The sequence below is a fragment of the uncultured Ramlibacter sp. genome (assembly GCF_936925435.1).
Lineage (GTDB): Bacteria > Pseudomonadota > Gammaproteobacteria > Burkholderiales > Burkholderiaceae_C > Ramlibacter.
The window spans coordinates 327,195-426,349 of record NZ_CAKZHQ010000002.1 but is presented as its reverse complement, the minus strand read 5'-3'; the positions used below and the strand labels follow the sequence as shown (position 1 = coordinate 426,349).

The following is a 99,155-nucleotide window of genomic DNA, read 5'->3' as shown; positions in this document are numbered from 1 at the left end:
ATCAACGAAAACGACACCGTCGTCAACGACGAGATCAAGTTCGGCGACAACGACACCCTGGGCGCCCTGGTGGCCAATCTGGTGGAAGCCGATGCCCTGGTCATCCTGACCGACCAGAAGGGCCTGTACAGCGCGGACCCGCGCAAGGACCCCGGCGCCACCTTCGTGCACGAGGCCCGCGCCGGCGACCCGGCGCTCGAAGCCATGGCCGGTGGCGCCGGTTCCAGCCTGGGCCGCGGCGGCATGATCACCAAGATCCTGGCGGCCAAGCGCGCGGCAGGTTCAGGCGCGTCGACGGTGATCGCCTGGGGACGCGAGCCTGATGCACTGCTGCGCCTGACACGCGGCGAGGCCATCGGCACGCTGCTGGTGGCGGCTACGCACAAGAACCAGGCGCGCAAGCAGTGGATCGCCGACCATCTGCAGCTGCGCGGCGCGGTCTCGGTCGACGAGGGCGCCGTGGCCAAGGTCCAGGGCGAGGGCAAGAGCCTGCTGCCGATCGGCATGACGGCGGTGGAGGGTGAGTTTTCGCGTGGCGACGTGATCGCCATCCGCGATGCGGCCGGCAGCGAGATCGCGCGTGGCCTGGCCAACTACTCCAGTTCCGAAGCGCGCCTGCTGTGCCGCAAGCCCTCGGTCGAGATCGAGCGGCTGCTGGGCTACGTTGCCGAGCCCGAGATGGTCCACCGCGCGAATCTCGTGGTGACGCGCTAGGGCGCGTCGAAGCGCCGGTCTATCGGCGACTTCAGGTCGCGCACGATCTGCTTGGCCGTACCGTTGGGCCCCTGGCCGACGCAGGCGCCGGTGCGCGCGATCATCAGGCTGTGGCGGGCGATGGATTCGTGCAGCGGTCTCCACTGCGAAGACTCCTGCTTGACCCATCCGCTGTCCGGGTTGTAGCGGGCATAGGTGCGCACCTGGGCCTCGCTGCAGCGGATGCCTTCGTACATGGCATTGACGGCGCCGGTGGCGCTGCGAGCGACCACCACATAGCGCACCACCCGGTCATTGCCCAGCGTGACCGAGGCCGGGTCCACGCCAAAGCGCAGGCTGGAGCCGGGCAGGTTGTCCAGCTCGATCAATCCCTTGGTGGTCACGGCCGGCGGCGGTGGCGCCTCCGCCTCGCGCCAGTCCGGGTCGGGCGTGCTCAAGCTGAACTGGGCCAGGGCCGCACCCGCCCACAAGGCGAGCGCGGCGGCAGCGAAACTAGGACGCATGCTTGCTTTCCTGGAAGTCGGCGTTGAGGCCGACCTGCGGGTCGGGCTCGAAGGTCGCGCCCGGCGGCAACTCGAAGCCGGCGCCGTGCATGGGGTCGATGAAGCCCTCGCCTTCGTGGTCGCGCGCGCGCATGCCGCTGCGCAGGTAGCGGTTGCGATGGTCGTGGCGTGGCAGGAAGCGCGCCAGCTCGGTCAGCGCCATCTCATAGACACCGCGCTTGAACTCCACCACCGCGTCCAGCGGCACCCAATAGTCGTTCCAGCGCCAAGCGTCGAACTCCGGATGGTTGGTGGCGCGCAGGTTCAGATCCCAGTCCTGTCCGGTCAGTTGCAACAGGTACCAGATCTGCTTCTGGCCTTTGTAGTGACCACGCGCATCGCGGCGTATATACCGGTCAGGCACCTCGTAGCGCAACCAGTCTCGGGTGCGGGCAATGATGCGCACATGCTCGGGCTGCAGGCCCACTTCCTCATGCAGTTCCCGGAACATGGCTTGTTCCGGTGTCTCGCCGCGGTCGATGCCGCCCTGAGGAAACTGCCAGCTGTGCGTGCGGATGCGCTTGCCCCAGAACACCTGGTTTTTCTGGTTGAGCAGGATGATGCCGACGTTGGGCCGAAAGCCGTCCCGGTCGAGCATAATCAAACCTCAATTCTTTAACTGAGTTCATTATGCACGCCGGTGCGCGCGCAGCAAGGCTCTCGGTTCCACCCCAGACAGTCCCCGCCGATGAAAGCATCCCAGTTCTTCATTTCCACCCTGAAGGAAGCGCCCGCCGACGCTGAAGTCGTGAGCCACCAGCTCATGATGCGCGCGGGCATGGTCAAGAAGCTGGGCGCCGGCATCTACAGCTACATGCCCATGGGCCTGCGCGTGGTGCGCAAGGTCGAGGCCATCGTGCGCCAGGAGATGAACCGCGCCGGCGCGGTGGAGTTGCTGATGCCGGTGGTGCAGCCGGCCGAGTTCTGGCAGGAGACAGGCCGCTGGGACAAGATGGGCCCGGAGCTGATGCGCGTGAAAGACCGGCACGACCGCGACTTCATCATCCAGCCCACCAGCGAGGAGGTGGTGACCGACATCGCCCGCCAGGAGCTGCGCAGCTACAAGCAGCTGCCGAAAAACTTCTACCATGTCCAGACCAAGTTCCGTGATGAACGGCGGCCGCGTTTCGGCGTGATGCGCAGCCGCGAATTCATCATGAAGGACGCCTACAGCTTCGACCGCGACGTCGCTGCGGCCAAGGCCAGCTACCAGGTCATGGCGGGCGCCTACCGCGCCATCTTCGACCGCTTCGGCCTGCGCTACCGCGCCGTTGCCGCCGACAGCGGCGCCATCGGCGGCGACCTGTCCGAGGAATTCCAGGTGATCGCCGCCACTGGCGAGGACGCCATCGTCTACTGCCCGGACAGCGACTACGCCGCCAACATGGAAAAGGCCGAGGCCCTGGCGCCGCTTGGGCCCCGTCCCGCTGCCGCCCAGGCCATGGACAAGACCCCGACCCCGGGCAAGAGCACCTGCGCTGACGTCGCCGAGCTGCTCAAGCTGCCGCTGCAGCAGACGGTCAAGTCCCTGGTGCTGGCCACCGATGAACTCAACGAGCGTGGTGAAGTGGCCAAGACCCAGGTCTGGCTGCTGCTGCTGCGCGGCGACCACGACATGAACGAGATCAAGGCCGCCAAGGTGCCGGGCCTGGACGTGGGCTTTCGCTTCGCCACCGTGGGCGAGATCGTCGAGCACTTCGGCACCAAGCCCGGCTACCTGGGCCCGATTGGCCTGAAGCAGCCGGTCAAGATCGTCGCCGACCGCGAGGTCGCGCTGATGGCCGACTGGGTCTGTGGCGCCAACGAGGAAGACTTCCACATCACCGGCGTCAACTGGGGGCGCGACCTGCCCGAGCCCGATGCGGTGGCCGATCTGCGCAACATCGTCGAGGGCGACAAGTCGCCCGACGGCAAGGGTGTGCTGGCGATCGAGCGCGGCATCGAGGTCGGCCATGTGTTCTACCTGGGTACCAAGTACAGCAAGTCCATGAACGCGACCTTCCTGGACGAAACCGGCAAGCCGCAGTTCCTGGAAATGGGCTGCTACGGCATCGGCATCACCCGCCTGCCTGCTGCCGCCATCGAGCAGAACCACGACGAGCGCGGCATCATCTGGCCCGACGCCATCGCCCCCTTCACCGTGGTGGTCTGCCCGATCGGCATGGACCGCAGCGCCGAGGTCAAGGCGGCGGCCGAGAAGTTGCACGCCGAACTCCTGGCTGCTGGCGTCGACGTGCTGCTGGACGACCGCGGCGAGCGCCCCGGTGCCATGTTCGCCGACTGGGAACTGATCGGCGTGCCGCACCGTGTGGTGATCTCCGACCGCGGCCTCAAGGAAGGCCAACTGGAGTACCAGCACCGCCGCGACACGGCTGCCACCAAGGTGCCGGCTGCGGAGGTCTTCGCTTTCGTCCAGGGCCGCCTGGCGCCGTGATTTCCAGAAGAAAGTGCCTCCAGGCCGCGCCAATCGGCCTTGGGATGCTCTCTTTTCTGGAGCAAGCTAAGGCCGGCGCACAGGTCGAGGAGCCGCTGGCCGACGCCGTGCGCAATGCGCTCAGCCGCGCCGTCGGCAGTTCCGCACCGCCTGTGCCCGAGTTCTCGGACACTGAGTCGAGGTTGGCCTACCTGCGCTGGCTGGGCGTGATGAGCGGGCGCCTGAACAAGCGCAAGACCGAGTGGCTGGAGCGCAAGGAATTCCTGCAGACCGTCTGGTACGAGAGCCGGCGCGCCGGCCTGGACACCGGCCTGGTGCTGGGCCTGATCCAGGTGGAGAGCAACTTCCGCAAGTTCGCTGTCAGCCCGGTGGGCGCGCGCGGCTACATGCAGGTGATGCCGTTCTGGACACGGGTGATCGGCGACGGCGACGCCAGCAAGCTGTTCCATATGCAGACCAACCTGCGCTTTGGCTGCGTCATCCTGCGCCACTACGTCGAGCGCGAGCGCGGTGACCTGTTCATGGCGCTGGGCCGCTACAACGGCAGCCGCGGCAGGCCGCAATACCCGGACGCGGTGTTTGCTGCCGGCAAAAACTGGGATTTCCGCGACCCGCCGCCGGCACCAGCACGGGTCGACCCCAGCAGGTCCGCCGACAAGGCGCCCTCCGGTCCGAACTGAGCGGGCGCGCGCAGAGCGCACCAAGCGGGTTAGCACGGTGTCGCGGCCACCGATTCGGAGGCTATGCTGCGGCGGTGCATCTGCATGGCGGGCGCGCATATTGCTAGGTATCAAGGTCACCCAACTGTTTTCTGGAGTCACTGGTATGCAAGGAAATCTGATCGACACCCGTCTGCGCCGCTGCGCCTGTGCCCTGGCCGCCATGGCGGCCGTCGCCGGCCCGGCCGGCAATGCCATGGCGCGCGACCTGGTGGTGGCGCTCAAGACCGAACCCTCGTCGATGGACCCGCAGTACCACGCGCTCACGCCCAACATCCAGCTGTCGCAGACCCTGTTCGACCCGCTGGTGTGCGCCGACGCCGAGATGCTGCCCAAGCCCTGCCTGGCCGAATCCTGGACTGCCAGCGGCAACACCTGGACCTTCAAGCTGCGGCCCAACGTCAAGTTCTCCGACGGCTCGCCTTTCACCGCGGCCGATGTGCTGTTCACTTTCGATCGCGTGGCCAAGGTGCCCAACAGCCCGTCCTCGTTCAAGATCTACATGCAGGAGATCACCAAGGTGGAAGCGGTCAATCCGCTGACGGTGCGCATCACCACGGAAAAGCCTTATCCGCTGCTGCCCACCAATCTCGCCCAGCTGCCCATCATGTCGGCCAAGGCAGCCGCCGGCCCCGCGCCGGAAGGCAAGACCACGACCGAACTGAACGCCGGCACCGGCCTGGTCGGCGCCGGTCCCTACAAGTTCGTGTCCTGGAAGCGCGGCTCCGAGATCATCTTCGAGCGCAACCCGCATTACTGGGGCCCGGCCCCGGCCTGGGACAAGGTGACCTACCGCCCCATCAGCAACCCCGCGGCGCGCGTGGCCGCGCTGCTGGCCGGCGACGTGGACCTGGCCGAGGATCCGCCGACCGACGACCTGGAGCGCCTGAAGAAGGAGCCCAAGCTCAACGTGGTGACCAAGGCCTCCAACCGAATCATCTACGTGGCGCTGGACCAGAACGGCGAGCAGACGCCCGGTATCCAGGGCACGAACGGCAAGAACCCCTTCCTGGACAAGCGGGTGCGCGAGGCCATGTCGCTGGCGGTGGACCGTCCCGCCCTGGTCGACCGCATCATGGGCGGCGTCGCCACGCCGGCCGCACAGCTGCTGCCCTTCCCCATGCTGGGCGCCAGCAAGAACCTGGTGACGCCGGTCAAGGCCGATCCCGAGAAGGCCAAGGCCCTGCTCAAGGCCGCCGGCTATCCCGACGGCTTCACCCTGGTGCTGGGCTCGCCCAATGGCCGCTACATCAACGACAGCAAGGTCGCCCAGACCCTGGCCGCGATGTGGACGCGCATCGGCGTCAAGACCACGGTCGACGCCGCGGCGCCGCCGGTGTTCTTCAAGAACCGCGACAGCTATGCCTACAGCGCTTACCTGGCCGGCTGGGGCACCTCCACTGGCGAGATGTCCAACACGCTCAACTCCCTGCTGGTCACGCCCAACAAGGACAAGGGTGTGGGCACGACCAACCGCAGCCGCTATTCCAACCCCGCCATGGACAAGCTGGTGGACGAATCGGCCGACGTGATGGACGCGGCCAAGCGCGGCGAAGTCCTGGCCAAGGCCAGCGAGATCGCCATGGCCGACTTCGCCATGCTGCCCATCCACTTCGAGCATTCGGTCTGGGCCATGAAGAAGGGCCTGGACTTCACCGGCCGCGCCGACCAGCAGACCATGGTGCAGTACGTGACGGCGCCCAAGTAAGCCAGTGACCGGCCGCGCCTGATCCCCGTCGCGGGGACGCGGCAGCCAAGCCACCGCCATGCTCGCTTACATCATCCGCCGCCTGCTGCAGGCCATCCTGGTCATGGCCGTCATGTCCGGCCTGGTCTTCATCGGCCTGTACGTCGTGGGCGACCCGGTCTCCATGATGGCCAGCCCCGAAGCCAGCGAGATCGACCGGGACGCCATCCGCAAGAACTTCGGGCTGGACCAGCCCCTGTGGCGGCAGTACGCCATCTTCATGGCGCACGCCGTGCAACTGGACTTCGGCAAGAGCTTTCTCACCGGCCAGTCGGCCATGGGCCTGATCCTGGAGCGCATGCCGGCCACGCTGGAGCTGGCCTGCGTTGCCATGCTGTTGGCCGTGCTGCTGGGCGTCCCGCTGGGCATGTGGGCAGGCCTCAAGCCCCAGGCCCTGAGCACCCGCAGCATCATGACGGGCTCGGTGCTGGGCTTCTCGTTGCCCGGCTTCTGGGTCGGCCTGATGCTGATCATGGTGTTTGCCGTCTACCTGGGCTGGTTCCCGGCCAGCGGCCGCGGCAAGTCCGTGCTGGTCGGCCCGCTGGACCTGAGCGTGCTGACGCTGGACGGCTGGAAGCGCCTGATCCTGCCGGCCGTGACCATCGCCATCGCCAAGGCCGCGCTCATCATCCGCGTCACGCGGGCAGCGACGCGCGAGGCCCTGCCCATGGACTACATCAAGTTCGCGCGGGCCAAGGGCCTGTCCTGGAGCCGCATCCTGCGCGTGCACCTGCTCAAGAACATCATGATCCCCATCGTCACCGTCTTTGGCCTGGAGTTCGGCCAGGTCGTGGCCTTCGCCGTGGTCACCGAAACCATCTTCGCCTGGCCGGGCATGGGCAAGCTGCTGCTCGACTCCATCATCACACTGGACCGGCCGGTGGTCGTGGCCTACCTGATCCTCATCGTGTTCTTCCTGGTGATGCTCAACCTCGTGACCGACATCCTGTATTCCGTGCTTGACCCGCGCGTGCGGCTGCAAGCAGCCAAAGCCTGAACCCCATGAGCGCCGTCACCACTCCCGCCGTGCTCGAAGAAGTCATCGCCCTGCCGCCGCCGGAGACGCCCTGGCAGCGCCTGCGCCGCGAGTTCTTTGCCAACAAGCTGGCGGTCGCCGGCCTGGTGCTCCTGTTGCTGGCCGTTGCGGTGGCGGTGCTCGCGCCCTGGATCTCGCCGCAGAACCCCTACGACATCGGCAAGCTCGACATCTTCGACTCCAAGCTGCCGCCGGGCAGCAAGAGCGCGGCCGGCAGCATGACCTACTGGCTGGGCACGGACGGCCAGGCGCGCGACCTGCTCTCGGCCATCTTCTACGGCCTGCGCACCAGCCTGATGGTGGGCGGCTTCTCGGTGGCGGCGGCCCTGGCCATCGGGACCACCGTGGGCCTCGCGGCCGCGTATTTCGGCGGCTGGGTCGATGCCTTGCTGATGCGCATCGCCGACATCCAGCTGTCGTTTCCCGCCATCCTGGTGGCGCTGATCCTGCTGGCCGTCCTGGGCAAGGGCGTGGACAAGGTCATCATCGCCCTGATCATCGTGCAATGGGCCTACTTCGCGCGGGCAGCGCGCGGTGCGGCCCTGGTCGAGCGGGCCAAGGAGTACGTGGAGGCCGCGCAGTGCATGGCCCTGGGCTCGCCCCGCATCCTGTTGCGCCACATGCTGCCCAATTGCATGCCGCCGCTGATCGTCATCGCCACCATCGACCTGGCCCATGCCATCGCGCTGGAGTCCACTCTGTCCTTCCTGGGCGTGGGTGTGCCGGTGACCGAGCCCTCGCTGGGCATGCTGATCGCCAACGGCTTTGAGTTCATGCTCAGCGGCCATTACTGGATTTCGTTTTTCCCCGGCATCGCGCTGGCGCTGGCCATCGTCGGCATCAACCTGGTGGGCGACCACCTGCGCGACATCCTCAATCCCCACAATGCCCACTGACAGCATGAGCGCGCCCGTTCTCGAGGTCCAGGGCCTGCAGACCCACTTCTTCACCCACGGTGGTGTGGTCAAGGCGGTGGACGGGGTGGACCTGCGGGTGGAAGCGGGGCAGATTCTGGGCCTGGTGGGCGAGTCCGGCTCGGGCAAGAGCATCACCGGTTTTTCTGTCATCGGTCTGATCGACGCGCCCGGCCGCGTGGTCGGCGGCAGCATCCGCTACCTGGGCGAGGAACTGGTTGGTGCCGGCGAGCAGCGGCTGCGCCAACTGCGCGGCAAAGAGATCGCCATGGTCTTCCAGGACCCGATGATGACGCTCAACCCCGTGCTGCGTGTCGATACCCAGATGGTGGAAGCGATTCACGCGCACGAGAAGGTCAGCGCGGCCGCGGCCCGGGCCCGTGCGCGCGATGCCCTGGCCATGGTCGGCATCCCTTCGCCGGAGGAACGCCTGCTGGCCTACCCGCACCAGCTGTCCGGCGGCATGCGCCAGCGCGTGGCGATTGCCATCGCCTTGTTGAACAAGCCCAAGCTCATCATCGCGGACGAGCCGACGACGGCGCTGGATGTGACCATCCAGGCGCAGATCCTGTACGAGGTGCAAAAGCTTTGCCGCGAGACCGGCACGGCCATGGTCTGGATCACCCACGACCTGGCCGTGGTCTCGGGCCTGGCCGATCGCATCGCCGTGATGTACGCCGGCCGCATCGTCGAGAGCGGCGCGGCCGCGGACGTGGTGCACCGGCCTTCCCATCCCTATACCCAGGGGCTGATCAATTCCATTCCCACGCGCTCCACGCACGGCTCGCTGTTGCGCCAGATCCCTGGCATGACGCCGTCCTTGCTGCAGCTGCCGCAGGGCTGCGCCTTCCGCCCGCGCTGCGGCTACGCGACGCCGACCTGCTTGACAGTTCCGCAGGCGGTCGAGATGCCGCCGCAAAAAAGCGTGCGCTGCTGGCACGCCCTGGCCTGACCCATGGACGCCTCCACAACTTCCCCTGTCACCACGCCGCTGCTGCAGCTGCGCGGCATTGACAAGCGCTTCGTGCAGCCGGTGGACCTGGCCGGCAAGATCGCCAACCTGCTGGGCGCGAAGAACGCGCCGGCGGTTGTCCATGCGGTGGCCGGCGTCGACCTGGAGATCCGCGCCGGCGAGGTGATCGGCGTGGTCGGCGAGTCGGGCTGCGGCAAGTCCACCCTGGGCCGGGTGATTGCCGGCATCAACCCGCCGACGGCCGGCGAGGTGCGCTACAAGGGCAAGCTGGCGCAGGAGATGACAGCCGCCGAGCGCAAGGCCTATGGCCTGGCCGTGCAGATGATCTTCCAGAACCCGATGGCCTCGCTCAATCCGCGCATGCGGGTGCTGGACATCATCGGTGAGGCGCCTGTGGTTCATGGCATCGTGCCGGCCTCGCAGAAAGAAGACTACGTCGCCGGCCTGATGCGCCAGGTTGGCCTGGACCCGGACTACGGCCAGCGCTATCCGCACCAGTTCTCCGGCGGCCAGCGCCAGCGCATCGGCATCGCGCGTGCCCTGGCGCTCAAGCCGCAGCTGATCGTCTGCGACGAGGCGGTGGCGGCGCTGGACGTGTCCATCCAGGCCCAGGTGCTCAACCTCTTCCTGGAACTGCGCCGCACATTCGAGCTGACCTATCTGTTCATCAGCCACAACCTGGGCGTGGTCGGCCACGTTTCGGACCGCGTGGTCATCATGTACCTGGGCCGCGTGGTCGAGATCGCGCCCACCGAAACCATCTTCAACCGGCCCAATCACCCCTACACCCAGGCCTTGCTGGCGGAGCTGCCTTCGCTGGACACGCAGCGGCGTGACTACAAGCCTATCCAGGGTGAACTGCCGTCGCCGCTGCGCCCGCCCACGGGCTGCGCCTTCCATCCGCGCTGCCCGCACGCCATGCCGCGCTGCAGCGTCGAGATGCCCTTGCTGCGCACCCTGGACACGGGCCACGTCAGCGCCTGCCACCTGAACGACATCGCATGACCACTCCTGTTCTTTCCAGCGTCCCCACGCCCTTTGCCCCGTTCACGCTGCGGCTGCCCGAGGGCCAGGCCGTCCCGCTGGTTTGCGATTCGCCGCACAGCGGCACCTTCTACCCCGATGACTTCCGCTACGCCTTGCCCTTCGAGCAACTGCGCGCCGGCGAAGACACGGACGTCCATGTGCTGTGGGAGTCCCTGCCGTTGGTGGGTGCCACGTTGCTGGCCGCGCAATTTCCCCGCGCCTACATCGATCCCAACCGCGACGTCGAGGACATAGACCCGGCGATGCTGGACGCGCCCTGGCCCTCGCCGCTGAACCCCAGTGAGAAGACGCGCCTTGGCATCGGCCTGATCTGGCGCGACGCCGGTGCGGATGGCCGCACACCGATCTACAAGCGCAAGCTGAGCGTCGCCGAAGTGCTCAAGCGCATCGCCCGCTACCACGCGCCCTACCAGGCGGCCATGCGCGAGCAGATCGAAGCGGCCCACGCGCGCTTTGGTGCGGTTTGGCACCTGAATCTGCATTCCATGCCGGCGAACTCCTATGACGGCCTGCAGATCCGCGGCGAACATCCGCCGCTGGCGGACTTCGTGCTGGGCGACCGCGACGGCACGACGGCCGCGCCCGAATTCACCGCCATGGTGGCCGAGGCATTGCGCAAGCGCGGCTTCAGCGTGGCCATCAACGAGCCTTTCAAAGGCGTGGCGCTGATCGCGCGCCTGGGCCGGCCGGCCGAGCGCCGCCACAGCCTGCAGGTCGAACTGCACCGCGGCCTGTACATGAACGAACAAACCCGGGCGCGCAGCCCGGACTTTCCCGCGCTGCAAAGCGCGCTGGCGGGTGTTTCGGCTGAAATCGCTGCTTACGTGAAGGACCAAGTGCAATGAGCGTCATCGACGAAATCGAACAAAGCCACGTGGCCATGACGGCGATCCGCCGCGACATCCACGCCCACCCGGAGCTCGCCTTCCAGGAGACGCGCACCTCCAACCTGGTGGCCGAGAAGCTGGAGCAATGGGGCCTGGAGGTGCACCGCGGCCTGGGCAAGACCGGTGTGGTCGGTGTGCTGCGTGGAGCCAAGGGGCCGGGCAAGCGCTCGGTCGGCCTGCGCGCCGACATGGACGCCCTGCCCATGCCCGAGAACAACCGCTTCCTGCATGCTTCGACCAACCCGGGCCGCATGCACGGCTGCGGCCACGACGGCCACACGGCCATGCTGCTGGGCGCGGCGCAGTACCTGTCCAGGCACCGTGATTTCGAAGGCACGGTCAACTTCATCTTCCAGCCGGCGGAAGAGGGCGGCAACGCCGGCGCCAAGGCCATGATGGACGACGGCCTGTTTGCCAAATTCCCCTGTGACGAGATCTACGGCATGCACAACATGCCGGGCTTCGCGGTCGGCCAGTTCGCCTTCCGCAAGGGCCCGACCATGGCCTCGAGCAACCGCTTCGACATCACCGTGCGCGGCACCGGCGGCCATGCGGCCCAGCCGCACAAGTCGGTCGACACCATCGTCATCGCTGCCGAGATGGTGGGCGTGTTGCAGACCCTGATCTCGCGCCACAAGAACCCGATCGACATCGCCGTCATCAGCGTCACCCAGATCCACGCCGGCGACGCCTACAACGTGCTGCCCGGCGAGGCCGTCATCCGTGGCACGGTGCGCACCTTCAGCACCGAGGTGCTCGACGAGATCGAAGCGAACATGCGCCGGGTGGCGGAAATGCTGCCCCAGGTGCACGGCGGTACGGGGGAGCTCAAGTTCCACCGTGCCTACCCGCCCCTGGTCAACTGGGACGCGCAGACGGATTTCGCGATGCAGGTGGCGCTCGACACCTTCGGCGCCGACAAGGTGGACGCCAACACGCCCCAGCACGGCGGCGCCGAGGACTTCTCGTTCTACCTGCAGAAGGTGCCGGGGACCTACATGTTCATCGGCAACGGCGGCGGCGAGCACCGCGAGGCCAGTTACCACGGCATGGGGCCGTGCGAGCTGCACAACCCGAACTACGACTTCAACGACGACCTGCTGCCGCTGGGCTCGACCTACTGGGTCAAGCTGGTGAGCGCGTTTTTTGCGCGCTAGGGGCTGAGGCTGGCTGGGGTTGGGCCGGCGTCTGGCGCCGGATCTGCCCCGGGTAAAATACGGGGGTCATGGCGCTGAGGCCGAGGTTTCCCACCTCCATCCGCCGCCACCCGCGCACGCTTGCGCTTTCAGCACGCCGCATCGGCGCGCCGACCCTCTCAACCAGCACTGAAAGCGCCTTGCAGCGCGAAGGATTCGCGTCTTTGCAACTCACCGATGGCCATTCCCGGCTCGCCCGCCTGATAGGCGGCCATCCGCTGCCCGGCGATGAAGAGGCCGGCGGCATGGACTTCGCCGAGCGCATGAGCCTGTGGCTGGGCACCGTCGACGCCATTGCATTGCAGACAGCGCAGCGTGATGCGCAGGCGGTCGGCGCCGCGATGGTCCCACGCGCGCCTGAGGCGGCGGTGTCGCTGGACGGGGAATTCCAGCAGGTCCGCCAGGTTCTGCTGCGGGCCATCGCCCGCGACCCCGCCCAGGATGCCTTCCCCCTGGAGGCGCCGTACGCCTGCTTCCAGCGCCGCCACCTGGAGTTGCAGCGCCAGATGGGGCAGATGGTGGGCGCCCTGCGCCAGCGCGCGCGCGAGCAGATGGGCGCCCACTCGGCGCGGCTGCGCCAGCTTGCGATCCTGGACGCCAGCATGGAGCAGTTGCTGGCCCGGCGCGAACAGGGCCTGCTGGTCGCGGCTGCCACGGCCCTGGAGCGGCAATTCAAGCCGCTGCACAAGGAGGCTGCGCCGGGATGGCTGGCAAGCTTCACCACGCACTGGCAGCAGGCCTTGCAGGCCGAGCTGGACCTGCGCCTCGCGCCTGCGGCCGGCCTGGTCGGGGCCCTGCGCAACGAACACAACACTTCCCCCCCATGAGCAGAACCTCTTTTGTGGCAGCCTTTGCCGCCGGCCTGGCCGCCCTTTTCTGGATCAGCTTTGGTTTCGTCGGCGCCAGCTGGCTGCCCTTGCTGATCACTGCCGCCATCGCCGGCACGTACCTGCTGGGGGCCTGGGAGCTGCAGCAATTGCGTCGCGCCACGCAGGGCCTGCACGTTGCGCTGGCGGGCCTGACCGAAGCGCCCGCCGATCTCGCCAGCTGGCTGGCGCGTGTGCCGGCCAGCCTGCGTGACAGCGTGCGTGCCCGTGTCGAAGGCGGGCGGGGCGCGCTGCCCGGGCCGGCGCTCACGCCCTACCTGGTGGGCTTGCTGGTGATGCTGGGCATGCTGGGCACCTTCCTGGGACTGGTGATCACTTTCCGCGGGGCGGTGTTCGTGCTGGAGGGCTCGTCCGACCTGCAGGCCATCCGCTCGGCGCTGTCCGAACCGATCCGCGGCCTGGGCCTGTCCTTCGGCACCTCGGTGGCCGGCGTGGCCGCATCGGCGATGCTGGGCCTGATGTCCGCGATTGCGCGGCGTGAACGCCTTGCCGTGCTGCGCGAACTGGACCGAAAGACAGGTACCGAACTCAGGCCTTTCTCTCTGGCGCAGCAACGCCAGGCCAGCTTCGATGCGCTGCATGCGCAGTCGCAGGCCCTGCCCACGGTCGTCCAGACGATGGGCGAGATGATGGCCCGCATCGAAGAGCGCAGCCGCCAGCTGGACGAGCGGCTGCTGCAGGGCCAGGCCGAACTGCAACGCGAAGTCACAGCCGCCTACGGCGCGCTGGCCAGCAAGGTGGGCACGGCGCTGCAGTCCAGCCTCGAATCCGGCGCCAAGGCCGCAGGCGAAGCGATCCGCCCGGTGGTCGAGGCCACGATGGCGCAACTGGCGCAGGACGCAGACGCGTTGCGCAAGGAACTGGCGAGCAGCGCGCAGGCGCAGGCCGCTGCGCTGTCGCAGCAGCTGGCCACCACGCTGACGGCGCTGGAAGACAGCCTGGCGCGCCGCCAGGAGAGCATGGCGGCATCCGACGACAAGCGGTTGGCCGCCTGGACCGGCGAGCTCCAGTCCCTGGGCGCGTGCCTGCAGGCGCAGTCCGAGCAGGGCACGGCCGCAGTGCTCGCGCTGGCGCAGCGCGCCGCAAGCGATGCAGCCACGCAGTCCGAACGTGTGTCCACACAGGTTGCTGCACTCACCGGGCGCATGGCCAGCGAAGCAGCTGCGCTGGTGGAGCGTTCGGCGGCCCTGGTGGCCGCGCAGGCCGAAGGCGATGCGCAGCGCGCCCAGCAGCAGGGCGCGCGCATGGACCAGCTGGCGTCGGCCTGGCGCAGCGAACTGCAGGCTCTGCGCGATGACGAAGCACGCCGGGGCGAGGCGGCAGTTGCCAGCCTGGGCGCATTGCAGGAAGCGGTCACGCGTCACCTCGCCCAGCTGGGCGCCGCGCTGGAAGAACCGATGACGCGCCTGATCCACACGGCCAGCGAGGTGCCCCAGGCCGCCGCTGGCGTGATCACCGAGCTGCGCCAGGAAATGGGCCGCCAGACCGAGCGCGAGAACCTGGCGCTGCAGGAGCGCACGCAGCTGGTCGAAGAGCTGCGCAGTCTCATGCAATCGGTGGAACAGGCGGCAGGCGAGCAGCGCGCGGCCAGTGAGGCTTTGTCTGTATCGGCGGCTGCATCGATGGCGGCGGCCGGCGAGAAATTCACCGAGCTGCTGGGCGCCCACGCCGCCGGTGCCGGCGATGCATCGCAGCGCCTGGCGCAGGGCGCGCTCGAGGTGGGCCAGCTTGCCCAGGCCTTCGGGCAGTCAGTGCAGTCCTTCGAGGCCAGCAATGACAAGCTGCTCGGGGGCCTGGACCGCATCGAGGCGTCGCTGGTGCGCGCTACCGAGCGAAGCGACGAGCAGCTGGCGTACTACGTGGCGCAGGCCCGCGAGGTGATCGACCTGAGCATCGCCTCGCAGCAGGGGCTGGTGGAGCAACTGCACCAGTCGCGCGAGCGCGCGCCAAAGGCTGCGGCGTGACGGACGCGGGCGACGACGCTGAGGAAGACGGCGCCGGTGCGCAGGTGCCGGTCTGGGCCGTCTTCGGCGACCTGATGACCGGCGTGCTGGGCGCGTTCGTGCTCATCCTGCTGGCGGTGATGGTGGCGCAGATGGACCTGGCTGCGAACCTGCAGTCCGAGATCGAGCGCCGCCGCATCGAGGAGCAGCGGCGCATGGCGCTGGAGAAGGCGCTGGCGGTGCCGCTGGCATCGGGCCGCGTGACGGTGGCCAACGGCCGCATCGGCATCAGCGGCAGCGTGCTGTTCGCGCCCGGCTCGGACGAACTGCGGCCGGAGGGCCGCCAGATCCTGCGCAGCCTGGTGCATCCGCTGCGCGTCTACCTGGCCGAGCGCAAGGAGGTGCTGATGGTCAGCGGCTTCACCGACGACCGCGGCATGCAGCAGCGCAACCAGCGCTTCGCCGACAACCTGGAGCTGTCCGCGCAACGTGCATTGACGGTCACCCGCGCGCTGATCACCGAAGGCATGCCTTCGGGCCAGGTGTTTTCCGCGGCCTTCGGCGCGGAGCAGCCGGTCGCGAGCAATGCCACGGAAGAAGGGCGGGCGCTGAACCGGCGGGTGGAGATGGCGCCCGTGCCCAGAGCCGCAGCGGCTACCAAGACTGCAGGCCAGCCGTGAGCCTGGCGCGCCCATCCCCGCTGGCACAGCTCAACGCCTACATCCAGCAGGCGCGTGCTGCCAGGGTGGAGCCGCTGCAGCCGGGCGAGGCGGTGGACGCGGAAGAACTGGCCAGCGTGCTGCGCTTCCGCCGCGCCTGGGGCAGCCGCCGCGCGCTGGACCAGGTGGCGCAGGCCGTCGCCCGGCAGCCGGCCAACCCGGGGCCCTTGAACTCGCATGTGCTGGTTCTGCGCACGCTGGCGCAGATGCGTGAGCTATCGCCCGACTACCTGCTGCACTTCCTGGTGCATGTGAAGGGCCTGCAGGCGCTGGAGCGTGCGCTGGAGAAGACGCCGCGCGTGGCGGCCAAAACGGCCAGAGCGCGACGCAAGGCCTGATGCATGCGGTGTGGTGCGCTGCGGCACTGCCGTTTCGCGCCTCATCCTGTTGCAGAGCGCATGCCTGCTGGGTCTGGGCGATGCATCCAGACACTCTGCACAGGCTTGTCCACAGAAACTGGGGACAACTGTGCCCCCGCCGCGGCGCCTCAGGTCGGCTGGCCGCCCAGGACTTCCTGCAGTTCGCCGTTCTGGTACATCTCCATCATGATGTCGGAGCCGCCGACGAACTCGCCCTTGACGTAGAGCTGGGGGATGGTGGGCCAGTTGCTGTATTCCTTGATGCCCTGGCGGATCTCGTCGTCCTCGAGCACGTTGACCGTGGTCACGGCCTTGGGGTCGACACCGCAGGCCTTGAGGATCTGGATGGCGCGGCCGGAAAAGCCGCACTGGGGAAAGCTGGCGTTGCCCTTCATGAAGAGCACGACCTCGCTGTTCTTCACCAGTTGGTCGATGCGTTGCTGGGTGTCACTCATTCAAATCTCCTTGCGGGCCGCAGCCCCCGTACACATTGGGACCGATTATCCCAGTTCAAGCCGGACCCCGCCCGAGCAGCGCTCGATGCCTGCCAGGTCGCGGCGGCTTTGCACCTGGGTGAAACCGGCGGTTTCGAGCAGGGCGCGCACGGCGCTCGCCTGGTCCCAGCCGTGCTCGAGCAACAGCCAGCCGCCGGTCTTGAGCCGCGCCGGGGCCTGCGCGACGATGGCGCGGATGTCATCCAGGCCGTCGGCTCCCGCGGCAAGTGCCGACAGCGGCTCGTGCACCAGGGCGGCCAGGTGCGGGTCGTCCTGGCGCACATAGGGCGGGTTGCTGGCGATGAGGTCGTAGCGGCCGGCCGCGCCCTCCAGCCAGCAGGCCTGACGCAATGCGACGTCCAGGCCCAGGGCCTTCGCGTTCAGGGCCGCCACGGCCAGTGCGTCCGCACTCTGATCGATGGCTTCGACGACGGCATCGGGCCGTGCGTGCAGGAGCGCCAGGGCGATGGCGCCGCTGCCCGTGCCCAGGTCGATGGCGCGCGGCGCCGCACGGCCTTGCAGGACGTCCAGCGCCCATTCCACCAGGGTCTCGGTGTCGGGCCGCGGCACCAGCACGCGCTCGTCCACCTGGAGCTGGAGGCCGAAGAACTCCTTGTGGCCGGCGATGTAAGCCAGGGGCTCGCCACCGGCGCGGCGCAGGCACAGCTGTTCGAAGGCTTGCTGCGCCGCCGGCTCCAAAAGGTCGGTGTCGTGCGCCAGCAGCCAGGCGCGGTCCTGCGGCGAGCGGCCCAGGGCCTGCAGCAGCAACAGCTGTGCGTCCAGCCGCTCCAGCCCGTGGTCGGCGGCCAGCGCCAGCGCCTGCGTCAGGTTCACCTGGGCACCGCCCCGGCTTCCAGCTCTTCCAGCTGCTCGGCCTTGCGCGCCAGCAGCAGGGCCTCGATCACCTCGTCCAGGTCGCCTTCCATCACGAACAGCAGCTTGTACAGCGTGAGGTTGATGCGGTGGTCGGTCAGGCGGCCCTGCGGGAAGTTGTAGGTGCGGATGCGGTCGCTGCGGTCGCCGCTGCCGATCAGGCCCTTGCGGGTGGCGGCCTCCTTGGCGGCACGCTCGCTGCGTTCCTTTTCCTGGATGCGTGCCTGCAGCACCTGCAAGGCCTTGGCCTTGTTGGCGTGCTGGCTGCGGCCGTCCTGGCACTCGGCCACGATGCCGGTGGGCAGGTGCACCACGCGCACCGCCGAATCGGTCTTGTTGATGTGCTGGCCGCCGGCGCCCGAGGCGCGGAAGGTGTCGATGCGCAGGTCGGCCGGATTGAGCGTGACGGCCTGGGCCTCGTCCGGCTCGGGCATGGCGGCCACGGTGCAGGCGCTGGTGTGGATGCGGCCCTGGGCTTCGGTCGCGGGAACGCGCTGCACGCGGTGCCCGCCCGACTCGAACTTGAGCTTGCCGTGGCAGCCATCGCCCACCACCCGCAGCACCACTTCCTTGTAGCCGCCGACCTCGCCCTGGCTTTCGCTGACGATCTCGCAGCGCCAGCCCTGGCGCTCGGCGTAGCGGGTGTACATGCGCAGCAGGTCGCCGGCAAACAGGGCCGACTCGTCGCCGCCGGCGCCGGCGCGGATTTCCAGGAAGGTGTTGCGTACATCGTCCGGGTCCTTGGGCAGCAGCAGCTTCTGCAGGCCGTCTTCCAGGCCGGGCAGTTCGCTCTCAATGGCGGCGATTTCCTCGCGCGCCATCTGCGCCATGTCGGGGTCGTCCAGCATCTCCTGGGCCTGGGCCAGTCCGGCCTCGGCCTGCAGGAAGCGGCTGAAGAGGGCGGCGACCTCGCTGACTTCGGCGTGCTCGCGCGTCAGGGCGCGAAAGCGATCCATGTCGCTGACCACGTCGCTCTGCTGCAGGAAGAAGTCCAGTTCCTGCAGGCGGATGGGGTAGCGCTCGAGTTGCTGGCGGAGGAAGGTTTTCATGGAGGCGAAGGAGTTGTCGTTGCGGGCTTGACCCGCAATCCATGCGGGCGTGGCGGGCTGCCATGGATGCCGGGTCAAGCCCGGCAAGACAGCTGTTGGCCAGCGCCGCTAACGCTCTTTGCGCAGGAAGAAATGCTGGATGGCCGTGCTGGCGCGCTCGCGGGCGGCGGCGTCGCCGGCATGGAGTTCGGCCATGGCGCCGTGCAGCATCTTTTGCGTCAGGCCGCGCGACAGGGCTTCCATGACCGCGTCCACGTCCTCGCCCTTGGCCAGCAGCTTGCGGGCGCGGGCCAATTCCAGCGCCCGCCATTCGTCGGCCTGGGCGTTGAGCTGCTGGATCAGGGGCACGGCGCCGCGCTGGTCCATCCAGTGCAGAAAACTTTGCACGCCGGCGTCGATGATGACCTCGGCCTGGGCGACGGCCGCCTGGCGGTTCGCGTGGCCGGTCTGCACCACATGGGCCAGGTCGTCCACGGTGTAGAGGTAAACGTCTTCCAGGCCCTTGACCTCGGGCTCGATGTCGCGCGGCACGGCCAGATCGACCATGAACATGGGGCGGTGCTTGCGCGCCTTCAGGGCCCGCTCCACCGCGCCCAGGCCGATGATGGGCAGGGTGCTGGCGGTGGAGCTGATGACGGCGTCGAACTCGTGCAGGCGCGACGGCAGGTCGGCCAGGCGCATCACCTCGCCGCCAAAGCGCGCCGCCAGCTTCTCGCCGCGTTCCAGCGTGCGGTTGGCGATCGCGATGCCCTTGGGGTTGCGGGCCGCGAAGTGGGTGGCGGCCAGTTCGATCATCTCGCCGGCACCGACGAACAGCACCTTGATCTTGCCCAGGTCCTCGAACAGCTGGCCGGCCAGGCGCACGGCGGCGGCGGCCATGCTGATGGAATGGGCGCCGATCTCGGTGGACGAGCGCACTTCCTTGGCGACGGCGAAGGAACGCTGGAACAGCTGGTTGAGCGTGGTGCCCAGGGCGCCGGCCTGGTCGGCGACGCGCACCGCGTCCTTCATCTGGCCCAGGATCTGGGCCTCGCCCAGCACCATGGAGTCCAGGCCGGCGGCGACGCGGAAGGCGTGGCGGGCGGCCTGGCCATCCTGCAAGGTGTAGGCATGGGAGCGCAGCAGGGCCGGGGCGACGCCGCCGGAGTGGGCCAGCCAGGCTATGGTGGTGTCGATGTCGCTGTGCTCGCCGGCGCAGTAGATCTCGGTGCGGTTGCAGGTGGACAGGATGGCGGCCTCTGGGCGGCGCGCCAGCGAGGACCGCAGGGCATGCAAGGTGGGCTCGACCTGGTCGATGGCGAAGGCAAACCGGCCGCGCAAGTCCAGCGGCGCGGTCGTGTGATTGATGCCCAGAGCCCAGACTGCCATCTCGGGATTATAAAATCCCTAGGTGATCAAGCACTTTCAGCGTTTTTAAGCCCTCGCCATGGGACCGCTGGACCTCCTCCTGCATCTTGCGAACTTCGCGGCGCCGGCCCTGTTTCTGGCCGTGCTGCTCCCCATCCTGGCCCGGGTTGTGATGCCAAAGCGGGCTGCAGCACCCGTCAAATGGACCTGGATTGCTATGAATTTGGTAGCTGGCCTGGCCGTTCTGGGCGCCGACCTGTGGTGGTTCGGGCACGACGGCAAGATGGCGACCTATGCCGCCCTGGTGCTGGTCATGGGCAGCGGCCAGTGGCTGGCCAGCGCGGCCTGGAAGTAAGGCGACCTGTCCCGTTGGGGATAATTGGCCATGCTGTTTTTGCTGTCGCCCGCCAAATCCCTCGATTACGACACCCCCCACGACGACCTGCCGCACACCCTGCCGCAATTTCCCAGGCAATCCGCGCAGCTGATCGAGACCTTGCGCAGCAAGACCCCGGTTGAGGTTGCCCAGTTGATGGACATCAGCGATGCCCTGGCCGCCCTCAACGTGGCCCGTTACCAGGCCTGGTCGCCGCGCTTCACCGCCAAAAACGCCAAACAGGCCGTGCTGGCCTTCAACGGCGACGTCTACGACGGCCTGCAAGCCAGGACCCTCAAGCCCGCCGACCTGGACTGGGCCCAGCAGCACCTGGCCATCCTCAGCGGCTTGTACGGCGTGCTGCGGCCGCTGGACCGGATGCAGCCCTACCGGCTGGAGATGGGCACCTCGCTGGCCGTGGGCGAGACGCGCAACCTCTACCAGTTCTGGGGCCCGCAGATCGCCGAGCACCTCAATGGCCGGCTGGCCGCCGACAAGACGCCGGTGGTGGTCAACCTGGCTTCGCAGGAGTACTTCCGTTCGGTCGACCGCAAGACGCTCAAGGCCAGGGTGGTCGAATGCGTGTTCGAGGACTGGAAGGGCGGCCAATACAAGGTCATCAGTTTCTTCGCCAAGAAGGCGCGCGGGCTGATGGCGCGCTACGCCATCACCCAGCGTGTGGCCACGCCGAAAAAGCTGGAGGGATTCGATCTGGACGGTTACGCTTTCGCGCAAGCCGCCTCCCAGCCGGACCGGCTGGTTTTCCGACGCAGGACCGAACCATGAGCGACATCCCAGGCAATACCGCGCAAGAGCAGCAGATCACGCCCGAGCTGCGGCAATGGATCATCGAGCAGGCCCAGGCCGGCTACCAGGCCGACGCCGTGCTCAAGTCCATGCTGGCCTCCGGCTGGACCGAGGACGTGGCCATCGCGGCGATGGAGAACACGCTGCGTGACCATGTGGAGCAGCAGGCTGTGCAAAGCGGCCTGGCGCCGGCCAGCAAGGTGCCCGAGCCCGCCCTGGACGAATCGCCGCTGTACATCGACGTCGGTGACCGCCGCGTGGCCGTGTTGCAGGTGATGGCGAGTCCGCGCGTGGTGGTGTTCGGCAACCTGCTGTCCGACCAGGAGTGCGAGGAGCTGATTGCCCTGGCCGCGCCGCGCCTGGCCCGCTCGCTGACGGTGGCGACCAAGACAGGCGGCGAGGAGGTCAATGCCGACCGCACCAGCAGCGGCATGTTCTTCCAGCGCGGCGAGAACGACGTGGTGCGCAAGCTGGAGGCGCGCATCGCCGCTCTGGTCAACTGGCCCGAAGAAAACGGCGAAGGCCTGCAGATCCTGCACTACCAGCCCGGTGCGGAGTACAAGCCGCACTACGACTACTTCGACCCCAACGAGCCGGGCACGCCCACCATCCTCAAGCGCGGCGGCCAGCGCGTTGCCACCCTGGTGATGTACCTGGGCGAGCCGGAAAAAGGCGGCGGCACCACCTTCCCCGACATCCACCTGGAGGTCGCGCCCAAGCGTGGTCACGCCGTGTTCTTCAGCTATGAGCGGCCCCATCCCTCGACCAAGACCTTGCATGGCGGCGCCCCGGTGCTGGCCGGCGAGAAATGGATTGCCACCAAATGGCTGCGCGAGCACCGCTTTGAATGAACCTGCATGACCACGCCTGAACAATCGCTGCTGGGCAAGCCCGCTCCTTACCGCGACGAATACGACGCCGGCCTGCTGTTCCCGCTGTCGCGCGCGCCCAAGCGCGAGGAGCTGGGCCTGCATGGCGCCCTGCCTTTTTTCGGCGCCGACCTGTGGACGGCCTTCGAGCTGTCCTGGCTGACGCCGCGCGGCAAGCCGCAGGTGGCGATCGCCCACGTCACCGTGCCCTGCGAGACGCCCAACATCGTCGAGAGCAAGTCCTTCAAGCTCTACCTGAACAGCTTCAGCAACACCCAGTTCGATTCCGCCGATGCCGTGCGTGAGCGCATCCGCGCCGACATCAGCGAAGCGGCCTGGCGCGGCGCGCCGGCGCCCTCGTCGGTGGGCGTCAAGCTGGTGCTGCCCGAGGTTTTCGACCGCGAGCCGGTGCATGAGCTCGACGGCCTGAGCCTGGACCGGCTGGACATCGAATGCACGCAGTACACGCCGGCGCCGGAGCTGCTGACCGCGGCCTTCGGCGAGGTGCCGGTGCAAGAGACCCTGACCAGCAATCTGCTCAAAAGCAATTGCCTGGTCACGGGCCAACCCGACTGGGGCAGCGTGCAGATCCGCTATGCGGGTCCGCAGATCGACCAGGGCGGCTTGCTGCGCTACCTAGTGAGCTTTCGCAACCACAATGAGTTCCACGAGCAATGCGTGGAGCGCATCTTCATGGACGTCTGGCAGCGCTGCAAGCCGGTCAAGCTGGCCGTCTATGCGCGCTACACGCGGCGCGGTGGCCTGGACATCAACCCACTGCGCACCAGCCACCCGATCGCGCTGCCGGCCAACACGCGCACGGCGCGCCAGTGAGCAGGGCGCTCAGAACTCCTTGAACGAGCCCAGGCCGGCCAGGTCGGGGAAGCTGCTGGCGCGCTTGTCCTTCATGGCGGTGACGGCTTCGCGCACATGGGCATTGCTCCAGATCGCGCCCTGCACCCAGCCCATTTGCTTGAGCGCGTCGTCGACCGAGTGGTCGCGGGCGTAGTGGATCACCTGCTTGCTGCCCCAGATGGCCACCGGCGGCTTGGATGCGATCTCGCGGGCGCATTGCAGGGCCGCGGCCAGCATGGCGTCCTGCGTGTCGAAGACCTCGTTGACCAGGCCATAGCCCAGGGCCTTGTGCGCCGGCAGACGCCGGCCGGTGTAGGCCAGCTCCTTGAGCACGCCCAGCGGCATCAGCTTGGGCAGGCGCTGCAGGGTGCCGACGTCGGCCACCATGCCGATGTTGATCTCCTGGATGCAGAAGAAGGCGTCCTGCGTGGCATAGCGGATGCAGCAGGCCGTCACCATGTCCACAGCGCCGCCGATGCAGCCGCCCTGGATAGCGGCGATGACCGGGATGCGCAGGGTCTCGAGCTTGCTGAAGGTGGCCTGCATGTCGGTCAGCAGGTCGTAGATGGCGGCCCGGCCCTCGGGCGTGCTGTCGTCCATGGCGATGGCGCCTCCGAAGGTCTCCAGCGCCATGCCGGCGCTGAAATGCTTGCCGGTCGAGGAGATCACCAGGGCGCGGGCCTGGCCTTCGCGGTGCAGCGAGGTGAGCGTCTCATCCAGCTCGCGCCAGAACTGCGGGTGCATGGTGTTCATCGCCTCGGGGCGATTGAGCACGAGATGGGCGACGTGGTCCTGGAGCGAAAGGGAAAAGCAGTTCATGGCGGCCTCTTTGTGAGGCCAGCATCCTAGCGCTCAGGTGCGCAGCCAGTCGCAACGCAGGCGACACGCCTGGTGGGCCTTCATGCGCAAGCCCACATAGAGGCTGGGCGCCAGGCTGGCCAGCAGGCACAGGGGCGTGCTCCACAGCTGCTCGAAGGCGAATGCCGGCAGCCAGCCCACCCATCCCATCAGCCACAGCGTGAGCATCGCGTCCCACAGGTGGTACTCCAGCGGGTGGTCCTGCTTGTGGCTGATGTGCCATTGCTTGATGCGCTGCAGTTCGTCGAGCTTCATGGCACGTCCTTGTAGGATTTGTCAGATTGGCGTCAGATCACTGTAAGACCCGAGTCAGCAATGGTCAACCTCATCCGGGTTAACCCTGAGTTTCTGAAGCGAGAAGCGTGCCGGAAGCGGCTACCAGAGCTTGGCGCAGTTGCCTGTGAAGAGCGCAGGGCCCGGCGTGGCGGGCTTGTCGGTGGCTTCCAGGGTCACGGCCAGCTTGCTCACCCTGGACAGCAGCTGCTCCGAGCTGGCCGGCAGCTGCGAGACCGCCGTGCCCGCCGTCGGCGCCGTGCCCAGGACAAAGGGCGGGCCTTCGGCGGGCAGGGCCCACAGCACCAGCCGCTGGCCGGGGGGCGGCGCGGCGATGGGGCCGATCACCTTCACCGTCATGGTGCGGCCGTGGCGCAGGGAACTGACCAGCAGCTTGCCGTTGCCCTGGGCGTCGCTGAGCAGGCCCACATAGCTTTGCGGCAGGCGCTCGCCGCTGCGCATGGCGGCCTGGTCGGCGCTCAGGAACAGCGTGGGCACGGCCATGAACAGGGCGCTGGCGGCCAGCACGCCGGCCGCCAGGGCGCCCAGACCGAAGCCGGCCGGGCGCAGCCAACCGGCTGGCGCGGCATGCGCAGTGGCGGCGGCGGGCGTGGTGCACGCCGCGATCGCAGCCCAGACCCGCGGCGAGGGCCGTACCGGCGGCACATGCACAGACAGCGACCCGAGCCGGGACTCCCAGCGGGTGACGGCCAGCTGCACGTCGGCGCGGTCGCGCTGCAGGCGTTCGAAGCGGCGCCGCGCCGCGCCCGACAGCGTGCCCAGCACGTAAGCCGAGGCCAGCCTGTCCACCAGGTGCGGGTCGCTGTAGTTCATGGCCGACCCTGTGCCTGGTCCAGGCAGGCCTTGAGCTTGTCCAGGCCGCGCCGGATCCAGGCCTTGACCGAGCCCAGGGGCGCGCCCATCCGCGTCGCCACCTCGCTGTGCGACAGGCCCTGGTAGTAGGCCAGGGCCAGGCTCTGCCGGTGGCTGCCGTCCAGTGCGCCCAGGCAGGCCTGGATCTGCATGGCCTGGCTGGCCTGGTCCAGCAGTTCCAGCGCGCTCGGCGCGGCGGCGCCGGCCAGCAGGCTGTCGTCCTCGGGCAGCTCGCTTTCCTTGCGGCGCGTGCGCGAACGCAAGGCGTCCAGCGCCTTGTTGCGCACGATGGCGATCAGCCAGGTCATGGGTTGGATCTCCAGCCCATCGATCTGCGGGCGATAACCCGCAGCGTGTTTCCAGACGCTGACGAAGGCTTCCTGCAAGACGTCTTCTGCGGCCTGTTCACGCCTCAACATACGCAGGGCGACGCCAAACAGATGCGCATGGGTGCGCTCATAGACCTGCGCAAACGCAGCGTGGTCGCCGCGCGCGGTCTGCGCGAGCAGCTCCTGCAGGCTGGGGGCGGGGCTGGCCATGGGGCGCAGTATAGGAGCGCCGGCTGCTATCGAAAAGAGAGCGCCCCGCGACCGCAGTTTGCGGGTCGCGGGGCGCTTTGGCCCTCAATCGGCTCAGCTGCGCTGGTGCAGCGTGATCTTGGACTCGGCGGTCTGGCCGTTCTGGTTGGCCGTCAGCGTCACCTCATGGCGGGTGCCGGGAATCGGCAGCGCGCGCTGCGCCAGGTTGACGGTGAAGTTGCCGTTGGCGTCGGCCTGCACGGTCTGTGTGCCACCGGGCTGGGCCACGCTCAGGCGGTTGCCGACAACGGGCGCGATGGTGTCGACCTTGACGTTCACCGTGGCGTTGGGTGCGGTGCGGCCCTGCAGCACCAGCTGGCCGCCGTCGATGCTGGCGTTGTTGCCGGGGCTGGTCACGGCAATCGTCATCGGCGCCGCGCCCATGGACTGGGTCGATGCAGCCAGTGGCTCGGTCAGGTTCGCCGTCACCACCTGGTTGGCGGCGCGCAGCGTGGCGGCGGCCGAGTTCAGGCTGGCGACGTTGTCCTGACTGCGGATGGTGTAGCTGCCGCGGTAGACGCCGGACCGCCTTTCGCTCTCCTCCAGTGCCACGTTGCGAGCCACGCCGGGGATGTTCACGCTGGCCTCGCCGCCGGGCGCGCCGCGCAGCACGAAGCGCACTTCGGTGCCGGCCTGCAGCGGGCCGCGGGCGTTGGCCTCGAAGCGGTTGATGCGCGGCGCCTCGGCCTGTTGCACCGGGTTGCTGGCGTTGTTCTGCCAGGCAATGAAGGAGGCCGGGTAGGTGTATTTGGTAGTGGTCGTGTACTGGCCTGCCGTGATGCGGGCCTGCATCAGGCCATTGGCATCGATGCGGTCGGCGCGGCGCACGGTGTGCGTGCCGCGGTAGACGCCCGCAGAAGTCTCGCGCAGCGGCACCACGATGTTGGAGCCGCCGACCACGACGCTGGCCTTGCCGCGCGGCGTGCCTTCCACGGTGAACTGCAGCTGCGAGCCGGCGGCCAGGCCGGTGTCGGCGTTCAGTTGCAGGGCATTGACGACCGGCGCGCGCGCCACGTTGCGCGTGACCGTGGTCTGCGCGGAGGCCGGCAGGGCGAGCATGGCCGGGGCCAGCAGGGACAGGGCGAGCAGGTGGTGTCGGAATTGTGTTTTCATGGGGTTCACCCTTTCTTGGGATGTTGGATGCCAACCAAGGTAGGCCAGGGCAGTGCGCTGCCATGTAGGCCAAAAGGGCCTACATGGGTAGGAAGGAGTGGCGCGGCTTTGGCGTGCGGCCGGGCGGATGAGCCAGCCGGCTGCTTAGAACAGCTGCGGCGTGCGCTCGTCTTCCAGGCCTGGCTCTGCTACTGAGTTGATAGCGGATGAGGTCAGGTTGACGGGGCTTACAGCCAGATTCTCTTCGGAATCTGCCTTCACCAGCCGGCCCACGCGCACACCCAGCAGGCGCAGCCGCCGGGACAGGTCGACACGCTTGAGGCACTGGCCCGCGGCCTGTCGGATGGCCTTGGGGTCGGCGGTGAAGTGGCCGATGGTCAGGTCGCGGGTGGCGGTCTGGAAGTCGTCGAAGCGCAGCTTGATGCCTATGGTCTTGCCCACATAGCCTTTGCGCTGAAGGTCGGCCGCCACCTGCTCGCACAGGGCGGTGAAGATGGCGCCCAGCTCGGCGCGGTCGCGCGCCGCGTGCAGGTCGCGCTCGAAGGTGGTCTCACGGCTCATGGACACGGGCTCGCTCTCGGTCACCACCGGCCGCTCGTCGCGGCCCCAGGCAGCGTCGTGCATCCAGGCGCCGTAGGCCTTGCCGAAGTTGTCGACCAGCCAGTCGCGCTCCTGCGCGGCGATGTCGCCGATGGTCATCAGATGCAGCTTGTGCAGCTTGATCTCCGCCTTGGGGCCGATGCCGTTGATCTTGCGCACCGGCAGCGGCCAGATCCTGTCCTGCACGTCCTTCTCGTGAACGACGGAGATGCCATTGGGCTTGTTGAACTCGCTGGCCATCTTGGCAATGAGTTTGTTGGGCGCCACGCCCAGCGAACAGGTCAGGCCGGTCTGCTCGTGGATGGACTTCTGGATCAGCCGGGCCAGCACGCGGCCGCCCTCGCGCTGGCCGCCCGGCACCTCGGTGAAGTCGATGTAGACCTCGTCGACGCCGCGGTCCTCCACCTGTGGCGCGATCTCGCGGATGATGGACTTGAACCAGCGCGAGTACTTGCGCACCTCCTCGAAGTCCACCGGCAGCACCAGGGCGTTGGGCGCCAGCCTGGCGGCCTTCATCATGCCCATGGCCGAACCGACGCCGAACTGGCGCGCCGCATAGGTGGCGGTGGTGATGACGCCGCGGCCCACGTAGTCCTTGAGCAGGGGGAAGGCCGAGGCCGGGATCTCGCTCAGGGGCAGGTCCGCGTACTGCGCGCGGATGATCTCGTCGACCTTGCGCCGGCCGCCGCCGATCACCACCGCCAGGCCCTTGAGCTGGGGGTAGCGCAGCAGCTCCACCGACGCGAAGAAGGCGTCCATGTCCAGGTGGGCGATGCGGCGGGTCTTGGTCACAGCCCGATTTTGCGTGATCTGGTTCACTGACAAGCTGGCTGGGCCTTCCTAGAATTGCAGCCTCCTGGAGCGAGGAACAACAATGAAGCGATGGATCAAATGGACGGCCACCGGCGTGGCCGTGCTGGTGCTGCTGGCCGCCGGCCTGGCCGTGACCGGCAAGGTGGCTGGCGAGCGCAAGATGGCGCGCCATGTCAGCGTGGCGGTGCAGCCCCTGGCATACGTCAATGACGCCCAGGCGCTGGAACGGGGCAAGTACCTGTTCCTGTCGCGCGGCTGCACCGACTGCCATGGCGTCAACGGCGGCGGCCGGGACTTCATCAATGACGGCAGCATGCATGTGCGCGGCCCCAACATCACCGCAGGCGGCGTCACCGCTGCCTATAAGCCGGAAGACTGGGTGCGCACCATCCGCCACGGCGTCAAGCCCGATGGCCGCGCCGCCATGATCATGCCCAGCGAGGACTACAACCGCCTCACCGACGTCGACCTGGCGGCCCTGGTGGCCTATGTGCGCAGCCTGCCGCCGCTGCAAGGCGGCGCCACCGTGCTGGAGCTGCCGCTACCGGTGCGCGCCCTCTACGGCTTTGGCGCCATCCAGGATGCCTCCGAGAAGATCGACCACAAGCTGCCGCCGGCCCAGCCGGTGCTGGCCGCCGTCAACGCCCAGCACGGCGCCTACGTGGCCAGCGCCTGCATCGGCTGCCATGGCGAGAAGCTGTCGGGCGGCAAGATCCCGGGCGGCCCGCCCGACTGGCCGGCCGCCGCCAACCTCACGCCCGGCGCCGGCAGCGCCATGCCGCAGTACAAGGACGCGGCCGCCTTCCTGGCCATGCTGCGCAGCGGCAAGCGGCCCGACGGCACGGCCATCAAGGTCATGCCCTTCGAGTCGATCTCGAAGATGAACGACCTGGACGCCCAGGCCCTGTACGCGTTCCTGCAGACCCTTCCGGCGCGCCCGGCAGGCGGCAGGTAATGGCCCCCACGCTCGCTCACTGCGTGTAGCTCGCTGCCCCCCGAGGGGGCCTTCGCGCCTAGGGGCGGCCCGTCGGCGCTCAAACGCTCAATAGGTCCCCGGTAGCAGGATGCCCTTGTCCACCTTGTTGATGTCGGTGTGGCCGCAGAACGCCATGGTCAGGTCCAGCTCCTTGTGGATGATCTGCAGGGCCTTGGCCACGCCCTCCTGGCCCATGGCGCCCAGGCCATAGAGCATGGAGCGGCCGATGTAGGTGCCGCGCGCGCCCAGGGCCCAGGCCTTGAGCACGTCCTGGCCCGAGCGGATGCCGCCGTCCATGTGCACCTCCAGGCGGTGGCCCACGGCTTCGACGATGGCCGGCAGGGCCGAGATCGAGGAGGGCGCGCCATCGAGCTGGCGGCCGCCGTGGTTGGAGACGATCAGGGCGTCGGCGCCCGAGTCGGCGGCGATGCGCGCGTCTTCCACGTCCTGGATGCCCTTGAGGATCAGCTTGCCGCCCCAGCGCTTCTTGATCCATTCCACGTCGGCCCAGGACAGGGCCGGATCGAACTGCTTGGCCGTCCATTCCGACAGCGAGCCCATGTTCTCGATGCCGTCCACGTGGCCGAAGATGTTGCCGAAGTTGCGCCGCGGCGTGCCCAGCATGCCCAGGCACCAGCGCGGCTTGGTCATCAGGTTCAGGATGTTGGGAATCGTCAGCTTGGGCGGCGCCGACAGGCCATTGATGATGTCCTTGTGGCGCTGGCCCAGGATCTGCAGGTCCAGCGTCAGCACCAGGGCCGAGCAATTGGCCGCCTTGGCCCGGTCGATCAGGCGCTCGATGAAGCCCTTGTCCTTCATCACGTAGAGCTGGAACCAGAAGGGGTGCTTGTCCGTGCCCTGGGCGATGTCCTCGATCGAGCAGATGCTCATGGTGGACAAGGTGAAGGGAATGCCGAAGGCCTTGGCGGCGCGCGCCGCCAGGATCTCGCCGTCGGCATGCTGCATGCCCGTCAGGCCGGTGGGCGCGATCGCCACCGGCATGGCGACCTTCTGGCCGATCATTTCCGTGCGCGTCGTGCGGTTCTCCATGTTGACGGCGACGCGCTGGCGCAGCTTGATCTTTGCGAAGTCTGCCTCGTTGGCGCGGTAGGTGCTCTCGGTCCAGGAACCGGAGTCGGCGTAGTCGTAGAACATGCGCGGCACGCGCTTTTTGGCCAGGACGCGCAGGTCCTCGATGTTGGTGATGATGGGCACGGGCAGGTCTCCTTGGCAGCTGCGCATCGTAGCGGGTGCCTGCGCCGGCCAGCCTGAAATATTTTGCCGGGCCGCGCAAAAGCCTTCACATGAGCGAACCTTGACCCGTGTCAAAGCGCGGGGGGCGTTGACGCCCTAGAGTCCGCGCTCCCACATTGCACGGAGAGCGCCTTGACGCCGATCGAACTGTTTCGCAACGAGCACCACAGCTGCCTGATGTTCACCGACCTCATCGACGACGATGGCCAGGCGGTGCAGGCCAACCAGTTCGTGGTGGTGGACAACGGTGTCGGCGCACTCATCGACCCGGGCGGCAACCTGGCCTTCAACGAGCTGTTCCTGGCCCTGAGCCGCTGGTTCCCGGCGCGCGAGCTGCGCTGGCTGCTCGCTTCCCACGCCGACCCGGACATCATCGCCTCGCTGGACCGCTGGCTGACCTCGACCAAGGCCAGCCTGGTGATCTCGCGGGTCTGGGAGCGTTTCGTGCCCCATTTCACCAAGGTGGGCAAGACCGATGACCGGGTGATCGGCGTGCCCGACGCCGGCGGCCGCCTGCCGCTGGGCAAGAGCGAGCTGTGGCTGCTGCCGGCGCACTTCCTGCATTCCGAGGGCAACTTCCATTTCTACGACCCGGTGAGCAAGATCCTGTTCACCGGCGACCTGGGCGTCTCGCTCATGGGCGGGGCCGAGGCGCGTATTCCGGTGACGCAGCTGGCCGGCCACATCCCGAAGATGGAGGGCTTTCACCGCCGCTACATGGTGTCCAACAAGATCCTGCGGCTGTGGGTGCGCATGGCACGCCAGCTCGAGGTGCGGATGCTGGTGCCGCAGCACGGCGCGCCGATCGAGGGCCGGCGCGCCATCACTGACTTCTATGACTGGGTCGAGACCCTGATGTGCGGCGTGGACCTGTTCGACGACCGTGCCTACCAGCTGCCGACGGCGCGCATTGACGCGCAGACCGGCCGTACCCAGCCGGTGCTGCGCGTCGCCTGAAGCGCGCGGGCTGGCAAAATTTGTCCATGCCCGACACCACTGCCGGCCTGCGCCGCGTCCTCAACGCCTGGGGCACGGCCACGCCCTATGGTGTCTCGCGTTCCGACGCCGCCGTGGCCCAGGCGGTGGCGCAGATGCTGCAGCGCCATGTGGTGATGGCCGAACTGCAGGCCCTGGCGGGCCGGCGCATCGCCCAGTGGAGCGGGGCGCAGGCCGGCTGCATCACCCATTGCACGGCCGCCGCCATCACCTTGGCTGTGGCCGCCTGCATGGCCGGCAGCGAGCCGCGGCGCATGGCCCAATTGCCCGACAGCGAGGGCCTGAAAAACCGCGTGCTGCTGCTGGCCGCGCATGCGGTGAACTATGGCCAGGCCTTGACGCAGGCCATCCGCCTGGCCGGTGCCTGGCCCGTGCTCTGCCCCTCTGCGCAGGCACTGCAGGCCGCACTGGCCGGGTCGGATGTGGCCTGCGTGCTGGCGGTGGAGTCGCACCTGGCGCCGGGCTCGGGCAGCGCGGTCACGCGCGAGCTCGCTGCCATGGCCAGGGCCGCCGGCGTGCCTCTGGTGCTCGATGGCGCAGCGCAGGACGGCCGCATCACCGACCTCCTGGCCAGCGGCGCCGACCTGGTGCTGCTGTCGGCCCAGAAGTACCTGCGCGCCCCCACCGCGGCCATCGTGCTGGGCCGGCGCGCCCTGGTGGACGCTGTCGACGCCCAGCACGCCGGCATCGGCCGCGCCATGAAGCCCAGCAAGGAAGCCATGGCCGGCGTGATTGCCGCGCTGGATCTGCGCGGCACCATGGACCGCCAGGCATGGCTGGCGGAACAACAGCGCAAGGTCGATGCGCTGGCAGCCGCCGCCGCGCAATGGCCGGGGGTGCGCACCAGCCGCGAGGCCGACCCGCAGGGCAACGGTTTCGAGCGTGTGTGGCTGGCCATCGATCCTGCTGTCACCGGCTTGGACGCCGCCTTGCTGGTGCAGCGGCTGCGCAGCGGTGATCCCGTTGTCGCTGTCGCGCCGCACCGCGCGGCCCAAGGGCAGGTCGGGCTGGAGCTAACGGGGCTGGAGGAGGGCGAGGTGCAGGAGCTGTGCGCTCTGCTGGGGCGCTGCTTTCGCCTCGCCTGAAAAGGCGGAGGACGCCGGTCAGCCGCCCACGACCGACCAGCCCGCATGCAGGTTGGCCTTGTCGTTCTCGTATTCCCATCGCGTGCCGCAGCGCTCGCAGCGGTAGCTGGTGACGGTGACCGAGCCCTTGGCGCGCTCTTCCTTGCGGTGGCCGGCCTGGAGCAGCTCGGCATGGCCGGGCGCGCGGCGCCAGTTGCGCTGGATGCCGGTGCAAGGCTCGCACAGCTCCATCTTTTTTTGGTCGCTCTGGCGAGCCAGTTCTTTGGTCATGGTGCTGCTTTCGTTTCCGGTAAATTACCCGTATCCCAACAGCGTAACCCAGTCCCGCCATGCCAGTGAATTTCACCGCCGGCCAGTTCAAGACGGCACTTTCCCCCACGCCCTACAACCCCCTGGACCTGGGCCAGACCTATAGCGTGGACCTGAACAACGACGGCAACAGCGACCTGCTGGTGCTGGGCGCCAGCTACCCCTACCGGGGCGCGCCGGTGGCCCAACCCTCGCTGCTGTTGTTGGGAACCGGTGATGGCAACTTCAGCGTGGCCAGCCAGGCGGTCCTGCCCTTCGCGTCGCTGACCACGGTGCATCCGCGTGAGGTGGTGTTCGCGGATTTCAATGGCGACGGCTTCAAGGACGTCTTCGTCGCCGACCATGGCTACGACACCATGCCCTTCCCGGGCGCGCAGAACAAGCTGTTCCTGTCCAACGGCAACGGCAGCTGGCGCGACGCAAGTTCCAGCCTGCCTCAAATCTCGGACTTCTCGCACGGCGCCTCGGCCGCCGACGTCAACGGCGATGGCGCGATCGACATCGTCGTGGGCAACATCCCGCGGCCCAATCCGGTCGACCCCTACATCCTGCTGAACAACGGCGCCGGTGGCTTCAGCCGGGCCGAGGGACTGTTGCCGACGGGGCCGGGCGGCGCGCTCAATGCCGACATCCGGCGCATGACGTCCGAACTGCTGGTCGACCTGGACGGCGATGGCCGCGCCGAACTGGTGGCGGGCGCGGGCTTTTCCACCAGCGCGCGGCCGGTCAGCATGCAGATCCTGTGGAACACCAACGGCAGCTTTGCCCAGGCGCCGGCCACCGAGCTGCCGCCGCCGGCCTTCTTCGGCCGCGAGCAGAGCGTCTATGACATCCAGGCGCTGGACGTCAACTTCGACGGCCTGCAAGACCTGCTGGTGGCCTACCAGGGCGCGGGCAGCCTGGGCGGCTGGGAGTTGCAGGTGCTTGTCAACAAGGGCAACCGCACGTTTGCTGACGAGACCACCACCTGGCTGCCCTCGCCGGCACTGCGCAACGGCGGCACGCCCAGCCAGGCCGTGCCCGAGTCGCAGTACTGGGTGCAGTTCCTGAACCTGGCCGATGTCAACGGCGATGGCCGGCTCGACTTCACGCTGGATGCGCGCGGCATCACCGCCGCGCCGGCCACGCTGCCGGTGGCCTACATCCACCAGGCCGACGGCACTTTTGCGGCCGCCACGGTCGCCGAGATCGGCGGCGCCAACGGGCACTGGCTGTTCGACTACACCACCCAGTATGTGACCTGGGCCGGTGGCGGCGGCATTGCGCACGTCTCCCGTGAAGGCGCGAGCGTGTCGGTGCAGACGCTGCCGGTGGCTTTCGAGACCATTCTTCCGGCCTACTCCGGCGGGACCACGCCGCTGAACCTGGTGGGCGGCGCGGCGGCTGACGCGCTCACCGGTGGCCGCTACAACGACAGCCTGACCGGCGCCGGCGGCAACGACACGCTGGACGGTGGCGCCGGCGTCGACACCGCGGTCTACAGCGGCAAGCGCGCCGACTACACCGTGACGCGCGGCGACAACGGCTGGACCATCTCCAGCACGGCGGAAGGCACGGACAGTCTGGCCAATGTCGAGCGGCTGGCGTTCTCGGATGCGAAGCTGGCCATCGACACCGCTGGCAACGGCGGCATGGCCTACCGGCTTTACCAGGCCGCCTTCAACCGCACGCCGGACCACAGCGGCCTGGGCTACCAGATGCAGGCGCTGGACAACGGCCTGTCGCTGAGCCAGGTGGCGGCCAACTTCATCGCCAGCCCGGAATTCCAGCAGACCTATGGTGCGCTCAACAACACGCAGTTCGTCACCCAGCTGTACCAGAATGTGCTGCACCGCGCGCCCGACGAGGGCGGTCTGGCCTACCACGTCGGCAACCTGGCTGGCGGCATGGCCCGCGCCAACGTGTTGATGGGTTTTTCCGAGTCGCCCGAGAACCAGGCCGCGCTGATCGGCGCGATCGGCAACGGCATGCTCTACACGGTGTAGGGCGCCTGTTTCCATGGCCACCATCGACATCCGCCCCGCGCAAGCGGACGACGCCGCGCTCATCCTGCGCTTCATCAAGGAACTGGCTGCCTATGAAAAGGCGGAAGACGAGGTGGTGGCCAGCGAGGCCGACATCCGCGCGTCGCTGTTCGGCGCCGACAGTCCGGCCCGTGCCCTGGTCTGCAGCGTCGACGGCGTGGCCGCCGGCTTCGCCGTCTACTTCTTCAACTACTCCACCTGGCAGGGCAGGAAGGGCCTCTATCTGGAAGACCTGTACCTGACACCCGCGCACCGTGGGGTCGGCGCCGGCAAGGCCTTGCTGCAGCAGCTGGCGCGCATCGCGGTGGCCCAGGGTTGCGGGCGCTTCGAGTGGAGCGTGCTCGACTGGAACGAGCCCGCCTTGCAGTTCTACCGCTCCATCGGCGCCTGGCCCATGGACGAGTGGGTGCGTTACCGCCTGGCCGGGCCGGCGCTGGCCGCGTTTGCTGCGTAGCAGGGACTTCCCCCGCCCCCGAGCCGCGGGGCCCCTGTCATACTGTCCGCAAGACCCTTTGTTCGAGGCCGCATGCACTTTCTTCCCAGCGCGTTGTTGTTCAGCTTGTCCCTGGGTTGTGTGGGTGCTGCGATCGCCGCCCCGAACACCGGCGTGCCCTGTGAGGCCAAAAACCTGGGCTTCGAGCGCAAGGAGGCCGGCTGGGCCCACGTGCCCATGTCCAAGCTCAAGCGCGACACGGTCTACACCCAGGTGACGGAAGGCAAGCGCAGCGTGTTGCGCGCCAGTGCCGACCGCTCGGCATCGCTGTACGCCGCTGTCATCGAGCCGGCGCTGCGCACGCCCATGAGCCTGAGCTGGGAATGGAAGACCGATGCCCTGGTGGCCGGCGCCGACAACCGCGACCGCTCGCGCGAGGACGCGCCGCTGCGCGTCATGGTGTTCTTCGACGGCGACTTCAGCAAGCTGGCGCCGGCCGAGCGCAAGCGCTTCGAGCGGGTCAAGAAGTTCACCGACAAGGACCTGCCGTATGCGGTGCTGATGTACGTCTGGACCGACGGCGTGCCGGTGGACACGGTCATCCCTTCGGCCCACACCAGCCAGGTCAAGATGCTGGCGGTGGCCTCGGGTGCGGCTGGCCTGGGCGCCTGGCAGTCGGTGCAGCGCAACCTGGCGGCCGACTACCGGCGCGCCTACGGTGCCGAGCCGGGCCCGGTCACCGGCATCGCGGTGATGAGCGACACCGACAACACCGGCGGCAAGGCCGTCGGCGAGTACGCGGGCATCCGCCTGCGCTGCGGCTGAAGCAGGGCCAAGCGCCGCCTACTCCCATGGTCGGCGGCGATGGAAGGGGCGGCGCGACCTCTTCGCAAATCTGCACCGATCTCTGAAGGCTTCAGCACCCGAAACAGGTCATGGCCGCCGGCGGTTCCGTTGAGGCTGGCTTCCACGAACGGTCGGTAAAAAGCAACGGACGAATTCTGTCGTTTGAAACTAATTCCATTCGTAGATTGACTCCTGCTGACATAAATTGGCGCCTACTTGGCTAAGCTGGCGCGGCTTCTGAGATTCCAGGAAAACCATATGAAGTTGAAGACCGGGGTGCATCTGCTGCGAATGTTGCCAACCCGCCCAGAGGGTGCGCTCACTACCGCCGAAATTAGCCAACGCTGGACCCGCAACGGAGGCGCGCCTGTCGATATCCGGTCCATCCAGCGCTACATGGAGCAGCTTCGGGCCAAGGACGGCGAGGGGCCTGCCCTGCTTGGAACGGAGAAGCGAGGGCGGGAGCGCGCCTACTACCTTCTTACCTCGCAAGTGGCCAACTGGTTCATGACGGAGGAGGCCGCACTGGACCTCCAGCTGAGCCGGGATGTCTTCGGGCGCGCGCTCAGGGCTGGTTCCAAATCCAATGCGGGCAAACTGGCGGACATGGCCGAGCAGATCGTGGCCGCGTCGCCCGAGGCGCAACGCATCCGGGAGCGACTGCAAATTGCACCGGACGGCATCGGCAGGCTACCGGCCCGGTTCGAGACCGAAGTGCTTCGGGCTGCGATTGACGCCATCGGAAAAAACAGGAAGCTCAAGCTCACCTACAAGTCATCTCAAGGCAAGGTCGCCGGCGAACTGGTGAGCCCACTCGGACTCGTGGCCAAAGACGGGACGATTTACCTGGTCGCCGTCAGGGGGCTCACGGATTCGCCGCGGCCTCTCCCCTTGCACCGCGTGTCTGCAGCGGAAGTGCATTTCCAGCAGGCGCAGCTGAGGCCTGAGTTCGAACTGAAAAAATACATCCTCGACTCCCATCAGTTCAGCCATCCGCTCGATCCAAAGGCTGATCCGGTTGTGCTCAAGCTGCGGGTGGCACCGGAGACGATTTACCACTTCAAGGAGCGCCCGCTTTCGGCTGACCAGAAGGAATTGGCCCCCAAAGGCGCAGAGCCTTGGTGGGTGGTGACGGCGACCGTTCCCAATACCCTTCTGCTCGTGCCTTTCCTGCTCAGCATGGGACACTGGATCGAGGTTGTGGAGCCGGCTGACGTCCGGGCGAAAACGGCCGAGCGTGTTGGCGAAATGTGGGCGCACTACGCCCCATGACGAGATCCGTACATCCCCGCTATCTCATCAAGTCGCGTTTCAAACTCGCGCTGGAGTGCCCGACCAAGCTGTTCTACATAGGCAAGCCTGGGCTGTACCTGGACACGAAGCAGCAAGACGATTTCCTGCAGGCGCTGGCCGAAGGCGGTTTCCAGGTCGGCGAGTTGGCCAACTGATGTACCCGAGCGGGGCCTGGCGCAGCTTCACCACAAGGGGGCATTGCGTGCGTCCAACCAGTAAGGCAATTCTGCGTTCAAAGGCAGAGTGCATGCACCGACTGGACGAGGTGTAAGCCCGAGGGGGACTCTACATACTGTACGGAGGGAGCAGAAGTTCGGACAGCCTTGGTAGAGCGTCAGTTCGGCCGTTTCCAAATTGGCTTCAGATTGGCTGGAAGCCAGGCTGCGTTGCAACTTGGACAGCAAATTGGTACGTGCCGATCTGCTTCATAGCTGTTCTTGCAGGCGATGCGGCACATGGCCACCGACCGAAGTTCCAGCGGGACATACTCAAGCGCCCCGCCATCCTGCCGAACAGCAGCTTCGCAGATTTCGCGGAGACGAAGATGTTCCGGAACGTACGCGAGTGCCATGCCGGCCGCAGCAACCGCAATTGCGCAGACTTCAGCATTCCGGAAATGATCGGGAATGTGGTACAGGGCGAATCCGGTCCTGCGTACCGCCAGGATGCACAAATCTAGCGTGATCTTGTCGTCGGGAACGGAAGAGATGCATCTGCCGTCATGCGTGACCGCGATCAGGCAAAGTTCGTCCGTCTTCAGATTGTCGGTAACCGACTGGAAGGCGTGGGGATTGCCTCGCATGGCGATGCTGCAAAGCTCGGGCGTTCGCCGTGTCTCCGGAATGAGTTCAAGGTCCAACCCGTCCAGTGAAACGGTCTCCAAGCATTTTTGACACCCATGGGCGGGTTCAATGTCACAGTGATCAAAGCCGAAATGCATGGAGCCTCCTTGATGCCTCGGACGAATGGTGGGCCGCGACGACATCTGAGAGATGATCAAGGCGTCCCATCCGGGGCGTCGTTCTCGATTGCCGTGAAGCAGGCACTCGTGGTGGACGATTCCCTGTCTAGCCTGGAACGAGTCCATCTTCGATGGTCGACCAAGTGCCGTTAGGGATGGACTCCGGCAACTCCACGGCGACCGGTCCAAGTCGCCTTCCCGCCTACTCCTGACTCCCCCGAAATGCGGCGTTCGCCTTGATCTCGATGCCGACATGTTTGTAGCGTGCAAATGGGTCTTTTTCGTCCCAGTTCGCTGGCATGCTTTTCACCAAGCCAGCAGCCCGAAGACATGCATCCTCCTGCGGCGTGACCAGGACCATCACAGCGTACTTTGCAACGAGATTCACCACGCTGTCCAGGGTAGGGTCGCTGGCCCCGGCAAAAGCTTTCAGCGTGATGCTCACTGGCACCGCATGGTCTGCAACCAGAGGCGCCTTTGGATCTTCAGCCAACCGCCGTTCGGCGGCGACAGACAGGTGACGGCAGTTCTTCCGGTTGACGTTGCCCTGGTACTGCGGATTCGATTTGTTGATGGCTTCCCGCAGTACCGTTCGAACTGCATAGTTGGTCGCAGCGTTGGCCGGCATGGTTTGCCGCAGGTGCATTGCCACAGCACACAGATTTCGAATCCCGGTTGGATTGTTGGAGCGCATTCAGATCTTTCTTTTGCAAAAACTATGGATGGGCCAGCACCAGGCTCTGCAGATGTCAGCCAACGATCATCGGGACGATGGGGTCCGGCCGGCCCAGAACGACGCGCCGGCCCGCGAGCCTGCCTGGAATGGCGAGGACGCGTTGGGACATCTCTCGCACGGGAAAGGCAACATCTTCGATCGGGTCCATGATCAGCAGCTGCGCGCCATCTGGCAGGTGCCTGGGGACGAGGTAGGCCGCAATCGGAGAGGGCTGGTAGTACGGGTAGTAGCGGGTCGTGGGAATGATCTCCGCCCATCGATCCCTATCAGCTTCAGCCCGCGGGTCGTTGTTCAAGCTGATGTGACCTGAATCTGCGTGTTGTCTGACCTTGACCTCGGCGAGGAAGTTCTCAGTGTCAAAACGTACACGCCGAACGTCCGGCCAATAGCCCAGATTGGCCGCCCGGTTGACCTCGTCCACCGAGCGTGCCGTCCGGATCGGCGTGCGGCCCTGGCCGTTGGTTTTGAGGTCCGTCCCTCGTGGAATCGCGTCCCTGTCCTTGAGAAAGATGACCCGGCCGGAATCGGCGGAACCATGAACACAGGCCGTCGAGTTTCGCCTTGCCAGCACGGCAACCGCTTCGACGACCGGCATCACATCGAGATTGATGACGCGCTGATTGCATTGCGTACAGCCTCGCCAGCGGTATTCGCCCTGCTCGATGGTGAGTTGATTCCAGTGCATCGCCTTGGGGCAGTGCACCTGCTTCAGACGTCGCCCGTCCGGCGCGTAGAGCACACTGGTCTTTTCGTCGTAGATGAAGCGGTCGCTCACGGGAAGCTTTCGTCGGTGTTCCAGCAGTCAAAAAAGGCGCGAGGCGGCCCGAAGAAGACTGTTTCACACTGGACCGACAAAATCGGACGTCGTGCGCTGCCGACGTGACTCAATTCGAATTCGCGGCCGCACAACCGGCCATGCTCGAAATTCAGGACATGGTCTGAGCTTGGCTAGCCGGCCAGCTGGGCCAGCGCCGCCTGCAGGCCGGCGAGGCCGCCGACACGCTGGTCGTTGATGAAGATTTGCGGCATCTGGCGCACGGCGGGCCCGCACTTTTCATAGAAGGCCAGCCGCTGTGCCTCGTCGTCGAGCCGGATTTCGTCGTAGGCCAGGCCGCGGATCTTGAGGGTCATCTTGGCCGCATCGCATTGGGGACAGGCCGACTTGGAATACACGACGATTTTCAGGTTCATGGACCGGAGTCTATCGGGGCCGCAGCGGCTTGCGCTCATTACACTGGCGGCGTGAAACGGGACGCCCCATGACCATCCTGTACCTGCTGTCGGCCGCCGCGCTGCTGGTGGGGACTGCGGCCATCTCCATGGCTTTGCTCAAGCCGTTTCCCATTGCCTGGCTGCACCGCCACTACTTCGTCCGCAAGCCTGTTGTCTGGACGATTTTTGCGGGCTCGCTGGCCTGGGCGGCAGGGTTGTGGGCCGCGGCCGGCGCATTTCCCTGGGCCGCTGCCGTGCCCCTGGCGCTGACGGGACTGGCCGTCGCTCTGACCTACCACATGCACCAGGAGAGCGCCTTTCCAGCGGTGGATTTCCCGGCGATGGCCAATGCGCCGTTGCGGCTCCCCCTGGGGGACGGCATGCAACTGGCGGTCATCGAGCACGGCGGGGTCAGCAAGGCCTACCCGCTGGACTACGTGGTTCACCACCACATCGTCAACGACCGCTTCGGCGACCGCACCGTCTCCCTCACGTACTGCGCCATGTGCCGCAGCATCATTGCTTACGACGTCACGGACATCGGGCCGCTGTTTGTCGGATCGTTCAAGAACGCGAACATGGTCGTGGCGGACCGGCGCACCGGGACGTTCTTCCAGCAAGCCACGTTCAAATCTGTCGTCGGGCGGCTGCACCCGCACACGCTCACGCCCATCCCTTTCCAGATCCTGCCCTGGAGCGAGGTCCGGCGCCTGGACCCGCTGCCTTGCGTGTGCCAGGTCAGCCGCGATGACTTTCGCGAGTTCCAGCTGCCTGTCCCCGGCGTCTGGAGAAAGATCATGGCCAGCGAGGCAACCCCCGGCCTGCCCGCAAGACTGCGCGACAAATCATTCCCTGCAAGAACCCATGTCGTCGGCGTCATCGACCCGACGGCCGCAGTGCAGCCCGCCTATCTCAAGCGCGAGCTGCTGCAAAAGGGCGTGGTTCGCAACCATGCGCTGGATGCCTTCTTTGTCGCGCGGGGCGACACGGTGAATGCGTTCAAGGGCAGTGTGGCCGGACACTCCGTGGAGTTGGTGGTCGGTGCAGAGGGGGCACTCTCGGACGCCCGCAGCGCGACGGTATGGGATGCGCGTGGCAAGCACAAGAGCGGGCCGATCCAGGCCGACCTGGAGAAGCTGGCGATCTCAGACGAGTACTGGTTCTCCTGGAAGGCCTTCCATCCGGCCAGTGTGCTGATTCGCCTGCAGTGAGGCGGGCGCCGGCTCGCCGCCGCTGGGGCTGGGCCTGCGCTTGCGGCGACGGTGAAGAAGCAGGGGTGTTTTTGAGGTGGCCTTGGGTATACTCGCGGCCCCAGCCACATGCTGTGGCGCTGGCGTCCCCTTTGCGGGAACCGCTGGCCGCCCCGGGTGCAGCCAGCTCCCCACTTGCTGGAGCAGCGCCCCCCCAACTTTGCGCACCACGGTTTCACCGGCAGCCTCGCGGCAGCCGTGGCCTGTTGGCGCGGGCGCGATCCGGCTTCCATCGCCCGCACACCATGTTGAACCAACTGCTTCGCCCTGAGCGCAAACCCAGCCAAGCCCGCCTGTCGGCAGCCCGAAAATGGATTCCTGTGGCCGCCGCAGCCAGCCTGTGCTGCGCCAGCTGGGCGCAGGACAGCGAGCCCGGGGCCCTGGGCAGCGTCACCATCACCGGCACGCGCGACAACGCAACGACCCGGCTGCCCCTGACCCCGCGCGAGACGCCACAGTCGGTCAGCACGGTCGAGCGCGCGCAGCTCGAACAGCAGTCGCTGACCAGCGTGGACGCGGTGCTGCGCAGCGTCACCGGCATCCATGTCAGCCTGTTCGACACCCAGCGCCCGCTGTACTACGCGCGCGGCTTCCAGATCACCGATTTCCAGGTGGATGGCCTGCCGACATACAGCGCCAACACCAACCAGGAGTTCGACACCGCGCTGTACCAGAGCATCGACATCGTGCGCGGCGCCAACGGCATCATGACCGGCGTGGGCACGCCTTCGGCCACCATCAACCTGGTGCGCAAGCGCCCGCAGCGCAAATTCGGCGGCTCGGTGGCGCTGACAGCCGGCAGCTGGGACCTCTACCGCGCCGAGCTCGACCTCAACGCGCCGCTGACCTCCGACGGCAGCGTGCGCAGCCGCTGGGTGGTGGCGCCGCAGACGCGCCACAGCTTCCGCGACCGCTATGAGGAGGACAAGTACGCGCTGCTGGGCGTGATCGAGGCCGACATCGGCGCCGCTACCGTCGCCTCCGTGGGCTACCAGCGGCAGAACAACGAACCGGTCGCCGGCATCTGGGGCGCGCTCCCGCGCTTCGCCTCGGATGGCGGTCTGGCCAATATGCCGGTGTCCACCAGCTTCTCGCCCTCCTGGACCCGCTGGTCGCGCGATTCGGCCACCCTGTTCGCGACGGTCGACCACCAGCTCGCCGAACAATGGGCGCTCAAGGCCGCCTACAACCACACTGAGGGCAAGAATTTCAGCCTGCGCACTTACGGCTACGGCAGCACCGTGTCCAGCGCGCCATTCCCCAATCGGAGCACCGGCGCCGGCGTGCGGCTGTATGCCGCGGTGGGCGGCGGCACCGAAGAGCAGGACACGCTCGATGCCTTTGTCACCGGCAAGTTCAGCCTGGGTGGCCGCCAGCACGACCTGACTGCCGGCTTCAGCAGCCTGCGTACCACCACCCATAGCGACGGCTACACCAGCGTGGCCGGCTGGAGCTACTCCGTCCCCAACGCCTACGCCTGGGACGGCACGGCGCCCATGCCGGCCTACAGCCGCACCGGCGCATTCACCGAGCAGAGCACCAAGCAGGACGCGGTCTACGCGTCGGCGCGCTGGCGTCTGGCCGACCCGCTGGCGTTGCTGACGGGCGTGCGCATCACCAATTGGAAGCGCCACACCGACAACCACAACACCTCCGGCGTCTACACCAGCACCACCGCGCGCCAGTCGGTCAGCCGCGAGCCCTCGCCCTTCCTCGGCGTGGTCTACGACCTCAGCAAGGAACTGTCGGCCTACGCCAGCCACACCGGGATCTTCAATCCACAGAACTACAAGGACCGCAACAACACTCCGCTGGACCCGGTGCAGGGCATCAGCAACGAAATCGGGATCAAGGGCGAGTGGGCCAGCCGCGGCATCAGCGGCTCGTTTGCCCTGTTCGAGGTCAAGCAGGACAACTACGGCATCCGCGACAGCAGTGTGCCCGCGGCGAGCCTGCCCGATGGCAGTTCGGCCTATGTGGGCGTGAACGGCACGCGCAGCAGCGGCTGGGAGCTGGACGCGGCGGCCCGTCTGGGCGTCGGCTGGAACGCCACTGCCGGCCTGACGCGGGTGCGCACCCAGCGCAACGCCGCCGACCTGACCTATGCCAACCTGCCCGAATGGCTGGCCAAGCTGGGCACGCAGTACCGCTTTGGCGGCGCCCTGCAGCCGCTGGAGGTGGGCGCGCAACTGCAATGGCAGGGCCGCATGGACGCAGTCAATGTGCCCAGCCCGTCGGGCCCAGCCACGGTCACGCAGTCGCCCTTTGGCCTGCTCAACCTGAACGCCAGCTGGCGTTTCAGCGAGGCCACCAGCCTCTACATGGCGGTGTTCAATGCCCTGGACAAGCAGTACTGGGCGACGCTGGACTATCCCAACTACGGCGAGCCGCGCAGCTTCAGCATGACGCTGCGCACCCGTTTCTAAGGCCTGCCTTGGGCCGCGCGGCGGCCAGCCACGGCGTCTACCGGTCCAGCACCCAGGCGATGGGCAGCCCGGCCCACAGCTTGTCCACGCCCTTGAGGTCTGAGCGGGCGGCGAAGGCGGCCGAGTACTGGCCCGCGTTCACATAGGGAGCCACCTCATAGGCGCGGATCTGGAAGGCATCGAGCAAAGACTTGCGCCTGGCGGGATCGGATTCCCGGATCCACGAGGCACGCAGGGTATCGAGCTGAGGATCGCAGGCCCAGCCGGGCAGGCTGTTGCCGCAGGCTGCGCCCAGCACCACGTTGGCGATCGGCGAGTTGATGTCGAATTCCCCGCCCACCGAAGCGTAGACATTCCAGCCGCCCGCATCCGGCGCGTTTTTCCGGATCCGGCGGCTGCCGATGGACGCCCAGTCCATGGTCTGCAGATCGACCTCCATGCCGATGCTGCGCATGGTCTGGGCAGCCACCATCGCCACAGCGTTCAGGTATGTCACATCGCTTGGCACCAGCAGCACCACCTTCTCTCCCTTGTAGCCGGCCTCGGCCAGCATCTGCCTGGCCTTGGCCAGATCGGGCCGGCGGAAAGGGTCGGCGCCCGCCGCCGTGTCTTGGGGCCCCCCGCAGATGAAGAATGTGGCGCAGTGCGTCATGCGCATGTCCAGCGGATAGCCCATGGCCGCGGTGAATTTGGCCTGGCTGACCGCGTGTGCCAGCGCCTGGCGCGCCTTCGGATGGTTGAAGGGCGGGTGCAGGTGATTGAGGATGAGTACGGCCTGGTGGGCTCCGCCTGAGCCGATCTTCAGGTCTCGCTCGTTGCGCAATCCCGTGATGTGATCGGGCGGAACCTGTTCGATCAGGTCGACCTCGCCTCGCTTGAGTGCCGCGACCGCAGTGTTGGCGTCGGGCAGATAGTGCCACTCGACGCGATCGAAAGCGCTGCTCTTGCTGCCCGCCAGACCGCTGGGCGGCTCCTTGCGTGCCAGGTAGTGCGGATTGCGCACAAACACCATCTTGCTTCCCGGCACCCACTCGTCGCGCTTGAAGACATACGGGCCCGAGCCCAGCACCTCAGGCAAAGGGCTTGCCGTCGGCATCCTGGCCAACCGCTCGGGCAGGACCATGGGCGGGAAGCCGGAGGGCTTGGCCAGCGCCTCCAGCACCAGGCCGAAAGGCTCTTGCAGCGTCAGTTCGAAGCTGCGCGCATCGATGGCCTTCCACTGCGCACCGGCAACGCCCATCGCGCGCCCCATGCTATCGCGTGAGGCCCATCGCTGCAGCGATGCCACCACGTCGGCAGACGTGACGGCACTGCCGTCGGAGAACTTCAGTCCTTGCCGCAAGCTGAAGGCCCAGGTCTTGCCGTCCGCCGACCGCTTGTGGGCGTCCACCATCTGCGGCTGCGGCCGGCCTGCCGCATCGAGTGCGAACAGCGTGTCGTAGACCATGTAGCCGAAGTTGCGCGAGACGTAGGCGGTTGTGAAGGTGGGATCGAGGATCTTCACGTCCGCATGCGGGACCAGCTTCAGGGTCTTGGGCGGCTGGGCCGCGGCGCTCCAGGCGCAGGAAGCGCTCAGGGCGAGGACGGTAAGGCGTCGCAGGATGTGCATGGCTTCAACCCCGAACCGTCTCGACAGCGGGCCTGAAGCTGTAGCCGGCCCCACGCTCGGTGACGATCATGCTCGGGCTGCGCGGCGCAGCCTCGATCTTGCGCCGCAGCCTGCCCACCAGCACATCCACCGAGCGGTCGTAGACCTCGGCGTTGTGCAGTCGGGACAACTCGAGCAGGCGTTCGCGCGAAAGCACCCGCTGGGGAGCGGCCAGAAACGCCAGCAGCAGGTTGAATTCGGCGGTGCGCAATGCCAGCGTCTCTCCTTCGGGCGTGCGAAGCCTGCGCAGCCTGAGGTTGAGCTCCCAGCCATCGAAACGGTAGGCGCGCACATTGGCCACGACTTCCGAGACAGTCTCATGCATCTTGGCCCGGCGCAGCAATGCCCGGATGCGGGCCAGCAGCTCGCGCGGCGAGAACGGCTTGGTCAGATAGTCGTCTGCGCCCAGCTCCAGTCCCATGACCCGGTCGGCCTCGTCCTGCAGTGCGGTCAGGATGATGATGGGCAGCTTGGTCTGCTCGCGCAGGGCGCGCGCGATCTGCAGCCCGTCCTCGCTGCCAAGGCGCAGATCGAGCAGAACCAGCTGCGCCGGATCGCTCGCCATCACGGAGCGCATTTCCCGCTCGCTTGTCACCGCCGTCACCCGGAACTCGTGGTCGACAAGGTAGTTGGTGATCAGCTGCCGCATCGACGGGTCATCGTCCACCGCAAGCACATGCGGTGCGTTCGCGCAGGATGCAGAGCTCTCCAGCATTCGGGGGTTCCTCCTTGGAACACGGAATTTTCGGGTGCCTGCTGCCCCCATGGCCAGGGGGTCAGATGTCAGGTGACACAAAGGCGGGCATTCCTGTCTTACGCAGGCGACCATGCGGGCATCCAATCATCTCAATGTTGTCGGGGAACCTTTCCAGTACCTGACGGGAATCCGGATTTGCGTCACAACCATCGCATTGCAGTCATCGAGGGCGATCCGCTCATGAGGGAGTTGGCCGGGCGTTGGCTGGAGCAGGCTGGTCACGCGGTCGTTTTTGTTTCGGCAAGGCAACTCGACTCGGTCCCGGCGCTGGACCTGATCATGCTGGACGTTGCCAACCCCAGAGCCGCAGCCGGGCGTGTGCAATCGCTGCGCTCAGCGCACCCCGCGCCCTTGCTCCTGGTCTCGGGGCGCTTGCGTCGCAGCAACGATCCCTCGCCTGCGCTCGCGCTCCAGCTTGGCGTGTCTGCTGTTCTTGCGAAGCCGTATACGCGCGAGCAGTTACTCGCTGCCGTTGCCGCCGCGCTGGCGGCCGGCAGTTGAAGCCAGGGCATCCGACAGCACGGTGGCCAGATCGGTCCTGGACACAGGCTTGGCCAGGACGGCAGTCGCGCCCAGCGCGTGCGCGCGGCTGACCAAGGCATCGCCGAGATAGCCGCTCATCATGATGATGGGGATGTCGCCTCGCACCTCCTTGAGCGAACGGATCAGTGCGGTGCCGGACAGTCCCGGCATGCGCTCGTCGGTCAGCACGACGTCGAAATGGTCCGGCCTGTTGCGAAAGACGCGGGCTGCTTCGATGCTCGAGGTGCAGGACATCCATTGGTAACCCAGGTCTGCACACAGTTCAGACGTCAGGCGGGTCAAGGCCGGGTCGTCGTCGACCACCAGGACGCGCTGCTGGCTGCCGCGGGGAAGGTTTTGCTGGGACACCTCCCGGGGCTCGGCCACGTCACCGCTGCGTGGCAGATAGACGACGAAGCTGCTGCCATCGCCGACGCTGGACATGAGGTCGATGGCGCCACCCAGCTCGGACACGATGCCGTGCACCAGCGAGAGCCCCAGTCCCGTGCCCACATTGACCTCCTTGGTCGTGAAGAAGGGGTCGAAAATCCGCTGCCTGTCCTCCGGAGCGATGCCGCTTCCGGTGTCGGACACGGTCAACACGATGTACTCACCCGGCTCGAGCGAGCCGGTCGTCGCCGAACGCCCATCCTTGAGCAACAGGCATTCCAGGACGATGCCCAGCCGGCCGCCATCGGGCATGGCCTGAGCGGCGTTGGTGGCCAGGTTGCCCAGAACCTGGTGGACCTGGGTCGCGTCGCCCATGATCGCTGCCGTGCCCGTGCGCAAGTCGCATTCGATTTGCACATCGCCGTGCAAGGCCGGCTTGAGCAGGTCCACGGACTCTCGCACGACCTTCTCGACGTGGACGGGCATCCGTTCGCTCACGCTGCTGCGGCTGAAGGCCAGGATGCGGTCGACCAGGGTCCGGCCGCGCTCCCCGGCCATGACGATGCACTCCAGATCGCGCCGCATGCGGCTGCCCTGGCGCGTGCGCCGCAGCGACATTTCTCCGAAGCCGAGGATGGCGCCCAGGATGTTGTTGAAATCGTGGGCGATGCCGCCTGCCAGCGTGCCGACCGCCTCGAGCCGCTGCGACTGCTGCCGGCTCGCCTGTTCCCGCTTGAGATCGTCGATGTCGCTGACCGATCCGGCCAGCCGGACCGGCAGGCCCGCGGCATCCCGGACAGACTCGCCACGCAGGCGGATCCACTTGTAGCCACCACCGGGCAGCAGGACGCGCCACTCGCCGCCATAGGTCGAGATCCGCCCGGCGAGGTAGTCGGTGATCGCGTTGATCTGCTCGTGGTAGTCATCCGGGTGGATGGGCACGAGGCGGCGCCATTCCGACCTGTGCCGTTTGGTCGGCCCGGGCGTCAGGCCATAGATGCGCTGGGCGCGCTCGGAGTAGTACTGCATGCCGCTGGCAATGTCCCAGTCCCAGATGCCGTCGTTGGACCCGGCCACGGCCAGGGCGTAGCGCTGCTCCGACTGTTCGAGCGCCTGCTCGGCGCGCTTGCGGGAATCCACGTCGCTGATCGATCCGCTCAGGCGGATCGCCTTGCCATTGGCATCGCGCAGGCAACGGCCCCGGATTCGTCGCCAGAGGTCCGTGCCATCGAGCTGCCGGAATCGCCACTCCGCATCGAGTCGTTCCGTCTCGCCGGTGATGTAGCGCTCCATCGCGAGCCGCCGCTCGTGGATGTCCGGTTCCGGATGCTGGACGGCGGCCAGCCACTCGCTGCGCGGCCGCAAGCTCCGGGCACTGGGCACGAGGCCGTACAGCTCCTGCGCCCGTTCGGACATGTACATCAAGCCGGTCTGGATGTCCCAGTCCCAGATGCCGTCGGTCGAGCCCTCGACGGCGAGCGCGAACCGTTCCTGCGATTGCTCCAGAGCCTGTTCTGCGCGCTTGCGGGCATCGATGTCGGTGATGGACCCGCTCAGGCGGATCGCCTTTCCGCTGGCATCGCGCAGGCCGCGGCCACGGACCCTTCTCCAGCGGTCTGTGCCGTCCGCTTGCCGGAAACGCCACTCAGCGTCGAGAAAATCGGTCTCGCCAGCAAGGTAGCGAGTTGTCGCGAGCCGCCGCTCGGAGACGTCCGGCTGCGGCTCGTGGACGACCCCCAGCCATTCGCTGCGGGGCCGCAAGGTCAGGGCGCTGGGCACGAGGCCGTACAGCTCCTGCGCCCGTTCCGACATGTACATCAAGCCGGTCTGGATGTCCCAGTCCCAGATGCCGTCGGCCGAGCCTTCCACGGCCAATGCAAACCGCTCTTCGGATTCGCGAAGGGCCGCCGCCGTCGCGCGTTGCTCGGTGATGTCCTTCGAGGCGCCGATGACCCGCGCCTTGCCGTCGTCTTCGGCGGCCGAGACGCCGCGCTCGTGAATCCAGCGCACCTGGCCATCGGGCCGGACGATGCGGAACTCTGCCTCCCATGTTTCGGTCGGTTGGGCGAGCCAGTGGTGAAAGGCCTGGCCGATGCGGGTTCGGTCGTCCACGTGAATGGACCGGATCCACAGGCTGGGGTCCCTGTAGAGCCCTTCGACGGTGTGGCCCCAGATCCGCTCGAAGCTGGCGCTGCAATAGACAACGCGCTCGGGGTCGCACTCGGTGATCCAGATCACATCACCTGTGGCGTCGACCAGGTTGTGGAAGCGCGACTGGCCCAGATGGAGCTCGGCGACACGCTCGCGCAGCGTCTGGTTCTCCCGCTCCAAAGCAGCCATGCGATCGGACAGCGCGCCCAGATCCGGCGGTTCAGGAGGCTCCTGCATGAGAGGTTCTGCCATCGGAATGAGTATGTCCTGCTTGCCGATTATCCGGCAGGGGCGGCGCCAACCGGTCATTGCATGTCACCTGACACGACTGCAAGGCGAACTGACGAAGCCAGGATACATCCGCGCGAGAAAGTACGCCCTGGCCGGCTCCGGCTTGAAGTCCGGATCCGCGTCCACCCAGTCCCCATCTCAGGAGCAGGCACCATGAGCACCGTCCGACGTGTCGAGGTTTTTGTTTTGCACGACTCACCACTGGTCTGTGCAGGCCTGGCGGCGACCTTGCGTGCCCAGGCGGATCTGGCCGTGACCGTGGGCCATCTGCCCACGCAGGCTGTGCCGCCAGATGCGGCCCACTGTGACGTGCTCGTCGCGGACTACGGCACGGGCCTGCAATTTCTCGATCGCATGGCAGCCGGCCGCAATGCCGGGCCCGGATCTGTGCCCAGGCTGCTGATCGTGACGGAGAAAGTGGGTGAGTGGGACATCCGCTGCGCCATGGCGCGCGGTGTCCAGGGCTACCTGCTGCTTGGATGCCCGGCCGAGCGCCTTGTGCAAGCCGTGCGATCGCTCGCACGTGGCGGGCGTTGCTATGACGACGCTGTCTCGGCCCGCATCGCGGACAGTCTGGTCCATGCCAGCCTGACCAAGCGCGAGCACGATGTGCTGCACCTGATGTCCCAAGGCGCCTCGAACAAGCAGATTGCCAGGGACCTCGACATCCAGCTCGGAACGGTCAAGACGCACGTCAAGGCCATTCTCGAAAAGCTCCAGGTCCGCACGCGGACACAGGCGGTCGTGGTCTCCGAGCACCGGGGGCTGCTGCGCGCGGCCCCGGGAAATGGCGTCCCGCTCGATCGCTTCCAGAGCCTGATGCAGGGCCGGCGCAGTTTGCCCGGGCATGCTCCGTCCCGGCCCCTGGCCCTGGCATCCGCGGGGGAACTGATCCAGACGGACTAAGCCGGCACAGCACCAAGGGCGGATTCGGGCTGACGCTGGCTTGGCTAGCCTTCCTTCTCAGTCTGGAAGGAAACAAGATGGTCAAGATACTCGTCCTCTACCACTCGGTGCACGGGCACACGGAGCTGATGGCCTATGCGGTTGCCGACGGCGCCTGCCGCGCAGGCGTGGATGCGGAAGTCAAGCGGGCGCCCGAACTTGTTGCGCAAGAGGTCACCCGGGCCGCAGGCCACAGATTGGACCAACCCGCGCCCCTGGCCGACCCGGCGGAACTGCAGGACTATGACGCGATCATCATTGGCACCGGCGCGCGGCACGGTCGCATGGGCTCGCAGATGGCCAGCTTTCTCGAGAGGGCCGGCCAGCAGTGGCCGCGCGGCGCTCTGCGGGGAAAGGTCGGTGGAGGCTTTGTCTCGAGCGCAAGCCAGCACGGCGGGCACGAGACAACGCTGTTGACCATCATCACCAACCTGCTTGACTTCGGGATGATCGTCGTCGGTATGGACTACGGATATGCCGGGCAACTGTCCTTGTCAGCGCCCGAAGGGGGTTCGCCGTACGGAGCCGGCACGCTCACCGGCCTGGACGGTACGCGCCAACCCAGCCAGGTCGAACTCGACGGCGCGCGCTACCAGGGCCGGCGGATCGCCGAGACCACGCTCGCACTGCACGGCGCTTAGCCCGGACGCCCTCTCAGCCGCAGACGGCGAATCTGTGGGCGCGTGCGGCATCGCGCACGTCCAAAGGTGAATGGCCGAGCGCGCATGCGGGACAGGCGCCATCGAGCAGGTCGTTGGCCATCGCGAACCAGCCTGCAAGCTCCCAGTCGTCCATCACAGGGTTGAGCTCGTCGAGAACGCCGGCCAGCGATGCGCGCAGCACAAAAGACGGCTGGGCGAACTGGAAACAGGGGATCCAGTAGCCGCCGCCCCAAGGGATAGAGACAATGCGCCGCAGCACGATCCAGCGCGCGACGGCGCCCAGCCCATTGCTCAGGCGCTGTGCCTGCTTGTGCGCGAGTTCGTCGGCATCGAGCAATCCGCCGCTGTGCAGGAAGGCTTGCCGCATGTGATCGAACGCCATCTGGCGGGGCGCAGACGCCTGGGACGAGAGATCCAGCATGGCTGCATCCTGGCTGTGGAGACCCTCTGACTATCTGCATGGCCGGGCCGCAGCAAATCCCTCCAAAGGGGGAAGCCCAGGCTCTCCTGCGAGCCTAAGTCCGGTCTACCGTAGTACCCACTGCCGGCCCCTCCATCGGGCGGTTGGCCGCGGCAGCGGGCAGGAACACGATTGGCGCAGGCAATCCCGCCGTGCACATCCCAGGCCTGCCATGACGCCATTGCGCCAACTCCTGCCCTCCCTCCCCGGACTCTCGCTGATGGTTCCGGTTGCCGCCGCCGTGGCCGCACAGGCCAGTCCCACGCTCACAGCGGCAACGCGCGTCATCAAGGTGGATGGCGCGGACATCGCCTACCGGATCATCGGGCCGCAAGAGGGCACGCCGCTGCTGCTGCTCAATCGCTTCCGGGGCACCATGGACCACTGGGATCCGGTGCTCATCGACAGGATCGCCGCAAAGCGGCCGGTCGTGATGTTCGACCAGCCCGGCTTTGCGCGCTCTTCCGGCACGCCGCCCGACGCACTGCCCGCCTTCGCGCTCTCGGCCGCCAAGCTGGTGCGGGCGCTGGGCTTGCAGCAGGTTGACGTCCTTGGCTTCTCGATGGGCGGGACGGTGGCGTTGCAGATGGCGCTCGACCATCCTGAACTGGTGCGCACTCTGGTGATCGCGGGCTCCGGCCCCGGTCATGTGCCCGACATTCCCGCTGCATTCGCCGCTTCCAACGCGCAGGTCTGGCCGACCGCGACCAAGCCGGTCAATGAGGACGCGGACTTCCTGTTCCTGTTCTTTGGCCAGAGCGCTGCCAGCCAGGCGCTGGGCAAGGCTTACCTGGCGCGTCTGCAGCAGCGGCCTGATGCATTTGCCAGGCAGGTGGACGCTGCCGCATGGCAGGCGCAGCTCAAATCGGCGATGGCCGCTGCCACCCCAGCCACCTCGCTGCTGCCCCGGCTCGGGAGCATCAAGCAACCGACCCTGGTTGCCAACGGCAACAACGACATCATGGTTCCCACCTACGCCTCCTATGCCATGCAGCAGGCGATTGCCGACGCCCGGCTGGTCGTCTATCCCGATTCGGGCCATGGCTTTTTGTTCCAGTACCCGGAGGACTTCGCGGACGAGGTCCTGCGGTTTGTCCGCTGAGGGACGCTGACCTCTCCCCGACGGCTGATGCACGGCAGGCACGCCCCCCACACGATACGCAAATGAACCCGAATCCGGAAATCCCCATGCGCATCCTGCGGCGCAGCGTGCTGATCGCAGGCGCCGCCCTCCCGTTTGCGGCGATGGCCGCGCAACCACATCCCAGCTCCAGCAACCCGCAAAGGAAAACCATGAGCACATTCACCACCAAAGACGGCACGCAGATCTATTACAAGGATTGGGGCGCTGGCCCGGTCGTGAGCTTCAGCCACGGCTGGCCGCTCAGCTCGGACGCATGGGAGGCGCAGATGTTCCATCTGGCTTCCAACGGCTTTCGCTGCATTGCCCATGACCGCCGCGGCCATGGCCGCTCCAGCCAGCCCTGGCACGGCAACGACATGGACAGCTACGCCGACGACCTCAACGAGCTGTTCACGGCGCTGGACCTCAAGGGCGTCACCATGGTCGGCCATTCCACAGGCGGCGGCGAGGTGGCACGTTACATCGGACGCCACGGCACCAAGCGCGTGGCGCGCGCCGTGCTGATGGGGGCGGTGCCGCCCATCATGGTCAAGACGGCGGCGAACCCGGGCGGCCTGCCCATGGATGTGTTCGATGGCTTTCGCAAGGCCTACCTGGCCGACCGCTCCCAGTTCTTCCTGGACGTGGCGAGCGGGCCCTTCTTCGGCTTCAACCGCCCGGGCGCCAAGGTCTCGCAGGGCCTGATCCAGTCCTGGTGGATGCAGGGGATGATGTCGGGCCACAAGAACGCCTACGACTGCATCAAGGCATTCTCGGAAACGGACTTCACGGCCGACCTGAAAAAGTTCGACGTGCCCACGCTGATCATCCACGGTGACGACGACCAGATCGTACCCATCGGCGCCTCCGCGCTGCTGTCGTCCAAGCTGGTCAAGGGCGCCACGCTGAAGATCTATCCGGGCGGCACGCACAGCCTGGGGGACACCAGCAAGGACCAGCTCAACGCCGACCTTCTCGCGTTCGCGCGGTCCTGAACGGAGCATGCCATGGTCAACAGTCCCAGTGAGAACACCTTTGCCGGCAAGGATGGCGTCCGGATCTTCTACCGCGCCTGGAAGCCCGATGGCCCGGCGCGCGCCGTGGTGGTCATCTGCCACGGCGTCAATTCGCATGGCGGCCAGTACCTGTGGGTGGCGCAGCAGTTCGCCGCCGCCGGCCTGGCGGTCTACGCCATTGACCTGCGCGGCCGCGGCCGCTCGGAGGGCGAGCGCTTCTATGTGGAAAGTGTCGATGACTATGCCGACGACGTCAGCCGCCTGGTGGCGATCGCCAAGCAGGGGGAGCCGGGACTGCCGGTGTTCCTGCTGGGCCACAGCGCGGGTGGGGTGGTCTCGTGCATCTACACGCTGGACAAGCAGGCCGAACTGGCTGGCCTGATCTGCGAGAGCTTTGCGTTCGAGGTGCCGGCGCCGGACTTCGCCCTGGGCGCGATCAAGGCCATCAGCCACGTAGCGCCGCATCTGCCGGTGCTGAAATTGAAGAACGAGGACTTTTCGCGCGACCCGCAGGCGGTACAGGCCTTGAACAGCGATCCGCTGATTGCCGGCGAAGTCCAGCCCGCCAGCACCGTTGCGGCCCTGGTGCGCGCGGATGAACGGCTCAGGAAGGAATTTCCGCGCATGAGCCTGCCTGTGCTGATCATGCATGGCACGGTGGACAAAGCGACCGTGCCGCGCGGCAGCCAGTTTTTCTTCGACACGGTGGGCTCCAGCGACAAGACGCTCAAGCTGTATGACGGTCACTTCCATGACCTGTTCAACGACCTGGGCAAGGAAGGCGTGATGGCCGACACCCAGGCCTGGATCGATCGCCAGCTGACGGCGGCGCGCTAGAGCGGGTCTCTTGCGGCCTTGTCCCGCACCCCGGCCCCCCACAGTTCGAGCTGAAAAACGGCAGTCTACTCGCGTGTTGGAGAATCGGGCCATGGAACTGGTCTGGCCCGAACCTGAATACCTGCGCTCGTACTGCGATGCGTTGCGGCGCGGCTGGTCGCCGAACAACCTGCGGCCGCAGGTGGCCCAGGAAGAACTCGCTGCCATCCAGAACAATCCCGACGCCTACTTTCAGCGGATCGTGAACTTCGAGGGCGGTGGCGCCGGGGTCAAGCTGCCGGACGGCACGGTGGTGCCGCGGCTTCCCGGCTATCGCAAGTGGCTGTGGGACGGCGAGTTTTGCGGCAGCATCCAGCTACGCTGGCCCCCGCTGGCGGGCGGCGCGCTGCCGGACTACTGCCTGGGCCACATCGGCTACAGCGTTGTGCCGTGGAAGCAGCGACGGGGCTACGCCACGCGTGCGCTCGCGCTGCTGCTGCCGCAAGCGCGCCACCGCGGCCTGCTGCAGGTGGAGATCACAACCTCGCCGGAGAACACGGCCTCGCAACAAGTGATCCTGGCCAACGGCGGCGTGCTGGTCGAGGAATTCGAAAAACTGGCGTCCCTGGGCGGCGGCCGCGAGCTGCGGTTCCGCATCGCTCTGTAGCTGTTCTGCAGACGCAGCCACGGGGGCAGGCCAATATCGGGGCGATGACAGTCACCGGCCTGACAGTGACCGCTCATTTACCGCCGTCGATGGAAATCGTCTGGCCGCTGATCCAGCCGGCATGGTCCGAGGCAAAAAACAGCACGCCGGAGGCGATGTCGTCCGCTGTGCCCAGCCGCTTGAGCGCGATGCCGTTCAAGAGCGCTTGCTGACCGGCGCTGCCCATGGCCTGCCATTGCCGTTCGGTGTTGGGGTTGGACCGGACGAAGCCCGGCGCAATGCAATTGACCGTGATGCCCCACTCGCCGAGCTCGTGAGCTAGCTGCCGCGTCAGGCTGATCAGGCCGGCTTTCGCCGCTGCATAGGCCTGGATGCCGGTCAGGCTGACCGTCAGGCCGGCGCCACTGGCGATATTGACGATGCGGCCCGCGCCGGCGGCCTTCATGCCAGGGGCCACCGCCTGGCACAGGTAGAACGCACCGCTCAAATTGACGGCAAAAATGGAGTTCCACTGCTGCGGGGTGACGGACTCCAGCGGCTGGCCCACCTGTCCCAGCACGCCCCCTGCGTTGTTCACCAGCACGTCCACATGCCCGCTGACGCTGCAGACTTCATCGACCAGGGCCTTCACTGCGGACGCTTGCGTGATGTCGATCGAACGCGTTTCGCAGCGCGCTCCCGCTTCGCGGCACAGGCGCCCCGTCTCGGCCAGTTCGTCCTCGAGCACGTCCAGGGCCCAGACCTGGGCGCCAGTTTGGGCGAAGGCCAGGCAGATGGCACGGCCAAATCCGTGGGCCGCACCCGTCACCACAACCGTCTTGCCGGAGAAGTCGATTTTCATGCTGGAGTGGCAGGCTCTGCGGACTGCGCAAGACAGGTGGCAAGCAGGACTTCGAAGGTCGAATAGGCCAGGGGCAGGCGTCCGTCTTCAATCGCGTGGATCAGCTCGACCAGGCAGGCGATGGCCGGCGTCGCAATTCCCGCTTCGCGCCCGAGTGTGGCGATGACGCCGATCTGTGGGTCGATCTCGGTCTTGCGTTTGCGGATCGCCAGGTCGCGGTGGATGCCGGAATGGGTCTTGGCGGTCGTCCGGTTGAATTCAGCCAGGGCTGCGATCGAGGCACGGGCGCCGGCTTCGCCTGCGCCGGGTGCGAAGCAGGCCGGATCGAAGCCGTTGAAGCCGACAGGGCGCACACCGCGCGCCGATGCGACGGCCATCACCTCCCGGGCCAGCTGATCGAACACGGGGAAGCGCCGCGGGTCGGCAAAGTTGCCCGTCATGGAGTCGTCGGTGAGCGCGGTGGCAAACAGCATGGCGCCATAGGCCAGCTTGCCCCAGAGGTAGCCCCAGATGTTGTCTGTCAGCACGGCCTGCGGCTCGAAAATCGACAAGAGCGCGTGCATCTGCCTGCTGCGCTCGCGCACGCTGCCGTCGATCTCGCCCACGACAACGGCGGCGCGGTTGCCAAACAGGATCTCGCCTGGACCCAGCCAATCGGCGCCGAAGTTGACGAAGCAGCCCATGGTGCGCTGTGCACCGACCGTCCGCGCAATCACCAGCTCGTTCAGGCCGTTCTGCGCCGACAGCACGTAGCCGTCGGGCGCCAGATGGGGTTGGAGCATCTCAAGCGCGGCCTCGGTCGCCTGGGCCTTCACGGCCAGCACGATCACCGGATACTGGCCTTGCAGTTCCTGCGGCGTCACGGCTGGCACAAGCTGACGGAACTGCTCCACCGGGCCAGTGATGGACAAGCCGCTGCTGCGGCAGGCCTGGACATGGTCGGCCACGGTGTCGACCATCAGCACCGGCACGCCTGCGCGGGCCCAGTACGCGCCGAGCACGCCGCCGATGGCGCCCGCACCCCAGATCAGGATAGGGGCGTCTTGCCGCATCAGGCGGGTCCCATGGCATGCAGCGCACGGTGGGTGGCCACCGTCAACTGGCCGTCGGTGCTGATCCAGCCGCGGTACATGCCCAGGGTGTTGTAGGGCGCGACCGGCTCGCCGCTGGCACCCAGCGCAATAAGTCCGGCGCCGATGGAATGGCTGGCGAGCGTGTCGAACACCAGCGCATCGGCGGCAGCCGCCAGCGTCTGATGCGCGTAGCTGATGCGGGCCGCCAGATCGTAGGCGGCGACGCGCCGGATGAAAATTTCGCCCTGGCCCGTGCATGAAACGGCGCAGACACCGTCTTTCGCGTAGGTTCCCGCACCGATGATGGGGCTGTCGCCGACCCGCCCGGAGGGCTTGTTGTTGAAGCCGCCGGTGGAGGTGGCTGCCGCCAGGTGGCCCTGCATGTCGCGGGCAACGGCGCCCACGGTTCCGTGCTTTTCGGCTTCGGAAGCGGGGACGAAGGCGCCGGTGGCGGCGCGCGCCTGCAGCGACCTGAGCGCGTCCACGCGGCGCTGCGTGGTGAAGTAGGCCGGATCCACCATGGCCAGGCCCCGGCTCTGCGCGAAGTCGTCGGCCGCCGGTCCCGAAAGCAACACAGCCTGCCCGCTGTCCAGGACCGCCCGCGCGGCCAGCACCGGGTTGCGGATACGGCGCACCGTGCACACCGCTCCGGCCGCCAGCGATGCGCCGTCCATGATGGACGCGTCCAGCTCATGCTGCGCGTTCTCGGTCAGTGCGGCGCCGTGTCCCGCGTTGAAGTGCGGGCTGTCTTCCATCACCACCACACTGGCTTGCACCGCGTCGAGGGCGCTGCCACCTGCCTTGAGCACCTGCCAGCCGGCGCGCAACGCCTTGGCCATATGCGCGCGGCTCTCTTCCCATTCAGCCTCGCTCAGAAGGCCTGGATCGAGCGTGCCGCAACCCCCGTGCAGGCCGATCGCAATGCCGGCGGCCACTTACTTGCCCGGCTTGATGTTCATGGCCAGAGTGTCTTCGTCCACCCGTGGCTTGATCGTGAACTTGCCTTTTTGCATGGCCCAGGCCGAACCCACCGCGACGATAGGCAGGCGCTGGCGGTCCTTTTCGAGCAGGGCGTTGGCGTCTTCCAGGTACTTGCGGCGTTTGGCGATGTCCATCTCGATGGCGGCATCCTGGAGCAGCTTGTCCATCACGGGGTTCTTGTAGTTCAGGACGTTGAAGGCGCCCATCTTCTTGTCCTTGTCATTGGAGTGGGCCAGCGAGGACAGGGTGTAGTGCGCCTCGCCGGTCAGCGTTCCCCAGCCGGACATGGACACGGAATAGTCGCCCCGGGTGCGCGCGGGGAAGAACACGGCTGCAGGCTGGGCATTGGGCTGGGCGTCGATGCCGACCGCGGCCAGCATCTGGGCGATCGACGTGCCGACCTGGCGGTCACCCGGCAGGCGGTCCGCCGTGAACGACAGCTGCAGCTTGAAGCCGTTGGGATAGCCGGCATCGGCCAGCAGCTTGCGGGCCGCCGCCGGATCGTACTTGCGCTCGCCGAGATTCTTGTTGTAGCCGAAGATCGAGGGCGTCACCAGCTGGCTGGCCGGCTTGCCCAGGCCTTCCATCGCCACCTCGGCCAGCGCCTTGCGGTCGATGGCCAGGTCGATGGCTTCGCGCACACGCAGATCCTGCAAGGGGTTCTTGGCAAGCGCGGAGCCGTCCTTGGCCGTCACCGTGGGCGCCTTGTCGCGCAGGTCCATCTCGAGGTTGAACACGTAGACCGTGTCGATTGTCTGGACGGCGATCTTCGGATCGCGCTGCAAGGTGGCGAGGTCGGTGGCCGGGACCCGTGTGATCAGGTCGAGCTGTCCTGCCTTGAGCTGCGCGACGCGTGAGGCGTCGTTGGGGATCTCCTTGCGCACATGGCGGGCCCATGGCTCCTTGGGACCCCAGTAGCTGTCGTTGCGGGCCAGGACCAGGTCGCCCTTGGGCTGCCATGACACGTACTTGTAGGGGCCCGTGCCGATGGCCGCCTTGCCGGAGTTGAAAGCCTCGTTGGCGGTGTCCTTGGTCAGGCCGGCCGCGGCCTTGGCCGACACGATGAACAGGCGGATGAAGTCGTTGGGCAAAGTGGGCGCGGCGCCATCGGTGATGACCAGCAGCGTGTGGGTGTCAATGATCTTGACGTCCTTGACCCGGCGCACGTAGATCGTGGTGGGATTGGGGCCGGAGACCACAGGCACGCGCTCGATCGAAAACTTGACGTCCTGCGCCGTGAAATCGGAGCCGTCGTGGAACTTCACGCCGCGGCGCAGCTTGAACTCCCAGGTGTTGTCGTTGATGACTTTCCAGCTCTCTGCAAGGCGCGGCTGCAATTCCAGGCCGTCGCCGGACCAGACCAGCGTGTCGAACACATGCTTGAGCGCCTCCGCATGGGTGCCGGTGGCCGTGAAGTGCGGGTCGATGGAGTCGGGCCCGCCACGCACGCCGATGGTGAGAGTCTGGGCCAAGGCCGGAGCGGCCAGCACTGTGGCACACAGCAGGCCTGTGAAGAAAGAGCGCATTGAGAAATCCCCTGAAGCCGGCACCGCGCCAACCGCTTGCCTTGCAGGACAGATTTAATGCTTCGCGGATAAACTCGTCAATACCTTATGGAACTGGTTTGCACAAATCTTTGCTTATTGCCATTGGTGATTTGCTAGCATCGCCCAACAAAGATAAAAGACTGTTCTAGTTGGAACCAAATACCGATCTTCTGGCCCCGTCGAATGGAGGCCCCACGCAAGCCGCCGGAGACAGTGGCGCGCAGTTGCTCGGGCGCCATCCACTCGACGCCTTCACGCATGCGCGCCTGTGGCGCAATCCCTGCGGCTTTTCGGCCCGCTTCAACTACCTGAGCCTTCGCTACAACACGCCGCTGTACGGCTGGGTCGAACAGGAATTCGGCCTCTCGCGGCCGGAGTTCGTGGTGGTCTACTGCCTGGGCATCATGGACGGCGTCACGGCGAGCGAAATTGCAAACTCCACTGCTTTTCCGAAAAACACCTTGAGCCGCGCAGTCAACCGGATAGCCAAGCTGGGGCTGATCCGGCGGATGGAGGGCGCAACCGACCGCCGCCAGCAAAAACTCAGCCTGACTCCCAAGGGGCGCGCAGTGCTCGACAAGGCCATGCCACGCTTTCGCGCTCTCGAGGCCGAGATGCTCGCCCCACTGAGCCTGGTGGAACAGGAGACGCTGTCGGCCTTGATGGCCAAGGTCGTCCTGGCCATGTTCGACGGGGCGGTCGATGATCGCGCAAGCGCAAATCCCGCCCCAACTTCCTGATGGAGACAAACCATGCGTATCGCTGAAATGAACTGGATGCAGGTCGAGGAGCACGTCAAGAAGGACCGCCGCGCCGTGCTGCCCATTGGCTCGACCGAACAGCATGCGCACCTGAGCCTGTGTGTGGACGTCATCCTGTCGGAACGGGTTGCGGTCGAAGCTGCCGAACCGCTGGGCATCCCGGTTTTCCCGGTCATCGCCTACGGCTTCACGCCCAGCTTTGTCGACTACGCGGGGACCGTGACCCTGAAACTGTCCACGTTTTGCGCGCTGGTCTGCGACGTGCTCGACAGCATGGTGCGCAGCGGATTCACGCAGATCGTCATTGTCAACGGGCACGGCGGCAACGGGCCGGCCCACGGCGCGATCCTGGAATGGCTGGACCGCAACCGGGGCGTCCAGGTGAAGTGGCACAACTGGTGGAACGCGCCTGCGACCATGGCCAAGCTCAAGACCATCGATCCGGTCGCTTCCCACGCCTCATGGATGGAAAATTTTCCCTGGACGCGCGTTGCAGGGGCCGAACAGCCCCAGGAGGCCAAGGCCATGGTCGATCTCGAGCGCTTCCAGCGCCTCGATCCGGGCGCCAAGAAACTGTTGATCGGTGACGGCAATTTTGGCGGCCTCTACCAGCGCCCCGACGCCGACACCGCGGCATTGTGGGAAGTCGCAGTGGCAGAGACGCGCTCGCTCATGGCGATGGGCTGGGACTGATCCGCGGTGCTTGCCTACGTCATTGAGCGCCTTGTGCAGGCCGCGGTGGTGATCTTCATCATCTCGGTGCTGGTGTTCGTCGGTGTGTTTGCCGTCGGCAATCCGATCGACGTGATGATTTCTCCGGATGTGACGCAGGAAATCCGCCAGCAGACGATCCAGGCTTACGGCTTCGACCAGCCCCTGTGGCAGCAGTACCTGACGTTTGCGGGCAAGCTGGTGACTGGGGACTTCGGCCGCTCCTTCGTCTACAACATGCCGGTGCTGGACCTGATCCTGTCGCGCCTGCCCGCGACGCTGGAGATCACGCTGGCGGCCGTCCTGGGCGCCGCGTTGATTGGCATTCCACTGGGCATGTACGCCGGCTATGCACCCGACAGCCTCGCGTCCAAGGTGATCATGGGCCTGTCCGTGCTCGGGTTCTCGGTGCCCACCTTCTGGATCGGACTGATCCTGATCTTCACCTTCGCCGTCAACCTGGGCCTGCTGCCGGCCGGTGGACGCGGCGACACGGTCGCGGTGTTGGGCGTCGAGTGGAGCGTCTTCACGCTCAACGGCCTCAAGCACATGTTGCTGCCCTCGATCAATCTGGCCTTGTTCAAGCTCGCTCTCATGATCCGCCTGGCGCGGGCGGGCACGCGCGAGGTGATGCTGACCGACACGGTTCGCTTCGCCCGGGCGGCCGGCGAGAGCGAATGGACCATCCTCAGGCACCATGTGCTGCGCCTGATCGCCATCCCGCTGGTCACGGTGTTCGGCCTCGAGTTTGGCTCGACCCTTGCTTTTGCCGTGGTCACCGAAACCATCTTCTCCTGGCCCGGCGTGGGCAAATTGATCATCGATTCGATTTCCACACTGGACCGCCCCGTCATGGTGGCCTACCTGATGCTCGTGGCACTGCTGTTCATCGCCATCAACTTCACGGTCGATATCGCCTACGCTGCGCTCGATCCCCGGCTGCGCGCGCGCAAAGCGGCATGACGGACACTGCCCGCCCCAAGGCCGTGGCCACCCCGCTGCGGCTGTTTCTCAGCGAGTTCGCGCAAAGCCGGGTGTCCGTGGTGGCCGTCATGCTGCTGGGCCTGATCATCCTGTTGGCCCTTGCGGCACCCCTGATCACGCCGCAAGACCCCTACGACATGGCGAAACTGGTGCTGACGGATGCGCGTCGCCCACCCGGGTACGTAGGCAGCAGCGGCTTCACCCACTGGCTGGGCACCGACGCGCAGGGGCGCGACCTCTACTCCGCGATCCTCTACGGACTGCGCATTTCGCTGCAGGTGGGACTGATCGCCGGCGTCATTGCCTTCTCGCTGGGCGCCTCGCTCGGCACCCTGGCGGGCTTTGCCGGCGGACGCACCGAAACGCTGATCATGCGCATGATCGATCTGCAGCTGTCCTTCCCGGCCATCTTGCTCGCGCTGGTGCTGTCGGCCTTGCTCGGGCAGGGCAAATGGCAGCTGATCGCCGCGCTCGTCACCGCGCAGTACGCGTATTTCGCCCGAACCGCGCACGGCGCTGCGACGGCCGAACGCTCCAAGGAGTATGTCGAGGCGGCGCTGTCCACGCCCCTGAGCGCGGCGCGGGTCGCCTTCCGGCACGTGCTGCCCAATTGCCTGCCACCGCTGATCGTGGTGGCCACCGTGCAGGTGGCCAACTCCATCGCACTGGAGGCCACGCTGTCCTTCCTCGGCCTGGGAATGCCGGTGTCGGAACCCTCGCTGGGCATGCTGATCGCCAACGGCTTCCAGTACATGCTGTCGGGCCGCTACTGGATCTCGATCTACCCGGGCGTCGCGCTGATCGGGCTGATCGTGACGATCAACCTGGTGGGCGACCAGATCCGCGACCAGCTCAATCCAAGGCTCAGGCGATGAATCAGCCCCTGCTGCAGGTGCGGGACCTGTCCACCCATTTTTCGACCCGCGCTGGCGTGGCCAAGGCCGTGGACGGGGTTTCCTTCGACGTTGCCGCGGGCGAGATCGTCGGCCTGGTCGGCGAATCCGGTTCGGGCAAGAGTGTCACAGGCTATTCCGTGCTCGGGCTGGTGGATGCGCCGGGCCGGATCGCGGCAGGCTCAGTCAAGCTCGATGGCCAGGAGCTGATCGGCATGCCGCAGTCCCGCCTGCGCGCGCTGCGGGGCCGCCGCATCGCGATGGTGTTCCAGGACCCGATGAGCACCCTGAACGCGGTGCTGAAGGTGTCGGCGCAGATGGAGCTGGCGATGCTTGCGCACGGCAAGCCGGATGCTGCAGAGATGCGGCGGCGCTCGGTCGAAGCCCTTGCCAAAATGGGCATTCCCGAGCCGGAACGGCGCCTGGACAGCTACCCGCACGAATTGTCGGGAGGCATGCGCCAGCGCGTGGCCATTGCCATTGCCTTCCTCAACAACCCAGGGCTGGTGATCTGCGATGAACCCACGACGGCGCTGGATGTCTCCATCCAGGCGCAGATCCTGGTGGAGATGAAAACGCTGGTGCGCGCGGCGGGCGTGGGGCTGGTCTGGATCAGCCACGACCTGGCCACGGTCTCGGTGCTGGCGTCACGCCTGCTCGTGATGTACGCCGGCCGCCTGATCGAGGAAGGGCCAACCGCCCAGGTCTTGCGCCAGCCGCGCCATCCCTACACCCAGGGCCTGATCGACAGCCTGCCGTCCCGCGCTGCGCCCGGGCGCGACCTCGTTCAGATCCCCGGAGCTACGCCCTCGCTCACCAATCTGCCCTCGGGCTGCGCCTTCAGGGCCCGGTGCGCGTACGCGACGGACGCTTGTGGCACAGCGCCGGAGCGGACATTCGAGGGCGAACGCGCCTGGCGATGCCACCACCCCCTGCATCGCAGTCCCACCGTGCCGGCGACCTCATGACGCAGCTGATTTCCCTCAAGGGCGTCACGCGGCGCTTCACTTCCCAGCCGACGTTCACCGAGCGCTTGGCCCGGCGATTTACCGGAGCCAAGAGCGGCGCCACTGTGGTCCACGCCGTCGAAGACGTCTCCCTGCATGTGGGCAGAGGAGAGACCCTGGGACTGGTCGGCGAATCGGGTTGCGGGAAATCCACGCTAGGCCGCATCGCGGCCGGCATTCTCCAGCCCACGGCCGGCTCGGCCGAGATCGACGGCGTTCCTGTGATGCAGCATGGCCGCAAACGCACGACGCGCGTGCAGATGGTGTTCCAGGACCCGTTTGCCTCGCTCAATCCGCGCATGCGCGTGGGGGACACCATTTCGGAAGGCCCGCGCGCCCATGGCCTTGTCTCGCGCGACGGCGCCCAAAGTGATGTCATCCGGTGGCTGGCCGCAGTGGGGCTGGACGCTGAGGCGGCGCAGCGTTTCCCGCACCAGTTCTCGGGGGGGCAGCGCCAGCGCGTGGCCATCGCGCGCGCCCTGGCCATGCATCCTGACGCCCTGATCTGCGACGAGCCCGTCGCATCCCTGGACGTATCGATTCAGGCACAGATCATCAATCTGTTCCTGCAACTGCGGCGGGACCTGAACCTCACGATGCTGTTCATCAGCCACGACCTCAGCGTGGTCCGCCATGTCAGCGACCGCATTGCCGTCATGTATCTGGGCAGGATCGTGGAAACCGGGCGCACCGAAGCAGTTTTCAATGCGCCGGCCCACCCCTACACGCGCGCCCTGCTCGATAGCGCGCCGCGACTGGCCGCCGATGGCGCCCCGGCGCAGGATATCCATCCCATCCGGGGCGAACTGCCTTCCCCGATCCATCCGCCCCCGGGCTGTTCCTTTCACCAGCGATGCGCCTTCGCGCAGGAGTCCTGCAAGCAGGAACTGCCCTTGCTTCGGCCCGCGGGCGAGCAGCGCGAAGTCGCGTGCCACTTTCCGCTTCGCTGACGAAGCGCGCAATCCATGGGCAGCCTGTCTCTCACCCGCGTCAAGATTTACCGCACAGTGGCGCGCCAACTGCATGGCGTGGTGCCCTGCTGGATCTGCAGAGAACCGGTGTTGTTGGCGGACGCGACCCTGGAGCACATCCAGCCGTTGTCCGAAGGCGGCAGCAGCCACACCGAGAACCTTGCGATCAGCCACAGTTGGTGCAACCACGGCCGCCATGCAAAGGCGCCGCCGCGCGCTGAGTGAAGATCCCCAAAATCGGTTACATCTCAGCTTGATTTCCTTGTGAGACCAAATTGCTGAGGGCCGCAATCGGCCAAGAGCAGCCGTCGTGGTGCCGGGCGGCCAATCCATTGAGCAAGACCCGGCAAGCACACGTGCCAGAATCTCGGAATGCTGTCGGATACTAATGTGGCCAGGGTGCGCGAGGGATGATCTCGTCCACCGTGCATGAGCTGCCGCCGATTCAGCGTCCACTTCTGTTCACCTATCGCCGGTGCCCTTACGCGATGCGCGCCCGCATGGCGCTGCTCCAGGCGGGGGTCGACTTCGACGCACATGAGATCACGCTGCGTGATAAGCCTTCGGAGATGCTGCGGATGTCCCCAAAAGGAACCGTGCCGGTATTAGTCCTGCCAGACCAGCGTGTTGTCGACCAGAGCCTGGACATCATGGGGTGGGCATTCCAGGGACGTGATCCCGACGGCTGGTGGGGCCGCGCGCAATCCGCCCTCTGCCTCGAAATGGTGGGCCTCAACGATGGGCCCTTCAAGCAGCACCTCGATGGATACAAGTACCCCGAGCGCGACCCTCTGCGCATTCAGCCACAAGTCCATCGCGATCGAGCTGTGGCCTGCCTGTTGCAGCCACTCGACAAGCTACTGTGCAGTCAGCGATTCCTGGGGGGCAGCGAGCCCTGTTTGGCCGACCTCGCCATCTTTCCCTTCATTCGCCAATACCGCGCCGTGGACGTGACATGGTTTGACGGCCAGGACCTGCAGGCGACCAGAAGATGGTTGGTAGCTTGGCTGGAAAGCCAGCTGTTCCAGCGCTGCATGAGAAAGCTGACTACCGGGTCGACGCAGCAATTCTGATCCCGATGTCAGTTTTTGGGCGGTAGCTGCCATCGTCCATATCTGCGCCACCTAGCGGACGGCGAGATGCAACGACAAGGCCAGATCACGCATGCGCTGGGCCTCACCCTGGATCCAATTGCGCAGTTGCTGTCCTTCGAGCTTCATGGGCTCAAGTCCAGCCGCACGCGCTGCCCTCTGGTAGGCTGGGGTCTCCATCACGCGCGAAAGCAGGCGAGACCATTCATCGTGGTCCTTGTCGGAGACGCCGGGCCCCATATAGATCCCGCGCACTGTGGGCCAGATCAGGTCGACGCCCTGTTCACGGGCCGTCGGAACTTGCGCAAGAACGCCTTGTTGGCGTCGCGGTGCCAGCACGGCCAGCAGGCGGATGTCGCCGGCAGCCAGAGCAGACATGGCTTCGCCGGCATCGCCGCAGAAAACATCCACATGGCCGCCACGAAGCGCCGAGATCGCCTGGCCACCGCCCTCGAAAGATATGAAGCGCATGGTCCGATGGTCGCGGCCAGCGGCCCGGACCAGAAGCGACGCCTTGATCCAGTCCTGGCTTCCCACGGTCCCGCCGGCGCCGAAAACCGCACCGCCGGCGTTTTCGCGTAAGCGTTGCACCAGTGCTGGCAGCGAAGTCAGCCGGGAGTCTTTGCGCACGGCGACGACGCCATACTCCGTGCCGAGCGTGGCGAGCCAGCGCACGTCCGACGTCCCGTGCGGCCCGAACTTGCCCTGCACCAGGTTCAGCAGTGAACCGGTGGAAAAAGCGATGAAGACCCCGGGGTCACTCCAGCGCTGGGTGACGGCACGGTCATAGGCAACGGCCCCGATCCCGCCGGGCATGTAGCGCACCTGCATTTCAGAAGGAACGGCGCCGGACACAAGCAAGGTCTGCTTGAGAAGCTGGCAGGTCAGGTCGAACCCGCCGCCTGGCTTGGCGGGCGCGACGCACTCCGTGTGCAGGGGAAGTGCGACGGCCGGCGACGCCAGCAAGGACAAGAACAACAGGAATGGCAGCGAAAGCGCTCGCATCATTCGTCCTTCAGGTCCGACGGCCGGGGCCACCAAATCGCGGCATCCAGGCCCGTGCCCTGGGCTCGGGCTTCAAGCCGCAGGACGCCCTGGTGCCGCGCGGCAATCGCTCTGGCAATCGACAGTCCCAGGCCCGAGCCGCCGATGCTGGACCCGGCCGCGCGGGCGAAGCGCCCGACCGCCCCCAATTCCAGCGTGGCCGGCAGGCCGGGCCCAGTGTCTTCCACGGCCAAGCTCCATCCCAGGGTGTCGCCGGCGCCTTTCAGGGTGACGGCCCCCTGCGGGGAGTAGGCAATCGCATTGGCGACCAGGTTCACAAGCGCCTCCCGCAGCAAGGCCGGGTCGCCAAAGGCATCGAATCTTGCGCTCTCGACGCCCAGATCCAGGCCTTTGTCTCTCGCGGCGCGCAGAAACTGGCGCGCAACATCTTCGAGCAGGTCGTGGACATCGAAGTGAACGGGGCGAAGGTCCACCGCTTCGCTGCGCGCAAGGCTCAAGAACTGGTTCGTGCTGCGCGATGCACGCTGCAGCTCCAGGTTCAGAGCTTCAAGAGCCTGCTGAACCTCTGCGGGCTCTTGCTGCCGGACCGCATACTCGACCTGCATTCGCAGCGTTGTGAGGTGGGTCCGCAGTTGATGGGAGGCATCGTCGAGGAACATGCGTTGCTGGGTGGTGCGTTCATGCGTGCGCTGCATGTGCTGGTTGATGGCTTCCACCAGCGGACGGATATCAGGTGCCATCGCGTCGGTGGGTATGGGCTGCAGCTCGCCGGCAGGCCGCGAGATCACGTCGCGGGAGATTTTTCCGATGGGTCGGAGCACGAAAACCACGGCTGCAATGCAAAAGCCGATCGCCAGGACAAGGAATGTGGAGCTGTTGATTGCCGCACGTTGGAGGAAGGTTTGGCGAAATTCCTCCCGGGAGCGTGTGCTTTCAGCCACCTGGATGACGATGTGGCGGGAGGGCGAGCCCTCGGCAGGCCGCTCCAGCTCGCGCGTGTAAGCCACCAATCTGACCGGGTCGCCGAAATACTCACCGTCATAGAACTGCGGCACACCGGGCACCAGGGCTTGTGGCGTAGCAGGCAGGTCGGCGCTCCCCAGCTCCACCAAGCCATCGGCGGTGGCCACCCGGAAATGAACCGGGCCGCTCGCCGTCAGCTCGAAGAACTCGAAAAGCCGGTAGGGGAGTTCCACGGCCAGGCCACCGGATTCGGTCGAGACGTTGGCGTCGATCGCTTTGAGCGCGCCCAGCAGGGAGCGGTCATAGGCTGAGTCCGCGGCGCGGTGCACGTCCTGGGCTGTCCTGCGCAGTTCGGCCAGCGAGAGCAGCAACAGGGCCGGCAGGAGCAACAAGAGCAGTTGCTGCGCCAGCGAGAACTGGCTAAGCCGCTTCCAGCGCATAGCCCAGTCCGCGGTAGGTCTTGATGCCCAGCCCGCGACCGTCCACCTTTTTCCTCAGGCGATGGACGATCACTTCCATTGCCTCGGGATGAACGTCCTTGTCGTCGGAGACAACGCGTTCCAGGATGTGTTGCTTGGACATGGGCTCGCCTGCGTGCTCCAGGAGAACCCGCAGGACAGCAGACTCACGCGGTGGCAGCGGCAGATGCTCGCCCGCCAGGAGGAAACGCCGGGTGGCGAGGTCGAATGAAAGAGGGCCGCAGGACAGGCGCGCGGCCTGCGCACCCCGCGCCCGGCGCAGCAATGCCTGCAGGCGCACTTGCAGCTCTTCCAGCTCGAAGGGTTTTGCGAGGAAATCGTCCGCGCCGGCGTTGAAGGCGCGGACTTTCTCGCTGAGTCCTTCACGCGCAGTCAGCACAAGCGCCGGGACGTGCGGATCGCGGCTGCGGATGTCGGCCAGCAGATCCTGTCCATCCCGGTCGGGCAAGCCCAGGTCCAGGACGATGGCGTCATGGCCGCCGAGGGCTGCAGCAGACAACGCGGCGCGCGCGCTGTCAACCCACTCGACCATGATGCCGGCGCTTTCCAGCGCCTTTGAGAGCCAGGTGCCAAGGCTGTGTTCGTCTTCAACCAGCAGGATGCGCATTTGCGATTCCCGCAGACGCAGCAACGGGAGGGAGTTCAGTCAGCCGTGATTTTCGCCCGTTCCACGACCTGCTTCCAGCGCTTCTGCTCCAGAGCGATGAATTGAGCGAACTGGGCCGGCGTGTTGCCCACGGCTTCTGCAGCGTCGCCAGTCAGCCTCTCCATGGCGGAGGGCGACCTGAGGGCCTTCTGCGTCTCGGCGGCCAGCTTGTCGATGTTGGCTTGCGGCATGGACGCGGGGGCCAGCATGCCGTACCACTGCGTCATTTCAAAGCCGGGGAAGCCTTGCTCCGCGACGGTGGGCACGTCGGGCAGCTGTGCCAGGCGCTTGGTCGAGCCTGTTGCAATGCAGCGCAGCTTGCCTGCCTTGATCTGCGGAAGGATTGCCGATGCGCCAACCGACGCAGCGTCGAGCCGCCCCGCGAGCAGGTCGGTCAGCTGCGGACCCGTTCCCTTGTAGGGAATGTGGGTGATGAAAATGTCTGCAGTCATCTTCAGGTATTCCATCGCCAGATGGCCAGCGCTGCCATTGCCGGCGGAGCCGTAATTCATGCGGCCGGGTTTGGACTTCACCAGGGCGATGAATTCCTGGAGGTTCCTCGCCGGGACATCCGGATGGACCACATAGAGGCTCGGCACTTTGGCCAGCAGGCTGACCGCCTTGAAGTCCTTGTTGGCGTCATAGGGCAGCTTTTTGTACATGTACGGGTTGACCGCCAGCGTCCCGATATGGCCCAGGATGATGGTGTGCATGTCGTCGGCGCGCGCTACTTCCTGCATCGCGATGTTCCCCGAGGCGCCGGGCTTGTTGTCGACGAACACGTTCTGGCCAATCGTCTTGCTCAATTCGAGAGCCGTCGAGCGCGCCACGATTTCAGAACTGCCGCCAGGGGCGAATGGCACAACGAAGCGAAGGGGCTTTGAGGGCCAGGCTTGGGCATGGGCGCTCAGGGGAAGGTTCCAGGCTAACGCGGCTGCAGCGCCGCCCAGGATGTCTCGTCTGGTGGGGGTCATGTTGTCTCCGTATGGGATGTCGTCAGGGCGCGAGCGTAGGAAATCCGCGCTTTCAGAATGCTTTCAAAACGATAGAGGCTCGTGCATTCGCCAATGATCTAGGGTAAACACCATGATGGAATCAAGCGCAACCGGCCGACTGCGGCCAGCGCGGGTGCGGTGTCCGCTTCCGGCCAGTTCCTGCCGCTCGATGCACCGAAATGGGCGACAGGACGGAGCCCATTGCTGAAGTCAACCTGCGGCCGACAGAAGCGGTGAAGGCTGGCGGAGCCCCTTCATAATCAAGACCTGCCCCCGCTTGTTCGAGATGCCTACCTTTCATCATGGATAAATTCTTGTTGCAGCAGCAGGTGCTGGAGCGGCTCGCCGAAGACCTGTTGCAAGCCGAACAGGCAGTCCGGGCGGCCCATGAAACGGCGACTCACGAAGAAAGCATCGCCGAAAACAAATACGATACTTTGGGGCTCGAAGCCGCCTACCTGGCCACCGGCCAAGCTCGGCGCGCCGAAGGAATTCGTCAGGCGATGGCCAGTTGGCGCCAATTCCGCCCGCGTCCCTACGACGCCAGCCAAGGTATACAGCTCGGCGCGCTTGTCTGCCTGGTCGATTCCGACGACAAGCAGCAGCAGCTCTTTCTCGGGCCGGATGGGGGCAGCATGAAGTTGGTCAGCGACGCTCAGCTCGTTCAGGTCATCAGCAGCGAAGCCCCTTTGGGCAGGGCCATGCTGGGTAAATGCGAGGGTGATGAGGTGTCGATACAGGTCGCTCCAATCCGACAGCAGTTTGAGGTGCTGCGGGTCCAATAAGCCGCAAGCAAGTTCACGCCGAATTGGCCGGGGTCAGCAGACGAAGCCGGCAGTTTTGCATTTGTAAGCTGCTCAGACCGGCCAGCCACCAGGAATCGCTCAGGAGGAAACATGGAACAGCAGGAAAAGCAGCAAATCCAGGCCATCGTGCACAAGATGCTCGCAGCCATGGTGCAGTTGAAGGGCTCGGACCTGTTCCTGACGGCCGGCTTCCCGCCAGCCATCAAGCTCAATGGGAAGCTGACCAAGCTCAACGAGACTGCGCTGACGGCGGAGCAGACAGGCAAGATGGCGCGCGCGATCGCGTCCGAGAAGCAGTGGCAGGCTTACATCGACACCAAGGGCCAGAACTTCGCGATTTCGCTGGAGGGCCTGGGCCGTTTCCGCATCAATATCTTCACCCAGCAGCAGCGCTGCGGGATGGTGATCCGCGTGATCACGACCGAAATCCCGGATTTCGACAAGATGAACCTGCCGCCTGTCCTCAAGGCAATCGTGCAGGAAAAGCGTGGACTGGTTCTTCTGGTGGGCGGTACCGGATCGGGCAAGTCGACCACGCTGGCGGCGATGCTGGGGGTGCGCAACCAGGAAACGCACGGCCACATCATCACGATCGAGGATCCGGTCGAATACGTGCATCCGCACGGCAACTGCATCGTCACGCACCGCGAAGTCGGCATCGACACGGTGGGCTGGTTCGACGCGCTCAAGGACACGCTGCGCCAGGCGCCGGACGTGATCCTGATCGGCGAAATCCGCGATCACGAAACCATGGAATACGCGCTCAACTTCGCCGAGACCGGCCATCTGTGCATGGCCACTCTGCACGCGAACAGCGCCAACCAGGCCATCGACCGCATCATCAATTTCTTCCCGGTCGAAAAGCACGAGCAGGTGCGCAACGACCTGGCGCTGAACATGCGCGCCATCGTTTCGCAGCGGCTGGTGCGCAAGATTTCGGGTGGACGCGCCGCCGCCATCGAGATTCTGCTGAGCACCTCGACCTCACGCGACGCGATCGCCAAGGGAGAAATCGGTCAGCTCAAGGAAATCATGAAGAAGTCGGTCGAACTGGGCATGAAGACCTTCGACCAGTGCCTGTTCGAACTCTACGATGCAGGCGATATTTCGCTGCAGGAGCTGCAAGTCAATGCGGACGCCAAAGGCGACCTGATGTTGCGCCTGAAGCTCAATAGCAAACGCTTCATCCAGGAAGAGTTGCCTGGCGGTGACGCAGCGACGGGCGGTCTGTCGCTGCAAGTCGAGGCGGAACCCGAAGAGGAGGAATCGACGGGTCCGCTGGTCGTCAACATCAAGAAGCCGGAGCCTCCGAGGCCGGTGGTGGCGGCGCCCGCTCCTGCCGCCAGGCCGCAAGCGATGACGCTGTCGCTGGAGGAAAAGCCGGCGCCGCCGCCCAAGGCCTGAACCCGCGGAGGATGCATGGACGAATTCGACACCATCGACGACCACTTTGCCCGCCATGCCAAGCTGCTGATGGAAGACCCGTCGGCCCGCTTCGGCGCCTTGCGCAACTGCTCCTTTTTCAAGCCGGTTCCGGATGAATGGCTGCAGCGCATCTCGGAGATGGCACAGATCAGGACGTTCCACGCGGATATCAGCATCACGTCGCAGGACGACGACATGAAGGCTTTCTATGTGATCCTGTATGGCGCGGCCGAGGCGTTTCGCAACGGCAAGCTGGTCGGCACCATCGAAACCGGTGACTGCTTCGGAGAAGGGATCTTCTTTGCTGATGGCAGCATCACCGCGTCAGCAACGGTCATTGCCGACGACAAGATCATCGTTGCCCAATTCAGCAAGATCGCGATCGCAGCGTTGCAGGCCGACCCCCATGCCATGGTCAGCCTGGACAAGGCGCTGCTGCTGGCGCTGTTCAAGAAGCTCAAGGGCGCCAATCAGAAGATCGAAAGGCTGATGCTGGTGTAGTGGTCGATCGCCAGCTGGCGGCGGCGCACTAGAGCGGGCCTTTTGCGGCCTTGTCCCGCACCCCGGCCCCGCGCACCTCGATGCGGATCTCGTCCAGCACCTGGCCGTTGGCGCCGGCGATCTGCACCACATGGCGGCCGGGCCAGGGCAGCCACTGCGCCTGGCTGCCCCGGGCGAACTCCTTGCCGTCCATGCGCCAGCGCAGGTCGGCGCCATCGGCGCTGAAGGCCAGGCGCTGGCGCTGCGGCGGGATGTCGGGGTCCAGGGCCACGATGGTGCCGCCGGCCGGTGCGGTGATGCGGGCCGGCTGCAGTGCCGCGATTTGAGAGGAAGATCGGCCTCCAGAGCCCGTCCAGTGGACCTGGGGCGCTCTTGAATCCATAGCAATGAGGGCTTGTTGCGTGCCCGGCAGAAACCATTCGTGCCGCGCCGCTTCGGCGGCGCCGGCGAACCGCACCTGCAGGCCCGCCAGGCCGGCCGGCGGCGCCGGCGCGCGGCTGGGTTCGCGCGCGTGCAGGTGCTGCATCAGGGCGACCCACACCGGCGCGGCGCCACTGGTGCCGCTGACGTCGTGCATGGGCGCGCCTGTGGCATTGCCCACCCACACGCCCACGGTGTAGCGCTGCGACCAGCCTAGCGCCCAGTTGTCGCGCATGTCCTTGCTGGTGCCGGTCTTGACCGCGGTCCAGAAACGCGTGGCCAGCAGGCTGTCGGTGCCGAAGCTGCGGGCCCGCGCGTTGGCATCGGCCAGGATGTCGCCGGCGATGAAGGCGGCGCCGGCATTGATGGCTGGCGTGAAGCTGGGCCTGGCACCGGGGCTGAAGGCAACGGCGCTGGCGCGCCCGCCATTGGCCAGCGCGCGGTAGGCATTGGCCAGGTCCAGCAGGCGCACCTCGGCGCTGCCCAGGGCCAGGCTGGTGCCGTAGTAGTCGCCGGTCTCCTTGAGCGCCAGGCCCAGCGCCCGCAGCTGCTGCGCAAAGGCATCGGGCGAGACCATCACCAGGGTGCGCACCGCCGGCACGTTCAGCGATGCGCCCAGGGCCGTGCGCACCGAGACCCAACCCTTGAACTGGCGGTCGTAGTTCTGCGGGATGTACAGGCCGCCGGCCGTGGCGATGGCGGTGGGCGCGTCCTCCAGCAGCGAGGCGGCGGTCAGCCGGCGTTCGGCGATGGCCTGGGCATAGAGAAAGGGCTTGAGGGTGGAGCCGGGCTGGCGCAGGGACGTGACGCCATCCACCTCGGCCGCGCCACTGAGCACGCCCGAGGAGCCGACCCAGGCCAGCACCTCGCCACTGGCGTTGTCCAGCACGATGACGGCGCCGTCCTGCACGTTGCGCGTGCGCAGCTCGCGCAGCTGGCGCTGCAGGGTCTGCACGGCAAAGCGTTGCAGGCCGGCACGCACGCTGGTGCTCAGTGTGGCGGGCGCATCGCCTGCTGTGAGCAGCCGCCGCGCCAGGTGCGGCGCGATGCCCTCGCTGGCGTCCCAGGCCTTGCGCTGCAGGGCGGACGAGGCAAACACATCCAGCGCTTCGCAGTCGGCCTTGGCGCCGGCTGCCTGCATGGCCTGCAGCACGCTGCAGGCACGCTGGGCCACACGCTGGGCGCCGGCATTGGGCGCGCGCACCAGGGCGGCGGCAATGGCGGCCTCCTGTTCGTCCAGGCCGCTGGCCGCCTTGCCGAACAGGGTGCGCGAGAGCGCGTCCACGCCCACCAGTTCGCCGCGAAAGGGCACGAGATTGAGGTAGGCCTCCAGGATCTGGTCCTTGCGCCAGCGCCGGTCCAGCACCTGGGCCGCCACCGTCTGGCCGATCTTCTGCGCCGCGCTGCGCCCGCCCGGTCCGCGCTGCCAGTCGTCGTCCAGCAGGCCGGCCAGCTGCATGCTCAGGGTCGAGGCGCCGCGCGTGCGGCTGTTCCACAGATTGCCCCAGGCCGCGGCCGAGGCCGCGCGCCAGTCGACGCCGCTGTGCTCGTAGAAGCGCTTGTCCTCCGACAACACCATGGCGTTGCGCAGGGCGGGCGACATGTCCTGCAGTGCCAGCCACTGGCCGCGCCGCACGCCGGTGTCGGTGCGCAGGCGCTGCAGCACTTCACCATGGCGGTCCAGCACCAGCGTGTCGGAGGAGCGGTGCGCACGCCGCACCTCGTCGTAGGAGGGCAGGGCATGGCTGGCGCAGCTGCAGCAGGCCAGCACCAAGGCCAGGGCGAATTTCACCGCCCGGCCTCCACCTTGACCCGCACATTGGGCAGCTCACCGAACATCTCGGGCGCATACATGGCTTCCACGCGGGTGGGCGGCAGGGCGAAGTCGCCCACGTTGTTCAGCCGCACCGTGTACTCCAGCTTGAACACGCCCTTGGGCACGTACTCGTAGTAGCCGCGCCAGGACTCGAAGCTGCGCTCCTCGAAAGCCGCCCAGACGCCGGTGGGAGCCTTCTGGCCGCTGGTGGCGATCTGCGAGTCACGGCCCAGGCCACCGCCCAGCAAGGTGCTGCCACCGGGGATGGGGTCGGTGACCACCACCCAGGTCATGTCGGAGGCGGCGTTGACTTCCAGGTTGATGCGCAGCACGTCGCCGCGGCTGTATTTGCCGGCCACGGCCTGTTCCACCGGCGTGATGGTCTTCTTGATCTGGTAGCCGGCGGAGAAGGGCGCTTTCAGATCGATGGCGGCCACCGACTGCAGGGTCAGCCAGGGCTTGCCCGGGCCCTGGTGTGCCACGTTCAGCGTGTCGGCCTTGGCCTCTTTGCCCCAAGGCAAGAACATGCCGTTGTTGCGCAGGTTGCCGGGCGACGCCGGCGCACCGAACCATGTCGTCTGGTGCGGCGCACCCGATGCGTCGCTGGTCTTGATGCGCTCGACCTTGCTCCAGTCCACGGCTGCTGCGCCGGTGGACATGCTTGCGCGCGTCGTGCCGGCCACCGGCGTGGCCTCGAACTTTGCCGAGAACTTTTCCAGCGCCAGGCCGCCCCAAAGGTTGGCCGTGGTCGTGTGCCATGCGCCGCCTTGCTGGCGGGCGATGAAGCCGTTGGCCAGCCGGCCCATGTCGTCCTTCCAGGCAGGATCGTCGAGCACGGCCAGGATCAGGCGCGCGGTGTTGACGTCGCCGTTGGCCATCAGCCACCACCAATAGTCGTCGCGCTCGGTGCTGAACACCGCCTTCGTGCCCTGCCATGACAGGCGCGAACGCAGAACCTGCTGGGCCTCGGCCAGGCGCTGTTCGCGCTGCGGCACATCGGCCACCCGCTTCAAGATATTCAGCCAGTCGATCACCGCACTGGTGGGCCACTGGTTGGGCGCGATCGTGATGCTGCCCAACATTCGGCCTTGCGCCTTGCCATAGCGGGACAAGGCTTCCAGCGCGGCCAGCTTGCGCACGTCCAGATCCTTGCGCGGGCTCCAGAACTCGCGCTGGATGCGGCCCTCGACGAAGGCAATGAGACCGCGCTCCATCGGCGCGCGCGCCTCGTCGGGCAGGGTGAAGGCCGGGTTCAACGCCGCCGCTTCATGGGTCGCGGCCAGCAGGTAGGACGTGAGGATGTCGCTGCCGCGGTTGGCCTCGCCGTCGCGCGGCGGGAAGTAGCTGGCCAGGCCATCGCCGTCCAGATAGGTCGGCAGCTGGGCCAGAACAGCCTGCCACATCTTCGCCTCGCGCAGGCCAATCGATTTGCTGGTTTTTTGCTCCAGGCAGGCAAAGGGGTAGTTGGCAAACCAGTCGCGCACGCCGGGCAGGCCCTCGGCCAGCTTGGGCTGCAGGGCGAGCTTGAGGCCGCCGCGGCCGGGGATGGCATCGGCCGGCGGGTTCACCGGCAGGGCCAGGGTGCCATCGACCTGCACCAGCGTGGCCTGCTGCACCGTCAGCGGCACGGCCGGGACGATGCGCTGGCGCGCCTTGAGCGCATCGCGCGCCCCGCCCAGCAAGTCCTTGGCCTCGATCTCCCACAAGATGGCTTCGTTGCGCGTCAAGGCCAGCTGGGCCGGCGCCGTCACGTTCCAGGCCAGCTCGCGGGCCTCGCCGGCCGGGATGTCCACCGTCTGGGGCGCCAGCGTCAGCAGGGTGGCGCGCGGCGCCACCTCCACCTTCATGGCCTTGGCCGTGGTGTTGCGCAGCGTCAGCTGGGCACGGAACTGGTCGTCCTCGCGCACCAGGGGCGGCAGGCCGCTGATGATCTGCAGGTCCTGGGTGGCGCGGATGCTGGTCTGGCCGGTGCCGAACAGGCCGGTGCCAGCATCGGCCACGGCGACGATGCGAAAAGTCGTCAAGGCATCGTTGAGCGGCACGGTGATTTGCGCCTGGCCGTTGGCGTCCAGCTGCACGCGCGGGTTCCACAGCAGCAAGGTGTCGAGCAGCTCGCGCGTGGCGCTCTTGCCGCCGCCGCCGCCGGCCGGCACGGCCTTGCGGCCGTAGTGGCGCCGGCCGACGATCTCCATCTGCGCGGTCGAGGTCTCCACGCCCCAGGCGCGGCGCTGCAGCATGGCGCCCAACAGGTCCCAACTGGTGTTGGGCATCAGCTCCAGCAGGGCCTGGTCCACCGCTGCCAGCGCCACTTCGGCGTTGGCAGCCGGCTGGCCATTGGGCAGCTTCACGCTGATGCTCACGCGGGCCTGGCCGCGCACGGGGTAGGCCTCCTTGTCGGCCTTCACGCTGACAGCCAGTTCGTGGGCCTTGGTGCCGACGCGGATCTCGGCCAGGCCCAGGCGGAAGGCCGGCTTGCTCAGGTCCACCATGGCGCTGGGGGCGACGTATTCGCGGCCCTCGTACCAGAAGGCTGTCCACCATTCGCGCGGCGCCTTGAAGCCCCAGGTGAACAGGCTGTACCAGGGCACCTCGCGCAGCCGGCCGCGCAGGGCCAGCACGCTGACATAGACGTTGGGCCCCCAGCCCTCCTTGACCTGCAGCGACACCGTGGGGTCGTCGCCATTGAGTTGCACCACCTGGGTCTCGATGATGCCCTCGCGCTCCACCGCCACCAGCGCGGTGGCGAAGCGAAACGGCATGCGCACCTGGAACTTGGCTGTCTCACCCGGCTGGTAGGCCTTCTTCTCGGGCAGCAGGTCGATGCGGTCGTGGTTTTCGCCGCCGAACCACAGCTCGCCCTGTTTCGTGACCCAGACCGAGCTGGCGGCCTGCATGCTGTTGCCCTGTGCGTCCCTGGCCGTGACCACCAGTTCCACTTCGCCGGCCTCACCCAGCCTGGTCTCACACAGCAGCAGGCCACGGCTGTCGCTCTTGCCGCTGCACACCGATCCCAGGTCCTTGAGCTCGGTCTTGTTGTCGTAGGTGTAGAAGCCGCCGACCATGCGCTTGCGGCTGGTGGTGACGATGCGCGCCGTGGCCTTGACCTCCAGCGGCACATCGGCCGCGGGTTTGCCGTCGGTCTGCAGAGCCAGGGCCTGGAAGCGGATCTTCTGGCTGGCGGAAACCCAGCCCTCGGTCTTGATGCCGGCCACCACGGCCGCCGGCCACAGGGTGTTGACGCTGCGCAGGGTCTGGACCTCGCCATTGGGGTCGGCATAGCTGGCTTCGAGCAGCAGTTCCTGCGGCTGCTTGGCTGCAGGAAGCTCGTTGATGGCGATCTTGCCGGCGCCGTTGCGGTCCAGGGTCAGCGGCAGCTTGTCGGCCACCAGGCGCTGGTCCTGCGCGGCCGTGCTTTCCTCCTCGCCGCTGGACGAGCCCTCGCGCAGGCCGCGCGGCGGGTTGAAGCTGAAGGCATCGTGGTCGGCATAGGCCAGGCTCTTGGCCCGCAGCAGGGCCGACACGCGCACCGGCAGGTTGGCGGCCGGCCCGCCCGAGACGTAGTTGACCTGCACGTCGGTGGGCACGGAGCGGACATTGACCAGGGCTTTCTTGTCGGTCGGCGCGATGCGGCCTTCCAGCACCGGCAGGCGGAATTCCTCGACCCGGAAGCTGCCACTGCTGAAGCTGCGGTCCTGGCGCTTGAGCGCCACCTCGTACTCGCCCAGCTTGGCCGCCGGCGGGATGGCGAACTGGCTTTCCGCGCTCTGGCCACCGCCGGCGGTCTTGCGCCAGGCCAGGGCCTGCGTGAATTGCTGGCCGCTGCCCACATGGGTGACCACCAACTGCTCGGGCAGCAGCGCGGGCAGGCCGAAGCCCGTGCGCGTCTCGGTGCGCGCGATGTGCTTCATGGACACGGTCTCGCCGGCGCGCAGCAGGCTGCGGTCCAGGATGGTGTGGACGCGTTCGTCGGGGCGCGGCTCGTTGCTGGTCTCCACGTTGAAGCGCCAGGGCTCGATGCCGCGTTGCCAGTCGCTCCAGGTGAAAGCCATGTCCTCCACGCCGCCGGCGCTGGCGCGGGCGCTGACGAAGTAGGCGTTGCGGTACTCGTCCTCGCCGGCGCAGCGCGGCGCTTGCGGGCTCAGGCCCTTGAGGTCGGCGATGCCCTGGGCGTTGGTGGTGGCGCTCGCCAGCTCCTTGCCGCTGCAGTCCGACACGCGCACCACGGCGTTGGGAACGACCGCGCCCTTGTCCAGCGTGGTCACCCAGGCCAGGGCGTTCTCGCGGCCCAGCTTGAAGTGCACGCCCAGGTTGGTGACCAGGGCGGAGGTGCGCACGTACATGGTCCGCGCGCCGCCGTGGCGCTCGTCCAGCAACGACTGGCCCAGCACCTGCGAGGCGATCTCCACCACATGGAAGCCCGGTGTCAGAGGAATGCCCACCACCTCGAAGGGCCGCGGGTCGTTGCCCACCGGCTTGGGCAGGTCCAGGGTCCTGACATGGGCCTGGCCATCGAGCAGCGAGACCATGCGGGCCTGCACCCAGTCCTTGTCGCGCGCTTCCAGCACCTTGGGCAGCGCAGCCTTCACGTCGCGTCTGGCCTGCGCGCGCGCCACGTTCCATTGCTCGTAGCGCTGCACCTTGCGCTGCCAGGCAATGATGTCGGCGTCGGTGCGCGCCTGCAGGTCGCTGACCTTGCCGGGCGCGTAGCCGCGCACCTGCAGGGCCGCTTCGACCTTGCGCAGGGTCACCGGCAGCAGCGGCCCGCCTTGCGGTTCGGCGAAGCGTTCGATGATGCCGAAGGGCGCGGCGGCGAACTTGGCCAGCGGCGGCATGGCGCCGGTCGCCACCTTGAGCGGGAAGTTGCCGGCGTTGCGCAGCGCGCGGCCCGAGGCGTCCTGGAAATCCTTGGGCAGCTCCAGCGTGTAAGCGGTCTGTTCGGACAGGCCGGTCTTGAAGCTGACCGCGTTGACCACGCTCTCGCCGTCGCTGCCGTCCTGGTCGAAGCTGGGCTTGAGTGTCTCCTTGGGCGAGACCAGACGGATCTGCGCGGCCAGCTTGCGCGCCACCGGCGCGTTGAACGACAGGTTCATGGGCCGGATCGGCAGGCAAGGCGCCTGTGCGTTCTCGCGCTCGCAGCCAAAGCTGGCGGCGAAGGGCTCGCGCACCTGGAAGACGTAACGTTTTTCCACGCTGTTGGCCACGCCCGAGGGCGTGGCGATGCCCTTGCCGTAGACCACCTGCACCTTGGCCGCCGGCGGCAGGCGCCGGTTGCAGGCGAAGCTCACATAGCGCAGCGGGTCTTTCTCCGCCGCTTTGTCCAGGCGCAGGGCCTGGAGGTAGGTGCTGCGCTCCTTGCCTTCGAGCAGGCGCACCGGCACCCGCTCGCCCAGGCCTTCGACGGCGCACCACAGGTTGTCGCGCACGCTTTGCAGCGTGGCCGGGCCATTGAGCTGCAGCACGAAGAATTGCTCCTCGTCGATGCGCTGGTAGGTGCTGGGACGCAACTGCTGGACGAAGGGGCCGCCGGTGTTGAATTTGTGGCTGCCGGCGGCCAGCTCGGCGCCCTGGGGCGACTTGAAGCCGGCGCGCACCTGCAGCGTGCAGCTGACGCCGGGCGGCAGGTCCTCGTCGAACTGGAAGACCCACTCGCGCTCGCTGTTCCAGCGCGCCGTGCCCTTGCTGGCCTGGGCATCGCTGCAGTTCAGGGCCAGCGGGGCAGGGGCCTTGGGGTCGCCGAAGTTGACGGCGGCGCTGTCGAGCTTGGCCGCCACCTGGCGGACCTGGGCCACCTCGCCCTGCGGCGTCAGACTGCTGATCTGCAGGGCCTGGGCGGTCGTTGCGGCCAGCCATGCCAGGGCCGCGGCTGTCCTGAGAATGTTCTTCACTCTTCCCTCCTGTGCGCAGGGAGGGTAGCTGAAATCAGGCGCCCGGCTGTGACAGGCGGTTGCGGTGGCGCGCGATCTGGGCGCGCACCTGGGCCGGGGCCGTGCCGCCCAGCGTGCTGCGGGCGTTGAGAGAGCCGCGCAGCGACAGCACGTCGTACACGTCCTTCTCGATGGCCGGGTTGAACTTCTGCAGTTCGGACAGGGGCAGCTCCGACAGGTCGACGCCATGGCTGGTGGCGGCCTTGACCGCATGGGCCACGGTCTCGTGGGCGTCGCGGAAGGGCAGGCCCTTCTTGACCAGGTAGTCGGCCAGGTCGGTGGCTGTGGCATAGCCCCTGAGGGCGGCTTTTTCCATGGCCTCGGGTTGCACGGTGATGCCTTCGACCATCTCGGCAAAGATGCGCAGCGTGTCCTTCAGGGTGTCCACGGTGTCGAACAGCGGTTCCTTGTCTTCCTGGTTGTCCTTGTTGTAGGCCAGGGGCTGGCCCTTCATCAGGGTGATCAGGCCCATCAGGTGGCCGACCACGCGGCCGGTCTTGCCGCGCGCCAGTTCCGGCACGTCCGGGTTCTTCTTCTGCGGCATGATGGACGAGCCGGTGGTGAAGCGGTCGGCGATGCGGATGAAGCTGAAGTTCTGGCTCATCCACAGGATCAGCTCTTCGGAGAAGCGGCTGATGTGGACCATGGCCAGCGTGGCGGCGGCCGTGAATTCGATGGCGAAGTCGCGGTCGCTGACGGCGTCCAGCGAGTTCTGGCAGACCTGGGGCCGGCCCTTGTCGTCGACCATGCCCAGAGTCCGGGCGACCAGCTCGCGGTCCAGCGGGTAGCTGGTGCCGGCCAGGGCGGCGGCGCCCAGCGGCAGGCGGTTGGTGCGGCGGCGCACATCATCCATGCGCTCGGCATCGCGGCTGAACATCTCCACGTAGGCCAGCATATGGTGGCCGAAGCTCACCGGCTGGGCCACCTGCAGGTGGGTGAAGCCGGGCAGGATGACCTCGACGTTCTTTTCGGCGATGTCGACCAGGGCCTTTTGCAGTTCGACCAGCAGACTGCTGATGGCGTCGATCTCGCCGCGCAGCCACAGGCGCACGTCGGTGGCGACCTGGTCATTGCGGCTGCGGCCGGTGTGCAGGCGCTTGCCGGCGTCGCCGGCCAGCTGGGTCAGGCGCGCCTCGATGTTCAGGTGCACGTCCTCCAGGTCCAGCTTCCAGTCGAAGGCGCCCGATGCGATCTCCTGGCTGATCTGGGCCATGCCCTTTTCGATGGCGGCATGGTCGGCCGCTGACAGGATGCCCTGGGCGGCCAGCATGCCGGCGTGGGCCAGCGAGCCCTGGATGTCGGCCTGCCACAGGCGCTTGTCGAAGAACACGCTGGCGGTGTAGCGCTTGACCAACTCGCTCATGGGCTCGGAGAACAGCGCCGACCAGGCCTGGGATTTTTTGTCGAGTTGGTTCATCAATGTGTCCGGATTAACGTGTTTCGCGCCGATTCACCAATAATGGGGCAGCAACCCGACTGTTGATGAAAGACTCGCAAATTTTATCGGCCTTCTCCGACCTGCCCCGTCAGGCGCCGGTCCGGCCCCCGCGCGCCCTGGTTTTTGACGCCTGCCAGGTGGGTGTGATCCTGCGCGCCGTGCTGTTTGTCGAGGGCGTGATGATGGTGGGCGCCATGTTCGGCGCCGCCGGTTTCCTGGAATGGCTGGCCCGGGTGGCGGTGCTCAGCGGCGCGGCCCTGCCGGCCACTCTGGCCTGGCTGATCGTGGCCTGCAGTCTCAAGCGCCTGCTCGAGCGCCTGCCGGCCGCCGGCCAGCAGGCTTTCGGCGTCTGTCTGGGCATGCTGGCCGGCCTCTATGGCTGCGGCCTGCTGGCCGTGGTCGGCTTCGTCGGGCCCGTGCCCTGGGTCGCCTCGGCCTTTGCCGGCGCCGTGCTGTCGGCTGCCCTGGTGGCCGCCCTGGTGCTGCGCGCCAAGGGCCGCACGCCTGCGGCGACCGCGGCCCGCCTGTCGGAACTGCAGGCGCGCATCCGGCCGCACTTCCTGTTCAACACCCTCAACAGCGCGATCGCCCTGGTGCGCGAGGACCCCGCGCGGGCCGAGGCCATCCTGGAAGACCTGTCCGACCTGTTCCGCCATGCCTTGATCGACCAGGGCGACGCCGTGACCCTGGCCGAGGAGATCGCCCTTGCGCGGCGCTACCTGGACATCGAGCAGGTGCGTTTCGGTGAGCGGCTGCAGGTGGAATGGGCGCTGGATCCGCTGGCCGGCAGCGCCCGGGTGCCACCGCTGATGCTGCAGCCACTGGTGGAGAACGCCGTCAAGCACGGCGTCGAGCCCAGCGCCACCGGCGCCCAGGTGCGCATCAGCACCCAGCTGCGCGGCAGCACCGTGGTGGTCAAGGTGACCAACACCGTGCCCGCCGGCCAGGGCCAGCGCGGCCACGGCGTGGCCCAGGACAACGTGCGCGACCGCCTGCACCTGCTGCACGATGTGCAGGGCCAGTTCCAGACCGCGCTCAAGGACGGCGTCTACCAGGTGCGCATGGAGGTGCCGGCATGATCGGCCTGCAGTTGCTGGTGGTGGACGACGAGACGCTGGCACGCGCGCGGCTGCGCACCCTGCTGGGGGACTGCAAGGCCCCGCCGGCCACGGTGGCGGCCGAGGCAGCCAACGCGACGCAGGCGATGGAACTGCTGCGCCGCCAGGACTTCGACGCCGTGCTGCTGGACATCCACATGCCTGGCGCCGACGGCCTGGCGCTGGCCCAGGCCTTGCGCGGCCTGCCGCGACCGCCGGCCGTGGTCTTCGTCACCGCCCACGCCGAACACGCGGTGGCTGCCTTCGAGCTGGAGGCGGCGGACTACCTGACCAAGCCGGTGCGGCTCGAGCGACTGCAAGTGGCGCTACAAAAAGTGGAGCGTATCGTCCTGATGGAACGGGGGCTGCAGCCTGATGGGGCCATGGAAGCCCTGGTGATCCAGGACCGCGGCCGGACCGAGCGCGTGCCACTGGCCGAGGTCCTGTATTTCAAGGCCGAACTCAAGTACGTGACCGTACGCACAGTGGCCAGAAGCTATATTCTGGATGCCTCCCTGAGCGAACTGGAAGAGCGCCATGCGGTGCAATTCCTGCGGGTCCACCGCAACGCGCTGGTGGCGCGCCGCGCGATGCGGGCGCTGGAAAAGCACGACGACCCCGAAGAGGGCGAAGGCTGGGCGGTGCGCCTGAGCGGCATCGACGAGGTGCTGGCGGTTTCGCGCCGCCAGCTCAGCGCGGTGCGCGAGGCGATGGCGGGCTGAGGAGCCCTGGGGGACTGGAAAAAAAGCAAACCACAAAGGCAGCATGGACCAGGACCGCAACGAAGACAACAAGGCCGCAGCGCCACCCCTGGCGGTCGATCCCGAAGATCCCTCCCACGTCCTGTTGCGCATGCCCGTCAACGTGCGCAGCATGAGCCTGGTGGTGCTCACTGTGCTGGCCGTGCTGGCGACGCTGCGCTGGGCCAGCGCTTTCTTCATTCCCTTGATGCTGGGCTTCATGTTCAGCTACGCGCTGTCGCCGGTGGTCGACGCGCTGGAGCGCTGGCGCATCCCCAGGGCGCTCTCGGCCGCCGTGTTGATCCTGGGCATCCTGGGCGCCTCCGGCGCCGCGGTCTATTCCTTCAGCGACGACGCCAACCAGCTGATCGAAACCCTGCCCGAGGCCAGCGCCAAGTTGCGCGACTCCATGCGCAGGCACAAGTCCGGCCCCGACAGCGCGCTCGACACGGTGCAGAAAGCGGCAGCCCAGCTCGAACAGGCGGCCCAGGATGCCAGTCCCGCCGCCGCCCACGAGCGCGGCGTGCAGCGGGTGGTGATCGAGAAGCCGCGCTTCGACGTGCGCGACCACCTGTGGACCAGCACCATGGGCCTGGCCAGCCTGATCGGCCAGGTCACGGTGGTCACCTTCCTGACCTATTTCCTGCTGCTGTCGGGCGACACCTTCCGGCGCAAGCTGGTCAAGATCACCGGGCCCAGCCTGAGCAACAAGAAGATCACGGTGCAGGCGCTGGACGAAATCACCTCACAGATCCAGCGCTACCTGCTGGTGCAGCTGTTGGCCAGCGTGCTGGTGGGTGTGACCACGGGTCTGGCCTTCTGGGCCCTGGGCCTGAAGCACGCGGTGGTCTGGGGCATTGCCGCCGGCGTCCTCAATCTGGTGCCCTACATTGGCTCGCTCGTGGTCACTGGAGGCGCAGGCCTGGTGGCCTTCCTGCAGTTCGGCTCGATCGAGATGGCGTTGGCGGTCGGAGGCGCGTCGCTGCTGATCAACACCATCGAGGGCAACCTGCTGGTGCCCTGGTTGACCAGCAAGGCCAGCCGCATGAACCCGGTGGCGGTCTTCATCGGCGTGCTGGCCTGGGGCTGGCTGTGGGGTGTCTGGGGCCTGCTGCTGGGCATCCCCATCATGATGGTGGTCAAGGCGGTCTGCGACCGTGTCGACGACCTCAAGCCCGTGGGTGAACTGCTGGGGACATGAACAACAACCTGGAGTGACCGATGCTGGAACTGCTGACCGACCCCAACACCTGGATCGCGCTGGCCACGCTGACAGCGCTGGAGCTGGTGCTGGGCATCGACAACATCGTCTTCATCTCCATCCTGGTGGACAAGCTGCCGCCCGAGCGGCGCGAACTGGCGCGCAGGCTGGGCCTGTTCATGGCCATGTTCATGCGCCTGGGCCTGCTGATGCTGCTGTCCTGGATCATCGGCCTGACGGCGCCGCTGTTCACCGTGCCCTGGTTCGGCCGCGCGATCTCCGGCCGCGACCTGGTGCTGATCCTGGGCGGCCTGTTCCTGATCTGGAAGAGCACCGGCGAGATTCACCAGTCGCTCGAAGGCGGCGAGGGCCACGCGGCGGCCGGCGCCGGGGCCAGCTTCACCGCCGTCATCGTGCAGATCATGCTGGTGGACATGGTGTTCTCTCTGGACTCCATCATCACGGCCGTGGGCATGGTCGACGAGATCGCCGTGATGGTCGCGGCGGTGATCCTGTCGGTGGGCATGATGATGCTGTTTGCCGGCGCCATCGGCCGCTTCGTCTCGGCCCACCCCACGATCAAGATGTTGGCCCTGTCCTTCCTGGTGATGGTGGGCATGGTGCTGGTGGCCGAGGGCTTCGGCCACCATGTGCCCAAGGGTTACATCTACTTCGCCATGGCCTTCTCGGTGGTGGTGGAGATGCTCAATTTGCGTCTGCGGCGCAAACCGGTCTGAGCCTGCCGCTCAGCGCAGGCTGTCGGCGGCTTCCTCAGCTGTCGCCTGCGTGGGCGCGGTGACCGGGGGCGCCTCGCCGACCACCAGCAGCACGGCCTGCGGCGGCAGGCTGGCCAGGTCCACCCATTCGCCCCAGCGCAGCACGCAGTGCGGCTCGATCAGCGTGTCGGGATGGTCGTCGCGCTGCCAGTGCAGCGTGATGTCCTGGCCTTGCAGCTTGAGCCGCAACTCCACCGAGGGCCAGTGCGCCGGCAGGCGCGGCGACAGCGACAGCCGGCCCGGCCGCACCGCCAGACCCAGCAGGGTCTCCAGCGCGGCCCGGTACAGCCAGGCAGCCGAGCCGGTGTACCAGCTCCAGCCGCCGCGGCCGGCATAGGGCGGCGCGGTGTAGATGTCGCCGGCCATCACGTAGGGCTCCAGCTCGTAGGCGGCGGCGCGTTCCGGGTTCTGGCTGCGATGCGCCGGGCTGAGCGACTGGAAGCTTTTCCAGGCGCCCTCGGTGTCGCCGCTCAGGGCCTGGGCCATCATGGCCCAGACGGCGCCATGCGAATACTGGCCGCCGTTCTCGCGCACGCCGCTCGGATAGGCCTGGATGTAGCCCGGGCTGTTGGGCGAGTCCTGCAGCGGCGGGTGCAGCAGGCGCAGCAGGCCGGCGCTGCGGTCGATCAGTTGCCGGCGCAGCGAGTCCATCGCCGGGCCGGTGTAGGCCGGCGTCGAAGCGCCGGACAGCACAGACCAGGCCTGGGCGATCAGGTCGATGCGGCATTCCTCGTTGTATTGCGAACCCAGTGGCGCGCCGTTGTCGAAGAAGGCGCGGCGGAACCACTGGCCGTCCCAGCCGGCTGTGTGCAACGCGGCGATCCAGCCTTCGCGGGCCTGCAGCCAGCGCGCAGCGCGTTCCTTGTCGCCGCGCGCCTGGGCCAGTGGCGCGAAGCGCTCGACCACGCTGCACAGGAACCAGGCCAGCCAGACCGACTCGCCGCGGCCCAGGTGGCCGACGCGGTTCATGCCGTCGTTCCAGTCGCCGGTTCCCATCAGGGGCAGGCCGTGTTCGCCCACCGGCAGGCTGCGGTCGATGCTGCGCGCGCAATGCTCATAGAGCGGGGCGGACAGCTCCGAGACCTGCGGCGGGTAGTAGGCGTCCTCCGCACCCGGCGGGATCTGCGGGCCGTCGATGAAGGCCACCGGCTGGTCGAGCACGCCGGCGTCGCCGGTCACCTCGACGTACCAGGCGCAGGCATAGGGCAGCCACAGCAGGTCGTCGGAGAAATGGGTGCGCACACCTTCACCGCCGGGCGCATGCCACCAGTGCTGGACGTCGCCCTCGGGGAACTGGCGCGAGGCGTTGAGCAGGATCTGCTCGCGCAGCCGTTGCGGGTCGGCCAGCACCAGGGCCATCGCGTCCTGCAGCTGGTCGCGGAAACCGAAGGCGCCGCCGGCCTGGTAGAAGCCGGCCTTGGACCACAGGCGGCAGGCCACGGTCTGGTACAGCAGCCAGCGGTTGACCAGGGCGTCGAACAGGCCGTCGGGCGTGCGCACCTGCACCTGGCCCAGCAGCTCGTCCCACCACTGCCGCACCTCCTGCAAGGCCGCACCAGCATCGCGCTGCAACCACTGCGCGGCCATCTGCTGCGCCGCCTCGGCGCTGCCAGCATGGCCCAGTATGAAGACCAGGGTGATGCTGGCGCCGGGCTCCAGGCTGAAGTCGGCGGCCAGCGCGCCACAGGGGTCGAGCGAGGCGCCGCCACGCTGGCCCAGGACATCGGGCAGGACCAGCTGGCCGGCGCTGTCGAAGAACTCGGTGCGGTCGCAGGTCCATTGCACCGCGGCTGGCGCGCCGGGAGCACCCGCCAGGGCCAGGAAGGCGGTGCTGCCGCCGAAGCCGGCCCGGCCTTCGCGTTGCTGGGCCAGCACCACTGGCGTTTGCGGTTGCTTCCAGGTGTGCAGGGTGCGGCGCTCGCCGCGGGTCGCGCCCAGCTGCCATTCGGCCATCGCGAGCGCGCGCAGCTGACGCCGGCCCGGCCCGTCATTGCGAATCTTGATCTGCACCAGCTTGGCGGCCTGGACCCGATCGGCAAAGAAGGTGGTCTCCAGTAGCAGGCCGGTGTTGGCCGACTCGAACACGCTGTAGCCCTGGCCATGGCGCACCCGGTAGCGGGCGGTTGGCGCGGCCAGTACGCCCGGCGCCAGTGCCAGCACGCCGCGGCTGTCGCGGTCCTGCAGCAGCCAGTGTTCACTGGCCGGGTCGCGCACCACGTCGTTCGACCAGGGCGTGACCTGGTGCAGACGGCTGTTGACCGCCCAGGTGTAGCCGCTGCCCGCCTCCGACACCTGGAAGCCGAAGTCGGGGTTGGCGATGACGTTGACCCAGGGCCGTGCCGGTGCCTGGCCGGCGGCGAGCTCGAAATGGAACTCGCCGCTGGGCGGGTGAAAGACGCCGGCCACCGGCGCCTGCGGCCCGGCTCCCGGCACGAGCGCGGGCAGCGCCGGCACCGAACTGCCGCGCGCCACGGCCCAGCGCTCGCACAGCGCCGCCACCTGCAGGTCCAGCGGCCGGCCATCGGCGGTGAAGACCACCCGCGCCAGGCCGGTCAACGCGGCCTTTTCGGAAACCGAGATGTCCTGCTCGCGCAGCAGGTGAAAGCCGGCGATGTCGCTGCGCGGGAAGCTGTGCTGGGTGGCCTGCATCAGCCGGTCGCGCAGCGCCAGGATGTCGCGCTGCAGCGGCATCAGGTAGGAGTTGGGCTCGCTGTTGAGGACCACCACGTCCATCGGCAGGCCGCCGAAGCTCCACCAGGGCTGGGCACGCAAGAGGTCGTGCACCAGGGGCATGCCGTTGGAGGAGTGGATGCGCACCAGCACGATGGGCTTGTCGCCCGAGATGCCGAAGCGCCAGAGCTGGCGCTGGTCCAGCGGCGTGCGCTCGGCCAGCTGGCGCGGCGCGCTGTACATCAGCGCGGTCGTCAGGTCCTGCAGCGCGCTGTTTTCCTCCGGCCCGATGCCCAGGTCGCGCAGCCGCACCTGGGCCAGGGTGGCGGCCATGCGCATGGCGCGCTCCACGTGCATGGGCTGCAGGTACTTGTCGATGCGCGTGGCCAGTTCTTCCTCGCTGTCGCCGGCGGCGGTGGCGAAGCTCAGGCGGGCGACTGCCCCAGGCGCCAGCCGCAGCCTGACGCGCAGGCTGGCCACCGGGTCCAGCCCGTTGACGGCCGTGCCGTCGGCCTGCACCTGCTGCGTGCCCAGCGCCGGTTGCGCGGCCGCGCGCGCACGGCCCAGGAACAGTCGGCGGTCGGCGATGCAGCCCACGGACAGGACGTCGGCATCGGCTTCGGCCAGGAAGTGCGCGGCGCAGACCACCGGGTCACCGTGCAGGCGCGGCCGGCGCGCCAGCAGCAGGGCGCGCCACTGCGGCTGCCAGCGGGTCTGCACGAACAGGTTCGAAAACGCCGGGTGCGCCTCGTCGGCGCGCGGGTCGGCCAGCACGGCCTCGAAGCAAGACACCAGCTCGCAGACGATCTCGCTGTCGGTGGTGTTGTGCAGCGTCACGGTGCGCAGCTCGGTGTCGTCTTCCGGGCTGACCACCACCGTGACGCCCGAGACGATGCCCTCGCCCTGGGCGTCGAACTGCACGCGGTCGGCCAGCATGCGCGTGGTGTAGCGCCAGCGCAGGCCCGGCGCCGGGCTGGCGGTGAGCGAGACCACCGGCTTGCCTTCGCGTTGCAGGTAGAAGAATGTGCCGTAGCCGTCGCGCAGCAGGTCGTCGCGCCAGCGGCTGACGTGGTGGTGGCCCCAGCGGCTCAGGCCCGCGCCATTGGGCCGCAGCGCCACCGCGTAGCGGCCGTTGGACAGCAGCTGGGTGGGCTGCCACGCGGCAGCGCGCGGGTCAACGTCACGCGAGTGGAACAGCGGCACCGGGGCGGCGTTGCCCGCTGCGGGCGGGCGCCGCGGGTCGGCGCTCTCGACGATCTGGCGCGGCGTGCTTTCGTGCAGCAGCGCTTCGTGCGCGCGCACCAGCGGGTCGGCGCTGAACCAGCGGCGCGCCGCGTTGTCGCACAGCACGTTGCACAGTGCCACCAGCGACATGCCCTGGTGGTGCGCCATGAAGGCCTCGACCACGCTCATGGGCTGGGCACCCGGCTGGCGCGAGACAGTGAAATCCAGCGCCTCGTACAGGCCGAACTGGCCACGCGCGCCCAGCAGCTGCAGCCGCTCCAGATTGGCGACCGCACCACGCGGATCGAACAGCGTGGCCAGCATGGTGGCGTAGGGTGCGACCACGCGGTCGGTCGGCGGCGTGCGGCGCAGTGCCAGCCGCGGCGCGCCAAAGGGCGAGTACTGGTAGGCCAGCGAATGGTCCTGCGCGAAATAGGCCGACTCGGACACGCCCCAGGGCAGACGCTGGGCCAGGCCGAAGGCCTGCTGCTCAGCGACCGCGGCGCGCGCCGCCTCATGCAACAGGCCGCCCTCGGGCTCGGCCATCAGCAGCGAGGGCATCAGGTACTCGAACATGGAGCCCGACCACGACTTCAGGCCCGGCGTGACGCCCACCGACAGGAAGGGCCGGCCCAGAGCCTGCCAGTGGCGGCGCGGCACATCGCCCTTGGCGATGGCCAGGAAGCTGGTCAGGCGCGACTCCGACGCCAGCAGGTCGTAGTAGCTGGGGTCCAGCACATGCTCGGCCACCCGCAGGCCGATGTGGAACAGATGGCGGCGCGGATCGTACAGGCCGCGAAAATCCATCGCGTCGTGCAGCGCCTGGCAGCGCGCCGCGATGGCGGCCAGCGCCTGCTGCGCCTGCGGCGCGTCGCCGCCGCGCTCGGCCAATTCCAGGCAGGCCTGGGCCACCGCCAGCAGCAGCCCGGCCAGGTTGCCGCTGTCCACGGTGGAGACATAGGCCGGCTGCAGCACCTCGAGCGTGCGCGTGTCGTACCAGTTGAGCAGGTGGCCCTGGTGCTTGGGCAGCTTGTCGACCGCGTCCAGGGTCTTGCCCAGGCGCTCGACCACCTCGCCGGTGCTGATCCAGCCGAACTCGCGCGCGCAGGTCACGGCCAGCAGGTACAGGCCGATGTTGGTGGGCGAGGTGCGGTGGGCGATGGTGGGCTGGGGCACCATCTGCAGGTTGTCGGGCGGCAGGTGGTTGTCCTGCGCGCTGACACAGTGCTCGAAGAAGCGCCAGGTGTCACGCGCCAGCGCCAGCAAATAGCGTTGCTCTTTCTTGCGCAACTCCTGCAGCGGGTTGGGCAGCGCCGGCCGGCTGGCCCACCAGGCCGTCACCGGTGCTGCTGCCCACAGCAGCAGCAGCAGCGGCCCGGTCACGGGATGGGGGCCCGCCGTGGCCGCCGCGGCCAGCAGGGCGCAGGCCGCCGACAGGCCGGCATGCTGGCGGGCAAAGGCGCCCAGCTGATGGCGCGCGCTGGCCTGGGCCTGCGCCGCCGTGGTCCATTCCAGCAGGCCGCGCCGGCTCACGGCCAGCCGCCAGAGCGTGCGCAGCACCGCGTCCAACTGCAGCAGGGCCTGCGCCGCCAGCTGGCTGAACTGCCAGGCCGCACCGGCCAGGGTCAGGCCCAGCTGCAGCCGCCCGACGTGGAAAAAATGTGCCCAGGCAATGCCGCGGCGCGTGGGCACCAGGCCGGCAACGGCGCCCATCAGGGGGCCGGCCAGCAGTGCGGCCAGCACCATGCCGAAGGCGGCCGCCAGCGGCATGGCGGCGCTGAAGATCACCCACACAAGCAGGGCGAGGGACGCCGGCAGGACCAGCGATCGGCGCAGGTTGTCGGCCATCTTCCAGCGGTCCACGCCGCCGATGCCGTTGCGCCTGGCGTGGCGCAGCACCGGCAGCAGCTGCCAGTCGCCGCGGGTCCAGCGGTGCAGCCGCGTGTTGGCCACGCCGACGTGGCCGGGATGGTCTTCCAGCAGGGCGATGTCGCTGACGTAGCCGCAGCGCGCGATGCTGCCTTCGAGCAGGTCGTGGCTGAGCACCGCTTCGCCGGGCAGGCGCTGGTCCAGCGCCGCGTAGACCGCCTGCACGTTGAGCAGCCCCTTGCCCATGAAGCTGCCGGCGCCGAACAGGTCCTGGTAGACGTCGGAGGCGCCGCTGCTGTAGGGCTCTATGCCCAGCTGGCCGGCAAACATCGCCTGGAAGGGCGTACGCTCGGCCGCCGGTGGCAGCGGCGCGGCGACGCGCGGCTGCAAGATGCCGTAGCCGCTGGTGACGCGGCGCGTGGCCGGATCGAGCTGCGGCGCATTGAGCGGATGGGCGGCCACTGCCACCAGTTCGCGCAGCGTGCCCGGCGGCAGGCCGGTGTCGCTGTCGAGCGTGACCACATAGCGGATGCCCTGGGCCAGCCGCTGCTCCGCGGGCAGCGGCAGGAAGCCCTCCATCTGGCCGGTGGCCAGCCAGCGCACCAGCTGTTCGAGCTTGCCGCGCTTGCGCTCCCAGCCCAGCCAGGCACCCTGGGTCTGGCACCAGCTGCGCGGCCGGTGCAGCAGCAGGAAGCGCGGCGCCTCCCCCGGCGCCGCCGGAAAGCGCGCGTTCAAGGCCTCGATCTGCGCGCTGGCGTCCTTGAGCAGGGCGGCATCGCCGGGCCGGCTTTGGGCCGGCGCGTCGGCCCAGTCGGTCAGCAGAGCGAACTGGGCCTGGGCCTCGCGGTTGGCCAGCCAGTGCAGCGACAGGCGTTCGGCCAGCGCCCGGGTCGACGCCGGCGAAGTCAGCAGCGTGGGGATGACCACCAGCACGCGGTGGCGCGCCGGGATGCCGGCGGAGAAATCCATGCGGGGCAGGAAATGGATCTTCAGCGATTCGGCGATCAGCCTGTGCACCAGCGAGGCCACGGCCTCGGAGGCGGGCCAGGCCAGCAGGAACAGGGCCAGCGCCTGGGCCCAGCCCGGCCCCTGGACACCGCTCCAGGCCCACCACAGCAGCGCCGCCGTGCCCAGCGCGATGGTGCCGGTGTAGCTGGCCAGCCGCAGGCTGCGGCGCCGCGCCTGCGAGGACGGCGCCATGCCCAGTGCCGCCTCGACGGCGGGCCGGCCCGGCCCGATCAGGTGGTAGCCCGCGGTCTGGCCGGCCTCGCCCCTGGCCTGGCCGGCGGCGGCGACCACAGCCTGGGCGACCTCGCGCTCGGGCTTGCCGCTGCGCCGCGCCACCCGCTCCATCGCATGGGTGATCTGGCGACGCGTCAGCTCGCTCTCGCCGCCGAAGCTGGGCAGCTGGTGCAGCACCCGCAGCGAGGGCGACAGGGGCTCGAGCACCTTGGCCCATTCCACCTGGCCGATCAGGCGCAAGGTGGTGATGATGTTGCTGACCGTGAGGTTGGCCGCCACCTGCGCGCCCTGACTCTCGACCATCAGCGCCGGGCCGTCGGAACAATGGCGCTCGGTCCAGTGCACCAGGGCCGGCTGGGTGTCCAGCCGCTCGGTCGGCATGCGTTGCCACAACTGGGTCAGGTAGGCGCGCTGCTGGCCGCGCTCGCGCATCAACTCGCTCAGGGCATCGAGTTCCTGCTCGTTGAGGGTGTGGGCGCTGTCCCAGACCGCGTGGGCGACCTCGCGCGCGGCCTTGCTGTGGGCGATGCTGTCGGCCATGCGCCGCAGGTTCTCCAGCAGCACCACGCGCAGCGTGGTGGGCAGGGCCCACAGCTCCGACAGGTTCAGCTCGGTGACTTCTTGGTAGGCGTTGAGAAAGCCCGAGAGCAGTTCGGCGTCGAGCACGCTGTCGGTGTGCGCCACGTAGGCCCAGGCGATGCCGTAGATGCGCGGCAGGCCCAGCAGCGGCGGTGCCGCCAGCTTGGGCAGGTCGGCGTAGTAGCGGCGCGGCACGCCTTCGCGGATCTGCTGCAGCTGGGCTTCGACCAGGTGGAAGTTGTCCAGCAGCCATTCGGCCGCCGGCGTCACGTAGTGGCCGCTTTGCGAGGTCAGTGCCACGTAGTCGTAGGCGCTGCGCAGGGCGCGGATGTTCTCGTCAACGCGCGGGAAGAAAGATGGGCCGGTTGGCGTTGCCCCATCGCCGTGTCCGGCCTGGGCCTGGGCCAGGCTGCGGCCGTGCTCCTCGAAGCGCTGCAGGCCAAACAGCTCGGCCCGGATCGGCGGCTCATCACCGTCGCTGCGGGCGAGCAGGATGCTGCGGGCGTAGGGAGTGAGCGCCTCGAGCCCTTCGATCAGCGCCGTGTTCACCCTGGCCCTAGGCGATGGCCAGCAGGCCCAGACCGATCACGGTGAACAGCGCCGCGGTGCTGATCAGCCGCGGACTGACCAGGGCATGGAGCGACTCCAGCGACGAGCGCAGCTGGAAGAAGCGGCCCTGGGACAGATAGCAGGCCTGCATGTGGGAGGCCAGCGCATCGAAATCGCTGGACACCTGTTCATTGATGGCGCCAAGGGGGCGCACAGCCCGTGTGCTTGCGTGGGTCATGGGATACCAGCTGAGGGAGGACGAGGGAAGGAAAACGTCGCAACCCCATGGTAGGGAGGACCCAAGCGCAGCGGTATCGGACAGCGCCGCAGCCGCCGTAGGAGCTATCCCACAAACTTAGCCGGTATTGCGCAGCCCGGCGGCGATGCCGTTGATCGAGATGTGGATGCCGCGCTGCACGCGTTCGTCGCCCTTGCCGGCGCGATGCCGGCGCACCAGTTCGACCTGCAGGTGGTGCAGCGGGTCGATGTAGGGAAAGCGGTGCCGGATCGAGCGCTGCAGGGCCAGGTTGCCGGCCAGGCGCTGCTTTTGCCCCGTGATCAACTGCAGAGCCTCGGCCGTGCGGTGCCATTCGGCCTCGATGGCGCCGAAGATCCGCTTGCGCAGGCGAACGTCGGTGACCAGCTCGGAATAGCGCGAGGCCAGGGCCAGGTCGCTCTTGGCCAGCACCATGTCCATGTTGGACAGCAAGGTGCGAAAGAACGGCCACTGCCGGTCCATCTTCTGCAGCAGGGCCAGGCCTTCCTTGCGCGATTGCCCGCTCTGACCGTCCAGGAACTGATGCACCGCCGTGCCGAAGCCGTACCAGCCCGGCAGGGTGAGCCGGCACTGGCCCCAGCTGAAGCTCCAGGGGATGGCGCGCAGGTCCTCGATGCGTTGCGAGGGCTTGCGTGATGCCGGCCGCGAGCCGATGTTCAGTCCGGCTATCTCGCGGATGGGTGTGGCGCCGAAGAAGTAGTCGGTGAAGCCTGGTGTTTCATAGACCAGGGCGCGGTAGGCCGCCATGCTGTCTTGCGACAGGATTTGCGCCGCCTGCAGGAAGGCCTTGGTCGCCGGCTTGGTCGGCTGCAGCAGCGTGGCCTCCAGCGTGGCGGCCACGAGGGTCTCGAGGTTGCGCCGGCCGATCTCCGGGTTGGCGTACTTGGAGCCGATCACCTCGCCCTGCTCGGTCAGGCGGATCTGGCCGCGCACCGTGCCGGGCGGCTGGGCCAGGATGGCCTGGTAGCTGGGGCCGCCGCCGCGGCCGACGGTGCCGCCACGGCCGTGGAACATGCGCAGCTGGATGTTGTGCGAATTGGCCAACTGGTCGAACAGCTCCACCAGGGCGATCTCGGCGCGGTACAGCTCCCAGTTGCTGGTGAAGATGCCGCCGTCCTTGTTGCTGTCGCTGTAGCCCAGCATGATGTCCTGCTCGGCGCCCGAACGCTGCACCAGCTGCGCGATGCCCGGCAGGGCATAGAACTCGCGCATGATGGGCGCGGCGTTGCGCAGATCCTCGATGGTCTCGAACAGCGGCACCACGATCAGGTCGGCGCTGGTTTTGCTGTCCAGCGTGCCGTGCATCAGGCCCACTTCCTTTTGCAGTAGCAGCACCTCCAGCAGGTCGCTCACGGTCTCGGTGTGGCTGATGATGTAGTGGCGGATGGCCTGGGCGCCATACAGCTCGCGGGAGCGCCTGGCGGCCTCGAAGATGGCCAGCTCGCGCTGCGTGTGCTCGGTGTACTGCGCGCCGACCACGCGCAGCGGCCGGGCGTCCGACAGCAGCGAGACCAGCAGCTCGCGCCGCTGCGCCTCCGTGAGCTTGCCGTAGCGCGGCTCGATGCGCGCCGTGGCCAGCAGCTCGGCCACCACCTCCTCGTGCTTGTCCGAGCTTTGCCGCAGGTCCAGCGTGGCCAGATGAAAGCCGAACACCTCCACCGCACGCAGCAGCGGGTGCAGGCGCTGCGCCGCCAGCGCGCCTGCATGGCGGGCCAGCAGCGAGTCGCGGATGGTGCGCAGATCGGCCAGGAATTCCTCGGCGCTGGTGTAAGGGTCCTGCGGCGCGACCGCGTGGCGCGCCGCCTCGCCGCCGGTGAGCTGCTTGAGGCTGGCCGCCAGCCGCGCGTACATGCCGGTCAGGGCGCGCCGGTAGGGCTCGTCCTGGCGGTGCTCGTTGGTGTCGGGCGAGCGCTCGGCCAGGGCCTGCATGGCCGGCTCCACGCCCACCAGCAGGGCCGACAGCGACAGCTCGCTGCCCAGCAGATGCACCTCGGTCAGATAGTGGCGCAGTGCCACCTCGCATTGCCGGCGCAGGGCATGCTCCAGCGTCTGCGCTGTGACGTTGGGATTGCCGTCGCGGTCGCCGCCTATCCACTGGCCCATGCGCAGGAAGCTCGCCACCGGCCACTGGCCCAGCTCGCGCTCCAGCTCGGCGTAGAGTTTGGGGATCTCGCGCAGGAAGGTGGCCTCGTAGTAGGACAGGGCGTTCTCGACCTCGTCGGCCACGGTGAGCTTGGAGGTGCGCAACAAGCGGGTCTGCCACAGCTGCATCACGCGGGCGCGGATTTGCGCCTCGTTGGCGGCCAGCTCGCGCGGCGCCAGCGCGTCCTTGGGCTGGGCGCGGGTCTTGATCTCGTCGCGCTCGGTCAGCAGCTTGGCGATGTCGCGCTCGGCATCCAGGATGCTCTTGCGCTGCACTTCCGTGGGATGGGCTGTGAGCACCGGTGAGACGAAGCTGTGGGCCAGCGACTGCGAGACGGCGCGCGCGCCGATGCCGGCCCAGCGCAGCCGCGCCAGCGCCACCTCGATGCTGCCTTCCTGGGTGTCGCCGGCGCGCTCGTGCACCGCGCGGCGGCGGATGTGGTGCCTGTCCTCGGCCAGGTTGGCCAGGTGGCTGAAGTAGGTGAAGGCGCGGATCACGCTGACGGCCTGGTCGCTCGAGAGCGACTTCAGAAGCTGCTTGAGCGCCTTGTCGGCCTCGTGGTCGGCGTCGCGCCGGAAGGCCACCGACAGCTTGCGGATGCGCTCGACCAGCTCATAGGCTTCAATGCCTTCCTGCTCGCGGATCACGTCGCCCAGGATGCGGCCCAGCTGGCGGATGTCCTCCAGCAGGGGGCGTTCGTTGTCGCGGGCACGGCGGGAGGGGGAAACGGCGGGCGATGGCGGGGTCGGCGGCATGGAGTTGGCGCTGCGGCGCTGCTTAGTTTTTGAGCAGGGCCCATGCTAGCATCGCCTACCCCCACGCATTACCAACCGGTTACGAGATTGAGCACGCTGCGCATTGCCACCCGCGAAAGCCGCCTGGCCCACTGGCAGGCCGAACATGTCAAGGCCCTGCTGCAGCCTCTGGGCCATGAGGTCTCGCTGCTGGGCATGACCACCAAGGGCGACCAGATCCTGGACCGGTCGCTCAGCAAGGTCGGCGGCAAGGGCCTGTTCGTCAAGGAGCTGGAAGTCGCCCTGGAGGAGGGCCGTGCCGACCTGGCCGTGCACTCCCTCAAGGACGTGCCCATGGACCTGCCCGAAGGCTTTGTTCTGGCCTGTGTGATGGAGCGCGAGGACCCGCGCGATGCCTTCGTCTCCAACCGCTTCGCCAGCCTGGATGCCTTGCCCCGGGGGGCCGTGGTGGGCACGTCGAGCCTGCGCCGCGTGGTGCTATTGCGCGACCTGCGCCCCGATCTGCGCATCGAGCCGTTGCGCGGCAATCTCGACACGCGGCTGCGCAAGCTCGATGACGGCCAGTACGACGCCATCGTGCTGGCGGCCGCCGGCCTCAAGCGCCTGGGCCTGGGCGAGCGCATCGCCCAGGTCTTCGAGCCCGAGAAGATGCTGCCGGCCGCCGGCCAGGGCGCGCTGGGCATCGAGGTGCGTGCCGAGCGCAAGGAACTGATCGAGGCTTTGGCGCCGCTGTCGGACCAGCGCAGCTGGATGGCGGTGGCGGCCGAGCGCGCCGTCAGCCGCGCCATGGGCGGCAGCTGCTCGATGCCGCTGGCGGCTTTCGCCGTCTATTCCGGCGAGTACCTGCAGCTGCGCGCCGCCTGGGGCGACCCGGACGGCCAGGCGCCGCTGGTGCGCGTCCGCTCGGCGGCCGTGGTGGCCGACCTGGAGCAGGCCGCGGCGCTGGGCACCGAGGTGGCCGCCCGATTGCGCGCCGCGGGCGCCCGCTGAACGCGGCCATGGCCGGCAAGCGCTGATGGCCCGGCTGGTCCTGACCCGGCCGCAGACCGATGCCGAGCCCTGGCGCCAGGCGCTGCAGGCGCGCGGCCACACGGTGGCGTCGCTGCCCCTGATCGCCATTGCCGCCGCGCCCGATCCCCGGCCCCTGCAGCGCGCCTGGCAGCAGCTGGGCGACTGGGCCGCCCTGATGTTTGTCAGCGGCAATGCCGTGCGCCACTTTTTTGAGCAAAAACCGGCTGTAGCTCCCGTCCAATGGGCGTGGGGTGCTATTAAAACAAGAGCATGGGCGCCCGGCCCGGGGACCCGCGAGGCCTTGCTTGCCGCCGGACTGGACGCCAGGCTGGTCGATTCTCCGGCCGCGCAGGCCGCGCAATTCGATTCCGAAGCCCTGTGGCAGCAGGTCGGCGGCCAGCTGGGCGCGGGGACACGCGTGCTGGTCGTGCGCGGCGGCGATGCCAGCGGCCAGGCGGCCGGCCGTGACTGGCTCATGGCGCAGCTGCTGCGCTCGGGTGTGCAGGTCGACACCGTGGTGGCCTACTTGCGCCACGCGCCGGTGCTGGACGCGCAGCAGCTGGCCCTGGCGCGCAGCGCTGCGCACGACGGTTCGGTGTG

Annotated in this window: 87 protein-coding genes and 1 pseudogene (1 of these 88 only partly in view); 52 read left to right on the top strand and 36 right to left on the bottom strand. The window is 67.5% G+C overall.

The genetic code is table 11. The features are described 5' to 3' along the window. Nucleotides 1-714 (top strand): glutamate 5-kinase (gene proB / locus Q0632_RS02180; RefSeq protein WP_298923871.1); only part of this gene is annotated, 714 nt, incomplete at its 5' end. On the opposite strand, the gene Q0632_RS02175 is transcribed toward proB, so the two are convergent. Further along, nucleotides 711-1,217, bottom strand: a complete 507-nt coding sequence (locus Q0632_RS02175) for a CNP1-like family protein (RefSeq protein ID WP_298923869.1) — start codon at nt 1,215-1,217, stop codon at nt 711-713. The two genes, proB and Q0632_RS02175, sit on opposite strands and share 4 nt — an antisense overlap. After that, complete coding sequence (locus tag Q0632_RS02170) at nt 1,207-1,854, bottom strand: RNA pyrophosphohydrolase (RefSeq protein ID WP_298923867.1); 648 nt, start codon at nt 1,852-1,854, stop codon at nt 1,207-1,209. Before Q0632_RS02170 ends, Q0632_RS02175 begins: the two co-directional genes overlap by 11 nt. Before the next feature lie 90 nt (nt 1,855-1,944). Between Q0632_RS02170 and Q0632_RS02165 the strand changes: the two genes are divergently transcribed. From Q0632_RS02165 to Q0632_RS02105, 13 genes are all read left to right on the top strand, one after another. Further along, nucleotides 1,945-3,690 (top strand): proline--tRNA ligase, encoded by a 1,746-nt coding sequence (locus tag Q0632_RS02165; RefSeq protein WP_298923865.1) that lies wholly within the window; start codon nt 1,945-1,947, stop codon nt 3,688-3,690. A gap of 44 nt (nt 3,691-3,734) precedes the next feature. Continuing rightward, entirely contained in the window at nt 3,735-4,370 is a 636-nt protein-coding gene (locus tag Q0632_RS02160) for a lytic transglycosylase domain-containing protein (RefSeq protein WP_298923863.1), read from the top strand. 202 nt (nt 4,371-4,572) lie between these two features. Then, a complete protein-coding gene (locus Q0632_RS02155; protein WP_298923900.1) occupies nt 4,573-6,117 on the top strand; it encodes an ABC transporter substrate-binding protein in 1,545 nt (514 codons plus the stop codon). Between the two features lie 58 nt (nt 6,118-6,175). Beyond that, entirely contained in the window at nt 6,176-7,153 is a 978-nt protein-coding gene (locus Q0632_RS02150) for an ABC transporter permease (RefSeq protein ID WP_298923861.1), read from the top strand. A 5-nt stretch (nt 7,154-7,158) separates the two neighbouring features. Then, the gene (locus tag Q0632_RS02145; protein WP_298923859.1) at nt 7,159-8,088 is read left to right on the top strand and encodes an ABC transporter permease; all 930 of its coding nucleotides are present in this window, start codon (nt 7,159-7,161) and stop codon (nt 8,086-8,088) included. Between the two features lie 4 nt (nt 8,089-8,092). Then, a complete protein-coding gene (locus Q0632_RS02140) occupies nt 8,093-9,058 on the top strand; it encodes an ABC transporter ATP-binding protein (protein ID WP_298923857.1) in 966 nt (321 codons plus the stop codon). Nucleotides 9,059-9,061: 3 nt separating this feature from the next. Next, on the top strand, nt 9,062-10,084 hold the full coding sequence (locus tag Q0632_RS02135) for an ABC transporter ATP-binding protein (RefSeq protein WP_298923855.1): 1,023 nt from the start codon (nt 9,062-9,064) through the stop codon (nt 10,082-10,084). Further along, complete coding sequence (locus Q0632_RS02130; RefSeq protein ID WP_298923853.1) at nt 10,081-10,971, top strand: N-formylglutamate amidohydrolase; 891 nt, start codon at nt 10,081-10,083, stop codon at nt 10,969-10,971. The genes Q0632_RS02135 and Q0632_RS02130 overlap by 4 nt, the downstream gene beginning before the upstream one ends. Next, the gene (locus Q0632_RS02125; protein ID WP_298923851.1) at nt 10,968-12,170 is read left to right on the top strand and encodes a M20 aminoacylase family protein; all 1,203 of its coding nucleotides are present in this window, start codon (nt 10,968-10,970) and stop codon (nt 12,168-12,170) included. Before Q0632_RS02130 ends, Q0632_RS02125 begins: the two co-directional genes overlap by 4 nt. Before the next feature lie 203 nt (nt 12,171-12,373). Further along, a complete protein-coding gene (locus Q0632_RS02120; protein WP_298923849.1) occupies nt 12,374-13,036 on the top strand; it encodes a DUF3348 family protein in 663 nt (220 codons plus the stop codon). After that, on the top strand, nt 13,033-15,060 hold the full coding sequence (locus Q0632_RS02115) for a hypothetical protein (protein ID WP_298923847.1): 2,028 nt from the start codon (nt 13,033-13,035) through the stop codon (nt 15,058-15,060). Before Q0632_RS02120 ends, Q0632_RS02115 begins: the two co-directional genes overlap by 4 nt. After that, nucleotides 15,057-15,719 (top strand): OmpA family protein, encoded by a 663-nt coding sequence (locus Q0632_RS02110; protein ID WP_298923845.1) that lies wholly within the window; start codon nt 15,057-15,059, stop codon nt 15,717-15,719. Before Q0632_RS02115 ends, Q0632_RS02110 begins: the two co-directional genes overlap by 4 nt. Next, on the top strand, nt 15,716-16,096 hold the full coding sequence (locus tag Q0632_RS02105) for a DUF2894 domain-containing protein (RefSeq protein WP_298923843.1): 381 nt from the start codon (nt 15,716-15,718) through the stop codon (nt 16,094-16,096). The genes Q0632_RS02110 and Q0632_RS02105 overlap by 4 nt, the downstream gene beginning before the upstream one ends. 149 nt (nt 16,097-16,245) lie before the next feature. Here the strand turns inward: Q0632_RS02105 and grxD are convergent, their stop codons facing one another. The 4 genes from grxD to hemA all read right to left on the bottom strand — a co-directional run bounded on the left by grxD (nt 16,246) and on the right by hemA (nt 19,901). Next, the gene (gene grxD / locus Q0632_RS02100) at nt 16,246-16,572 is read right to left on the bottom strand and encodes a Grx4 family monothiol glutaredoxin (RefSeq protein WP_298923841.1); all 327 of its coding nucleotides are present in this window, start codon (nt 16,570-16,572) and stop codon (nt 16,246-16,248) included. A 45-nt stretch (nt 16,573-16,617) separates the two neighbouring features. After that, on the bottom strand, nt 16,618-17,445 hold the full coding sequence (gene prmC, locus Q0632_RS02095; RefSeq protein ID WP_298923839.1) for a peptide chain release factor N(5)-glutamine methyltransferase: 828 nt from the start codon (nt 17,443-17,445) through the stop codon (nt 16,618-16,620). Next, nucleotides 17,442-18,533 (bottom strand): peptide chain release factor 1, encoded by a 1,092-nt coding sequence (gene prfA, locus Q0632_RS02090; RefSeq protein WP_298923837.1) that lies wholly within the window; start codon nt 18,531-18,533, stop codon nt 17,442-17,444. The genes prmC and prfA overlap by 4 nt, the downstream gene beginning before the upstream one ends. Before the next feature lie 108 nt (nt 18,534-18,641). Beyond that, a complete protein-coding gene (gene hemA / locus Q0632_RS02085) occupies nt 18,642-19,901 on the bottom strand; it encodes a glutamyl-tRNA reductase (RefSeq protein ID WP_298923835.1) in 1,260 nt (419 codons plus the stop codon). 196 nt (nt 19,902-20,097) lie between these two features. Here hemA and Q0632_RS22330 point away from each other — a divergent pair, with 196 nt between their 5' ends. Genes Q0632_RS22330 through queF form a run of 4 tightly spaced genes read left to right on the top strand, consistent with a single transcriptional unit; the run spans nt 20,098 to nt 22,766 of the window. Beyond that, nucleotides 20,098-20,235, top strand: coding sequence for a hypothetical protein (locus Q0632_RS22330; RefSeq protein WP_367181163.1), 138 nt, complete (start codon nt 20,098-20,100; stop codon nt 20,233-20,235). Nucleotides 20,236-20,265: 30 nt separating this feature from the next. Further along, nucleotides 20,266-21,042 (top strand): peroxide stress protein YaaA, encoded by a 777-nt coding sequence (gene yaaA / locus Q0632_RS02075; protein ID WP_298923831.1) that lies wholly within the window; start codon nt 20,266-20,268, stop codon nt 21,040-21,042. Continuing rightward, entirely contained in the window at nt 21,039-21,914 is an 876-nt protein-coding gene (locus tag Q0632_RS02070) for a 2OG-Fe(II) oxygenase (RefSeq protein WP_298923829.1), read from the top strand. The genes yaaA and Q0632_RS02070 overlap by 4 nt, the downstream gene beginning before the upstream one ends. A gap of 6 nt (nt 21,915-21,920) precedes the next feature. Then, nucleotides 21,921-22,766: an NADPH-dependent 7-cyano-7-deazaguanine reductase QueF gene (gene queF / locus Q0632_RS02065; protein WP_298923827.1), complete on the top strand. Its 846-nt coding sequence runs from the start codon at nt 21,921-21,923 to the stop codon at nt 22,764-22,766. 9 nt (nt 22,767-22,775) lie between these two features. Here queF and Q0632_RS02060 read toward each other — a convergent pair whose 3' ends face one another. The 6 genes from Q0632_RS02060 to Q0632_RS02035 form a co-directional block, all read right to left on the bottom strand. Continuing rightward, complete coding sequence (locus tag Q0632_RS02060; RefSeq protein ID WP_298923825.1) at nt 22,776-23,606, bottom strand: enoyl-CoA hydratase-related protein; 831 nt, start codon at nt 23,604-23,606, stop codon at nt 22,776-22,778. Between the two features lie 33 nt (nt 23,607-23,639). Next, complete coding sequence (locus Q0632_RS02055; protein WP_298923823.1) at nt 23,640-23,900, bottom strand: hypothetical protein; 261 nt, start codon at nt 23,898-23,900, stop codon at nt 23,640-23,642. Nucleotides 23,901-24,020: 120 nt separating this feature from the next. Next, nucleotides 24,021-24,752, bottom strand: coding sequence for an anti-sigma factor (locus Q0632_RS02050; RefSeq protein ID WP_298923821.1), 732 nt, complete (start codon nt 24,750-24,752; stop codon nt 24,021-24,023). Then, nucleotides 24,749-25,330 (bottom strand): sigma-70 family RNA polymerase sigma factor, encoded by a 582-nt coding sequence (locus tag Q0632_RS02045; RefSeq protein ID WP_298923819.1) that lies wholly within the window; start codon nt 25,328-25,330, stop codon nt 24,749-24,751. Before Q0632_RS02045 ends, Q0632_RS02050 begins: the two co-directional genes overlap by 4 nt. Before the next feature lie 93 nt (nt 25,331-25,423). Next, nucleotides 25,424-26,482 (bottom strand): hypothetical protein, encoded by a 1,059-nt coding sequence (locus Q0632_RS02040; protein ID WP_298923816.1) that lies wholly within the window; start codon nt 26,480-26,482, stop codon nt 25,424-25,426. Nucleotides 26,483-26,626: 144 nt separating this feature from the next. Next, on the bottom strand, nt 26,627-27,841 hold the full coding sequence (locus tag Q0632_RS02035; protein ID WP_298923898.1) for a DNA polymerase IV: 1,215 nt from the start codon (nt 27,839-27,841) through the stop codon (nt 26,627-26,629). Between the two features lie 115 nt (nt 27,842-27,956). Here Q0632_RS02035 and Q0632_RS02030 point away from each other — a divergent pair, with 115 nt between their 5' ends. Beyond that, nucleotides 27,957-28,850, top strand: coding sequence for a c-type cytochrome (locus Q0632_RS02030; protein ID WP_298923815.1), 894 nt, complete (start codon nt 27,957-27,959; stop codon nt 28,848-28,850). A gap of 87 nt (nt 28,851-28,937) precedes the next feature. Here the strand turns inward: Q0632_RS02030 and Q0632_RS02025 are convergent, their stop codons facing one another. After that, nucleotides 28,938-30,086, bottom strand: a complete 1,149-nt coding sequence (locus Q0632_RS02025) for an alpha-hydroxy acid oxidase (protein WP_298923813.1) — start codon at nt 30,084-30,086, stop codon at nt 28,938-28,940. 216 nt (nt 30,087-30,302) lie between these two features. Between Q0632_RS02025 and Q0632_RS02020 the strand changes: the two genes are divergently transcribed. Both Q0632_RS02020 and Q0632_RS02015 read left to right on the top strand, forming a co-directional pair. Next, nucleotides 30,303-31,082, top strand: coding sequence for an MBL fold metallo-hydrolase (locus tag Q0632_RS02020; protein WP_298923896.1), 780 nt, complete (start codon nt 30,303-30,305; stop codon nt 31,080-31,082). Nucleotides 31,083-31,108: 26 nt separating this feature from the next. Further along, nucleotides 31,109-32,206: a beta-eliminating lyase-related protein gene (locus tag Q0632_RS02015; protein WP_298923811.1), complete on the top strand. Its 1,098-nt coding sequence runs from the start codon at nt 31,109-31,111 to the stop codon at nt 32,204-32,206. Between the two features lie 18 nt (nt 32,207-32,224). Here Q0632_RS02015 and Q0632_RS02010 read toward each other — a convergent pair whose 3' ends face one another. Then, on the bottom strand, nt 32,225-32,476 hold the full coding sequence (locus Q0632_RS02010; RefSeq protein ID WP_298923809.1) for a hypothetical protein: 252 nt from the start codon (nt 32,474-32,476) through the stop codon (nt 32,225-32,227). Between the two features lie 59 nt (nt 32,477-32,535). Between Q0632_RS02010 and Q0632_RS02005 the strand changes: the two genes are divergently transcribed. The 5 genes from Q0632_RS02005 to Q0632_RS01985 all read left to right on the top strand — a co-directional run bounded on the left by Q0632_RS02005 (nt 32,536) and on the right by Q0632_RS01985 (nt 37,266). After that, nucleotides 32,536-34,500: an FG-GAP-like repeat-containing protein gene (locus Q0632_RS02005; RefSeq protein WP_298923807.1), complete on the top strand. Its 1,965-nt coding sequence runs from the start codon at nt 32,536-32,538 to the stop codon at nt 34,498-34,500. A gap of 13 nt (nt 34,501-34,513) precedes the next feature. Beyond that, the gene (locus Q0632_RS02000; RefSeq protein ID WP_298923804.1) at nt 34,514-34,993 is read left to right on the top strand and encodes a GNAT family N-acetyltransferase; all 480 of its coding nucleotides are present in this window, start codon (nt 34,514-34,516) and stop codon (nt 34,991-34,993) included. Between the two features lie 72 nt (nt 34,994-35,065). Then, a complete protein-coding gene (locus Q0632_RS01995; protein WP_298923802.1) occupies nt 35,066-35,797 on the top strand; it encodes a DUF3047 domain-containing protein in 732 nt (243 codons plus the stop codon). A 279-nt stretch (nt 35,798-36,076) separates the two neighbouring features. Continuing rightward, nucleotides 36,077-37,090: a WYL domain-containing protein gene (locus Q0632_RS01990; protein WP_298923800.1), complete on the top strand. Its 1,014-nt coding sequence runs from the start codon at nt 36,077-36,079 to the stop codon at nt 37,088-37,090. After that, a complete protein-coding gene (locus Q0632_RS01985; RefSeq protein WP_298923798.1) occupies nt 37,087-37,266 on the top strand; it encodes a hypothetical protein in 180 nt (59 codons plus the stop codon). The genes Q0632_RS01990 and Q0632_RS01985 overlap by 4 nt, the downstream gene beginning before the upstream one ends. Nucleotides 37,267-37,445: 179 nt before the next feature. Here Q0632_RS01985 and Q0632_RS01980 read toward each other — a convergent pair whose 3' ends face one another. The 4 genes from Q0632_RS01980 to Q0632_RS01965 form a co-directional block, all read right to left on the bottom strand. Then, complete coding sequence (locus Q0632_RS01980) at nt 37,446-38,051, bottom strand: DUF4116 domain-containing protein (RefSeq protein ID WP_298923796.1); 606 nt, start codon at nt 38,049-38,051, stop codon at nt 37,446-37,448. A gap of 223 nt (nt 38,052-38,274) precedes the next feature. Next, complete coding sequence (locus tag Q0632_RS01975; RefSeq protein ID WP_298923794.1) at nt 38,275-38,766, bottom strand: hypothetical protein; 492 nt, start codon at nt 38,764-38,766, stop codon at nt 38,275-38,277. A 55-nt stretch (nt 38,767-38,821) separates the two neighbouring features. Continuing rightward, on the bottom strand, nt 38,822-39,583 hold the full coding sequence (locus Q0632_RS01970; RefSeq protein WP_298923792.1) for a hypothetical protein: 762 nt from the start codon (nt 39,581-39,583) through the stop codon (nt 38,822-38,824). 173 nt (nt 39,584-39,756) lie between these two features. Beyond that, nucleotides 39,757-39,999: a glutaredoxin domain-containing protein gene (locus Q0632_RS01965; RefSeq protein WP_298923790.1), complete on the bottom strand. Its 243-nt coding sequence runs from the start codon at nt 39,997-39,999 to the stop codon at nt 39,757-39,759. 68 nt (nt 40,000-40,067) lie between these two features. Between Q0632_RS01965 and Q0632_RS01960 the strand changes: the two genes are divergently transcribed. Together Q0632_RS01960 and Q0632_RS01955 are read left to right on the top strand one after the other, a co-directional pair. After that, nucleotides 40,068-41,231, top strand: coding sequence for a DUF3179 domain-containing protein (locus tag Q0632_RS01960; protein ID WP_298923788.1), 1,164 nt, complete (start codon nt 40,068-40,070; stop codon nt 41,229-41,231). Between the two features lie 359 nt (nt 41,232-41,590). Further along, complete coding sequence (locus Q0632_RS01955; RefSeq protein WP_298923786.1) at nt 41,591-43,696, top strand: TonB-dependent siderophore receptor; 2,106 nt, start codon at nt 41,591-41,593, stop codon at nt 43,694-43,696. A 37-nt stretch (nt 43,697-43,733) separates the two neighbouring features. Here the strand turns inward: Q0632_RS01955 and Q0632_RS01950 are convergent, their stop codons facing one another. Then, entirely contained in the window at nt 43,734-45,305 is a 1,572-nt protein-coding gene (locus Q0632_RS01950; protein WP_298923785.1) for an ABC transporter substrate-binding protein, read from the bottom strand. Nucleotides 45,306-45,309: 4 nt separating this feature from the next. Beyond that, entirely contained in the window at nt 45,310-46,059 is a 750-nt protein-coding gene (locus Q0632_RS01945; RefSeq protein ID WP_298923783.1) for a response regulator, read from the bottom strand. Between the two features lie 177 nt (nt 46,060-46,236). On the opposite strand from Q0632_RS01945, the gene Q0632_RS01940 reads away from it, so the two are divergent. Beyond that, nucleotides 46,237-46,602, top strand: coding sequence for a hypothetical protein (locus Q0632_RS01940; RefSeq protein WP_298923781.1), 366 nt, complete (start codon nt 46,237-46,239; stop codon nt 46,600-46,602). Here Q0632_RS01940 and Q0632_RS01935 read toward each other — a convergent pair. Then, nucleotides 46,561-49,473, bottom strand: coding sequence for a PAS domain-containing protein (locus tag Q0632_RS01935; RefSeq protein WP_298923778.1), 2,913 nt, complete (start codon nt 49,471-49,473; stop codon nt 46,561-46,563). The genes Q0632_RS01940 and Q0632_RS01935 overlap by 42 nt on opposite strands. 135 nt (nt 49,474-49,608) lie before the next feature. Here Q0632_RS01935 and Q0632_RS01930 point away from each other — a divergent pair, with 135 nt between their 5' ends. Then, nucleotides 49,609-50,361 carry a response regulator transcription factor gene (locus tag Q0632_RS01930; RefSeq protein WP_298923775.1) on the top strand — a complete coding sequence of 251 codons (753 nt, stop codon included), beginning with the start codon at nt 49,609-49,611 and terminating at the stop codon, nt 50,359-50,361. A gap of 77 nt (nt 50,362-50,438) precedes the next feature. Then, nucleotides 50,439-51,041: an NAD(P)H:quinone oxidoreductase gene (gene wrbA / locus Q0632_RS01925; protein ID WP_298923773.1), complete on the top strand. Its 603-nt coding sequence runs from the start codon at nt 50,439-50,441 to the stop codon at nt 51,039-51,041. A gap of 13 nt (nt 51,042-51,054) precedes the next feature. Here the strand turns inward: wrbA and Q0632_RS01920 are convergent, their stop codons facing one another. After that, nucleotides 51,055-51,483 carry a hypothetical protein gene (locus Q0632_RS01920; protein WP_298923771.1) on the bottom strand — a complete coding sequence of 143 codons (429 nt, stop codon included), beginning with the start codon at nt 51,481-51,483 and terminating at the stop codon, nt 51,055-51,057. 259 nt (nt 51,484-51,742) lie between these two features. On the opposite strand from Q0632_RS01920, the gene Q0632_RS01915 reads away from it, so the two are divergent. From Q0632_RS01915 to Q0632_RS01900, 4 genes are all read left to right on the top strand, one after another. After that, nucleotides 51,743-52,624, top strand: a complete 882-nt coding sequence (locus tag Q0632_RS01915) for an alpha/beta hydrolase (RefSeq protein WP_298923769.1) — start codon at nt 51,743-51,745, stop codon at nt 52,622-52,624. Nucleotides 52,625-52,767: 143 nt separating this feature from the next. Continuing rightward, nucleotides 52,768-53,640 carry an alpha/beta hydrolase gene (locus Q0632_RS01910; RefSeq protein ID WP_298923893.1) on the top strand — a complete coding sequence of 291 codons (873 nt, stop codon included), beginning with the start codon at nt 52,768-52,770 and terminating at the stop codon, nt 53,638-53,640. Between the two features lie 12 nt (nt 53,641-53,652). Next, nucleotides 53,653-54,498, top strand: coding sequence for an alpha/beta hydrolase (locus Q0632_RS01905; protein WP_298923767.1), 846 nt, complete (start codon nt 53,653-53,655; stop codon nt 54,496-54,498). A gap of 91 nt (nt 54,499-54,589) precedes the next feature. Further along, nucleotides 54,590-55,144 (top strand): GNAT family N-acetyltransferase, encoded by a 555-nt coding sequence (locus Q0632_RS01900; protein WP_298923765.1) that lies wholly within the window; start codon nt 54,590-54,592, stop codon nt 55,142-55,144. Nucleotides 55,145-55,217: 73 nt separating this feature from the next. Here Q0632_RS01900 and Q0632_RS01895 read toward each other — a convergent pair whose 3' ends face one another. The 4 genes from Q0632_RS01895 to Q0632_RS01880 are packed head-to-tail and all read right to left on the bottom strand — an operon-like array spanning nt 55,218 to nt 59,565. Further along, the gene (locus Q0632_RS01895) at nt 55,218-55,985 is read right to left on the bottom strand and encodes an SDR family NAD(P)-dependent oxidoreductase (protein ID WP_298923763.1); all 768 of its coding nucleotides are present in this window, start codon (nt 55,983-55,985) and stop codon (nt 55,218-55,220) included. After that, nucleotides 55,982-57,037 carry a ketopantoate reductase family protein gene (locus Q0632_RS01890; RefSeq protein ID WP_298923761.1) on the bottom strand — a complete coding sequence of 352 codons (1,056 nt, stop codon included), beginning with the start codon at nt 57,035-57,037 and terminating at the stop codon, nt 55,982-55,984. Before Q0632_RS01890 ends, Q0632_RS01895 begins: the two co-directional genes overlap by 4 nt. Next, the gene (locus tag Q0632_RS01885) at nt 57,037-57,993 is read right to left on the bottom strand and encodes an isoaspartyl peptidase/L-asparaginase family protein (protein WP_298923759.1); all 957 of its coding nucleotides are present in this window, start codon (nt 57,991-57,993) and stop codon (nt 57,037-57,039) included. Before Q0632_RS01885 ends, Q0632_RS01890 begins: the two co-directional genes overlap by 1 nt. Continuing rightward, on the bottom strand, nt 57,994-59,565 hold the full coding sequence (locus tag Q0632_RS01880) for an ABC transporter substrate-binding protein (protein ID WP_298923757.1): 1,572 nt from the start codon (nt 59,563-59,565) through the stop codon (nt 57,994-57,996). 170 nt (nt 59,566-59,735) lie between these two features. On the opposite strand from Q0632_RS01880, the gene Q0632_RS01875 reads away from it, so the two are divergent. The 8 genes from Q0632_RS01875 to Q0632_RS01840 all read left to right on the top strand — a co-directional run bounded on the left by Q0632_RS01875 (nt 59,736) and on the right by Q0632_RS01840 (nt 65,986). Beyond that, nucleotides 59,736-60,326, top strand: coding sequence for a MarR family winged helix-turn-helix transcriptional regulator (locus tag Q0632_RS01875; RefSeq protein ID WP_298923755.1), 591 nt, complete (start codon nt 59,736-59,738; stop codon nt 60,324-60,326). A gap of 27 nt (nt 60,327-60,353) precedes the next feature. Then, entirely contained in the window at nt 60,354-61,040 is a 687-nt protein-coding gene (locus Q0632_RS01870; RefSeq protein ID WP_298923753.1) for a creatininase family protein, read from the top strand. Between the two features lie 6 nt (nt 61,041-61,046). Then, nucleotides 61,047-62,021: an ABC transporter permease gene (locus tag Q0632_RS01865; RefSeq protein ID WP_298923750.1), complete on the top strand. Its 975-nt coding sequence runs from the start codon at nt 61,047-61,049 to the stop codon at nt 62,019-62,021. After that, a complete protein-coding gene (locus Q0632_RS01860) occupies nt 62,018-62,917 on the top strand; it encodes an ABC transporter permease (RefSeq protein WP_298923748.1) in 900 nt (299 codons plus the stop codon). Before Q0632_RS01865 ends, Q0632_RS01860 begins: the two co-directional genes overlap by 4 nt. Further along, nucleotides 62,914-63,903: an ABC transporter ATP-binding protein gene (locus Q0632_RS01855; protein ID WP_298923746.1), complete on the top strand. Its 990-nt coding sequence runs from the start codon at nt 62,914-62,916 to the stop codon at nt 63,901-63,903. Before Q0632_RS01860 ends, Q0632_RS01855 begins: the two co-directional genes overlap by 4 nt. Next, nucleotides 63,900-64,892 (top strand): ABC transporter ATP-binding protein, encoded by a 993-nt coding sequence (locus tag Q0632_RS01850; RefSeq protein ID WP_298923744.1) that lies wholly within the window; start codon nt 63,900-63,902, stop codon nt 64,890-64,892. Before Q0632_RS01855 ends, Q0632_RS01850 begins: the two co-directional genes overlap by 4 nt. 15 nt (nt 64,893-64,907) lie before the next feature. Beyond that, nucleotides 64,908-65,138 (top strand): HNH endonuclease signature motif containing protein, encoded by a 231-nt coding sequence (locus Q0632_RS01845; protein WP_298923742.1) that lies wholly within the window; start codon nt 64,908-64,910, stop codon nt 65,136-65,138. 185 nt (nt 65,139-65,323) lie between these two features. Next, nucleotides 65,324-65,986 carry a glutathione S-transferase gene (locus tag Q0632_RS01840; protein ID WP_298923740.1) on the top strand — a complete coding sequence of 221 codons (663 nt, stop codon included), beginning with the start codon at nt 65,324-65,326 and terminating at the stop codon, nt 65,984-65,986. A gap of 51 nt (nt 65,987-66,037) precedes the next feature. Here Q0632_RS01840 and Q0632_RS01835 read toward each other — a convergent pair whose 3' ends face one another. Genes Q0632_RS01835 through Q0632_RS01820 form a run of 4 tightly spaced genes read right to left on the bottom strand, consistent with a single transcriptional unit; the run spans nt 66,038 to nt 70,071 of the window. Then, nucleotides 66,038-67,012 carry a tripartite tricarboxylate transporter substrate-binding protein gene (locus Q0632_RS01835; protein ID WP_298923738.1) on the bottom strand — a complete coding sequence of 325 codons (975 nt, stop codon included), beginning with the start codon at nt 67,010-67,012 and terminating at the stop codon, nt 66,038-66,040. Then, entirely contained in the window at nt 67,009-68,412 is a 1,404-nt protein-coding gene (locus tag Q0632_RS01830) for a sensor histidine kinase N-terminal domain-containing protein (protein ID WP_298923736.1), read from the bottom strand. The genes Q0632_RS01835 and Q0632_RS01830 overlap by 4 nt, the downstream gene beginning before the upstream one ends. Next, nucleotides 68,393-69,058, bottom strand: a complete 666-nt coding sequence (locus Q0632_RS01825; RefSeq protein WP_298923734.1) for a response regulator transcription factor — start codon at nt 69,056-69,058, stop codon at nt 68,393-68,395. Before Q0632_RS01825 ends, Q0632_RS01830 begins: the two co-directional genes overlap by 20 nt. Before the next feature lie 35 nt (nt 69,059-69,093). Next, nucleotides 69,094-70,071 (bottom strand): tripartite tricarboxylate transporter substrate binding protein, encoded by a 978-nt coding sequence (locus Q0632_RS01820; protein ID WP_298923732.1) that lies wholly within the window; start codon nt 70,069-70,071, stop codon nt 69,094-69,096. Between the two features lie 323 nt (nt 70,072-70,394). On the opposite strand from Q0632_RS01820, the gene Q0632_RS01815 reads away from it, so the two are divergent. From Q0632_RS01815 to Q0632_RS01805, 3 genes and pseudogenes are all read left to right on the top strand, one after another. Continuing rightward, on the top strand, nt 70,395-70,877 hold the full coding sequence (locus Q0632_RS01815; protein ID WP_298923730.1) for a GreA/GreB family elongation factor: 483 nt from the start codon (nt 70,395-70,397) through the stop codon (nt 70,875-70,877). Between the two features lie 111 nt (nt 70,878-70,988). After that, nucleotides 70,989-72,080, top strand: a pseudogene (locus tag Q0632_RS01810) (PilT/PilU family type 4a pilus ATPase); the annotation flags it as partial. A 237-nt stretch (nt 72,081-72,317) separates the two neighbouring features. Continuing rightward, nucleotides 72,318-72,824, top strand: a complete 507-nt coding sequence (locus Q0632_RS01805) for a cyclic nucleotide-binding domain-containing protein (RefSeq protein WP_298923726.1) — start codon at nt 72,318-72,320, stop codon at nt 72,822-72,824. 28 nt (nt 72,825-72,852) lie between these two features. Here Q0632_RS01805 and pbpC read toward each other — a convergent pair whose 3' ends face one another. Genes pbpC through argH form a run of 3 tightly spaced genes read right to left on the bottom strand, consistent with a single transcriptional unit; the run spans nt 72,853 to nt 82,401 of the window. Beyond that, entirely contained in the window at nt 72,853-75,036 is a 2,184-nt protein-coding gene (gene pbpC / locus Q0632_RS01800; RefSeq protein WP_298923724.1) for a penicillin-binding protein 1C, read from the bottom strand. Then, a complete protein-coding gene (locus tag Q0632_RS01795; RefSeq protein ID WP_298923722.1) occupies nt 75,033-80,945 on the bottom strand; it encodes an MG2 domain-containing protein in 5,913 nt (1,970 codons plus the stop codon). Before Q0632_RS01795 ends, pbpC begins: the two co-directional genes overlap by 4 nt. Before the next feature lie 34 nt (nt 80,946-80,979). Further along, nucleotides 80,980-82,401, bottom strand: a complete 1,422-nt coding sequence (gene argH, locus Q0632_RS01790) for an argininosuccinate lyase (protein ID WP_298923720.1) — start codon at nt 82,399-82,401, stop codon at nt 80,980-80,982. 65 nt (nt 82,402-82,466) lie between these two features. Between argH and Q0632_RS01785 the strand changes: the two genes are divergently transcribed. From Q0632_RS01785 to Q0632_RS01770, 4 genes are read left to right on the top strand one after another with little or no spacing between them, the layout of a single operon-like run. After that, complete coding sequence (locus Q0632_RS01785; RefSeq protein ID WP_298923718.1) at nt 82,467-83,501, top strand: sensor histidine kinase; 1,035 nt, start codon at nt 82,467-82,469, stop codon at nt 83,499-83,501. Beyond that, nucleotides 83,498-84,241: a LytTR family DNA-binding domain-containing protein gene (locus tag Q0632_RS01780; protein WP_298923716.1), complete on the top strand. Its 744-nt coding sequence runs from the start codon at nt 83,498-83,500 to the stop codon at nt 84,239-84,241. Before Q0632_RS01785 ends, Q0632_RS01780 begins: the two co-directional genes overlap by 4 nt. A gap of 43 nt (nt 84,242-84,284) precedes the next feature. Then, nucleotides 84,285-85,460, top strand: coding sequence for an AI-2E family transporter (locus Q0632_RS01775; RefSeq protein ID WP_298923714.1), 1,176 nt, complete (start codon nt 84,285-84,287; stop codon nt 85,458-85,460). A gap of 20 nt (nt 85,461-85,480) precedes the next feature. Next, complete coding sequence (locus Q0632_RS01770) at nt 85,481-86,197, top strand: TerC family protein (protein ID WP_298923712.1); 717 nt, start codon at nt 85,481-85,483, stop codon at nt 86,195-86,197. A 9-nt stretch (nt 86,198-86,206) separates the two neighbouring features. Here Q0632_RS01770 and Q0632_RS01765 read toward each other — a convergent pair whose 3' ends face one another. The 3 genes from Q0632_RS01765 to ppc all read right to left on the bottom strand — a co-directional run bounded on the left by Q0632_RS01765 (nt 86,207) and on the right by ppc (nt 97,544). Then, a complete protein-coding gene (locus Q0632_RS01765; RefSeq protein ID WP_298923710.1) occupies nt 86,207-94,369 on the bottom strand; it encodes a glucoamylase family protein in 8,163 nt (2,720 codons plus the stop codon). A gap of 7 nt (nt 94,370-94,376) precedes the next feature. After that, on the bottom strand, nt 94,377-94,607 hold the full coding sequence (locus Q0632_RS01760) for a hypothetical protein (protein ID WP_298923708.1): 231 nt from the start codon (nt 94,605-94,607) through the stop codon (nt 94,377-94,379). A 117-nt stretch (nt 94,608-94,724) separates the two neighbouring features. Next, nucleotides 94,725-97,544 (bottom strand): phosphoenolpyruvate carboxylase, encoded by a 2,820-nt coding sequence (gene ppc, locus Q0632_RS01755; RefSeq protein ID WP_298923706.1) that lies wholly within the window; start codon nt 97,542-97,544, stop codon nt 94,725-94,727. Between the two features lie 42 nt (nt 97,545-97,586). Here ppc and hemC point away from each other — a divergent pair, with 42 nt between their 5' ends. Both hemC and Q0632_RS01745 read left to right on the top strand, forming a co-directional pair. Then, complete coding sequence (gene hemC, locus Q0632_RS01750; RefSeq protein ID WP_298923703.1) at nt 97,587-98,534, top strand: hydroxymethylbilane synthase; 948 nt, start codon at nt 97,587-97,589, stop codon at nt 98,532-98,534. A 25-nt stretch (nt 98,535-98,559) separates the two neighbouring features. After that, nucleotides 98,560-99,155, top strand: partial view of a uroporphyrinogen-III synthase gene (locus Q0632_RS01745; protein WP_298923701.1) — the 5' portion only. Its footprint extends 190 nt past the window's final position; only the first 596 of its 786 coding nucleotides appear in the window; the start codon lies at nt 98,560-98,562; the stop codon falls past the right edge of the window.

What these genes read in the sequence shown, in the direction of transcription:
- Q0632_RS02070 (WP_298923829.1), top strand. Translation starts at nt 21,039, where the DNA reads ATGAGCGACATCCCAGGCAATACCGCGCAAGAGCAGCAGATCACGCCC.
- Q0632_RS01965 (WP_298923790.1), bottom strand. Translation starts at nt 39,999, where the DNA reads ATGAACCTGAAAATCGTCGTGTATTCCAAGTCGGCCTGTCCCCAATGC.
- Q0632_RS01975 (WP_298923794.1), bottom strand. Translation starts at nt 38,766, where the DNA reads ATGCGCTCCAACAATCCAACCGGGATTCGAAATCTGTGTGCTGTGGCA.
- wrbA (WP_298923773.1), top strand. Translation starts at nt 50,439, where the DNA reads ATGGTCAAGATACTCGTCCTCTACCACTCGGTGCACGGGCACACGGAG.
- Q0632_RS02175 (WP_298923869.1), bottom strand. Translation starts at nt 1,217, where the DNA reads ATGCGTCCTAGTTTCGCTGCCGCCGCGCTCGCCTTGTGGGCGGGTGCG.
- Q0632_RS02020 (WP_298923896.1), top strand. Translation starts at nt 30,303, where the DNA reads ATGTTCACCGACCTCATCGACGACGATGGCCAGGCGGTGCAGGCCAAC.
- Q0632_RS02015 (WP_298923811.1), top strand. Translation starts at nt 31,109, where the DNA reads ATGCCCGACACCACTGCCGGCCTGCGCCGCGTCCTCAACGCCTGGGGC.
- Q0632_RS01785 (WP_298923718.1), top strand. Translation starts at nt 82,467, where the DNA reads ATGAAAGACTCGCAAATTTTATCGGCCTTCTCCGACCTGCCCCGTCAG.
- Q0632_RS02115 (WP_298923847.1), top strand. Translation starts at nt 13,033, where the DNA reads ATGAGCAGAACCTCTTTTGTGGCAGCCTTTGCCGCCGGCCTGGCCGCC.
- Q0632_RS01760 (WP_298923708.1), bottom strand. Translation starts at nt 94,607, where the DNA reads ATGACCCACGCAAGCACACGGGCTGTGCGCCCCCTTGGCGCCATCAAT.
- Q0632_RS01990 (WP_298923800.1), top strand. Translation starts at nt 36,077, where the DNA reads ATGAAGTTGAAGACCGGGGTGCATCTGCTGCGAATGTTGCCAACCCGC.
- Q0632_RS01890 (WP_298923761.1), bottom strand. Translation starts at nt 57,037, where the DNA reads ATGCGGCAAGACGCCCCTATCCTGATCTGGGGTGCGGGCGCCATCGGC.
- Q0632_RS01845 (WP_298923742.1), top strand. Translation starts at nt 64,908, where the DNA reads ATGGGCAGCCTGTCTCTCACCCGCGTCAAGATTTACCGCACAGTGGCG.
- Q0632_RS01830 (WP_298923736.1), bottom strand. Translation starts at nt 68,412, where the DNA reads ATGCGCTGGAAGCGGCTTAGCCAGTTCTCGCTGGCGCAGCAACTGCTC.
- Q0632_RS01770 (WP_298923712.1), top strand. Translation starts at nt 85,481, where the DNA reads ATGCTGGAACTGCTGACCGACCCCAACACCTGGATCGCGCTGGCCACG.
- Q0632_RS01850 (WP_298923744.1), top strand. Translation starts at nt 63,900, where the DNA reads ATGACGCAGCTGATTTCCCTCAAGGGCGTCACGCGGCGCTTCACTTCC.
- Q0632_RS01950 (WP_298923785.1), bottom strand. Translation starts at nt 45,305, where the DNA reads ATGCACATCCTGCGACGCCTTACCGTCCTCGCCCTGAGCGCTTCCTGC.
- yaaA (WP_298923831.1), top strand. Translation starts at nt 20,266, where the DNA reads ATGCTGTTTTTGCTGTCGCCCGCCAAATCCCTCGATTACGACACCCCC.
- Q0632_RS02140 (WP_298923857.1), top strand. Translation starts at nt 8,093, where the DNA reads ATGAGCGCGCCCGTTCTCGAGGTCCAGGGCCTGCAGACCCACTTCTTC.
- Q0632_RS01815 (WP_298923730.1), top strand. Translation starts at nt 70,395, where the DNA reads ATGGATAAATTCTTGTTGCAGCAGCAGGTGCTGGAGCGGCTCGCCGAA.
- Q0632_RS02040 (WP_298923816.1), bottom strand. Translation starts at nt 26,482, where the DNA reads ATGAAAACACAATTCCGACACCACCTGCTCGCCCTGTCCCTGCTGGCC.
- ppc (WP_298923706.1), bottom strand. Translation starts at nt 97,544, where the DNA reads ATGCCGCCGACCCCGCCATCGCCCGCCGTTTCCCCCTCCCGCCGTGCC.
- Q0632_RS02005 (WP_298923807.1), top strand. Translation starts at nt 32,536, where the DNA reads ATGCCAGTGAATTTCACCGCCGGCCAGTTCAAGACGGCACTTTCCCCC.
- Q0632_RS02145 (WP_298923859.1), top strand. Translation starts at nt 7,159, where the DNA reads ATGAGCGCCGTCACCACTCCCGCCGTGCTCGAAGAAGTCATCGCCCTG.
- Q0632_RS02035 (WP_298923898.1), bottom strand. Translation starts at nt 27,841, where the DNA reads ATGGACGCCTTCTTCGCGTCGGTGGAGCTGCTGCGCTACCCCCAGCTC.
- Q0632_RS01915 (WP_298923769.1), top strand. Translation starts at nt 51,743, where the DNA reads ATGGTTCCGGTTGCCGCCGCCGTGGCCGCACAGGCCAGTCCCACGCTC.
- Q0632_RS01860 (WP_298923748.1), top strand. Translation starts at nt 62,018, where the DNA reads ATGACGGACACTGCCCGCCCCAAGGCCGTGGCCACCCCGCTGCGGCTG.
- Q0632_RS01935 (WP_298923778.1), bottom strand. Translation starts at nt 49,473, where the DNA reads ATGACCGGTTGGCGCCGCCCCTGCCGGATAATCGGCAAGCAGGACATA.
- Q0632_RS01825 (WP_298923734.1), bottom strand. Translation starts at nt 69,058, where the DNA reads ATGCGCATCCTGCTGGTTGAAGACGAACACAGCCTTGGCACCTGGCTC.
- Q0632_RS01900 (WP_298923765.1), top strand. Translation starts at nt 54,590, where the DNA reads ATGGAACTGGTCTGGCCCGAACCTGAATACCTGCGCTCGTACTGCGAT.
- Q0632_RS02155 (WP_298923900.1), top strand. Translation starts at nt 4,573, where the DNA reads ATGGCGGCCGTCGCCGGCCCGGCCGGCAATGCCATGGCGCGCGACCTG.
- Q0632_RS01960 (WP_298923788.1), top strand. Translation starts at nt 40,068, where the DNA reads ATGACCATCCTGTACCTGCTGTCGGCCGCCGCGCTGCTGGTGGGGACT.
- Q0632_RS02030 (WP_298923815.1), top strand. Translation starts at nt 27,957, where the DNA reads ATGAAGCGATGGATCAAATGGACGGCCACCGGCGTGGCCGTGCTGGTG.
- Q0632_RS01985 (WP_298923798.1), top strand. Translation starts at nt 37,087, where the DNA reads ATGACGAGATCCGTACATCCCCGCTATCTCATCAAGTCGCGTTTCAAA.
- Q0632_RS01880 (WP_298923757.1), bottom strand. Translation starts at nt 59,565, where the DNA reads ATGCGCTCTTTCTTCACAGGCCTGCTGTGTGCCACAGTGCTGGCCGCT.
- Q0632_RS01775 (WP_298923714.1), top strand. Translation starts at nt 84,285, where the DNA reads ATGGACCAGGACCGCAACGAAGACAACAAGGCCGCAGCGCCACCCCTG.
- Q0632_RS01805 (WP_298923726.1), top strand. Translation starts at nt 72,318, where the DNA reads ATGGACGAATTCGACACCATCGACGACCACTTTGCCCGCCATGCCAAG.
- Q0632_RS01930 (WP_298923775.1), top strand. Translation starts at nt 49,609, where the DNA reads ATGAGCACCGTCCGACGTGTCGAGGTTTTTGTTTTGCACGACTCACCA.
- Q0632_RS01895 (WP_298923763.1), bottom strand. Translation starts at nt 55,985, where the DNA reads ATGAAAATCGACTTCTCCGGCAAGACGGTTGTGGTGACGGGTGCGGCC.
- Q0632_RS01835 (WP_298923738.1), bottom strand. Translation starts at nt 67,012, where the DNA reads ATGATGCGAGCGCTTTCGCTGCCATTCCTGTTGTTCTTGTCCTTGCTG.
- Q0632_RS02165 (WP_298923865.1), top strand. Translation starts at nt 1,945, where the DNA reads ATGAAAGCATCCCAGTTCTTCATTTCCACCCTGAAGGAAGCGCCCGCC.
- Q0632_RS01910 (WP_298923893.1), top strand. Translation starts at nt 52,768, where the DNA reads ATGGCCGCGCAACCACATCCCAGCTCCAGCAACCCGCAAAGGAAAACC.
- hemA (WP_298923835.1), bottom strand. Translation starts at nt 19,901, where the DNA reads ATGGCAGTCTGGGCTCTGGGCATCAATCACACGACCGCGCCGCTGGAC.
- Q0632_RS02135 (WP_298923855.1), top strand. Translation starts at nt 9,062, where the DNA reads ATGGACGCCTCCACAACTTCCCCTGTCACCACGCCGCTGCTGCAGCTG.
- argH (WP_298923720.1), bottom strand. Translation starts at nt 82,401, where the DNA reads ATGAACCAACTCGACAAAAAATCCCAGGCCTGGTCGGCGCTGTTCTCC.
- Q0632_RS02055 (WP_298923823.1), bottom strand. Translation starts at nt 23,900, where the DNA reads ATGAAGCTCGACGAACTGCAGCGCATCAAGCAATGGCACATCAGCCAC.
- Q0632_RS02160 (WP_298923863.1), top strand. Translation starts at nt 3,735, where the DNA reads ATGCTCTCTTTTCTGGAGCAAGCTAAGGCCGGCGCACAGGTCGAGGAG.
- Q0632_RS02045 (WP_298923819.1), bottom strand. Translation starts at nt 25,330, where the DNA reads ATGGCCAGCCCCGCCCCCAGCCTGCAGGAGCTGCTCGCGCAGACCGCG.
- Q0632_RS02010 (WP_298923809.1), bottom strand. Translation starts at nt 32,476, where the DNA reads ATGACCAAAGAACTGGCTCGCCAGAGCGACCAAAAAAAGATGGAGCTG.
- Q0632_RS02130 (WP_298923853.1), top strand. Translation starts at nt 10,081, where the DNA reads ATGACCACTCCTGTTCTTTCCAGCGTCCCCACGCCCTTTGCCCCGTTC.
- Q0632_RS01995 (WP_298923802.1), top strand. Translation starts at nt 35,066, where the DNA reads ATGCACTTTCTTCCCAGCGCGTTGTTGTTCAGCTTGTCCCTGGGTTGT.
- grxD (WP_298923841.1), bottom strand. Translation starts at nt 16,572, where the DNA reads ATGAGTGACACCCAGCAACGCATCGACCAACTGGTGAAGAACAGCGAG.
- Q0632_RS01820 (WP_298923732.1), bottom strand. Translation starts at nt 70,071, where the DNA reads ATGACCCCCACCAGACGAGACATCCTGGGCGGCGCTGCAGCCGCGTTA.
- Q0632_RS01920 (WP_298923771.1), bottom strand. Translation starts at nt 51,483, where the DNA reads ATGCTGGATCTCTCGTCCCAGGCGTCTGCGCCCCGCCAGATGGCGTTC.
- Q0632_RS01945 (WP_298923783.1), bottom strand. Translation starts at nt 46,059, where the DNA reads ATGCTGGAGAGCTCTGCATCCTGCGCGAACGCACCGCATGTGCTTGCG.
- Q0632_RS02000 (WP_298923804.1), top strand. Translation starts at nt 34,514, where the DNA reads ATGGCCACCATCGACATCCGCCCCGCGCAAGCGGACGACGCCGCGCTC.
- Q0632_RS02125 (WP_298923851.1), top strand. Translation starts at nt 10,968, where the DNA reads ATGAGCGTCATCGACGAAATCGAACAAAGCCACGTGGCCATGACGGCG.
- hemC (WP_298923703.1), top strand. Translation starts at nt 97,587, where the DNA reads ATGCTAGCATCGCCTACCCCCACGCATTACCAACCGGTTACGAGATTG.
- Q0632_RS01870 (WP_298923753.1), top strand. Translation starts at nt 60,354, where the DNA reads ATGAACTGGATGCAGGTCGAGGAGCACGTCAAGAAGGACCGCCGCGCC.
- queF (WP_298923827.1), top strand. Translation starts at nt 21,921, where the DNA reads ATGACCACGCCTGAACAATCGCTGCTGGGCAAGCCCGCTCCTTACCGC.
- Q0632_RS02150 (WP_298923861.1), top strand. Translation starts at nt 6,176, where the DNA reads ATGCTCGCTTACATCATCCGCCGCCTGCTGCAGGCCATCCTGGTCATG.
- Q0632_RS22330 (WP_367181163.1), top strand. Translation starts at nt 20,098, where the DNA reads ATGAATTTGGTAGCTGGCCTGGCCGTTCTGGGCGCCGACCTGTGGTGG.
- Q0632_RS01780 (WP_298923716.1), top strand. Translation starts at nt 83,498, where the DNA reads ATGATCGGCCTGCAGTTGCTGGTGGTGGACGACGAGACGCTGGCACGC.
- Q0632_RS01855 (WP_298923746.1), top strand. Translation starts at nt 62,914, where the DNA reads ATGAATCAGCCCCTGCTGCAGGTGCGGGACCTGTCCACCCATTTTTCG.
- Q0632_RS01980 (WP_298923796.1), bottom strand. Translation starts at nt 38,051, where the DNA reads ATGCATTTCGGCTTTGATCACTGTGACATTGAACCCGCCCATGGGTGT.
- Q0632_RS02170 (WP_298923867.1), bottom strand. Translation starts at nt 1,854, where the DNA reads ATGCTCGACCGGGACGGCTTTCGGCCCAACGTCGGCATCATCCTGCTC.
- Q0632_RS01905 (WP_298923767.1), top strand. Translation starts at nt 53,653, where the DNA reads ATGGTCAACAGTCCCAGTGAGAACACCTTTGCCGGCAAGGATGGCGTC.
- Q0632_RS01840 (WP_298923740.1), top strand. Translation starts at nt 65,324, where the DNA reads ATGATCTCGTCCACCGTGCATGAGCTGCCGCCGATTCAGCGTCCACTT.
- prfA (WP_298923837.1), bottom strand. Translation starts at nt 18,533, where the DNA reads ATGAAAACCTTCCTCCGCCAGCAACTCGAGCGCTACCCCATCCGCCTG.
- Q0632_RS02060 (WP_298923825.1), bottom strand. Translation starts at nt 23,606, where the DNA reads ATGAACTGCTTTTCCCTTTCGCTCCAGGACCACGTCGCCCATCTCGTG.
- Q0632_RS02050 (WP_298923821.1), bottom strand. Translation starts at nt 24,752, where the DNA reads ATGAACTACAGCGACCCGCACCTGGTGGACAGGCTGGCCTCGGCTTAC.